Genomic DNA, 115,343 nt, shown 5'->3' with positions numbered 1-115,343 from the left:
CCAATCGACCGGCCATCTGTACGCCGACGCTCAACATGGCCTTGGCCACTTCCACGTGCTGACCTTGCAGAAAGGCTTTGGCATCCTCGGAGAAATCCAAAGTAACCAGAGAACCCTCGTCCTCAGCTCTGCGCAGCTCGATACGGCCGTCTGGCAACTCGACAATTTCTAGAAAGGACGTTGGCATAAAGGTCTGGTCTCCACGAAAGGGCGGGATTATATCAGTCATCACCCCCGCCCCGCTCAGGATCTTGCAAGGGGGTCGTGCCCCCTCACCAGGAATTACTTCCCGATCCTTGCAATCAACACCTAGCCACACCGACCCCAAGCCCGCGCCAGCCCCCTTCAAAAATTCGGCTTGTATTCAAAACCCGCCGAGGCCTGGCTGTCGGAAAACGGCGTGATCAGCGACTTCTTCAGGGCCAACCGATTGACCAAGGAGCCGGGAAACATCTGAATGGAGTTGTTGAAGTGCTCCACATTCAGGTTGAACAGGGTAATCGCCCCACCGATATTGCCTTCCTGCTCGGCAACCTCACGCATCAGGTTGCTCAACAACTCGACGGACTTGAGGTCGGGGTAGGCCTCAAACGCAAGATTCAAACCGCCCAGCAAAGCCTTGGTGCCCTGGTCTACCGACTTGAGCGCATCACCGTCGGCTGCGGATGGCAAGCTACCAATGGCACTACGCAGCCCAACGATCTTTTCCAGCAACTGGCTTTCGTAGGCCTGGAAGCCAGCCACTTGCGGCTCCAGCATGTCCAGCACCTTGATCCTCTGGCGCTGGTAGGTCAGCACATCCGACCAGGCCCGCAGGGCACGGTTATGCGCACCGACAATCTTGTTGTAGTGCACATAGGCAAGAACGCCCAAGGCAATCGCGATGACCAGCAACAACTCCATACTCTACTGCTCCATTTCATCAGTGACCTTCAGCGGAAGATCGAAATTGTTGTCGTGCAGCTCCGCCAACTCATGCACCAGGGCCAGCACCGGAAACAGGTTAGGCAACGGCAGGCCCTGCTCGATATTGGCGTAGAAGCTCGGCAGATCGTCAAACGTGCCCGGATCCTTGTAGGCCATGACCTCGGCATCATCGAAGCTCAGACATAAATGGCCCTCGCTGGAGAATTCCAGATTCACCTTTTTCAGCCGCCGACGAAGTTCCAGCAAGAAAGCCAGGGTGGTGGGCGTTGCGAACTTCGCGCAAGCCAGCTCACTATCACCGGTGAAATTGAAGCTTCTGTTGAAGTCATCGGAAGTGGTCTCAAAGACTTTGCGCTTCTTGCTCTTGGTATTTGGCAGATCACTGCGCACCATCACCCCTCTGACCCAAGGAAAGTCCACCACCAGGCTGAAGCGATCGAAACTCTCATAGACCCGCTCGCTCTCGCCATCGGATTTGCGTTTGTAGTGGGAGTTCACGTAACGCAGATGGTGGAAGACAAAGGACAACTGATGCCGCGGGCCCTGGTAGGTCCCCCTGGCTGAAGCCTCGATACGGCGGCTGTCATTGCCGCGATCATAGTCGTCGAACTCACTGCTCAGTTGCGCGAAACGCTCATCGGCGGTTCCGCCCGGGTCCCAAAGGCCGTTACTGAGAAATGAACACTTACGGGCTATTTTCTGCGGCAACTCGTCTAACACGGCTTTACGGCCCATCCAGGTATACAAGGTGGCAAAACCCAGGCAGGCCGTCGCAAACCACATCAGCTCCACACCCGCCATGGCCGGGATCGCCGACACAATAGCCAGCATCAACAGCAGCCAGGACTGGGCATGATCGAACTCCAACCCTCCCCTGAAGGACTGGAGCCTGGCGATGACCCTCAATAGATCCTCGTTGCTCTTGGCTCGAGCCACCTCTGCATTGCTAGTGGCCAACAACTTCACCAACTCGGCATCGTGCTTGAGAAACTGCATTACATTTCCTTGATCAAGTTGCCAGCCTCAGGAACATCTGGAACAGCAGCAAGAGCATGGCTGTCATGCAACTGCGCCAACCGATGCACCAGCTCCAGCAGTGAATACAGCTTCGGCAACTCGATACCCGCCTTGATCCGCTCGCGAAAGACCGCCAGGTCACTCAGCGAGCCCGGATCGGCATGGGCAATGATGTCCGCATTATCAAAGCTCAGACAGAGCCGCCCTTGACTGGAAAATTCCAGATTGACCCGGTAAAGGTGGCGTGAAAGCTCCATCAGGAGGTCCAGGGTTGCTGGCCTGGCGAAGTGTTCGCAACAGGCCTGATCATTACCGCGCAGTACAAAGACCTGGTCGAAATCGTCGCGACCGGTCTTGAACGGCTGCCCCGCCAATGACACTTCCAGGGGACTGGAGCGAACCGTAATCTCTGTCACCCACGGGAAATCCAGCACCAGGCTGTAGCGGTTGTACGTGTCGTAGACAGTGCGATAGCTGCCGCCGGCACCACGCTCTTGCCTGGAATTGACGTACTGCAGATGGTGATACTCGAACGCCAAGGACTGGCGAGGCCCCTGGTAGACACCCAGGAGCGAGTCCTGGATATGGCGTCGCTCATTACCCCGCTGGTAATCGCTGAACTCGTTGTTCAGCCTTTTCAGGCGCCAGTCGGCACTGCTGTCGGACTCGCTCAAGCCATGATGAAACATTACGCACTTGCGCACGATGCTTGCCGCCAGATCAGTCAAGGAGCCAGAGGCCCCTTTGCTGACGTAATAGCTAAAGAAACACAGAGCCAGAAACACCCAGAACATCCCGCCCATGCCGTCCATCAGCAGCGCGACAGCCAGGGAGGCAAGCGCCAGGACCAGAAGCGTTATTGCCTGCACATGGTCGAATTCCAGACCGCCGGGGAATATCTCCAGCCTGTCGAGCACTTCCAGCAAGTCAGTATTGGACTGGGCACGAACCACTCGCACCCGGCAATCGTTCAGCAGGCGAAGCAGCGCCTGGTCACGCAAGAAGAACAGCATGAATCTTCCTTGATCAAATAGTCACGCCACCAATCAAGCAGCGCTCAGGATCAACACTCGTTAAGGCCATCCCTGAAACGAATGGCCAGGGCCTTGAGGTTCTGCCGCCAGCTTTCCAGCTCTTCCCGACTCAGTGCCTGCTCGGGCTCCTCTTCATCCAGATTGACCGCAATAATCAGTGGCTGGGTTACGTCGCCCTTGGGCTTGTGCGGCGCCTGTGGCGGCTGAAACAGCTCGCTGTAAGCAGACAGCAGTTGCGCCAGCCAGGTTTGCGGGCTGTGCGCCAATTCCACCAGCTCTGCCAGCTCGGGAATGGCAATGCTTTGCAGCACTTCACGATTGAGAATCTGCTCGACCCGGGCCGCATTGGCCTGCGGCAGCCGATAGAACCCGGCAATTTCATGGCACAGCCCCAGCAAGGCCCCGTACAGGTGGAACAGCACCGATTCGCGCCCCGCCTGGACCTGCGCCTGGGCATTCATGGCCCGCCCTTCCTCAGCGCGTGCCAGGGCTTCGAGCGACAGACCGGCAAAGTAGATTTTCTGATTGGTACGGGTATAGAGCTCGTGGGCCATATGGGCAGCCTCCACTGCGAAAAGAGAACCAGATGCAGACGGCACAGTTTCAGGGATCACTCCAGCTTGCCGCAAGCAAAAGAAAGGCCGCATGCCCCCTTGAAGGAGTCATGCGGCCCTGTTGGTTGCTACACCGAGATGCTAGCCCTCGGCAGGCCAAGCACTTAGCGCTTGTCTTCGACCTTCCATTTACCGCCGTCGTAGAAGGCACGCCAGCCGGTCGGCTTGCCGTCGACTTCGGTCTGCACGTACTGCTCCTTGGTCTTGCGGCTGTAACGCACCACCGCAGGGCGGCCGTCCGGGTCCTTCTGCGGAGCTTCGCAGAGGAAGTGGTACTTGGGATCGATCTCATCCTTGTGCGGGATCAGTTCCAGCACCAACGGCGCACGGGTCTCGCGGTTTTTCGGGAACTGACTGGCCGCCAGGAACAGGCCCGAAGCGCCATCGCGCAGGATGTAGGTGTCGTTGACCTTCTCGCACTTGAGCTCGGGCATCTTCACCGGGTCCATCTTCGGCGGCGCCGCGTCACCGCTTTTCAGCAGCTTGCGAGTGTTCTTGCAGGTCGGGTTGGTGCAACCGAAGAACTTGCCGAAACGGCCGGTCTTGAGCTGCATCTCGCTGCCGCACTTATCACACTCCAGGCTCGGGCCTTCATACCCCTTGATCCGGTAGCTGCCCTCTTCGATCTCGTAGCCGGCGCAATCCGGGTTGTTACCGCAGATGTGCAGCTTGCGCTTTTCGTCCAGCAGGTAGGCATCCATCGCCGTACTGCAGATCGGGCAACGATGCTTGCCGCGCAGCACCAGGGATTCGGACTCGCCCTCGTCATCCGCGGCGATCTCGTCGCCCGGCACCAGGTTGACGGTGGCCTTGCAACGCTCCTTGGGTGGCAGGCTGTAGCCCGAGCAGCCGAGGAACACGCCGGTGGAGGCGGTACGGATCTGCATTGGCCGGCCGCAGGTCTGGCATGGGATATCGGTCATTACCGGCTGGTTGGCGCGCATGCCGCTTTCGGCGCCCTCGGCCACTTCGAGCTTCTTCTTGAAGTCACCGTAGAATTCGTCGAGGACGTTCTTCCAGTCGCGCTCGCCCTGGGCTACGTCATCGAGATTCTCTTCCATGCCGGCGGTGAAGCCGTAGTCCATGAGGTTGGAGAAGCTCTCGGAAAGGCGCTCAGTGACGATGTCGCCCATCTTTTCCGAATAGAAACGACGGTTGTGCAGGGTCACATAGCCGCGATCCTGGATGGTCGAAATGATTGCCGCATAGGTCGAAGGACGACCAATGCCGCGCTTTTCCATTTCCTTCACCAGGCTGGCTTCGGAGTAACGCGCCGGGGGCTTGGTGAAGTGCTGGCTCGGATCGAGCTTGATCAGCTTCAGCACTTCGCCCTGGGCCATTTCCGGCAGCACATCGTCATCGCCCGGCTTGGCCATCTGCGGCATGACCCGGGTGTAACCGTCGAACTTGAGGATGCGGCCCTTGGCACGCAGCTCGAAGTCGCCAGCGGCGACGCTGACGGTGGTGGACAGGTATTGCGCCGGCAGCATCTGGCAGGCGACGAACTGGCGCCAGATCAGCTCGTAGAGGCGCTCAGCGTCACGTTCCATGCCCGACAGCTTGCTTGGGTGGGTGTTCACATCGGACGGACGAATCGCTTCGTGCGCCTCCTGGGCCCCTTCCTTGCTGCTGTAGACATTGGGCGAAGCCGGCAGGTACTTGTTGCCGAACTCGTCTTCGATATAGGTACGCGCCATCGCCACGGCATCGGCCGAGAGGTTGGTGGAGTCGGTACGCATATAGGTGATGTAGCCGGCTTCATACAGACGCTGGGCCATCATCATGGTCTTCTTCACGCCGAAGCCCAGGCGATTGCTCGCAGCCTGCTGCAGGGTGGAGGTGATGAACGGCGCCGATGGCTTGCTGCTGGTGGGCTTGTCTTCACGCTTGGCGACGCTGTAGGCCGAGGCCTTGAGCTTCTCCAGGGCGGCCATGGCCTGTGCTTCGTTGAGCGGCTTGAAGGCTTCACCGTTTTCACGGGCTACTTCAAAACGCACATTCGAGCCCTTGGCAGTGCCCAGGTCAGCGTGTACTTCCCAGTATTCTTCCGGGATGAAGGCACGAATCTCACGCTCGCGCTCCACCACCAGCTTCACGGCTACCGACTGCACGCGACCGGCAGACAGGCCACGGGCGATCTTCGCCCACAGCAGCGGCGAAACCATGTAGCCCACCACGCGGTCGAGGAAGCGTCGCGCCTGCTGGGCATTGACTCGATCAATGTCCAGCTCGCCCGGCTGGGAGAAGGCTTCCTGGATCGCCTTCTTGGTGATTTCGTTGAACACCACGCGCTTGTAGCGGCTGTCATCACCGCCAATGGCTTCCCGCAGGTGCCAGGCAATGGCCTCCCCTTCGCGGTCCAAGTCCGTTGCGAGATAGATGGTGTCGGCATCCTTGGCAAGGCGGCGCAGCTCTTCGATGACCTTTTCCTTGCCAGGGAGGATTTCGTACTTGGCTTTCCAGCCGTGCTCGGGATCGACGCCCATGCGCGACACCAGCTGCTTGCGAGCCTTTTCCTTCGGCGACAGAGCCGGGGCTTCGCCCGCAGCGGCCTTGCCACGCTTGGCGGCTGGCTCCTTGGCGGCACTTGCCGAACCGCTGGTGGGCAGGTCTCGGATATGGCCGATACTCGACTTCACCACGTATTGGTTACCCAAGTACTTGTTGATGGTCTTGGCCTTAGCCGGGGATTCCACAATGACCAGCGATTTGCCCATGGATCAGAAAATTCCTGAATTCGAGAAGTGAAAGGCGGTTGGCGCCTGACGCGGCACCGCTATATATAGTGGCAACAGGGTGAGGTCAAGCGCAGGGTACTGCGCGACCTGTACTCATGCCGGTGAAAAAAGACTGGGTTCGGCCTGCACCAAAGCAAAGCGCGGGACCTGCTCGCCGTCAACTTCGACCGACTCCAGGAACATGCTCAAGGGCCGCACCCAAAAGCCGTAATCCCCATACAGGGCTTGGTAGAACACCACTTCTTCTTCCGTTTCCGAGTGCCGCGCCACGCTGAAAACGCGGTACTGCGGCCCCTTGTAATGCTGATAGAGCCCGGGTTGTAACTGCATGCTCTGGCCCTCGTGCAATTTTTTCAAAATAAAGACAAACAAATCTTCAGAAAAACAAAAACCGGGGCACTGGGCCCCGGCTTCCATCAACCCAACGCTTAAACGCGTTCGAAGACGGTCGAGATACCCTGGCCAAGGCCGATGCACATGGTGGACACCCCGAAGGTGCCGCCATTCTGCTTCATGACGTTGAGCAGGGTCCCGGAGATACGTGCGCCGGAGCAACCGAACGGGTGACCCAGGGCGATCGCGCCGCCGTGCAGGTTAACCTTCTCGTTCATCTTGTCGAGCACTTTCAGATCTTTCAGCACTGGCAGGGCCTGTGCAGCGAAAGCTTCGTTGAGCTCGAAGAAGTCGATATCGTTGATGCCCAGGCCCGCGCGCTTCAGGGCTTTCTGCGTGGCCGGTACTGGACCATAGCCCATGATGGCCGGATCCACACCTGCAACGGCCATCGAACGAATCACCGCCATCGGCTGGATACCCAGGTCCTGGGCACGCTGGGCCGACATCACGATCATGCACGAAGCACCGTCGGTGATCTGCGACGAAGTACCGGCAGTCACGGTACCACCTTTAGGGTTGAACGCCGGCTTCAGGGCCGCCAGGCTCTCCAGGGTGGTCTCGGGACGGATGGTTTCGTCGTAGTCGAACAGTTTCAGGAAACCGTTCTCGTCGTAACCCTGCATCGGGATGATTTCATCCTTGAACTTGCCTTCCACAGTCGCCTTGTGGGCGAGCTGATGGGAGCGCACGCCAAAGGCGTCCTGCTGCTCACGGGTGATGCCGTGCATCTTGCCCAGCATCTCGGCGGTCAGGCCCATCATGCCGGAGGCTTTGGCTGCGTACAGGGACATGTGCGGGTTCGGATCGACACCGTGCATCATGCTCACGTGGCCCATGTGCTCGACGCCGCCGACCACGAACACGTCACCGTTGCCGGTCATGATCGCTTGCGCGGCAGTGTGCAAAGCACTCATGGACGAGCCACACAGGCGGCTGACGGTCTGGCCGGCCGAGGTGTGCGGGATCTGGGTCATCAGCGACGCCATGCGTGCGATGTTCCAGCCCTGCTCCAGGGTCTGGTTGACGCAGCCCCAGATCACATCCTCGACTTCCGCCGGGTCGACCTTGGCGTTGCGTTCCAGCAGTTTGCTGATCAGGTGCGCCGACATGTCTTCGGCGCGGGTGTTGCGGTGCATGCCGCCCTTGGAGCGGCCCATCGGAGTACGACCGAAGTCGACAATCACGACGTCTCTAGGATTCAAGCTCATATGTTCACTCTCGCTCTAGTGTGGGCGCTTAACCGAAGAAGCTCTGGCCGTTCTTGGCCATTTCACGCAGCTTCGCGGTCGGGTGGTACAGCGCGCCCAGATCGGCGTACTGGTCGGCCAGGGCAACGAACTCGGCAACACCGATGGAATCGATGTAGCGCAGCGCACCGCCACGGAATGGAGGGAAACCAATGCCGTAGACCAGGCCCATGTCAGCTTCGGCAGCGGTTTCAACGATGCCGTCTTCCAGGCAACGAACGGTTTCCAGGCACAACGGGATCATCATCCAGTTGATGATGTCTTCGTCGGTGACTTCACGCTGCTCGTAAACAATCGGCTTGAGCACTTCCAGCACCGACGGATCGGCCACCTTCTTCTGCTTGCCCTTCTTGTCGGTTTCGTAGGCGTAGAAGCCCTTGCCATTCTTCTGGCCCAGGCGCTTGGCTTCGTAGAGCACGTCCACGGCCGAGCGGCGATCGTCCTTCATGCGATCCGGGAAGCCTTCGGCCATGACATCGCGACCGTGGTGGCCGGTGTCGATGCCAACCACGTCCATCAGGTACGCCGGGCCCATTGGCCAGCCGAATTTCTCCATGATCTTGTCGATGCGCACGAAGTCCACACCGGCGCTGACCAGCTTGGCGAAACCGCCGAAGTACGGGAACAGCACGCGGTTGACCAAAAAGCCCGGGCAGTCATTGACCACGATCGGGTTCTTGCCCATTTTCTTGGCGTAGGCAACGGTGGTGGCAACGGCCAGCTCGCTGGACTTCTCGCCACGGATCACTTCCACCAGCGGCATCATGTGCACCGGGTTGAAGAAGTGCATGCCGACGAAGTTTTCCGGACGCTTGAGGGCCTTGGCCAGCAGGCTGATGGAAATGGTCGAGGTGTTGGACGCCAGGATGGTGTCCTCCTTGACCTGGCCTTCCACTTCAGCCAGCACGATCTGCTTGACCTTGGGGTTCTCGACCACGGCTTCAACCACCAGGTCGACGTTGCCGAAGTCACCGTAGGACAGGGTCGGACGAATGCCGTTGAGCACTTCAGCCATCTTCGCGGCGGTCATGCGGCCTTTGTCAACGCGGCCCACCAGCAGTTTCGCGGCTTCCGCCAGACCCTGCTCGATGCCGTGTTCGTTGATGTCCTTCATCAGGATCGGCGTGCCTTTGGAGGCCGACTGGTAGGCGATGCCGCCACCCATGATACCGGCGCCGAGTACGGCGGCCTGCTTCACGTCCTTGGCGATTTCGTCGTAGGCCTTGGCCTTTTTCTTCAGTTCCTGATCGTTCAGGAACAGGCCGATCAGGCTTTGCGCAGCAGAGGTCTTGGCCAGTTTGACGAAGCCGGCGGCCTCTACTTCCAAGGCTTTGTCGCGGCCAAAGTTGGCGGCTTTCTGAATGGTCTTGATCGCTTCGACCGGTGCCGGGTAGTTCGGGCCAGCCTGGCCGGCCACGAAACCTTTGGCGGTTTCGAAAGCCATCATCTGCTCAATGGCGTTGAGCTTGAGCTTTTCCAGCTTAGGCTGGCGCTTGGCCTTGTAGTCGAACTCGCCGGAAATGGCGCGCTTGACCAGGGCCAGAGCGGCGTCCTTGAGTTTGTCGGGAGCAACCACGGCGTCGACGGCACCGACTTTCAGCGCGTCTTCAGCACGGTTTTCCTTGCCGGCGGCAATCCACTCGATGGCGTTGTCGGCACCGATCAGACGCGGCAGGCGCACGGTACCGCCGAAGCCCGGGTAGATGCCCAGCTTGACTTCCGGCAGGCCGATCTTGGCACTGGCAGCCATGACGCGGTAGTCCGCCGCCAGGCACATTTCCAGGCCGCCGCCCAGGGCGATGCCGTTGATCGCGGCAACGGTTGGCACGTTGAGGTCTTCGAAATCGCTGAAGATCTTGTTGGCTTCGAGGTTGCCTGCCACCAGCTCGGCATCCGGCAGCTTGAAGTTGTCGACAAACTCGGTGATGTCGGCGCCGACGATGAACACGTCCTTGCCGCTGCTGACGATCACGCCCTTGATCGAAGCATCTGCCTTGATGGTGTCAACAGCCTGACGCAATTCGTTCAGGGTTAGACGGTTGAACTTGTTGACGGACTCACCCTTGAGGTCGAAATTCAATTCGACGATGCCACTTTCAAGAGCCTTAACCGTGATGGCTTTACCTTCGTAAATCATCAACTGATCTCCACGATATGGAAGCTGAACAGTACACGTCGGACGCTGACTTCTGGCATGGCACTAACGTCACCGTCGATGCTAACGCCAATCCGCCAGGCACACCCGCCAACGCGATAGTCGGGATTCTGTATAGAGCCGCCTGCGATGCAAACGCTCATTTCATACGCCCGTTTGATTTGGGTACGCCACATTCAGGGAAAATCCAGCAATTGTCAATCGTCCAAAATGCTGTTTGAAACGCGACTTTGCGGTCACTCCATTGCTCCCTGGACGATCAACACGCCCCTGCATTCATAACCATTCATAGGATCTATATTTAGAAAATGCGCCCTAAATCTCCCACTGAATGGGAGAAAGAGCGACTACGCTGGGAAAATATCTGAAGAAGCCGCACAGTTTGTGCGACAGGGGCACCGCCCCATTCTGCAAGAGGCCACCCCGGGTGGCAGCCACGAGATTACCGGCCTGCCTGGCCATCCCCGCCCGATGCTGATATCGGGCTTTTTATTGCCGGCTGCCCGCGATTGCCGCGCGCCCCCCCCCCCCCTGGATGACTCAGGCCAACGCCTTGAGCACCGAGGCAATATCCTGCAAAACACTGACCTCGCCGCGCTCGTTCCAGTACAGGGCAATCATCTGCTTGTCCGCCTCGACCTTGAACACCCCTGCCGGCAAGGCCTGGAAGTGCTTGAGCAGTGGCTCATCGACACAGGGCTCGCGCCACTGGTTGACCCAGTTGCCCGGCGCGATCTGCCAATAACTCCAACACACAGGCTGCCCGCTGCGCCGTGGCCGGTGATACTGCGGGCAAGGGTTGGGCGGCTCCTGGCCCAGCCAGTGCGGCCACTCCTGAGGGGCCAGTTGCATGGCCAGGCCCATGCGTCGCGCCTCCATGCGCAAGGCGATCAACCCGCTCTGGCGACGAGAAGGTCGCAACCACGCCAGCGGACTGAGAACTACCGCAAGGATTGACACCACTATCCAGACCGTCATATCTGTACTCTCGATTTTTGATGAGCGGGACCTGGGTCAAACCAACCCGCTTGAAACCAGCCATACTTGAAGCTATTGCAACCCTCAGGAGGAGCACCTCATGCCCTACCACCATATTCTGGTCGCCGTAGATCTAACCGAAGAGTGCGATCCTGTTATCCACCGTGCTCGCGAACTGTCGGTGAGCAATGGAGCCAAGCTGTCCCTGGTGCACATTGTCGAACCCATGGCCATGGCCTTCGGGGGCGACGTCCCCATGGATCTTTCGCAATTGCAGCAGCAACAGTTCGACCAGGCCCGGGAGCGTCTTGATCGGCTGATCAACAAGTACCCGGAGCTGACCAAGGAATACAGCCACCTGACCTACGGCCAGCCGCGCCAGGAAATCCATCACCTGGCCAAGGAACAGGAATGCGACCTGATCGTGGTCGGCAGCCACGGCCGACATGGCCTGGCCCTGCTACTGGGCTCCACCGCCAATGACGTCCTGCACGGCGCGCCTTGCGACGTGCTGGCCGTGCACCTGGTCAAACGCTGAACCCGCCCCGAGGGTTGCCGGCTCCCAAAAGCTGGCAAGCGCACTGAAAAAAAGCCCGACTCTGCAGTCGGGCTTTTTTATCAGCAACCAGTCACTCAGGCATCCAGTTCGGCCCAGCGCTCGACCATCTGCTCCAGTTCGGCATTCAACTGCTCAAGGCGGGCAATTACCGCTGCAGTTTCCGCCGCCGGGCGCTGATAGAAACCAGCGTCAGCCATTTCCGCCTCGACCCCGGCGATCTGCTGCTCCATGGCATCGATCTGCCCCGGCAAAGCCTCAAGCTCGCGCTGCAATTTGTAGCTGAGCTTCTTTTTCGCCGCCGGCGCTTCCTGGGCAGGAGCCGGAGCCGCCTGTACCGGTGCCACCACTGCAGAATTCAGCTCGGCCTTGCCGGACTTGTTCTCGGTCACCCCCAGCAACCGCGGCGAACCGCCCTGGCGCAACCAGTCCTGGTAGCCGCCGACGTACTCGCGCACCTTGCCTTCGCCTTCGAAGACCAGGGTGCTGGTCACCACGTTGTCGAGGAATGCCCGGTCGTGGCTGACCATCAGCACAGTGCCCTGGAAGGTCAGCAGCACCTCCTCCAGCAGTTCGAGGGTTTCTACATCCAGGTCGTTGGTCGGTTCATCGAGCACCAGCAGGTTGGCCGGTTTACTGAACAGCTTGGCCAGCAGCAACCGCGCACGCTCGCCGCCAGACAACGCCTTGACCGGCGTGCGAGCACGCTGCGGGCTGAACAGGAAGTCGCCGAGATAGCTCAGCACGTGGCGGCTCTGGCCATCGATCTCGATGAAGTCGCGACCTTCGGCGACGTTGTCGATCACGGTCTTTTCCAGATCCAGCTGATGGCGCAACTGGTCGAAGTAGGCCACGTCGATACGCGTACCCTCTTCCACCTTACCGCTGCTGGGCACCAGGCCACCGAGCATCAGCTTGAGCAGCGTGGTCTTGCCGGTACCGTTGGCGCCCAAGAGGCCGATGCGGTCGCCGCGCTGCAGGACCATGGAGAAGTCCTTGACCAGGAACGGACCGTCCGGGTGAGCGAAGCTGACGTTCTCCAGCACCATCACCTGCTTGCCGGACTTGTCTGCGGTTTCCAGCTGGATATTGGCCTTGCCGGTACGCTCGCGACGTTCGCTGCGCTCGACACGCAGCGCCTTGAGGGCGCGCACGCGGCCTTCGTTGCGGGTGCGCCGGGCCTTGATGCCCTGGCGAATCCAGACTTCCTCCTGGGCCAGGCGCTTGTCGAACAGCGCGTTGGCGGTTTCTTCCGCCGCCAGCATGGCTTCCTTGTGCACCAGGAAGCTGGCGTAGTCGCCGTTCCAGTCGATCAGGCCGCCGCGGTCCAGTTCGAGGATGCGGGTAGCCAGGTTCTGCAGGAAGGAACGGTCGTGGGTAATAAAGAGGACCGCCCCCTGGAAATCCTTCAGCGCCTCTTCCAGCCAGGCGATGGCACCGATGTCCAGGTGGTTGGTGGGCTCGTCGAGCAGCAGCAGGTCCGGCTCGGACACCAGGGCCTGGGCCAGCAGCACGCGACGACGCCAGCCGCCGGACAACTCGGCGAGGGTCTTGTCGGCCGGCAGTTGCAGGCGGCTCAGGGTGCTGTCCACCAATTGTTGCAGGCGCCAGCCGTCACGGGCTTCGAGGTCGTGCTGGACGTGCATCAGTTTTTCCAGATCGGCGTCGGTGACGATGTTCTGGCTCAGGTGGTGGTACTGGGCCAGCAACTCGCCGACACCGTCCAGGCCCTGGGCGACCACGTCGAACACGGTCCGCTCGTCGGCCACCGGCAATTCCTGGGGCAACTCGCCGATCTTCAGACCGGGTGCGCGCCATACGGAGCCGTCGTCGGGCTTCTGATCGCCCTTGACCAGCTTCATCATGCTGGATTTGCCAGTACCGTTACGGCCGATGATGCACACCCGCTCACCACGGGCGATCTGCCAGGACACCTTGTCCAACAACGGCATGGCGCCGAAAGCAAGGGACACATCGCTGAATTTGAGCAGGGTCATGTTCTTCTCCAAAAACCGGGCGCGCATTCTACCTGAGTTGAGCCCGTAGAAGGCCGGGTATTTCGCCCACGAGGGCGCTCGCGGCACATTTGTTGCCAACTGATGCCAGCAGGCCGGCAAAGCTTTCACCGGTTGCTGGCAAAAGGCTAAGCTAGTGAGCAATCAGTGTTGGCCCTGTCGGCACTTGTCATGATTTCTCTGCCCGGATGTCTCATGCGCAGTCGCCTTTTCAGTGTTTTATCTTGCCTGCTTCTTTCCACCACAGCCGTCCACTGCGCCCAGGCGGCAGACCTGACTCTACAGCGCCAGTATTACGATGAAGCCAAGCGCGCCCTGGCCAAAGGCGATTCCGGCCCCTATTTCCGTTATGCCGATGCGCTGCGCGACTATCCGCTGGAGCCCTACCTGGCCTACGACGAGCTCACCGCCCGGCTGAAATCCGCCAGCAATCCCGAGATCGAGAAGTTCCTCGCCGAACATGGCGACCTGCCCCAGGCCAACTGGATGAAACTGCGCTGGTTGCGCTGGCTGGCCGAACGCGGCGACTGGGCGACCTTCACCAAGTACTACGATCCGAAACTCAACTTCACCGAACTGGACTGCCTCAATGGCCAGTACCAGCTGGGGCACAACCTCAAGGCCGAAGGCTACGCCGCCACCGAGAAGCTCTGGCTGACCGGCAAATCCCAACCTGCTGCCTGCGACGCGTTGTTCGCCCAGTGGGCCGCCGAAGGCCAGTTGACCGAACAGAAGCGCTGGCAGCGAGCCAAACTGGCCGCCGAGGCCCGCAACTACCCCTGGCCAACAGCCTGGTAAAGAGCATGACCACCCTGGCGCCCCAGGGCCGCCTGCTGGTGGACGTGGCGCAAAAACCCGAACTGCTGAGCCAGCCCTCGCGCTTCCAGCCTGCCGATGAAGCCATGTCCGACGTGGTTGGCCTCGGCCTGCGCCGCCTGGCGCGCCAGGATCCGGACAAGGCCATGGCCCTGCTGGATGGCTATGCCAGCAGCATGCACTTTTCCCGTGACGAAAAAGTGGCCATCGCCCGCGAGATCGGCCTGACCCTGGCACGGCGCTTCGACAGCCGCGCCCTGGACGTGATGACCAAGTACGATCCCGAGCTGCGGGACAACACCGTCTCCGAATGGCGCCTGCGCCTGCTGCTGCGCCTGGCGCGCTGGGAAGACGCCTACCAGCTGACCCGCAAGCTGCCCCAGGACCTGGCCACCACCAACCGCTGGCGCTACTGGCAGGCCCGTAGCCTGGAACTGGCCGAACCGAAGAACCCTCAGGCCCAGGTATTGTTCAAGGGCCTGGCCCGGGAGCGGGATTTCTACGGTTTCCTTGCCGCCGATCACGCCAAGGCGCCCTACCAGCTCAACAACCAGCCGCTGATGCTCAGCCAAGCCGTGATCAACAAGGTACGCAACACCCCGGGTGTACGCCGCGCCCTGGAGCTGCATGCCCGCGGGCAGATCGTCGACGGCCGCCGCGAGTGGTACCACGTCAGCCGGCATTTCAACCGCGACGAAATGGTTGCCCAGGCCAAGCTGGCCTACGACCTGAAATGGTACTTCCCGGCCATTCGCACCATCAGCCAGGCTCAGTACTGGGATGACCTGGACATCCGCTTCCCCATGGCCCACCGCGACACCCTAGTGCGCGAAGCCAAGGTTCGCGGCCTGCATTCCAGCTGGGTGTTCGCCATTACCCGCCAGGAAAGCGCCTTCATGGACGACGCCCGTTCCGGCGTCGGCGCCAGCGGCCTGATGCAACTGATGCCCGGCACCGCCAAGGAAACCGCGCGCAAGTTCAGCATTCCCCTGGCCTCGCCCCAGCAAGTGCTGGACCCGGACAAGAACATCCAGTTGGGCGCCGCCTACCTGAGCCAGGTCCACAGCCAGTTCAACGGCAACCGGGTACTGGCTTCCGCCGCCTACAACGCCGGCCCCGGGCGGGTGCGCCAGTGGCTCAAGGGGGCCGACCACCTGAGTTTCGATGTCTGGGTGGAAAGCATTCCTTTCGACGAAACCCGCCAGTACGTGCAGAACGTACTGTCCTACTCGGTGATCTACGGCCAGAAGCTCAATTCGCCGCAGCCCCTGGTGGACTGGCACGAGCGCTACTTCGACGATCAGTAAGCACCGACCCACAACAAAAAATGCCCGCAGCAATGCGGGCATTTTTGTATCTCCCCCCCCCCAATACCTGTAGCCGCTGCCGAGCCTGCGACCGGGCGCGAAGTGGCCGTAAAGCGCTCGCTACGTTGGCGAGGACTACGTGCTCGTGCGCAGCCTCGCAGGCTCGGCAACGACTACAGGGCTCAGGGGTGCGTGGGCTCAGCCATCGCTGAATTGCAGGGCCGCCAGGCGCGCATACAAGGGGTTGCTGGCAATCAGTTGCTGGTGGGTACCCACCGCGACCAGCCTGCCCTGGTCCATGACCGCGATCCGGTCGGCATTCTTCACCGTGGCCAGGCGATGGGCGATCACCAGGGTGGTGCGGTTCTTCATCAGGCTGGGCAAGGCCTGCTGGATCAGGTGCTCGCTTTGCGCGTCGAGGGCGCTGGTGGCTTCGTCCAGTAGCAAGATCGGCGCGTCCACCAGCAAGGCCCGAGCTATCGCCAGGCGCTGGCGCTGGCCGCCCGAAAGGCCAAGCCCGGCATCCCCCAGGTGGGTCTGGTAACCCTCGGGCATCTGTTCGATGAACTCATGGGCATAGGCGATCTTCGCCGCTTCCTGGACCTGGGCCAGGGTCGCCTCGGGATTGCCGTAGCGAATGTTCTCCTCGATGCTGCCGTAGAACAGCGCCGGGCTTTGCGAAACCAGGGCGAAGCAGCGACGCAAGTCCAGCGGGTCGAGCTGGGTCAGGGCCACGCCATCCAGCAGGATCCTTCCCTGCTGCGGGTCATAGAAGCGCAGCAACAGATCATAAAGGGTGGATTTACCAGCCCCGGAAGGCCCCACCAACGCCAGAGTCTCTCCGGCCCGGATGCTCAGGCTCAAACCATCGATCGCGAAGCGGTCGGGCCGCGACGGATAGGAAAACCGCAGCCCGTCCAGCTCCAGATCACCCCGCACCCGCGCCGGCAGGCTTACCAGCCCGTCGGCGGGCGGCTGGATGATATTGTCCGCCCGCAACAATTCGGCAATCCGCTCCGCCGCGCCGGCCGCGCGCTGCAACTCGCCGATCACTTCGCTCAGGGTGCCGAAGGCACTGCCGACGATCAGGCTGTAGAAGACGAATGCCGCCAGCTCGCCGCCGGAGATGCGCCCGGCAATCACGTCCATGCCACCGACCCAGAGCATCACCCCCACCGCCCCCAGCACCAGGACGATCACCAGGGTGATCAGCCAGGCACGCTGGACAATCCGCTTGCGCGCCGTGTCGAACGCCTGCTCCACGGTCACGGCAAACCGCCGTTCATCCTGGGGTTGGTGGTTGTAAGCCTGGACCGTCTTGATCTGGCCGAGGGTTTCCGAGACATAGCTGCCGACATCGGCAATCCGGTCCTGGCTCAGGCGCGACAGGCTGCGCACCCGCCGACCGAAGATCAGGATTGGCGCCAGCACCAGCGGCAAGGCGATGACCACAATGCTGGTGAGCTTCGGGTTGGTGACAAACAGCAGCACGATCCCCCCAGCACCATCAGCGCATTGCGCAAAAACAGCGACAGCGAAGACCCGATCACCGATTGCAGCAAGGTGGTGTCCGCGGTCAAGCGCGACTGGATTTCTGAGCTGCGGTTGTTTTCGTAGAACCCGGGATGCAGGTAGATCAGGTGATTGAACACCTGGCGCCGGATATCCGCCACGCAACGCTCGCCAATCCACGACACCAGGTAAAAGCGCACGAAGGTACCCACCGCCAGCGCCAGCACCAGCAGCAGGAACAGGCCGATGGACTGGTTCAACAGATGGGGCGATTGAGTCATGAAGCCCTGGTCCACCAACAGGCGAATGCCCTGCCCCATGGACAGGGTAATGCCGGCGGTAACTATCAGTGCCAGCAAGGCGCCCAGCGCCTGCCAACGGTAGGGAGCGACAAAGCGGCTGGCCAGATGCAGCGCCCGGCGGTGACGAGAAGAAAGCATGCTGTTCATCCATTGACGCACCGGCGAGCCGTTCGTTGCAGCAACGGCAACGAGATGAATTCGCAGGAACTTTGGTAAATCACAATGAGTCAGGTTGATTATGACCGCTGACACTAGAGCCTAGAGATTATCGGTCTAATCCGTGGCTGGCACTCCCCGGGCATTTCTGTTGGAGTGAAGTCGCCGGGCCAGCCCTCGCGGCGGTCTGTAACAGCTTGGTCACCCGGCCATTCTAGAGTAAGCACACAACCTGATGAGGAGACAGGCCATGTCCTTGCAACACAGCAGCAATGACAAGATTCAAGTGATCCGTACCCAGCCGAACCAGTCTCTGGGGTGTGCCATCATCGACGCCCAGGGTCGCGAAGTACCTATTACTGAAGACATGATCCAGAACGCCTGCCGCGAACTGGAAAAGCGACTGGTCAAGCCTGCTCGGCAAGATTGACACACAGCCTCACGTCCTCTTGACCCGGCCTTGCGGCCGGGTTTTTTATGCGCGGTTTCAGGCTTCCCTGGCACCCAAGGCACGGACGATCCGGCTCAAGGCCGCGGACTCGCCCTGGATGCGCACTTCCAGGCCGTCGATCTCGCGACGCTCCGGATAATGCTTGCGCAGACCATCGAAGGCGCTGCGCTGCTGAGCTACATCATCCGACAGGCTACGGCGAAAATCCGCATCGTCGCGACGCGGGTCATACACGGCACGGCAGATCATCGCCAGGGCCCAGGCCGGGTCCGCATTGGCATTCAGGCTGACCTGAGGCACCCAGGGCGCCGGCAGCAAGGCCGACAGGCTGACCTGCTCGGCCTGCCCGAGGAAACGGCAGTAGGCCTGGTAGATCTGCGCCGTGCCCCGTTGCTTGCCGTCCAGGCTGTAACCGGCGATATGCGGCGTCGCCAGCACGCAGAGGTCCGCCAGGGAAGCATCCACCGTCGGCTCCTCCTCCCAGACATCCAGCACCGCCTGCAAGTCCTCGCGCTGGCGCAGCACCTCAGCCAGGGCCCGGTTATCCACCACCGGGCCACGGGCCGCGTTGATCAGCCAGGTGCCGTGCCTGAGCCGGTTCAGCCGCTGGCGATCCAGCAGGTGCCAGGTGGAGTCTTGCCCGCTCTTGGTCAGGGGCGTGTGCAGGCTGATGACATCGCAACGCTCGAGCAACTGCTCCAGGCTGACATAGTCGCCGCCTTCCGCCGCCTGCCGCTGCGGATCGCAGACCAGCACATTCCAGCCCAGGCCACGCAGCACCTCGATCAGGCGCCCGCCCACTTCACCGGCACCGACCACGCCATAGCAACGCTGCGCCAGGTCCACGCCTTCGATCTCGGCCAGGGTCAGCAGGCTGCCCAGCACATAGTCCACCACGCCCCGGGCGTTGCAGCCCGGGGCGCTGGACCAGGTGATCCCGGCCTGCTGGAAATACTCCAGGTCCAGGTGATCGGTGCCGATGGTGCAGGTGCCGACAAACCGCACCGGGCTGCCTTCCAGCAACTGGCGGTCGACCTGGGTCACCGAGCGCACCAGCAACACATCTGCCTGCTCCACGGTCGCCCGGTCGATGGCGCGCCCGGGGAAACGCCGGATCTCGCCGAAACCGGCAAAGAACTCTTCGATCAGGGGGATATTTTCGTCGGCAACAATCAACATGGCAGGCTCCTCTGGCGGAGCCGCAGTGTAGGCGCAGATGCCAGGCCGGGCTAGCGCGGCATGCGCGCGAACCGGCATTTTCACCACTCCCGGCGCTTACAAATCCACAACACGGGATGTTTTCCTGACTGAGATGTCAACGCGTAGACTGTCGCGTCCTGCGCAACACCACCTATGGACGCTACGCCCCGTGAATTCCGTGACTGACTCCCCTGCCGCCACTGCCACCAGCCGCCCTGCCCGGGTCGGCCGTGAACTGCATGACCTGCTGGTACTGGCCCTGCCCATCATGATTGCCCAGGTGGCCACCACCGCCATGGGCTTTGTCGATGCCGTGATGGCCGGCCGGGTCGGCCCGCGGGATCTGGCAGCCGTCGCCCTGGGCAACTCGATCTGGATTCCGGTGTTCCTGCTGATGACCGGCACCCTGCTGGCCACCACGCCCAAGGTGGCGCAGCGCTTCGGCGCCGGCAACCTGCACGAGATCGGCCCGCTGGTGCGCCAGGCACTGTGGCTCGCCGTGGTGGCCGGGATCTCGGCCCTGCTGATACTGATCAGTGCCGAGCCGGTGCTGCACCTGATGAATGTCGATCCGGAACTGATCAAGCCCTGCATGGGCTACCTGCACGGCATCGCCAGTGGCTTGCCGGCGGTAGCGCTGTACTACGTGCTGCGCTGCCTCAGCGATGGCCTGGGCCGCACGGTGCCGAGCATGGTCATCGGCCTGGGAGGCCTGGCCCTGAACATCCCCATCAACTACATCTTCATCTATGGCCATTTCGGTGTACCGGCCATGGGTGGCGTCGGTTGCGGCTGGGCCACGGCCATCGTGATGTGGGCCATGATGCTGGGCATGGCCGGCTGGATTTTCTGGGCACCGGCCTACCGCAAGATCCAGTTGTTCAGCCGCTTCGACTGGCCGCAAGGGGCGATGATCGGGCGCTTGCTGAGCATCGGCCTGCCCATCGGCATTGCAGTGTTCGCCGAATCGAGCATTTTCGCGGTGATCGCCCTGCTGATCGGCAGCCTTGGGGCCACGGTGGTGGCCGGGCACCAGATCGCCCTCAACGTCAGCGCCCTGATGTTCATGATTCCCTACTCCCTGGCCATGGCGGTGACCGTGCGGGTCGGCCAGGCCCTGGGCCGCCAGCAACCCCGCAATGCGCGCTTCAGCGCCGGCGTCGGCATGGCCACGTCACTGGCCTACGCCTGCCTTTCGGCGAGCCTGATGTTCTTCCTGCGTGAGCCCATCGCCACCATCTACACCACCGACCCGATGGTGATTCAGGTCGCTTCGATGCTGATTGTGTATGCGGCGCTGTTCCAGTTTTCCGATGGCATCCAGGTCACGGCGGCCGGCGCATTGCGCGGCTACCAGGACACTCGGGTGACCATGATCCTGACCCTGTTCGCCTACTGGGGGATTGGCTTGCCGGTGGGCTACGCGCTGGGCCTGACCGACTGGTTCGGCCCGGCGCGGGGCCCGAGCGGCCTGTGGGAAGGCCTGATCGTGGGCTTGAGCTGCGCGGCGCTGATGCTGTCGATCCGCCTGACCCGCAGCGCGCGCAAGCAGATCCGCATCAGCCGCTCGGCGGGTTAATCGAGCTTCTTGCGGATCCAGTAGAGGTAGGTACCTGCCTCTTCCTGCTGCGCTACCAGTTCATGGTCGAGAAACACACAGAACTTGGGAATGTCGCGGCGGGTGGAGGGGTCGGTGGCAATCACCTTCAACAGCCCGCCCGGCGGCAGGTCGCGGATGTGCTGGTGCAGCATCATCACCGGCTCCGGGCAGTTGAGGCCGGTGGCGTCGAGGGTGCCGTCAACCGGCGTATCGATAATCTGGCTCATGAATCACTCCTGAAACTGGCCGGCATTGTCGCGCAATACCGCCATCGGTTCATCTGTTGCTGTCGTTCCACGGCCCCGGTCCTGCCGTAGGAGCTGGCTTGCCAGCGAAGGCATCCTCACACCTTGCACCAGTGTGGGGCCTTTTTCGCCGGTAAGCCGGCCTCTACCAGGAAGCGGGTGGTGTTGCAGGTACTACGCCGATTTGGGCTTTTTCAGATCCAGGCGCCGCAGGTGGCAGGTGACTTCCTCGCGGTCGTGGTACAGCTGCTTGCAGCCAATGGCCACGCGAATGCCCCGGGCCTTGAAGCCTTCTTCGATGCGCTCCAGCAAGCGCTTCACTTCGGCATAGCGCTGCTTCATCGGCAGCTTGAGGTTGACCACCGCCTCGCGGCAGTGCCCCTCGCCGATCCAGGTCTCCAGCAGCGCGGCGTTGCGCGCCGGTTTCTCGACGATGTCGCAGACCATCCAGTCCACCGGCTGCCTGGGCTTGTAGGTAAAGCCGTCCGCCATCAGGTGCTGCACCAGGCCGGTGTCCATCAGGCTTTCAGCCATGGGGCCGTTGTCCACGGCGGTCACCAGCATGCCGCGGTTGACCAGTTGCCAGGTCCAGCCGCCCGGGGCAGCCCCCAGGTCGACGCCGGTCATGTCGCCATGCAGACGCTCGTCCCACTGGTCCCGAGGAATGAAATGGTGCCAGGCCTCTTCCAGCTTCAGGGTCGAGCGGCTCGGCGCTTCCCGGGGAATTTCAGCCGTGGAATGCCCATGGGCCACATGGCCGAGTTGCCGGCATCAGCCAGGCCGACGAAGACTTCCCGACCGCTCTTGAAGGTCAGCAACAAGCGTGGCTTGGTCGCGTCGTCCACCAGCTTGCCGGCCGCGGTCAGGGCCTTGCGCAGGGGGCTTCGAACTTCTTGCAGAAGTTGGACAGCTCCTTGCCATCGTTGGTGTCCACCACTTCCAGCCACAGACTGCCGCACTGCGGGAAGTTGGCCAGGTAGGCAAGGATCACGCTGATGCGGTCGGTTTCCGGCAGGTCGATGAAGCCGCCCCGGGCCCACTGCCGGGGAAAGATCAGCTCCGGGAAGCGCAGGCCCTGCATCAGACGCTGGGCCCCGTCGTCCTCGGTGCAGATGAACTCGGCGCAGGCGGTGCTGGGCTTGGCCTTGGCATAACCGGCGACATTCAGCCGGGCCGCGTGGTCGGCGATCTCGGAGCAGACTTCGCCCTCGAAGCCGGGCCGGCAATGGATAAACAGGGTGTTCATTGAATCTCCTGGGCAAATGGCGATGAATCGATGCGCAAACCTGCCCTGTAGCAAAGCCTGTCACGAAAACCGGCGCATGATAACCGAGTTCGGAACCTTGGACTGAGCCCAGCAGTCCAGTGATTAGCTATAAGCCCCAAACAGAGCTAGGTTAACTCTCTGTCCGTATCACAGGCCCGTAGCCGTGCGGGCCACAAGGAGTCATTCAATGCCATCCCTCGATAGCCTGAAAACCCTTAAGACCCTAAAAGTCGACGACAAGACTTATCACTATTTCAGCCTGCCGGACGCCGCCAGGAGCCTGGGTGATATCGACACCCTGCCCATGTCGCTGAAAGTCCTGCTGGAAAACCTGTTGCGCTGGGAGGACGACAAGACCGTCACCGGCGCCGACCTCAAGGCCATCGCGGCCTGGCTCAAGGAGCGCCGCTCCGACCGCGAGATCCAGTACCGCCCCGCACGGGTGCTGATGCAGGACTTCACCGGGGTGCCGGCGGTGGTCGACCTGGCCGCGATGCGCGCCGCCATGGCCAAGGCCGGTGGCGATCCGCAGCGGATCAACCCGCTGTCACCGGTGGACCTGGTGATCGACCACTCGGTGATGGTGGACAAATTCGCCAGCAGCAGCGCCTTCGAGCAGAACGTCGATATCGAGATGCAACGCAACGGCGAGCGCTATGCCTTCCTGCGCTGGGGCCAGAGCGCCTTCGACAACTTCAGCGTGGTACCGCCGGGCACCGGCATCTGCCATCAGGTCAACCTGGAATACCTGGGGCGCACGGTCTGGACCAAGGACGAGGACGGCCGCACCTACGCCTTCCCCGATACCCTGGTGGGCACCGACTCCCACACCACCATGATCAATGGCCTTGGCGTACTGGGCTGGGGCGTGGGCGGGATCGAAGCCGAGGCGGCGATGCTCGGCCAGCCGGTGTCGATGCTGATTCCCGAAGTCATCGGCTTCAAGCTCACCGGCAAGCTCAAGGAAGGCATCACCGCCACCGACCTGGTGCTGACGGTGACCCAGATGCTGCGCAAGAAAGGCGTGGTCGGCAAATTCGTCGAGTTCTACGGTGACGGCCTGGCCGACCTGCCCCTGGCGGACCGTGCCACCATCGCCAACATGGCACCGGAATACGGCGCCACCTGCGGCTTCTTCCCGGTGGATGACATCACCCTGGACTACCTGCGACTGTCCGGGCGCCCCGACGAACTGGTGAAACTGGTGGAGGCCTACAGCAAGGCCCAGGGCCTGTGGCGCCTGCCGGGCAAGGAGCCGGTATTCACCGACAGCCTGGCGCTGGACATGGGCACCGTGGAGGCCAGCCTCGCCGGCCCCAAACGGCCGCAGGACCGGGTTGCACTGCCCAACGTTGCCCAGGCTTTCACTGACTTCCTCGACCTGCAGTTCAAACCCACCAGCAAGGAAGAAGGCCGCCTGGAAAGCGAAGGTGGCGGTGGTGTGGCGGTGGGCAACGCGGACCTGGTGGGCGAAGCCGACTACCAGTACGACGGCCAGACCTATCGCTTGAAAAACGGTGCCGTGGTGATCGCGGCCATCACCTCCTGCACCAACACCTCCAACCCCAGCGTCATGATGGCCGCCGGCCTGGTGGCGAAGAAGGCCGTGGAAAAAGGCCTGCAACGCAAACCCTGGGTCAAGAGCTCGCTGGCTCCAGGTTCCAAGGTGGTGACCGACTACTACAAGGCTGCCGGCCTGACGCCTTACCTGGACCAACTGGGCTTCGATCTGGTGGGCTACGGCTGCACCACCTGCATCGGCAACTCCGGCCCGCTGCAGGAGCCGATCGAGAAAGCCATCCAGCAGGCCGACCTCAGCGTGGCCTCGGTGCTGTCGGGCAACCGCAACTTCGAGGGCCGGGTGCATCCACTGGTGAAAACCAACTGGCTGGCCTCGCCGCCCCTGGTCGTGGCCTATGCCCTGGCGGGCACGGTGCGCATCGACATCAGCAGCGAGCCTCTGGGCCAGGGCAAGGACGGCCAGCCGGTGTACCTGCGGGACATCTGGCCCAGCAGCAAGGAGATCGCCGACGCCGTGGCCCAGGTCAACACTCGGATGTTCCACAAGGAGTACGCCGAAGTGTTCGCCGGGGATGCACAGTGGCAAGCCATCGAAGTGCCGCAGGCCGCCACCTATGTGTGGCAGGACGACTCCACCTATATCCAGCACCCGCCGTTCTTCGATGACATCGCCGGCCCGCTGCCGCAGATCACCGATGTCAGCGGCGCCCGGGTACTGGCCCTGCTGGGGGACTCGGTGACCACCGACCACATCTCCCCGGCCGGCAACATCAAGGCCGACAGCCCGGCTGGCCGCTACCTGCGGGACAAGGGCGTGGAACCGCGGGACTTCAACTCCTACGGCTCACGGCGCGGCAACCACGAAGTGATGATGCGCGGTACCTTCGCCAACATCCGCATTCGCAACGAAATGCTCGGCGGCGAGGAAGGTGGCAACACCTTGTACATTCCCACCGGCGAGAAGTTGGCGATCTATGACGCAGCCATGCGCTATCAGGCCGACGGCACGCCGCTGGTGGTGATCGCCGGCCAGGAATACGGCACCGGTTCGAGCCGCGACTGGGCGGCCAAAGGCACCAACCTGCTGGGAGTCAAGGCAGTGATCGCCGAAAGCTTCGAACGTATCCACCGCTCCAACCTGGTGGGCATGGGCGTCCTGCCCTTGCAGTTCAAGCTGGACCAGAACCGCAAGAGCCTGAAGCTGACCGGCAAGGAAACCCTGGACATTCTCGGCCTCAGCGGTACGGAACTGACGCCGCGGATGAACCTGACCCTGGTGATCACCCGTGAGGATGGCAGCCAGGAGAAGATCGAGGTGCTGTGCCGCATCGACACCTTGAATGAAGTGGAATACTTCAAGTCCGGCGGGATCCTGCACTACGTTCTGCGGCAACTGATTGCCTCCTGACGCTGCCTGAAAAAAACACCGCCTTCGGGCGGTGTTTTGCATTGGGCTGCCGTGCCAGGACGAGGCGGTTATACTGCGCCCCCGCCAAATCTGACTCACCGGTCGCAATGGCGACTACAGATCCGGCGCAGTACTACGTCTCTGCAATACCCATTCTTACGCAACAAGGATTCCCCATGACTGCTCTGCCATGGATGTACCTGGCACTTCTTTCCATTGGCTACGCACTGGCCCTGAGCTACGGGCAACTGGGCCTGCTGGCCGCCCTGTCGATCTTGCTGCTGTTGGCTGCCGGCTTTGCCGTGCGCCAGCAACGCAGCCGCGTCGGCCAGTACCTGGGCCACGGCCTGTTCGTGGTGCTCGCCCTGGCCCTGGCCATGCACTGGCTGCCTGGGTTCTACAATGGCCGGGCCATCGACCCGCAACGCTTCACCGACGATGCCGTGCCCTTCTCCCTGTACCTGAACCAGGACAAGCCGCTGATCGGCTTCTGGCTGCTGCTGGTATGCCCGTGGATTGTTGCACGCCGCCCCCTGCGCCTGTCGATCTGTGCCATGGCGCTGGCGTTGACCCTGACGGCAATTGCCGCATTGGGCGGCGCTGCGTTGTTGGGCGTCATCAGTTGGGCGCCGAAGTGGCCGGAACAGGCTTGGCTATGGGTTTTGAATAACCTGCTTCTGGTGACGCTGGTGGAGGAAGCGCTATTTCGCGGGTACATCCAGGGCGGGTTAAGCCGTCGGTTCAAGCAGTTGCCGTATGGGGAGAATCTGGCGCTGTTTTTGGCGGCGTTGCTGTTCGGGTTGGTGCACTTAGGTGCGGGATGGCAATGGACGTTGCTGGCGACTATTGCTGGCGTCGGGTATGGACTAGCGTATCGGTTCGGGGGTTGGGGGCCGCGGTTGTTACGCATTTCGGGCTGAATTTGCTGCATTTTGGGTTGTTTACTTATCCGATGTTGGCTTGAACCTGCAGCGTCAAAAAACGTTCAAAGCGCATGCTGCAAGGCCCAGGCACGCACCAAGATTGATATAGTGTCAGAAGGATTAACAAGCGCCATTTTATTGAATGTGCAACACGGACTCTAAGCCATCGAAGGAGAGGCGGTGTGACGGCGAAAAACGTACTGGTTATTGGGGGCGCCGGTTATATAGGTTCTCACATGGTGAGAATGCTGACTGAAGAGGGCTTGGGAGCCGTCGTGCTCGACGACCTGAGTTCCGGGTTTGCCGACACCGTGCCTCAGAGCGTGCCTCTTATTGTCGGGGACGCTGGTAATCGCGAACTCCTCGAGCAAATTTTTCAGGAACATGAGATCGACGCAGTAATGCATTTTGCTTCCTACATTCAAGTGGGGGAATCGGTCCTGCAGCCTGCGAAGTATTACGAGAACAATCTGAGCAAGACCCTCGCCTTGCTGGCGAGCATGGCGCACCATCAGATCAAGAACTTCATATTTTCATCTACTGCGGCCATTTTTGGGAGCCCTACCAACGGCGCTATTTGCGAGGCTCACCAAACCGTTCCGATAAATCCTTATGGCCGATCCAAGCTCGCAGTCGAGCAGGTTCTACCTGATTACGAACAGGCCTACGGTATACGTCACGTGTGCCTGCGGTACTTTAACGCTGCAGGCGCTCAACCAGACGGTTCGCTAGGCGAGCGCCATGAGCCGGAAACGCACTTGATACCTTTGGCAATCAATGCCGCCCTGGGCAACGGCCCTTCGCTGAAAATTTTTGGCGATGACTATTCAACTGCCGATGGCACATGCGTGCGCGACTACATTCACGTCTGCGACATAGCCGCCGCCCACCTGTCGGCATTGAATCATTTGCGAAATCAGGGCGACTCCCTGAAGCTGAACCTGGGGAACGGCGCCGGCTATAGCGTTAAAGATGTTCTGAATAGCGTGCAACGAATCACTCGCCAGGCAGTTCCTCATGAGTTTGTAGCCAGGCGCATGGGCGACCCATCAGTGCTCGTCGCGGACTCCGCACAGGCAAGGAAGGCTTTGAACTGGACCCCACGTTACCCTGCTCTAGACGATATCATTGCCCATGCCTATGCATGGCATTCGTCCATGTAACGCAAATGACGCAATCTTTTCAGAATTAAGGATGAATCAATGGCAGGGCCAACATTATCTGTAGTCATTCCTTGTTATAACGAGGAAGACGGGATTCTCGAGTTGCACCGACGAGTTACCGCCGTCTGTACAGAGCAACTTAACGATGACTACGAACTCGTCCTGATCAATGATGGATCCAGGGATTCAACGTGGAAAATCATGCAGGATCTGTCGCAAATTGATCGCCGCGTGGTTGCCATCAATCTCTCACGCAACCATGGTCATCAACTTGCATTGTCAGCCGGCTTGCAACTCTGTCGGGGCAATCGGGTTTTCATCCTCGACGCCGACCTTCAGGATCCTCCAGAACTGCTATCAAAAATGATGGAACGAATGGACCACGGATGCGACGTTGTCTACGGCCAGCGGATTAAACGCGACGGCGAGACGATGTTCAAAAAGGCTTCGGCTCACTTCTTCTATCGCATGCTTAACCGGATGGTAGACATCGACATCCCTGCAGATACCGGGGACTTCCGCCTGATGAGTCGTCGAGCCGTCGACTTGCTGAACGGAATGCCTGAGCATCATCGCTTTATTCGCGGAATGGTCAGTTGGATCGGTCTTAAGCAAGAAGCCCTTCCCTATGAGCGCGCAGCACGATTCGCCGGGGAAACAAAGTACCCGTTGTCGAAGATGATTAAGTTTGCAATAGATGCAATCACCGGATTCTCTGTACGCCCTTTGCGCATGGCATCGTATTTAGGCATTGGCTTCGGGGCGGCCACAGTACTGCTATTGGGTTATGTGTTGCTTCACTACTTCACAGGCAACAGTGTAGAAGGATGGACATCCCTGGCAGTGATCATGCTGGCGCTGGGCAGCATGCAGTTATTTGTTGCTGGTGTCATGGGAGAGTATTTGGGAAGACTCTATATAGAAACCAAAGGCCGACCTTTGTTTATTATTCAAGAGATAGTCTCATCTCTGGACAAGGAGATCAAAACGGAGCCCAACAAGGAGACATCGAATTGAGCGATAATATCAACCCGGATAAAGATCAACGCGTACGTGCCGAATTCGATCTACTTGCTGACGAGTACCATGATCAGCATAAAGAGAACGTCGCAATTACCGGCGAAAACCCGGAGTTTTTTTCTGAATACAAAATTGCAGACTTGGCAGCGCTAGTAGCAGATCAAAAACTGCCCTCGGCCTCTGTTTTTGACTTCGGCAGCGGTATCGGAAACTCATTACCCTTCTTCAGAAAATATTTCCCTGGCAGTGCGATTACTTGCGGGGATGTCTCATCTCGCAGTATTGAAATCGCAAAAATCAGATTCCCCGGTGACGAAAGATACGTACAGATTGAAAACACTATCCCTTTGCCTACACACAGCCAGGATATCGTATTCACAGCTTGCGTCTTTCACCATATACCGCACGAAGACCATGATCACTGGTTAAAGGAGTTGCTACGCATCACCAAACCAGGAGGAATTCTAACGATATATGAGCATAACCCGCTGAATCCACTGACCGTAAAAGCGGTGAACACCTGCCCCCTTGATGTAAACGCAAAACTGATTCTGGGGCGGACTATGGCGAAACGCGCAACTGCCGGTGGCTGGGCAAAACCCAGCGTTGACTACAAACTTTTCTTTCCGGCCTTCTTGAGCTATCTGCGCCCGCTGGAGCGGAAGTTGAATTGGCTCGCACTAGGTGCTCAGTACCGTATGTCTGCGCGAGCGCCAGAATGATTGCACTGGCCATTCAGACGATGAAATTCTTACTTGTCGGCGTGTTAAACACGCTGACAGGTTTGGCCGCTATCTATGCAATCATGTACTTTACATCCCTCGGCCCGCTGACGGCTAATGCTGTGGGTTATGCCGTAGGCTTGGCCATTAGCTTTATCCTGAATAGCATCTGGACATTTAAAAGCACGAACCCTGCGAGGCACTCGTTCCCTAAATATATACTGTGCGCCATTATCGCCTATTTATTGAACGCAGCTGCAGTGTTACTCGCGTTAAACGCCCTGAAAATCAATCCTTACATTGCGCAACTCTGTGGAATAGTAATTTACAGCACCGTGATGTTCATCGCCTGCAAATTATTCATCTTCAAAAATAACGCAAGTTAAAAAAACACAAGGTACATTCCAGGATGCAAGAAGCATTGCGCCAAAACAAAAAGCCATTACTAAAAAAACTGGGAATTTACATTGGCCTTCTGATAATTCTACCGATGGTGCTAGGCTACTATGTTCTAGGGCTTAACCATTGGGACATGTCGATCCCTATGATATATGGAAATGGGGATGACATATGGCAATTGACCCTGACGAAAGTATTAACCGATACGGGATGGGTGCTTAGCAATCCATTCCTAGGAGCACCAGAAGTTGCAAGCTGGCATCACAATGCCGCCGCACAAACCAGCGCACTGCACTCAGTCATCATGCTGGGTCTAAACTTTTTTATCAAAGACCCAATTTACCTTCAGCAATTCTACTACCTGCTAAACTTTTCATTGATCGCACTCACATCTTTCACTGCTTGCAGACTGCTTAATATCTCTAGGCTCTGCGGGGTTTGTGTCGCCTTCCTATTTGCCTTTACTACCTTCAGAATAAATTTTCTCATTTACTCTTTTATACCCAATTATTTCATAGTTCCTCTTGCCCTCGTTTCTGTAATATGGACTCTACAGGGAAAATTTGATCACATACTTTTGGCAGCCCCCAAAAAACTTATAACTGATCGTTTTTTTCTGCTCGGCGCACTTTTCATTTTACTCATAGCGATATCCGATGGGTACTACGCGTTTTTCATACTACTCACACTCGGATTTTCAGCTGGTGCCCGAGCTGTATTGGTGGGCTGGAAAAAACCTATCCTGCTTACCCCCTCTACCATCTATATTTTGCTGCTTGTCGCAGCGTCATTACTGATACAGCTACCACTCTACACTTACAAAAAAAATCATCACAGTGAGTTTTACCCCACGGGAAATACAGCGGATCCCGTGTTGATAAAGCACCCTTTTGAGGCTGAAGTTTATAGCACAAGCCTGAAGCAACTTATCGCTCCCGCCACCAATCATAGAATACCGTCAATCGCAAAAGCAGGAGAGAAAATCCTAAGCTCTAATACCGCCGCAAGAAAATACTCATCCGTTGCCGCAGTCTCTCTCGGCCTTTTGGGATCACTATTACTTGCGGCAGCACTCACCGCTCTAGCACTTCCCATACTCAGAAAAGCTGACACCTCCGCCACAACCAATAATCAATTGAGCTTGATCGACACCCTACTCCCCTTAATCCTATTTTCATTGCTGTGCTGCATATTTGGAGGCATTGGCACTCTGATAGCTTTGATATTCCCTACCATCCGTGCCTATGATCGTTTCGCCGTACTCCTTATTTTCTTCCTACTATTATTCGGCGCCCGAATAGCTGATGGATGGCGAGATCGCAAAGAACAAAAAGGACGAATGATCGCTTCAGTACTGATTCTAACTATTACTATCGTAGGACTGTTCGATCAGATCCCTGCGACTTCGAACCGCAGAAATCAACCCTTTGCAGATCAGTATAAAGCAGAGCGCAATTTCGTTAGCCAGTTAGAACAGACCATTCCAAAAAACTCAATGGTCTATCAATACCCTTACGCTCAATATTTACGCGAAAGCCCTTACTACGGGTGGGGCGCTTTTTCCCAAGTCCGCCTTTACCTAAACTCACACACAATTCACTGGAGCAATGGTGGCGCGAAAAATAGCCCAGCAGATGACTGGAATTACAGGATATCTAAACTCACTTTCACGCAACAACTGACCGAAATCGAAGCATTGGGTTTCAAATCTATTGTAATCGACCGAACTGTCGTCAAAGGCGAGGAGTATTCGGCAATTCACCAAACCTTACAGGCGCGTAACTACAAGGTAGTCGAGGACGACGCGAGCAATCTTGCCTACGCACTCCTGGATGATCCTGGATACCGTATACACTACGAACCTGACTACAAAAATATCAGCACTATTGAAATCAATTCAAAAGAAGCGGCAAACAAAAATCTTTACCCTATATTGTTAAACCGGGACATGCTTGTCGCCTTTATCCATAGTTACCCTGGAAACATCCCAGTTACTGTCGACAACAAGACGCACCCAGAATTATTTCTGGACGGATCAGTATTAACAAAGGGCACGGGTGATTCTGCGATTACTCCACTTGAAGCCATGAAAGGCAGTCTCTCCTGCACCCGAGAAGAAGGTACATCTTCATATAAAAACCTGACATTGACTTTAACCAATGAAAGTAACTTCAACTGGAGCATAGGGGCAGGACAATTCCCGATAAAAATCGGATATCACATTGAAAGAACAGATGGAGCAGTCACTCAATGGGACAATGGATATCGTGCATCGAGTAATCGCGTTCTACCGCCGGGCGAAAGCGAGACGCTAACAGTCCCTCTCAGTGCCCTCCAGTTACCGAGCGCTAGCAAGACCGAATCATCACAGTTACGATTCGCTCTGGTACAGGATGGCAATGCCTGGTTCTCTAACATCAGTTGCACTATTCCGCTTTGATGGCGAGCGTTGCCCCCTAACGGCCAGAGATCCAGCTGAAGGCAGTGCTCGTCCCCCACAGATCTTTAGATCCGATTAAAGCCCGGCCCTGCCCCCCCACGGGATCAGAGCCGGGTAGAGTAAGCAGCAGTGCTCACGATTACTCATGTGATAAAGTTTCGCACTCTGGGGAGAACCACCTCCTAACGGTTGCTCCTATTGCTCACGGCCTCCCGAGAATAAAATTAAATCGCCCCGGACTCTCTAGACACCTTGCAAACTCATTGCGTAACGCTTTTCAAACTCTACCGGCGACAGTTGTTTGTTGAAGCCATGCCGACGTTTAACGTTGTAGAACATCTCGATGTAATCGAACACATCACTACGAGCATCTTCCCGCGTGGTGTAGGTTTTCCGCCTGATCCGTTCCCGTTTCAGAAGCTGGAAATAGCTCCCGGCCACAGCATTGTCATGACAGTTGCCTCGGCGACTCATGCTGGCAATCAAATTAAAGCTGCGCCAATCGGAGCTGCTGTACTGGCTACCTGGCCGAAATGAACCATCACCTCTTGCTTCGGTTTACGCCTCCAAACCGCCATCAACAACGCATCAATAGCTAGATCACTGGTCATCTGCGACTTCATTGACCAGCCAACGACCTGACGAGAAAACAGATCCAGCAGCACCACCAAATACAACCAGCCTTCATACGTGCGAATGTAGGTGATGTCGATGCCCCAAACTTTGTTGGGTTCTACGGCATCGAACTGGCGCTTCAGCAAATTGGGCGAGGCGACCGCTGGCTTACCGCCGTACTTTACCGGGCGACGTCGATAACCTGTCTGAGAGCGCAGTCCCGCAAGACGCATTAGCCTCGCCACACGGTGCCGACCACAGTCTTCACCGACCTCGCGCAGATCGTCATGGATTTTGCGACAGCCATAAACGCCGCCGCTCTCCAGCCAGAAATGCTTGATCAAACCCACCAGTCGCTGGTCGTCTTTGGCACGTACAGATTGCGGCTCAGCCAGCCAGGCGTAATAACCGCTGGGATGGACTTTCAGCGCCAGGCAAAGCCGTCGAATCGAATAGTCGCCCGCGCGCAGCTTGATAAAGGCGTACTTCAGCCGCACTCCTTGGCAAAGTATGCGGCGGACTTTTTTAATATGCCTGCTCTTCAGTGACGCGCTTGAATTCCGCTCGCAGGCGACGCAATTCAGCGTGCTGATCATCATCCTGCTGCCGCTCTACTTGAGGTTTGCTGTAGCGCTTTATTCAGGCATAGAGGCTATGCGTCGACACGCCGAGACGGGCAGCTACCTCAGCAACGGGTAGCTTGTTTTCGGTCACTTGATTGACTGCTTGGATTTTGGATTCTTCGGGATAACGTGGGTTGCTCATGGCACCTCCTGATTGGCCTCATTCTAAGGCAAAGAGGTGCCTACGAAACCCGGAGCGATTCACATCATTTTTTGTGGCGAAAACTACTCCGTGCAGAATTTGGTTAATCCATCCTAATTCCGAATCCGGAACGAAAAACAGATCAAAAAAGTCATTTTCACGGTTAGAATCCCCCCCATAAACTGAGTAACCACAAGGATTTTTCCAAGACATGAAGTACCGTTCAGATATTGATGGACTCCGGGCGATAGCCGTCCTGAGTGTGGTGATTTTCCATTTGAATGTCGGATTACTTCCTGGCGGATTTGTCGGGGTCGACATATTTTTCGTGATTTCTGGCTACCTTATTTCGAAGATCATCTACGCAGAGACTAGCAACGACTCATTCTCCATCGCGAATTTCTACGTAAGACGAGCACGCCGGATCCTGCCTGCCTTTCTGTCGGTGATAGTCACAACATCGATTGCCGCCTATTGCCTACAGTATCCAAGTGAACTTGCAAACTACGCAAAATCCGCTATCGCCTCAGCGCTTTTCTCCGCAAACATCTACTTCTATGCCACCCTCAATTATTTTTCGCCCTCCGCGGATGAGATTCCGCTTCTGCACCTTTGGTCACTTGGTATCGAGGAGCAATTCTATATCTTCTTCCCGTTAATCATCCTGGGACTTTCGAAAGTTTCAAAACGGTTGATACCCGCAACCATCGTTATCATGCTGGCTGTATCGTTGTTTTTCTCGCAGCAATTACTCTCTACAAACCCAACCGCGTCGTTTTATCTTCTGCCGTTTCGTGCATTCGAGCTTCTTATCGGGAGTTTGATTGCACTTCCCGCGCTACACCTAAAAAAACCTCCGATAATCTCGCTATGCCTGTTTGCGCTGGGCATGGCCGGATTGGCTTACCCAATATTCTTCTACAATAGTCAAACCCCGTTCCCTGGAATCGCCGCAGCCCTACCGTGCTTAGGCGCAGCGCTCATTATCATGGCTGGCGAGCAAGGCGACAGGATGTCGATGCTCTTGGGCTCCCGACCGATGGTATTCGTGGGAAAAATATCGTACTCCCTGTATCTCGTTCACTGGCCTTTGATTGTATTCGCCAAACGCGCATTCCCTAATGCAGACAAAGAGATCGCCGCACTGGTGATTTTTGCAATGGCCATTCTTTTAGCTTGGTTAAATTACAAACTGATTGAGCAAACTTTCCGTTACGCAAAAAAGCAATGGACGCCTGCACACATCTTGTCAGTCGCATCTATGTCTCTTTGCCTAGTGGTAGCCATAGGATGGTTCGTCTCACACAAACACGGCTTCCCCTCATCTTCCCAAAGTCGAATCGATCAAGTGCTTACGACGATGTCCTACAATCCAACCAAGGATTATCAAGCAGGGGAATGTTTTCTAGACCCGGATCAAGATCCCGCTAAAACGGACCTCCTACGTTGTGTGCCCTCTGGAAAAAATAAAACGGCGCTTCTTTGGGGAGACAGTCATGCCGCACACCTCTATATGGGGCTACGTAAAACACTTGGCGAACATAACATCTCACTTGGGCAGTTAACGGCCTCAGCATGTGCTCCGATTCTAGGCATGGATATGCCGGCACGCCCTTACTGCAAGAATGCAAACGAAATATTCTTAAAAAAAATCGAGGCCGCTCGACCCGATATTCTAATCATTACTGCCGGCTGGCCGATATCGCCCGAATACATGGCGTCCTTAGATCGAACGCTGGATAAAGTAGACACCTTGAACTTGACTAAAGTGGTTGTAATAGGTGAAGCGCCACTTTTCAAACGCAGCGTTCCCTTGATCATGATTGAAAGGATAAAAGGCAAGATGTTCAACTTCAACTCGTCAAATGATGTTGATTGGGAGGTCATGCAACGGTCCGAGGCTGCCGTCAGTGAGGTGGTCTCTCATCACAACCGTATTGCTTATGTATCACTGACAAAAGCGGTATGCCCTAACGGGTCCTGCCCAATGGCATCTCCCGATGAAAAACCCCTGATCTATGACATCGTGCACCTGACACCAGAAGGATCAGGTCTATACGCCAAGGAAATAACACCGTTGATCGTAAATTAACGCCTCAATACGTTATCAATACGACTTTAGTCATCGCAAAAGTATCCAGTGGCGAACAGGATGTTCGTGTGAGATATCTGACCACGTTACCGCAGGCCCAGCCCGGACTATCGAGAGCCTCATCAGTTTCGGGCAGACCTGTGGGGGTACCTCCCAACGAACACCTGGCGCGCCCATGATCAAAGAAAATCCATCGCGCGACTACGACCTGATATTTGACGCTGACAATCTGAACTTGTCTGGCTCAGGCTGTGTCTTTACCTGAACAAACATGGCCTTTAGCAGAGCAATGTCAGAAGGTTGACGTTTACGATGCAGCGTCCACTGGACTCACCCCAACCCGATCAGCGGCCAGTGCCGCGTCAGTGGGCAAAATGTGCCAATGCCCTTGTCGGGGAGGAAAAAAAAATACGACGTGGTAACATCGCCGATGTAACGCAGCACCTCTGCAGAAGGGCTACAGGAAGAGGCGGTTGCCACAACCGACCTCACTGTTACCCTTCCCCCATACAGACCCTCTAGGCAGCGCGAGATGAGCTAATGTCTTGGTTTTGATTAAAGTAGGTCGCTGGTGAACGATACAAAGTGGGCAAATAGCCATCAACCCAAGTTTACCGAATGGCACTTTGACAGGATACAAACCCACAGTCCTCCGACCAGAGTGGACAACAGAAAACGGAGCGCGCAATTACCGTGCCGGGATTAATAAAGGCGACTTTCGACCTGAGCTCCCCTTCTGAGATGAGTGTGTTGTAGGTGGGGCAAAAAGGCTTGCTTGACCGCACGCTGCGCAGGGTACCGATAACTTACCTTGATGGCGGCGCAGGACGAACGGATGCAGGGTGAAGGTGAATTTGCGAAGCTTTCCAAATAATTAGGATGTTCAAATGTCTGCAACAAGCGTCAAGGCATCAGTACAGGGTTCCGTACCACACTTCGCCGGAAAAAAAGTTTGGATTACAGGGCACAAAGGAATGCTTGGCTCTGCTGTAGTCCGGAATTTTAAAGACGAGGATGCCCAACTACTGCTGACGTCTAGGGCCGATTTGGATCTTACCAACCAGGCTGCTGTATACGATTGGATGGCAGAGCACCGCCCGGACTATATCTTTCATGTCGGCGCCAAGGTCGGCGGCATTCATGCCAACGCAACGCTGCCTGCATCGTTCATTTACGACAACTTGATGATTCAAACGAACGTCATCTCTGGCGCTCACAAGTTCGGGACCAAAAAATTACTCTTTGTCGCCACCAACTGCACCTATCCCAAAAATGCAGCACAACCTATTACCGAAGAGACGCTACTCACGGGCCCTTTGGAAGATAGTATCCGCGCGTACGCTGTCAGCAAAATTGCTGGCATTGAAATGTGCCGGGCCTACCGCAAACAATATGGCTGTGACTTCGTCTCCGTTATCCCGCCAAATCTTTATGGCCCCGGCGACAACTACCACTCTCAACACAGCCATGTCGTTGCGGGAATTCTCCGTCGTACGCATGCGGCCAAAGTCCTGCAGCAGAAAGAGTTCGTCGTTTGGGGCGATGGCACTCCACGACGCGAGCTCCTGCATGTTGACGACCTTGCCGACGCAATGAAGTGCGTAATGCTCGCGCCAACCACTGACGACCTCTACAACATCGGCTGTAATCACGATATCGCCATCGCCGACCTTGCTGCGATGATTGCGGAGGTCGTCGGCTATGAGGGAAAAATCGTTTACGACACGAACAAACCAAATGGCACTATCCGCAAGCTACTGGATAGCAGCAAGATTAGAGCGCTTGGATGGAAACCTAAAATTGATGAAAAAACAGGGCTCAAAAGCGCCTACGAGGACTTCTTGAACTTGCTTGAGTCGCCGACCCCGGACGCACGTATCGACATCTGATGCAAGCACCGCAGGCGAACCGTCATCTTTTAATTTCCTACATTTGGATCCAATGTAATGAACAATGATTTCCCTCTGCCCGAGGGTTTATTTGGTCGCTTCGGAGTTGTAAAACTTTGGCCAGGTATTAAAACCGCAGAAGATGAGTGCATCGCACGTCTGAAGCTGGCAGCCAAAGCCATTGGGGTTGAATGCGTTGAAATCCTCGCCGATGGCGGCTTCGTCTCCGCTCCGGACATAAAAGCGTCCAAGGCGAATGTCGATTTTGTGATTCACCTCCACTACGACACCCCAAAGCGCTACGACGCATTTTCCTTTGTCGCACTCTGGAACCCGCTGAAGTTCTACCATGAGTGGGGCTATCAACGTTGCTCGCGCAACCTGACCACGCACGATGACTTCCTCAGTTGCAGCTCCATTGCCGCCGATGACCATGTGGCCCGAATGGTACGTGGCGCTACGACGCACTTACCCGCACACTTCAAGCTGTACCACTCCACCCCCCAGATCGTACATGAACCTTCGTTGGGTGACGGCAAACTGTTCTACGCCGGTATTAACTGGGAAGCGATCGTCAGCAGTCGTCAATCGCGCCAGCAGGAAGTGCTCAAGCGACTCGACCCTACCGGTCTGCTGAAAATCTACGGCCCAACTATTTTTCAGGGCGTACGTGTCTGGGAAGGTTATCAGAGCTACGTTCGAGAGATTCCGTTCGACGGAAACTCCATGATCAACGAGATCGCCAAAGCGGGGGCGGCACTGGTACTGTCCTCCCAGGCCCACCGCGACTCGGAAATGATGTCGAACCGTCTGTTCGAAACCATTGCTGCTGGCACCCTTGTCATCTGCGACGAGAATCCTTTCGCGCAAAAATTCTTTGGCGATTCACTTCTTTATATCGACAGCCGGTCTCCGATGGAGCAGATCTACGGCGATATCACAGCCCACCTCAGCTGGATAAAAAGCAATCCCGAAGAGGCCATGGCCAAGATCAAAAAGGCACAGGCTATCTTCAACGGCCATTACTCGCTGATCGGCAGCTTGAAGGAACTGTACAGTGGCTTGAAGGAGCGCAAGCAACAATTAGTCACACGACATCTTGGGACCGAAGGCGAAAAAACACATATCAGCCTAAACCTCTTGATGCCCGAGTACTCTACTGCGGCTCTGAAAGCACACGTCGAAAGTGTCCGCCATCAGGATTACAGAAACTTCACCGCCACGCTGGTCATCGATAAGGTAATCGCTGGCAGCCTGAAACCGGAAATTTCAAGAATCCTCAGCGCCTCGCCTATCCCGATTCAGATAAAGGAAGTTGAAGCCTACAGGTACGGCATTCATCCTGGAATCAAGAGCAAACGTCCGCTAGGAGAAATTCTTCAGGAACTGGTAAACGACGCAGCGGAATCCGACGCGATCATATTTGTCGCACCGAATGAAAAGCTGTTCTTCAACCACCTGACCGTTCTAGCTGGCGCCTTGCAACGCGACGATCAAGTGAACTGCGCGGCAACCGCGGTGATCATGGACGATGGTCACTCGCCCGTGCATACCGTTCACGAGTTGATCGACTTTGGTCATGTGGACGCTGCCGGCCCACCCGGATATGGCCGCTTCATTTTTAGGACTGCGTCGCTCCCTGCCGACCTGGGTATCGCACTCCATTATCTTGACGGGCGGCCACTGGCGGCAATGATCAGCGGTAAAATCAAGCACCTGCTGCCTGCTACCGTCACATTGGATATCCGTCAGTCGTTCCCCGAAAGAACTTGGGATGAGGCCGCCGAAACCGAACTAATCAAGGATTTCAATCCTGGAGTACTTAAGGTTTCGGCAGGGTTCTACATGCCTGAAGTACCCGCCCCTGTCGTCGTAGAGTCGCCGCGGCAGCACATCGCCCGGCTGTTCCTTAACAAGGCATGGGTCAAGGCTCAGATCCAGGCGATCAAGACCCAAGGCTTCAGGGCTCGCTTTGAAATACTGAAGCGGAAGCTGAGATGAACCCGCACTCACCCGCCCCCGTCTCGCTGTTGTCACTGATCAAAAGCGTTTGGTCAAACTGGCACCTGATCCAGCAAATGACCAAACGGGATGTCATCGGACGATACAAAGGTTCGATGATGGGTATTCTGTGGTCATTCGCGAACCCGATACTGTTGCTGGTGATTTACACGCTGGTCTTTTCAGTCGTGTTCAAGGCTCGCTGGGGAACTGGCGAGCCTGGCAGCAAAGGTGAGTTTGCGATTCTGCTATTCACCGGAATGATCGTTCACAGCTTGTTTGCCGAGACATTGACTCGGGCCCCCACGCTAATTTTGAGCAACGTAAGTTACGTAAAGAAGGTGGTCTTCCCTCTGGAGATTCTCCCTATCATTGCCATGGGCACCTCCTTCTTCCACGCGTTGGTCAGTATTGGCGTATTGTTGGTCGCACAACTTCTGGTTCACGGCACCATCCCCTGGACAGTCGTTTTTCTGCCACTGGTGATAGCACCGCTGATCGTGCTGTCTTTAGGCCTGGCCTGGATACTTGCATCGCTTGGGGTGTATTTACGCGATGTCGCCCACCCCATTGGTCTGCTTATGACCTTGCTGCTGTTCGCCTCTCCGGTTTTTTACCCCATTTCCGCTCTACCCGTCGAAATCCAACCTTGGCTGATGCTCAATCCCCTCACCTTCATTATCGAGCAAGCCCGAGCGATACTAATCAGTGGTTCAATGCCTAACTTCGCTGGCCTGGCAGTTTATGCTGTTGTGGCCTTGAGCTTTGCTTGGGCGGGATATGGCTGGTTCCAGAAGACCAGAAAAGGATTCGCGAATGTCCTCTAATGAATTCGCAATTCGTGTGGAAGCCGTTTCCAAGCGATTCGAAATATTCGAACACCCTCGTGATCAACTCAAGCAATTCGTTTACCCGAGGTTGCGTCGCCTGCTCCGCAGGCCAAGTCGTAACTACTTCAAGGAATTCTGGGCTCTTCGCGAAATTTTCCTTGAAGTTCGCAAAGGCGAGTCCTGTGCAATCGTCGGACTGAACGGCAGCGGTAAAAGCACTCTCTTGCAAATCATCACCGGCACCCTCACCCCCACTACAGGTAAGGTGAGCATCAACGGTCGTGTAGCTGCTTTACTTGAACTGGGGTCAGGCTTCAATCCTGAGTTCAGCGGCCGCGAAAATGTTTATATGAACGGAGCACTACTGGGCTTCAGCCGTCGTGAAATCGAAGCAAAAATACCCGACATAGAGGCGTTTGCTGATATTGGCGAGCACTTCGAACAAGCCGTTTCATCGTATTCCAGTGGCATGCAAATGCGTGTCGCCTTCGCCGTTTCGACGGCGTTCGAGCCCGACATTTTGATTATTGATGAGGCGTTGGCGGTAGGCGATGCCTACTTTCAGCAAAAGTGTTTCCAACGCCTGGAAAGCTTTCGCGCACGCGGGGGGACGTTACTGTTCGTGTCCCATGATGCCAACACGGTCAAACACATTTGCAACAAGGCTTTGCTACTGAGCCATGGCCGAACACTCAGTTTTGGTGCACCTCGAGACGTGATCGATTTGTATCAAGGGTTGGTCGCCAAAAAAACCGACATGAGTAGCGGCGAGGTATCTATCGATCAGAGCATTGCTCCTGCAACTGAGAGCCTCGAAGCGATTGAGCGCCCCAAGGCGTGGACAAAAGCTACAACCATCACGACCAACGGCGACGCCGAACTTATCGACTTCGCCCTCCTGAACGCCGAAAACCAGCCTGTCACCCACATTGAAAGCGAAACTCAGTTAACCGTTCGATACGTGGTTAAACTGAACAAGGACTTCGAGCGCCCTGCCTATGGCCTTATAGTCAGGGACCGTTTGGGACGCTCGATATTTGAGACCAGCACTTTTGCCTTGCAAATGCCCGAAGCGCCATGCGAAGAAGGCGCCCAGGTCCTCGTAAGATTCAACCTCAATCTGAATCTAAAGGCGGGTCAATATTCATTTTCGGTGGGTGTTGCAAATAAAGGTTTCTCTAGAAGCGAATTTGAAGAGTACAGCTTGCTAATGCATGACGTTGAACAGCTGCAGGTTACAGAATCGCCGCTGGCAGCGTTCTATGGCGGGATTTTCAATATGCACCCGGTTGTCTCAGTGGATTTATTGGAAGAAAAACAAAATGTCTGATCTCAATACACTGTCCCAACAGCTCGCAGAAGCCCTGCAAGAATTGAAGGCTTTGAGCGAGCGTCAGATTCACTTTGAAACGATTCTTCTGAACAAAGGCCTTTCGACTGAGGACGTAGGAAGTTTTAACCCCCTACTACGTCGCAATTTCGTCAGCAATGCTGACGCAGCCCAACAAAAGCACTTGATGCATACGTGGAAACATAACTCCCCAAGAGTGCTTGAGCCTTCAGACTTGGTGGAAAGCGGGTTTCGTGCGTTTTCGCAAAATGATGAAGACGGAATCTTGTTGCGCTTATTCACACATATTGGCTGCACCAATCGCTATGTCATCGAAATTGGCAGCAACTGCAGCGATTCTGATGTGGGGATTCCGGAAAACCTGTCGACAAATTTGCTGGTCAATCATGGCTGGCATGGAACAATTTTTGAACTCGATGCAACTGAGTGCAGCAGAATGCGTTACTTTTTCGCGCGCACAGCTTCGACGCGGCATTACCATTGGACTCGAGAGGGCGAAACCGAATACTACTCGCCGAAGATCGTTCAGCAAGCCATTAGCCCGGAAAATATCAACGGCCTGCTTATGGCAAACAACCCGGAACCGGAACCCGACCTCTTCATCATCGACATCGATGGCGGTGACTTCGCAGTCATGGAAAACCTGCGTGACATCAGACCTCGCGTAATTGTCGTAGAGTTTGAAAAGCGCTTTCGCGAACGGCACAGCGTCGTCCAGCGTGACCGAGAGCAATTCAACCGTAGATGGCAGCAATCAGGGGCAGCAAGCCTGACCGCCTGGACGACCCTTCTGAAGCCAAAGGGCTACGAACTCTGCGCAGTGGGAACCTGCTGCTTCAATGCTTTCTTCGTACGCGAAGACATCGCCAAAGGCAATTTGACTGCTCTGAATCCAAAAGAAGCATTTGACTCCCATCCAGTATTTTCAGCGATTGATGATGCTTTCTGGCTTATGCCTGACGAAAGCTGGCAACCATTTTAAATTTGCACCTGCGGCAAAGGAATGGGCCTCAGTGGCGGGGCAGCATCGGAGGTGTAGCTTCTCGATCAGGGCCTGCAGAGACTAAATACAGAAATCTTGGCATACTTGCGTATATACGCCTATATTTGTTGTCGCTATATATAAACGATAGCAAGGACAGTTCACGGCAACGCTTCTGATGACTCGAATCAATGCACTTTAATATTTCAACCGCGTGAACAATCTAGCAAAACTTTTGCTTTTTTTTCGTAACCATCACAAACCTGTCTGTGATACTCGCCAGATCAGTTTACCTATACTCTTCTTTCGAAGAGAAACCTCGTGCCTAATCGATAACGAGGAATATTGCAGAGTGATACTACGCTGGTGCTTGCCAAGCGTCGCTGCGATAGCGTCACTCAACGTCACATCCCTCTCACTGCCAGCTTCAAGACATGCTCCCTAGGCAAAAGAGGCAAAGTGCCACTCTTCGATTAGGACTATCAAGCCAGGCAAACTCGATCGAGAGGATTAAGTGATTCGTTCTGGATCAAAAAATTTGTACTTCGGCAATAACGAGCTCTCAAAAAACCAATGCATTTCCAGTGGCGGTATGAGGGAGATGTCTGATTTTCTGGCGATAAATGTCCAACTTCGCCGTGATTTTCAGCCACAAGCAATTAAAGCCGCCTGCCCATACACCGTAGAAGTCACAAGCTACCAGGATACATTGAGAATTCAGCCCCATTGAGGCAGTATAGACGATCGTGATTTGGGCCCGGATCGAGCAAATTGATCATGCGGAACTATCTACCCGCTTACGTACCTAAAGAAGATTTTTTGAATCAAATACGTTAAGAGAAGCATATGAAAAAAGTTGCGCTTATTACTGGAGTAACAGGTCAAGACGGATCCTACCTGGCCGAGTTGCTTCTCGAAAAAGGTTACGAAGTGCACGGTATAAAGCGCCGGGCATCCTCCTTCAATACCGACCGTATCGATCACCTTTACCAAGACCCCCATGAGTCAGATCGTCGCTTGGTCCTGCACTATGGCGACATGACCGATTCGACCGGCCTGATCCGCATCATCAAACAAATACAACCCGACGAAATCTATAACCTGGCTGCGCAGTCCCACGTTGCGGTCTCGTTCGAAGAGCCAGAGTACACTGCCAACTCGGACGCGTTGGGTGCCTTGCGTATCCTTGAGGCGATCAGGATCCTGGGGCTCGAGAAGAAGACCCGCTTCTATCAGGCTTCAACCTCCGAACTGTACGGCTTGGTGCAGGAAACTCCACAGAAGGAGACCACACCTTTCTACCCACGCTCCCCTTACGCAGTAGCAAAGCTGTACGCATACTGGATTACCGTCAACTACCGGGAAGCGTACGGTATCTATGCCTGTAACGGCATTCTCTTCAACCACGAAAGCCCGGTGCGCGGCGAGACCTTCGTCACTCGCAAGATTACCCGTGCACTCGCACGCATCAAGCTGGGCCTGCAAGACTGTCTGTATCTGGGCAACCTTGATGCACTGCGCGACTGGGGCCATGCGAAAGACTACGTCGAGATGCAATGGCTGATGCTGCAGCAAGAAACTCCGGAAGACTTCGTTATTGCAACCGGCAAGCAATACAGCGTTCGCGACTTCGTCAACGCGGCAGCGAAACACGCCGAAATCGACATTACCTGGAAAGGTCAGGGCGTCGATGAGAAAGGCTACGACGCAACCGGTAAATGCATAGTTTCCGTGGATCCGCGGTACTTCCGTCCAACCGAGGTGGAAACATTGCTGGGCGACCCAACCAAAGCGAAGCAGAAACTGGGATGGACGCCTAAAATCACCTTTGAGGATCTGGTCAATGAAATGATGACCGAGGACCTCAAGTCAGCGACCCGTGATGAGTTGGTAAAAAAGCACGGCTACTCCGTTTACGATTACCACGAGTAATAGTTAGGTGGATAAACGCGCCAAAATATACATCGCAGGCCATGCCGGTATGGCTGGCTCTGCGATCCAGCGGCGGCTATCCGCCGCTGGATTCAGCAATTTCGTCACCCGTTCGCATGCTGAACTTGATTTGACTCAACAGTCTGCTGTCGATGCTTTTTTCGCAACAGAAAAACCTGAGATTGTGTACTTAGCAGCCGGCAAGGTAGGCGGAATCAAAGCCAACAACAACTTTAGAGCTGAATTTATATATCAAAACCTGATGATAGAGGCGAACGTAATTCACAGCGCTTGGAAACATGGCGTCGAACGACTTCTTTTTTTGGGCTCCAGTTGCATATACCCGCGGGACTGCCCCCAGCCGATCCACGAAGACCACCTGTTAACCGGACCGCTGGAACAAACCAATGAACCTTACGCCCTCGCCAAGATCATGGGTGTAAAGATGTGCGAGAACTACCACCGCGAATACGGTGCAAAGTTCATAGCCGTTATGCCGTCAAATCTTTATGGCCCCAATGACAGCTACAACCTGGAAAACTGTCATGTGCTGCCGGCACTGATTAGCAAAGCCCATGAAGCAAAAATTAGCGGCGCATCAGAGTTAATAGTTTGGGGTTCGGGAAAGCCAAAGCGCGAGTTCCTTTTCGTCGAAGACATGGCCGATGCTTGTCTACACTTGATGGAATCCAACGTTGACAGCGGACTATTCAATGTTGGAATGGGCAGTGATCTATCCATCCGCGAACTAGCAGAGTTAATTATGGAGGTGGTCGGGTATAACGGGCAGATCGTATACGACCAGAGCCAGCCTGACGGTACACCCCGTAAACTACTCGACATCAATCGCCTAAAGAACTTGGGATGGGCTGCCAAAACGCAACTGCGTGAAGGTATAGCATTGACCTACCAAGATTTTCTCAGCCGTCTGGATCGCCACTGAATGCATCAACCCTTGGTTACGATTACAGTCCCCTCCTTCAATCAAGGGCGTTATCTCGACGACGCCTTAAGGTCCATATTTGAACAAAATATCCCTGTGGAGGTGTTTGTTCTGGATGGTGGTTCCACCGATAACTCGGTGGAAATCATCCGTAAATGGGAACACAAGCTAGCTGGTTGGCGCAGCTATCCAGATAAAGGCCAAGCAGCTGCTATCAACGAAGGTATCCTTCAAGGTAAAGCACCGTATGTCTGCTGGCTGAATAGCGATGACTGGTTCGAGCCGGACGGACTAAAACGACTGATCAGTGCCATTGAAACAGCACCTGAGGCCTCAGCCGTTTATGGGAAATGCTGGAACGTTATTCAAAATACCGGAAAACGCAAACCGGTTTGGGTTGAGCCGTTCAGCGAGCGCAGGCTAGCGCTTCGCTGCATTATTTCCCAACCAGCGACGCTGATTCGACGATCCGCATGGCTGAATATTGGCGGCGTGAACCCCACCTTGCATATGGCTATGGACTACGATCTTTGGTGGCGACTCTTCAAAATAGTTGGCCCTCTCAAATATATCGACGCGTTTGTAGCGGTCAATCGAGAACATGAAGCGACCAAAACAAAAACTTTGCGCCGCCGCCATTATCAGGAAGCTATGGCGGTGGTGCGTAAGTATCACGGTAGCGTTCCCTTAAAGTGGTGGCTTTTTCAGCCCTACGCCGTCTGGCTCAAATCCATCTTTCCATAGCCGGAAGTTACCATGCGCATTCTGCATTTTTTTAAAACCGCCCTTCCTGACACCATGGGCGGCATAGAGCAAGTGATTGATCAAATTTGTCAGCAGTCTCATCGTATGGGGGCGACCTGCGAAGTCCTTACGCTGTCCCCCAACCCAATTCCAGCCACAATAGAAATGAACGGTTATCGGGTTCATCGCGTTAAAGAAAACCTTAATATTGCCTCAACAGGCTTTTCGTTAGAGGTTTATTCGAAGTTTAAAGAACTTGCGCGGAATGCGGATATCATTCATTACCATTTTCCATGGCCATTCATGGACTTGATCCACTTTGCCAGTTGTACCGGAAAACCCAGCGTTGTTTCATACCACTCTGACATCATCAACCAGAAATTTCTCTTAAAGCTCTACCGCCCACTCCAAAATATATTTCTGCGTAGCGTCAACCGGATCATTGTCTCATCCCCCAACTACCTGGAATCAAGTGCTGAGCTTTCTGCATTTCATGACAAAACCACAATTATTCCTATAGGTCTCAACAAGGAAAGCTACCCAATCCCCTCCACTGCTCTAACGACACGCTGGGCGGAAGAAATGAGCGAGCGGTTCTTCCTGTTTGTTGGCGTATTGCGCTACTACAAAGGGCTTCACACATTGATGGAAGCTCTCCAAGGCACTGGATACCCTATGGTCATCGTAGGAGATGGACCAAAGAAACAAGAACTCATGGCGCAAGCAAAAACTATGGGGCTTCAAAACGTCCACTTTTTGGGCCGTCTTCCAGAAGCAGACAAAGTCGCGCTAATTCAACTTTCAACAGCCATCGTATTCCCCTCGCACCTTCGTTCCGAAGCGTTCGGAGTGTCACTACTGGAGGGGGCAATGTATGGAAAGCCGATGATCTCGTGCGAGATTGGTACAGGCACTACGTACATCAACATTGCCGGCGAAACCGGGCTGGTAGTCCCACCAGAGCACCCGACAGCGCTTCGCCAAGCGATGCAACACCTTTGGGACAACCCGCAAGAAGCATTGGTAATGGGCGAAAAGGCGCAGAGTCGTTACAACCTTCTATTCACGGGGGAGCAAATGACACGAGCCCACATCGAGGTCTATCAGGACCTGCTGAACACGCAATGAAACACCAGCCCGATTTGACTCGGGCTAATGATTAGCGGATTACCTACTGCCTTCAGCTCGACCGTAGCTATCCTCGAACCTGACAATATCATCTTCCCCTAGGTAATCGCCGCACTGCACCTCAATTAATACCAAGTCAATCATCCCCGGGTTTTGCAGACGATGCGTGTGCCCAGCACGTATATACGTGGACTCATTGGTATTGAGCAAGAACCGTTGTTGGTCGTTAACGACCAATGCCATACCACTGACCACAATCCAGTGCTCACTGCGATGGTGATGCATTTGGAGCGACAACGAGCCTTGAGGTTTTACGACAATGCGCTTGATCTTGAAGCGAGTGCCCTCTTCCAAGGTAGTGTAAGCCCCCCAGGGACGCTGCACCGTAGTGTGGTCCAAGTGCGAGCAATGACCGTTTTTCTTCAACTGCGCAGTGATTACCTTGATGTCTTGGGCATGGTCTTTGTGCGCGACCAACAAAGCATCCGGCGTATCGACAATGATCAGGTTTTCAACCCCGACTAACGCGGCCAGTCGACGCTGGCTGCGCACGTAGTTGTTGGTGGAGGCATGAAGGATGGCTTCGCCTTCGATACGGTTGCCTTGCTCGTCCGCTGGCGAGAGTTCACTCATGGCCTTCCAAGAGCCAATGTCACTCCAGCCAATATCACAAGGTATGGTCGCCACTTTGTTTGAGCGTTCCATCAGTGCGAAATCGAGGGAAATGTCCGGTACTTTGGCAAAGCTTTCCGGCTCCAGATGCAGGCTGCGATGGCTGCTGCCTTGCATCACACCGGAACCAGCAAGGCACAGATCTACGGCGCTGGCGACATCCGGCGCACAGAGCGCCATTTCTTCAATAAGTGTGCCCGCACGGAAACAGAACATCCCGGAGTTCCAGTAATACTCACCGGACGCCAGGTAGTCTTTCGCAGTATCCAAATCTGGTTTTTCGACGAAACGCTTGACCTTGAAGCCGTTGACTAATGACGCGTCGGTATCTTTTTGAATGTACCCGTAGCCAGTTTCCGGATATTCGGGCTTCACCCCAAAAGTCACCAGCCAGCCGTCCCGGGCCTGCTGCGATGCAGACTCGACTGCTGCAGCGAACGCCGCCTGATTGTCGATCAGGTGGTCCGCCGGCAACACCAGCATAATCGCGTCAGGGCCGTGAGTTCGGGCCACTTCCTGCGCCGCTAATGCGACCGCAGCAGCGGTGTTGCGGCCAAAAGGCTCGAGTACGAAACCCAAGTTGGTGTAGTTCGGCGCAGTGGCAACATATTCATCAAGGGTTTTGAAGTAGAGATCACGGTTTGTGATCGTCAATACTTCTGTTACGTCATTTAACGCCAAGGCGCGACTGTATGTTTTTCGAATCAAATTGCCACCATCGGGCAATTCGATAAACGGCTTGGGATGAGCAGTACGTGAAACAGGCCATAGACGGCTGCCTGAACCGCCACAAATAATGACTGGAACGAGTGTCACGCTGTACTCCTTTACTAAATATCACATCATTTATCAGGCCAAAAACTCACCAACATAAATACTGCGGGCTCGAAGGAGGCGACTTAGAGCCTAGCTGACCCTAGACAAACCTAACCGAGAAAATGCTGGACATGAAGAAAAGCAAATCACTTTTCTTACAAAAATAGGGGCATATTCTTCACTGGATGGTAATTTTTGTCTAGGAAAAGCCGGATCTATACCCGCGCAGCTACCCGTATTCAGATGGATAAAAACTGACCTACCATTCACAACGGCTCACTTCATTGAAGATTAAGACACACCGCCTTACAAATCGTGTCATTGATCTTTATTACTTTTCTCTCGGATTTCGCACGCATCGGGATATTACGACGTACAAAAAGCTTGCAAACCGTCACCGGACATTTAGAGAAATTTCCTTCAACTATTCCGGAAACCTGCCGATAACCGATGAAAGCCTTGCGGATTGAAAACTCATGCGTAATAACCAACCCGTTACCCAGCGCGAACGTACCTTCCCCGCTCAGCAACGATTGATCTCCACCACCGACGCCAAAGGAGTGATCACCTACTGCAACGACGCCTTTGTCGAGATCAGTGGGTTCTCCCGTGAAGAACTGGTTCGCGCACCGCACAACCTGGTACGTCACCCTGATGTGCCGGCGGCGGTGTTCGCGCACATGTGGGGCACCTTGAAACAAGGCTTGCCATGGATGGGCATCGTCAAGAACCGCTGCAAGACCGGCGACCACTACTGGGTCAACGCCTATGTGACACCGATCTTCGAAGGCAGCCAGGTGGTGGGTTACGAGTCGGTCCGAGTCAAGCCCACCGCCGAACAGGTGCGCCGCGCCGAAGCCCTCTACCAGCGCATCAACACTGGCAAGTCGGCCATTCCCAAGCGTGACAAGTGGCTGCCTGTGCTGCAGGACTGGCTGCCGTTCATCCTGGTCAGCCAGCTGAGCTTCATGATCGGTGCCTGGCTCAACTCCCACTGGGGCTTCGCCCTGGCCGCCGCGCTCTCGGTGCCCCTGGGCCTGCTGGGCCTGAGCTGGCAGCAGCGCGGCCTCAAGCGCCTGTTGCGCCTGGCCGAGCAGACCACCTCCGACCCGCTGATCGCTCAGATGTACACCGACAGCCGCGGCGCCCAAGCCCGCCTGGAGATGTCGATCCTGAGCCAGGAAGCGCGCCTGAAGACCTGCCTGACCCGCCTGCAGGACACGGCCGAGCACCTCAACGAGCAGGCCCGCCAGTCCGACACCCTGGCCCACAACAGCTCCAGCGGCCTGGAGCGCCAACGGGTCGAGACCGAACAGGTGGCCACCGCGGTCAACCAGATGGCCGCCACCACCCAGGAAGTGGCCAGCCACGTGCAACGCACCGCCGACGCAACCCAGGAAGCCAATCGCCTGACCGGCCGTGGCCGCGATATCGCCGGGGAAACCCGCGAAGCCATCCAGCGCCTGTCGGTGGTAGTGGGCGAAACCGGGCTGACAGTAACCCAACTGGCCAAGGACAGTGACGAAATCGGCGGCGTTGTCGACGTGATCAAGGGCATTGCCGACCAGACCAACCTGCTGGCCCTGAACGCGGCCATCGAAGCCGCCCGCGCCGGTGAAATGGGCCGCGGCTTTGCCGTGGTGGCCGACGAGGTGCGTCAGTTGGCACAGCGCACCAGTGAGTCCACCGGGCAGATCCATACCCTGATCGCCAAGCTGCAGCAGACAGCCGCCACCGCCGTGCAGACCATGGACGCCGGTCATCGTCAGGCCGAAGAAGGCGTGGCCCGGGTGCTGGAAGCCGACCAGGCACTGGTGGGCATCAGCGAAGCGGTGGCCAACATTACCGACATGACCACCCAGATCGCTGCCGCCACCGAAGAGCAAAGCTCGGTGGCCGAAGAGATCAGCCGCAACATCAGCACCATCGCGCAACTGGCGGACCAGACTTCGGAGCAGGCCCAGCATTCGGCCGAGCTCAGCGAAGCACTGACCCGCACCGCACACACCCAGTACTCGCTGGTGGAGCGCTTCAACCGCTAAGCCCCTAGGGCCGGCAACAAAAAACCGGAAGCCAAGGCTTCCGGTTTTTTTATGCCCGCAAATCCACCCGACAACCGTAGGAGCGAGCTTGCTCGCGATAAATCTTCACCGCGCTCCAAATTCGAAGGCCGGGTGAACGCTTCGCGAGCAAGCTCGCTCCTGCAGGATCAGCTCAACGCTTTCAGGAAGGCAGCAACCTTGAGCGCCGCAGATTCCAGATGCTGCTCATGGCTGAAACCCGAGGCCTTCAGGGGCTTGAGATCGTGATCAGCGGCCGCCAGCCAGTACAACTCGATACTGGCTGCCAATGTGTAGGCCTCGACCGCCTGGCGATTGCCCAGGGCGTCACGCTCGCCCTGCACGATCAGGCTCGGCACTGACAGATCGGCCAGATGCGCCACCCGCGGTTTTTCCGGTTTGCCGGCGGCATAGAACGGATAGCCCAGGCACACCAATGCATCGGCCTGCAGTTCATCAGCCAGCAAACTGGCCATGCGCCCGCCCATGGACTTGCCGCCCACCGCCAACACCCCAGTGACATAAGGTCGCACCAGGGCATGCACCTCGCGCCAGCATTCCAGCAGCCTGGGCGCCGGATTGGGCGGGCGTTTGCCGCCGTCCAGGCGCCGCTGGGCCATGTAGGGAAACTCGAAGCGCAAGACGTTCACCCCATGCCCCGCAAGGCGTACAGCAATATCGTTCATGAACCCACTGTCCATGGGCGCGCCGGCGCCATGGGCGAGGATCAGGGTCGGCGCCGACTGCACCTCGACGCCCTGCGCGACATCCCACAACCAGCCCCGCTCCCGCACACACTGCGCCCATTGACCCCCGTCAATACTGGCCTTGTGCTCATTGCTCATGCTTGCCTCGCTTTTAGTCTGCCTATAACTCCAGACGAAGTGAGCGCGCCTTGCCGTGCGCAGTCGCTTTCACTTCAACTGAACCGTGGATGGGGAACCATGAACACTTCTATCAGTACCGCCTACAACTACAAGGTGGTCCGCCAATTCGCCATTATGACGGTGGTGTGGGGCATCGTCGGCATGGGGCTCGGGGTTTTTCTCGCTGCCCAGTTGGTCTGGCCCGAACTCAACTTCGACTTACCGTGGACCAGCTTCGGCCGTCTGCGGCCATTGCACACCAACGCGGTGATCTTCGCCTTCGGCGGCTGTGCGCTGTTTGCCAGCTCGTTCTACTCGGTGCAACGCACCTGCCAGACCACGCTGTTCGCGCCGAAAATCGCCGCGTTCTGCTTCTGGGGCTGGCAACTGGTGATCCTCCTGGCGGCCATCAGCCTGCCACTGGGCTACACCAGCTCCAAGGAATACGCCGAACTGGAATGGCCGATCGATATCCTGATCACCATTGTCTGGGTGGCCTACGCCATCGTGTTCTTCGGCACCCTGATGCAGCGCAAGACCAAGCACATCTATGTGGGTAACTGGTTCTTCGGCGCGTTCATCATCACCGTGGCCATCCTGCACATCGTCAACAACCTGGAACTGCCGGTCAGCTTCACCAAGTCCTACTCGGTGTATGCCGGTGCGACCGATGCGATGGTGCAATGGTGGTACGGCCACAACGCCGTGGGCTTCTTCCTGACCGCGGGCTTCCTGGGGATGATGTACTACTTCGTACCCAAGCAGGCCGAGCGTCCGGTGTACTCCTATCGCCTGTCGATTGTGCACTTCTGGGCACTGATCACCCTGTACATCTGGGCCGGTCCGCACCACCTGCACTACACCGCGCTGCCGGACTGGGCTCAATCCTTAGGGATGGTGATGTCGCTGGTTCTGCTGGCGCCAAGCTGGGGCGGCATGATCAACGGCATGATGACCCTCTCGGGCGCCTGGCATAAGCTGCGTAGCGACCCGATCCTGCGGTTCCTGGTGGTATCCCTGGCGTTCTACGGCATGTCGACCTTCGAAGGTCCGATGATGGCGATCAAGACCGTCAACGCCCTCTCCCACTACACCGACTGGACCATCGGCCACGTACACGCCGGCGCCCTCGGCTGGGTAGCGATGATCTCCATCGGCGCGCTGTACCACCTGATCCCGAAAGTCTTCGGCCGCGAGCAGATGTACAGCACCGGCCTGATCAACACCCACTTCTGGCTGGCTACCATCGGCACCGTGCTCTACATCGCTTCGATGTGGGTCAACGGTATCGCCCAGGGCCTGATGTGGCGTGCGGTCAACGAGGACGGCACTCTCACCTACTCCTTCGTCGAAACCCTGGTGGCCAGCCACCCAGGCTTCATCGTGCGACTGGTGGGTGGTGCGATCTTCCTCAGCGGCATGTTCCTGATGGCTTACAACACCTGGCGCACCGTGCGTGCCGCAGTGCCAGCCGAAGTCAACGCCGCTGCGCAGATGGCCTGAGGAGTCCGCCATGAAACACGAAACGATTGAGAAAAACGTCGGCCTGCTGATGCTGCTGATGGTCTTCGCGGTGAGCATCGGCGGTCTGACCCAGATCGTCCCGCTGTTCTTCCAGGACGTCACCAACAAGCCGGTGGAAGGCATGAAGCCCTACACCGCCCTGCAGCTGGAAGGCCGCGACATCTACATCCGCGAAGGCTGCGTACAGTGCCACTCGCAGATGATCCGTCCGTTCCGCGCCGAGACCGAGCGTTATGGTCACTACTCGGTGGCCGGTGAAAGCGTCTGGGACCACCCGTTCCTGTGGGGTTCCAAGCGTACCGGTCCGGACCTGGCCCGGGTGGGCGGCCGCTACTCCGATGACTGGCACCGTGCGCACTTGTACAACCCGCGCAACGTGGTGCCCGAGTCGAAGATGCCGGCCTACCCATGGCTGGTGACCGCACCGGTGGACAGCAGCCACACCGAAACCAAGCTCAAGGTCATGCGCACCCTGGGCGTGCCGTACACCGACGAAGACATCGCCGGCGCCACCGCCACGCTCAAGGGCAAGACCGAAATGGACGCCCTGGTCTCCTACCTGCAAGTGCTTGGCACTTCGATCAAGAGCAAGAGGTGAGCCATGGGTTTTGAACTCGATAGCGGCATGATCCGCGGCCTCGGGACCCTGGTGGTGATGATCGCCTTCATCGGCCTGTCGATCTGGGTGTTCAACTCAAAGCGCAATCCCGAGTTTGCCCAGGCCCGCCTGCTGCCCTTCGCCGATGACCCGATGCCGGGCACGGCACCGGCCGGTAACACAACTGATGACGCTCAACCTCAAGAGCCTGCAACAAGGAGCATTCGGCCATGACCACCTTCTGGAGTACGTGGATCTGCGTACTGACCATTGGCAGCCTGATCGGCCTGACCTGGCTGCTGGTCGGCACCCGCAAGGGCGAGACCAAGGGCAGTGTCGACCAGACCATGGGCCACGCCTTCGATGGCATCGAGGAGTACGACAACCCCCTGCCGCAATGGTGGTTCCTGCTGTTCGCCGGGACCCTGGTGTTTTCCGTTGGCTACCTGATCCTCTACCCGGGTCTGGGCAACTGGAAAGGCATCCTGCCGGGCTATGAAGACGGCTGGACCCAGACCAAGGAATGGGAAAAGGAGATGGCCAAGGCGGACGTGAAGTTTGGTCCGATCTTCGCCAAATTCGCGGCCATGCCGGTGGAGGAAGTGGCCAAGGACCCGCAAGCGCTGAAAATGGGCGGACGCCTGTTCGCCTCCAACTGCTCGGTCTGCCACGGTTCCGACGCCAAGGGTGCCTTCGGCTTCCCGAACCTGGCGGACGACAACTGGCGGTGGGGCGGCAGCGCCGACACCATCAAGGCCACCATCATGGGCGGCCGCATGGCGGCAATGCCGGCCTGGGGCGAAGTGCTCAAGGAAGCAGGCGTGAAGAACGTGGCAGCTTACGTTCGCCACGACCTGGCCGGCCTGCCCCTGCCAGCCGACAGCGATGCCGACCTGGTAGCCGGACAGCAAGCGTTCAGCACCACCTGCGTAGCCTGCCACGGCGCTGACGGCAAAGGCACCCAGATCATGGGCGCGCCCGACCTGACCCAGCCCGCCGGCTTCATCTACGGCACCAGCCTGGCCCAACTGCAACAGACCATCCGTCATGGTCGCCAGGGCCACATGCCAGCGCAGAGCGAACTGCTCGGCAATGACAAGGTGCAACTGCTGGCCGCCTACGTTTACAGCCTCTCCCACGGCAACAAGCCACAGGCTGAAAACACCCAGTAAGACGAGTCACGGCAAGCTGCGGGTTCCCGACTTGCAGCTTGCCGCTCGTGGTTCAACTTCCCGCTCCTTTGCGACCAAGTGTCGCACCCTCTCCCGAAGCGCGTTTGCACTCATCTGATTCAGGTCTAAGCTTGCCCCGATGGGGACTGGCACGGGCTGGTCACAGGCCAACGGTATCCGTGACGTTCGAAGCTTCTGCTCGATGACAGGCCGCAAAGGCTGGTTTATACCGGCTGTCGACTCTCTTACCGCCTGTCAGCTGATCCATCAGCTTCCACACACCCGGTTACAACCGACCTGACACCCCCCGTTTCCTGTCCATGGCGACAGCTTGTCCGAGGGCAATTTTTTGTCCCTACTCGGCATAGGGAAAGGCCGCAGAATCAGGCATGGAACGCATTGACCCAGGTCATAGCGCGTTGCAATGACCCCCTGCTTTCTCCATACTTGCGACCGATTTTTATCCCTAATAAAACACCCAAACCGTGGAACCTTAGAATGAGCACAGCAATCAGTCCGACTGCTTATAACTATAAGGTAGTCCGCCAGTTCGCCATCATGACGGTGGTCTGGGGGATCCTTGGCATGGGGCTCGGTGTCTTCATCGCCTCACAACTGGTATGGCCGGAGTTGAACTTCGGTCTGCCGTGGACGACGTTTGGACGCCTGCGCCCGCTGCACACCAACCTGGTGATCTTCGCCTTCGGTGGATGTGCATTGTTTGCCACCTCTTACTATGTCGTGCAGCGAACCTGCCAGACGCGACTGATTTCCGACAGCCTCGCGGCCTTCACCTTCTGGGGTTGGCAAGCGGTGATCGTCGGCGCGATCGTGACCCTGCCACTGGGTTACACCACCACCAAGGAATACGCCGAACTGGAATGGCCCCTGGCTATCCTGCTGGCGATCGTCTGGGTCACCTACGGCCTGGTATTCTTCGGCACCATCACCAAGCGCAAGACCAAGCACATCTATGTGGGCAACTGGTTCTACGGTGCCTTCATCGTGGTGACCGCGATGCTGCACATCGTCAACCACGCTTCCCTGCCGGTCAGCTTCTTCAAGTCCTACTCGGCCTACGCCGGTGCGACTGATGCGATGATCCAGTGGTGGTACGGCCACAACGCCGTGGGCTTCTTCCTGACCACCGGCTTCCTGGGGATGATGTACTACTTCGTACCCAAGCAGGCCGAGCGTCCGATCTATTCCTATCGCCTGTCCATCGTGCACTTCTGGGCGCTGATCACCCTGTACATCTGGGCCGGTCCGCACCACCTGCACTACACCGCGCTGCCGGACTGGGCCCAGTCCCTGGGCATGGCCATGTCGATCATCCTGCTGGCGCCAAGCTGGGGCGGCATGATCAACGGCATGATGACCCTCTCGGGCGCCTGGCATAAGCTGCGCACCGACCCGATCCTGCGCTTCCTGGTGGTATCGCTGGCGTTCTACGGCATGTCGACCTTCGAAGGTCCGATGATGGCGATCAAGACCGTCAACTCGCTCTCGCACTACACCGACTGGACCATCGGCCACGTACACGCCGGCGCTCTGGGCTGGGTAGCGATGATCTCCATCGGCGCCCTGTACCACCTGATCCCGAAAGTCTTCGGTCGTCAGCAGATGCACAGCATCGGCCTGATCAACACCCACTTCTGGCTGGCTACCATCGGTACCGTGCTCTACATCGCCTCGATGTGGGTCAACGGCATCACCCAGGGCCTGATGTGGCGTGCAATCAACGATGACGGCACCCTCACCTACTCCTTCGTCGAAGCGCTGCAAGCCAGCCACCCGGGCTTTATCGTCCGTGCTCTGGGCGGTGCGTTCTTCGCCACCGGCATGCTGATCATGGCGTACAACGTGTTCCGTACCGTTCGCGCCTCGAACCCGGCTGAAGCTGAAGCCGCTGCTCAGATCGCTGTAGTTGGAGCTCACTGATGAAGCACGAAGTAGTCGAGAAGAATATTGGCCTGCTGGCCTTCTTCATGGTCATCGCCGTCAGCATCGGCGGCCTGACCCAGATCGTCCCGCTGTTCTTCCAGGACGTCACCAACAAGCCGGTGGAAGGCATGAAGCCGCGTACCGCACTGGAACTGGAAGGCCGCGACGTCTACATCGCCAACGGCTGTGTCGGCTGCCACTCGCAGATGATCCGTCCGTTCCGCGCTGAAACCGAACGCTATGGTCACTACTCGGTGGCTGGTGAGAGCGTCTGGGACCACCCGTTCCTGTGGGGTTCCAAGCGTACCGGCCCGGACCTGGCCCGAGTGGGCGGTCGTTACTCCGATGACTGGCAGCGCGCGCACTTGTACAACCCGCGCAACGTGGTGCCCGAGTCGAAGATGCCGGCTTATCCGTTCCTCGTAGAAAACAAGCTCGACGGCAAAGACACCGCGAAGAAAATGGAAGTCTTGCGCACGCTCGGCGTCCCTTACACCGACGAAGACATCGCCGGTGCCAAGGATGCCGTGAAGGGCAAAACCGAAATGGACGCGCTGGTGGCCTATCTGCAAGGCCTGGGCACCATCATCAAAAGCAAACGGTGATCTAGATGGATATCGGGATGATTCGTGGCCTGGGCACCCTTGTTGTGATGGTGGCCTTCATCGGTTTGGCGCTCTGGGTGTTCAGCCCCAAGCGCAAGTCCGAGTTTGAAGACGCAACCTTGCTGCCGTTCGCGGATGATCCCGACGCCATCAAGCACGTCGAGCAAGCTTCTAGGAGTAACAAAGAATGACTACGTTCTGGAGTCTGTACGTCACAGTCCTCAGTCTGGGTACCATCTTCGCCCTGACCTGGCTGCTGCTGTCGACCCGCAAGGGCCAGCGCGCCGAGCAGACCGACGAGACGGTCGGCCACTCCTTCGACGGGATCGAGGAGTACGACAACCCCCTGCCGAAATGGTGGTTCATGCTGTTCGTCGGCACCATCGTCTTCGCCCTGGGCTACCTGGTGCTGTACCCGGGCCTGGGCAACTGGAAAGGCGTTCTGCCGGGCTACAACTACCTCGATAACGAGAAGCAGACCCCGTTCGCCAACGGCCAGTCCGGCTGGACCGGCGTCCACGAGTGGGAAAAGGAAATGGCCAAGTCGGACGCCAAGTTCGGTCCGATCTTCGCCAAGTACGCGGCCATGCCTATCGAAGAAGTGGCCAAGGACCCGCAAGCCCTGAAAATGGGTGGCCGTCTGTTCGCATCCAACTGCTCGGTCTGCCACGGTTCCGACGCCAAGGGCGCCTATGGTTTTCCCAACCTGACCGACGCCGACTGGCGCTGGGGCGGCGAGCCGGAAACCATCAAGACCACCATCATGGGCGGCCGTCACGCAGTGATGCCGGCCTGGCTGGACGTGATCAAGGAACAAGGCGTCAGTGACGTTGCCGCCTATGTCCTGACCAACCTCGACGGCCGCAAGTTGCCGGAAGGCCTGAAGGCCGACCCGGTCAACGGCCAGAAGCTGTTCGCCGCCAACTGTGCGGTATGCCACGGTCCGGAAGGCAAAGGCACCCCAGCCATGGGTGCGCCTAACCTGACTCACCCGGCAGCCTTCATCTACGGTTCGAGCTTCGCCCAATTGCAGCAGACCATTCGTTACGGCCGTCAAGGCGTGATGCCAGCGCAGGAACAACTGCAAGGCAACGACAAGGTTCACCTGCTGGCGGCTTATGTCTACAGCCTGTCCCACGGTGACAAGCAGGCCGACGCCGAGTAAGACCGACGCCTGAAAGCAACACCCAACGGCCCCGCCAATCAACATTGGCGGGGCCGTTTTGTTTGCGCCTGGCATCGGCTGACGCTCGACGGCGGATCACCCTTTCCGGCAACCCGGTAGCCAGGATTCGACAATATGGCGGACTTCGAGACCTGTGGCGTACGCTTGCTCACTCCCTGGAAGAATTGAACGGCGCGACGTGCAAAAGGGTCCATAATCCACAAGTCAATTGATTCAAGTCATTACACCATCAGTTGATTTCTCCCAACGCGACCAAAGGTCGCACCCTTGCGCTAGAGCTACAGGCGTATCATTGCGCCACTGCAACACCCCTTTTGACCGCGGTCGGCACGCATCGACCGAGGCATTTTTCCACTGCCGTGGGATGCAATGATGAGCAACCAGATTCCCGTACAAGACGTTACCCCGCCCGCCAAAAACGCGACCAACAGCGTCGATCTCTACGCCTCCAGGGAAAAAATCTACACCCGCGCCTTCACTGGCCTGTTCCGCAATCTGCGCATGCTTGGCGGCGCCGGATTGTTCCTTCTGTACTTCGGTACCGTGTGGCTCAACTGGGGCGGCCACCAGGCTGTCTGGTGGAACCTGCCGGAGCGCAAATTCTTCATCTTTGGCGCCACGTTCTGGCCCCAGGACTTCATCCTGCTCTCGGGCCTGCTGATCATCGCCGCTTTCGGCCTGTTCTTCATCACCGTCTATGCCGGCCGCATCTGGTGCGGCTACACCTGCCCGCAGAGTGTCTGGACCTGGATCTTCATGTGGTGCGAAAAGGTCACCGAAGGCGATCGCAACCAGCGCATCAAGCTGGACAAGGCGCCCATGAGCGCCAACAAGTTCCTGCGCAAATTCAGCAAGCACAGCCTCTGGCTGCTGATCGGCTTCGTCACCGGCATGACCTTCGTCGGCTACTTCTCGCCGATCCGCGAACTGGTCATCGACTTCTTCACCGGCCAGGCCGATGGCTGGTCCTACTTCTGGGTCGGCTTCTTCACCCTGGCCACCTACGGCAACGCCGGCTGGCTGCGGGAACAGGTGTGCATCTACATGTGCCCCTATGCACGCTTCCAGAGCGTGATGTTCGACAAGGACACCCTGATCGTTTCCTACGACCCACGCCGTGGCGAAGCCCGTGGCCCGCGCAAGAAAGGCGCCGACTACAAGGCCCAGGGCCTGGGCGACTGCATCGACTGCACCATGTGTGTCCAGGTCTGCCCCACCGGCATCGACATCCGTGACGGCCTGCAGATCGAATGCATCGGCTGCGCAGCCTGCATCGACGCCTGCGACAGCATCATGGACAAGATGGAGTACCCCCGCGGGCTCATCAGCTACACCACCGAACACAACCTCTCGGGGCAGAAAACCCATAAACTGCGCCCGCGCCTGATCGGCTATGCCCTGGTGCTGCTGGCCATGACCAGCCTGCTGGTTACGGCATTTTTCATGCGTTCGCTGGTGGGCTTCGATGTCAGCAAGGACCGGGTGCTGTACCGCGAAAACGCCGAAGGCCGGATCGAAAACGTCTACAGCCTGAAGATCATGAACAAGGACCAGCGCGATCACACCTATGTGCTGGACGCCTCCGGCCTGCCGGACCTGAAGCTGCAGGGCAAGCGCGAAATCCACGTGGTGGCCGGCGATATCGTCAGCATGCCGGTGGAGCTGTCGATTGCTCCCGAACAGCTGCCATCGACCACCAACGAGGTGAAATTCATCCTCAAGGATGCCGACGATGACAGCGTCCATGTTGAAGCCAAGAGCCGGTTCATCGGCCCACAAATTCGTTAAGAGAAGTGATCATGCCCGCAGCCACCGCCGCAAGCCCCTGGTACAAGCACCTCTGGCCCTGGATCATCATCGGCATCCTCGCCTGTTCCGTGACCCTGACCCTGTCCATGGTGACCATTGCCGTGAACAACCCGGACAACCTGGTCAACGACAACTACTACGAGGCCGGCAAGGGCATCAACCGCTCCCTGGACCGCGAGCTGCTGGCCCAGACCCTGAAGATGCGCGCCAACGTGCACCTCGATGAGCTGACCGGCGAAGTCGAACTGCGCCTGAGCGGTGACAGCCAGCCCAAGACCCTGGAGCTGAACCTGATCTCGCCGACCCAGCCGGAAAAGGACCGCAAGATCACCCTGGCCCGCAGCGAAACCGAACACGGGCGCTACATCGGCCAGTTGACCGACCAGGTCGAAGGGCGGCGCTTCGTCGAACTGCTGGGGGTCGAGGGCGACAAGACCTGGCGCATGTTCGAAGAAGAACAGGTCAGCCATGACAAGGACCTGCTGCTGGGCGACGAGCCCCTGCAAGGTGCCGAAGACCTGAACTGAGCAGTACCTGCCGTACATCGCCGGCCCGTCGCCTCCCCTGCCCTTGCAGCGGGACCGGTGCGCCGGCGATGAGTTTTTCCCACATTACAAAGACCGCCGATGACCACGCCACTGCCTTGCTACCACTGTGCCCTGCCGGTTCCTGCCGGTAGCCGGTTCACCGCCGTCGTGCTTGGCCAACCCCGGGAGTTCTGCTGCCCGGGCTGCCAGGCAGTGGCCGAAGCCATAGTCGCTGGCGGTCTGGAGCACTACTACAGCCATCGCAGCGAGGCCTCGGCCAACCCTGAAGCCCTGCCCGTGCAACTGGTGGACGAACTGGCGCTGTACGACCGCGCCGACGTGCAGCAGCCCTTTGTCCGGCACGAAGGCGAGCTGGCGGAAACCACGCTGCTCATGGAGGGCATCAGTTGTGCCGCCTGCGGCTGGCTGATCGAAAAACACCTGCGCAGCCTGCCAGCGGTGGCCGAAGCCCGGCTCAACCTGTCCAACCACCGCCTGCACGTGCGCTGGGCCGACAGCCAACTGCCCCTGAGCCAGGTGCTCAGCGAGCTGCGCCACATCGGCTACGCCGCCCACCCGTATCAGCCGGATCGCGCCTCCGAGCAACTGGCCAGCGAAAACCGCCTGGCCTTGCGCCAGCTGGGCGTCGCCGGCCTGCTGTGGTTCCAGGCCATGATGGCGACCATGGCCACCTGGCCGGAATTCAACATCGACCTGAGCCCCGAGCTGCATACGATCCTGCGCTGGGTCGCGCTGTTTCTCACCACGCCCATCGTCTTCTACAGCTGCGCACCGTTCTTCAAGGGCGCCATGCGCGATTTGCGCACCCGCCACCTGACCATGGACGTCTCGGTGTCCCTGGCCATCGGAGGGGCCTACCTGGCCGGCATCTGGACCTCCATCAGCGGCATTGGCGAGTTGTATTTCGATGCCGTCGGCATGTTCGCCCTGTTCCTGCTCGCCGGACGCTACCTGGAACGCCGGGCCCGGGAGCGCACCGCGGCGGCTACCGCGCAACTGGTCAATCTGCTGCCAGCTTCCTGCCTGCGCCTGGATGAAGACGGCCAGAGTGAACGCATCCTGCTCAGCGAATTGCGCCTGGGCGACCGGGTGCTGGTGCATCCCGGCGCAGTACTGCCGGCAGACGGCAAGATCCTCGACGGCCAATCGAGCATCGACGAATCCCTGCTCACCGGTGAATACCTGCCGCAGCCCCGTGGCCTGGGCGATAGGGTGACCGCCGGTACCTTGAACGTCGAAGGTGCGTTGACAGTGCAGGTCCAGGCCCTGGGCCAGGACACCCGGCTGTCGGCCATCGTGCGCCTGCTGGACCGGGCCCAGGCAGAGAAACCGCGGCTGGCGGAGGTTGCCGATCGCGCAGCCCAGTGGTTCCTGCTGTTCTCGCTGATCGCCGCGGCCGCCATCGGGCTGCTGTGGTGGCAATTAGACGCCTCACGGGCGTTCTGGATCGTCCTGGCCATGTTGGTGGCGACCTGCCCTTGTGCGCTGTCCCTGGCCACGCCCACAGCGCTCACCGCCGCCACCGGCACCTTGCACAAGCTCGGCCTGCTGCTGACCCGCGGCCATGTACTGGAAGGCCTGAACCAGATCGACACAGTGATTTTCGACAAGACCGGCACTCTCACCGAAGGGCGGCTGGCGCTGCGTTCCATCCGGCCATTGGGGGCGCTGTCCAGCGATGACTGCCTGAGCCTGGCCGCAGCCCTGGAAAACCGTTCCGAGCACCCGATCGCCCGGGCTTTCGGCCGTGCCCCAGTGGCCGCCGAGGAAGTTACCAGCAGCCCCGGCCTGGGCCTGGAAGGCCTGGTGGGCGATCAGCGTCTGCGCATCGGGCAACCAGCCTACGTTTGCCAGCTCAGTGGCTGTACCGTTCCGCCCATGCCCGATGAGGCCGGCCAATGGCTATTGCTCGGTGACAGCCAGGGGGCTCTCGCCTGGCTGGTGCTGGACGACCGCCTACGCAGTGATGCTCCGGCCCTGCTGGCGGCCTGCAAGGCCCGTGGCTGGCACACCCTGCTACTGTCCGGGGACAGCTCGCCGATGGTCGCCAGTGTCGCTGCCGAACTGCAGATCGATGAAGCCCGGGGCGGCCTGCGCCCCGATGACAAGCTGCAAGTGCTGCAACAGCTGCACCAGCAGGGCCGCAAGGTGCTGATGCTCGGCGATGGGGTCAACGATGTGCCGGTGCTGGCCGCCGCCGACATCAGCGTCGCCATGGGCTCGGCCACTGACCTGGCCAAGACCAGCGCCGATGCGGTACTTCTGTCCAATCGCCTGGACGCCCTGGTGCAGGCCTTCAGCCTGGCCCGCCGCACGCGCCGGGTGATCATCGAGAACCTGCTCTGGGCCGGGCTGTACAATGGCCTGATGCTGCCGTTCGCCGCCCTCGGCTGGATCACTCCGGTGTGGGCGGCGGTCGGCATGTCCATCAGTTCCCTGACCGTGGTGCTCAACGCCCTGCGCCTGACCCGCATGCCGCGGCCGGCCGACAGCGCCGACGCCCCCGAAACCCGCCCGTTGCCGGCCTGAGCCGCCGGGCCTGGAGTCCAGATGCCAGCTCTTTACGTGATGATCCCGGCCGCCCTGCTGATCGTGGCCATCGCCATCTACATCTTCTTCTGGGCGGTGGACAGCGGCCAGTACGACGATCTCGACGGCCCGGCCCACAGCATCCTGTTCGACGACCAGGACCCAAGCCACACCGCCGCGGTGGATGAGGCCAAGGGCCAACCGAGCAGCGAAGCCGACCCCGCCAGAAAATCGGAACCGCCCCATGCTTGAACTGGCCCCTCTGCTGGTCTCTGCGCTGATCCTCGGCCTGCTGGGTGGCGGCCACTGCCTGGGCATGTGCGGCGGCCTGATGGGCGCCCTGACGCTGGCCATCCCCCGGAACAGCGCAGCCGACGCCTGCGCCTGCTGCTGGCCTACAACCTGGGCCGCATCCTCAGCTACGCCCTGGCCGGCCTGCTGCTGGGCCTGGCGGGCTGGGCTGTAGCCAACAGTCCGCTGGCGCTGTTCATGCGGGTGCTGGCCGGGTTGCTGTTGATTGCCATGGGCCTTTACCTGGCTGGCTGGTGGAGTGGCCTGACCCGCATCGAAGGCCTTGGCAAGGGCTTGTGGCGGCATATCCAGCCGCTGGCCAGCCGCCTGTTGCCGGTTTCCAGCCTGCCCCGTGCATTGCTCCTGGGGGCGCTGTGGGGCTGGCTGCCGTGCGGCCTGGTGTACAGCACCCTGCTGTGGTCGGCGAGCCAGGGCAGCGCCCTGGACAGCGCGCTGTTGATGCTGGCCTTCGGCCTGGGCACCTGGCCCGTGCTGCTGGCCACCGGGCTGGCAGCCGAACGGATCACCGCCTTGCTGCGTCAGCGCAGCGTACGCATGGCTGGCGGCGTGCTGGTCATTCTCTTCGGCATCTGGACCCTGCCTGGTCCTCACCAGCACTGGCTGATGGGCCACTGACCCCGGGGAGGCGCCCGGCAACCGGGCCTGTACGCCTCGTCGGCACTGCTCCGGCGGCTCCCGAACACCCTTGATACAAGTCAAGATGGCCCTGGCCTGAACCTCCTAGACTCGCGAACACTGCCAGCCTATCCGGGGGAATTCCCGCATGCTCGACGCCATTCGTTGGGACACAGATCTGATCCGCCGCTACGACCTGGCGGGACCGCGTTACACCTCATACCCGACCGCAGTGCAGTTCAACAGCCAGGTCGGCGCCTTCGACCTGCTGCACGCCCTGCGCGACAGCCGCAAGGCGCAGCGCCCGCTGTCGCTGTACGTGCACATCCCGTTCTGCGCCAACATCTGCTACTACTGCGCCTGCAACAAGGTCATCACCAAGGATCGCAGCCGCGCCTTGCCCTACCTGCAGCGCCTGGAACAGGAGATGCAACTGATCGCCTGCCACCTGGCCCCCAACCAGCGGGTGGAACAACTGCATTTCGGCGGCGGCACCCCGACCTTTCTCAACCACGATGAACTGCGCCAACTGATGGCCCTGCTGCGCAAGCACTTCAACCTGCTGGACGACGACTCCGGCGACTACGGCATCGAGATCGATCCCCGGGAAGCCGACTGGTCGACCATGGGCCTGTTGCGGGAGCTGGGTTTCAATCGGGTCAGCATCGGCCTGCAGGACCTGGACCCGGCCGTGCAACGCGCGGTCAATCGCCTGCAAAGCCTGGACGAAACCCGGGCGGTGATCGAAGCGGCCCGCACCCTGCAGTTCCGTTCCATCAACATCGACCTGATCTACGGCCTGCCCAAGCAGACCCCGGAAAACTTCGCCCGCACCGTGGAAGAAGTCATCAGCCTGCAACCGGACCGGCTCTCGGTGTTCAATTACGCCCACCTGCCAGAGCGTTTCATGCCCCAGCGGCGGATCAACGGCAGCGAACTGCCTGCCCCGGCGGAAAAGCTGCAGATGCTGCAACGCACCATCGAACAGCTGACGGCTGCCGGCTATCGCTACATCGGCATGGATCATTTCGCCCTGCCCGATGATGAACTGGCCATTGCCCAGGAAGAGTCCACCCTGCAACGCAACTTCCAGGGCTACACCACTCATGGTCATTGCGACCTTATTGGGCTCGGTGTTTCAGCCATCAGCCAGATCGGCGACCTCTACTGCCAGAACAGCAGCGACCTGACGCACTATCAAAACGCCTTGGCTGGCGCACAACTGGCCACCAGTCGCGGCTTGGTATGCAACGCCGATGACCGTCTGCGCCGGGAAGTTATTCAGCAACTGATCTGCAACTTTAGTCTTAAGTTCGAAGAGATCGAACAGGCTTTCAATATCGACTTTCGCGGCTACTTCAATGAACTCTGGCCGGAACTGGAAGAGATGGCCGACGACGGCCTGATTGAACTTGGCAGCGAAGCAATCATCGTGCTGCCAGCCGGTCGCCTACTTGTGCGCTCGGTGTGCATGGTGTTCGATGCATACCTGGGCCAGCAGAACCGCCAGCGGTTTTCCCGGGTGATCTAGGATTTCATGATCAAGGATGCAGCCTTCATCACCTGCTCTGAGCTCAAGCCCGCTTCTTTCATTGCCTTGGCCAGGGAGGCATTGGCGGTCAGCAAACCGCCGTTGAGTATTGCCAGGGCAGATTGCAGGCTGCCGATCCGGACCTTGGTTTCTTCAGGGCTCAGGTGCTTGTCGGCCATGACCGCCTGGAGCTGGGCGAGGGTCTCGGCAATCTGTTGTTGCAATTTTCTGATCATCTTGAGGATCTGCTGAATGTTTTCCGGCAGGCCGCTTTCCTCGATATCACTGTCACGCCCTTTGGCGGCGGCGGATTTGTTCAGGCCGGCGCCAGACAGCGACACTTTGACGCCCTCCCCGATCACTGGCTCTGCAACTAATGGAGAAATTCTTAGTTGCTCGTCAACCTGACTTGTCGAGGGCTCTTGAAGTGACTGCAAGTTATTGCTGCCATTAGTAATAGCGCCAACGGACGACATAATTTCAGCCTTCCAAGTTACTTTCGTTAACAGGTTATCGACCCATAAAAGGATAGCTTTACGACTAACAGTCAATACGGCACGGACTGGCCGGAACCTCCTCCCGTGAGTTACCCTTACGGCTTATGTGTGTTTTCCCACAAGGATTCTAGAATGTCCGAGCCAGTTAAACTGCGCGCTCACAACCAGGCCCATTGCAAGGATTGCAGCCTGGCACCCCTCTGCCTGCCACTTTCGCTGAATTTGGAAGACATGGACGCGCTGGACGAAATCGTCAAACGTGGCCGCCCATTGAAAAAAGGCGAATTCCTGTTCCGTCAGGGTGACGGCTTCGACTCGGTGTACGCCGTGCGTTCGGGCGCCCTGAAAACCTTCAGCCTGAGCGACAGCGGCGAAGAACAGATCACCGGCTTCCATCTCCCCAGCGAGCTGGTAGGCCTGTCAGGCATGGACACCGAAAGCCATCCCGTCTCGGCCCAGGCGCTGGAAACCACCTCGGTGTGTGAAATCCCCTTCGAACGCCTCGATGAGCTGGCACTGCAACTGCCACAGCTGCGTCGCCAGCTGATGCGGGTCATGAGCCGGGAAATCCGCGATGACCAGCAAATGATGCTGCTGCTGTCGAAAAAGACCGCTGACGAGCGTATCGCCACGTTCCTGGTCAACCTGTCCGCGCGCTTCCGCGCCCGGGGCTTCTCGGCCAACCAGTTCCGCCTGAGCATGTCGCGCAACGAAATCGGCAACTACCTGGGCCTGGCGGTGGAAACCGTGTCCCGGGTGTTCACCCGTTTCCAGCAGAACGAGCTGATTGCCGCCGAAGGCAAGGAAGTGCACATCCTCGATCCGATCCAGCTCTGCGCCCTCGCCGGCGGCTCGGTGGAGGGCTGATCCACAGCCTGTGCGGCTGAGCCAGGCGGCTCGGTCGCGGGTATACTGGCGCGGCCTATTTGCCCGCCAGGACACCTGAAGATGGCCTTCGATTCCTTCGACATCAAATCCCTGATACGCCCCGTCATCGACTTCCCGAAACCGGGCGTGATCTTCCGCGACATCACCCCCCTGTTCCAGTCTCCCCGGGCCCTGCGCCTGGTGGCGGACAGCTTCGCCCAGCGTTATGTCGAGGAAGACTTCAGCCACATCGGCGCCATGGACGCACGGGGTTTTCTGATCGGCTCGATCATCGCCTACCAGTTGAACAAGCCGCTGATCCTGTTCCGCAAACAGGGCAAGCTGCCGGCCGACATCCTGGCCGAGGGCTACCGGACCGAGTACGGCGAAGCCTTCATTGAAGTCCACGCCGACAGCCTGTGTGAAGGCGACTCGGTGCTGTTGATCGATGACTTGATCGCCACCGGTGGCACCCTGATCGCCGCCGCCAATCTGGTACGGCGCATGGGGGCGAAGGTCTATGAAGCCGCGGCGATCATCGACCTGCCGGAACTGGGCGGCTCGCAGAAGCTGCAGGACATGGGGATCCCGACCTTCTGCCTGACCCAGTTTTCCCTGACCGAACGCTAGCCTGCACCTACAGCCCCATCTGCTTGCTGATGATTTCGTTCATCACCTCGCGAGTGCCGCCGCCGATCGACAGAATGCGGTTGTCGCGGTAAAGGCGCTCCACCAGGCTTTCGCGCATGTAGCCCATGCCACCGAGGATCTGCACCGCATCGTGGGTAATACGGTCGGCGGTATCGGTGGCGAAGTTCTTGGCCATGGAAATTTCCTTGATCACGCTCTTGCCGGCGGCCATCTTCGCCGCCTGGCGATAGGTGAACTCCCGGGAAACCTCCAGGGCCGTGGCCATCTCCGCCAGACGGTGCTTGAGCACCTGGAACTTGGCGATGGGCTTGCCGAACGCCTCCCGCTCGCGCGCCCACTTCAGGCTTTCCTCCAGGGCCATCTGTGAGGTCATGTTGGCCATCAGGGCCAGGGCCAGGCGTTCGCTCTGGAAGTTGCCCATGATGCAGGCAAAGCCCATGTTCTCGACGCCGATCAGGTTGCCCACCGGCACCCGGCAATCGTCGAAGAACAGCTCGGCGGTATCCGAGGCCCACCAGCCCATCTTTTTCAACTGCCGACCCACAGTGAAGCCCGGCGTGCCCTTTTCGACCAGCAACAGGCTGATACCGCCGTAGCCAGGTTCGCCGGTGCGCACCGCAACGGTGTAGAAGTCGGCGCGCACGCCACTGGTGATGAAGGTCTTGCTGCCACTGAGCCGGTAATGATCGCCATCGCGCACGGCGCGGGTCTGCAGGTTGGCCACGTCCGAGCCGCCGCCGGGCTCGGTGACCGCCAGGGCGCTGATCTTCTCCCCGGACAACACCAGCGGTGCGACCCGCTCGCGCAATTCGGGGCGGGCCCATTTGGCGATGGGCGGCAGGCCGATATCCAGGGAACCGAGGCCCGCCACCAGGCCGCCGGAGCCACTGCGCATCAACTCCTCGCTGGCGGCGATCTTGGCGAACAGATCACCCTCATGGCTGCCGCCCAGGGCCTCGGGGTAACCGATGCCCAGAAGCCCGGCGGCCCCGGCCTTGAGGTACAGCTCACGGGGGAAACTGCCCGCCTCCTCCCACTCGTCGATCTGGGGAAGGATTTCACGCTCGACGAAACGTCGCACGCTGTCGCGGACCAACTGGTGGCTGGGGTCGAAGTATTCCTGGCAGGCAGACATCGGCAAGCTCCTCTGAAGGGTCGAAGGAACTTACCAAGCGCTTGCTTGGTTTTCAAGAGAATGCGTGGCGCATCCTTCGCCAGTCAGCCGGCTTCCGCAGCCTTACAACGCTATGGGTTTGCGCCCGGCAAAGGAGTGAGCCAGGGTGCCGCCATCCACCAGTTCCAGCTCGCCGCCCAGAGGCACGCCGTGAGCGATGCGCGAGGTGATCAGGCCCTTGTTGGTCAGCAGTTGGGCGATGTAGTGCGCAGTGGCTTCGCCTTCCACCGTCGGGTTGGTGGCCAGGATTACTTCGCTGAAGCTGCCCTGCTCCTCGATACGCGCCAGCAACTGCGGAATGCCGATGGCCTCCGGGCCCAGGCCATCCAGAGGCGACAGGTGGCCTTTGAGCACGAAGTAGCGCCCGCGATAGCCGGTCTGCTCCACCGCGTACACATCCATCGGCCCTTCCACCACGCACAGCAGGGTGTCGTCGCGACGCGGGTCGGCACACTGCGGGCACAGCTCGTCTTCGGTCAGTGTCCGGCACTGGCGGCAATGCCCCACGCCTTCCATGGCCTGGCTCAGGGCCTGCGCCAGGCGCAAGCCGCCACTGCGATCACGCTCGAGCAGTTGCAGGGCCATGCGCTGGGCGGTTTTCTGACCCACGCCCGGCAAGGTGCGCAGGGCATCGATCAGTTGGCGAATCAGGGGGCTGAAGCTCATGGGCAAAGGTCCGACAAAAACAACGAGACGCGGTTTATACCCGCGCCTCGGGGTAGCGTCAAATGCTCGCGTCCGGGGCGACCTTGACCACCAGCTTGCCGAAGTTGCGCCCCTCCAGCAGGCCAATGAAGGCTTCTGGTGCCTGTTCCAGTCCCTCGACCACGTCCTCCTTGAACTTGACCTTGCCTTCGCGCACCCAGGGCGCCATGGCCTTGATGAACTCCGGATGGCGGTCGCCATAGTCGTCGAAGACAATAAAGCCCTGGATGCGTACCCGCTTGGTGAGCAAGGTGCGCTGCAGCAGTGGCAGGCGATCCGGCCCCGGCGGCAGCGCCTGGGCGTTGTACTGGGCGATCAGCCCGCACAGGGGAATACGCGCCCTGGGGTTGAGCAGGGGCAGTACCCCGTCGAAGACCTTGCCACCGACGTTCTCAAAATAGATGTCCACGCCCTTGAAGCAGGCCTGGGCCAGTTCGTCGGCAAAGTCGGGGCTCTTGTGATCGATGCAGGCATCAAAACCCAGCTCCTCGACCACATAGCGGCATTTGTCGGCGCCACCGGCCACGCCCACCACCCGCAGCCCCTTGAGCTTCGCCACCTGCCCCACCACCGACCCCACGGCGCCGGAGGCCGCACCCACCACCAGGGTTTCCCCGGCCTTGGGCTGGCCGATGTCCATCAGCCCCATGTAGGCGGTCATTCCGGGCATGCCGAGCACACCCAGGGCCATGGAAGGGCTGGGCAGGCCAGAGGGCACCGGGATCAGGTTGCGGCCATCGCAAATGCAGTGGCTCTGCCAACCAGTGGCGCCCACCACCAGGTCGCCCTCCTGGAACTTGGGGTTGAGCGAACGCTCGACCCGGCTCACTGCACCGCCGGTCATGACCTCGTCTATTTCCACTGGCGCCGCATAGGACGGGGCATCACTCATGCGCCCGCGCATGTAGGGGTCCAGGGACAGGTAGAGGGTCTTTAACAGCACCTGGCCATCAGCCAGTTCCGGCAAGGCCACCCGCTCCAGGCGGAAATTCTCCGGGACCGGCGCGCCTTCGGGCCGAGAGACCAGCACCACGCGCTGATTGAGGGTCAATGTTTGCGGCATCATGGACACTCCTTTAGGGAAGGTTGAATGAAAGGGTATAGGTTGCAGACCCTGTGAATAGCATCACGTTCGATGTTTCTGCAGATGGATCTGCTGTGGCCTTCGCTGGCCACCCGGCTGCTACCCACCACGCAGTGCTGATCGCCAGGGCAAAAAAAAGCCAGGCTCAAGGCCTGGCTTTATGTAGTCCATCCGATGCGCTTGCGCGAATCAGAACGGCAATTTCATGCCTGGGGGCAGTTGCATGCCGGCGGTCATGCCGGACATCTTTTCCTGGCTGTTGGACTCGATCTTGCGCACGGCGTCGTTCACCGCAGCGGCAAACAGGTCTTCGAGCACTTCACGATCATCTTCGCTGACGCCTTCCAGCAGGCTCGGGTCGATGCTCACGCGCTTGATGTCATGACGGCCGGTCATGACCACGGTGACCATGTCGCCACCTGCCTTGCCGGTGACTTCGGCGTTGGCCAGTTCTTCCTGCATCTTGGCCATTTTTTCCTGCATCTGCTGTGCCTGCTTCATCAGGCCGGCCATGCCACCTTTCATCATGGGAATTACCTCAAAGTACGGGGATGGAAACGGCGCCCGGCCCCTGGCCCGACGCCCTTTGAATGATCAACCCTGAGCCGCCAGGGCCTCGACAGGTTCAATAGTATCGTGGCGCACCACTGCACCGAACTCCTGGACCATCCGCTGGATGAACGGATCACCATGGATCGACTCCTCGGCCTCGCGCTGACGATCGGCACGGCGCCGTGATGCAGCCTGGGCCGGGGTTTCCTGCTCGGGCTTGATCAGCTCGATCGCCAGGGTCAGGGTACGCCCGTGGTACTGGTTCAGGGCGTCGTTGAGGCGACGCTGCTGGGTGGCGTTGAACAGTGCGCTGTGGGCCGGGTCCAGGTGCAGCAGCCAATGGTCGCCGTCCACGGCCATCAGGGTGCAGTTGGCGGCGATGCTGCCGGTCATGCCCGAGATCGGCAGTTTCGGGAACAGTTGCAGCCATTCCAGGGCCAGGCCAGTGGCCGGCTTGGCAGCAGGTTCGGGCTCGGGTTCCGGCGCCGGATCGGCTGCGTGCTCACTGGCCAGTTCGTCCAGGTAGCTGTAGGCCGAATCCATGTCCGGCTCGATATAGTCCTCGTCCAGCGGCGGCTCGTCGTCCAGGTCGATACCCGGAGTGGCGGCGTCGACCTCCGCCACCGTGGGTTCCGGCACCGGGGCGCTGACCCACTCCGGCGCGTCCGGCACCACGCTGTCCGGCGTCGGGGTCGGCATCGGCGTCAGCTCAGGCTGCTCGGCGGCCACCTCCAGCACCGGCTCGACCGCTGGCTGCTGTTCGATCTGTGGCTCCACCGGATCGTTCCAGGGCAGGTCGACCACCGCTTCGGCAACCACCGGCTCGGGCTCGACGGCGACCGCTTCGGCCACAGGGGGCGCGACAGGTTCGGGCACGGCAACAGGTGCTGGCGCCACTGGAGCACTCACAACCGGAGCCGGGGCAACGGTCGCTACAGGCACGGCAGGTGCCGGCGCCGCCACGGCTTGGGCGGAATCAACTGTGGCCTGGCTGATCCCCACTGGCTTTAGCGGCTGTCTCGGTGCATCCGCGGTATCGGCTGGGCGGAAGGCCAGCATTCGCAGCAGGACCATTTCAAAGCCGCCGCGCGGGTCCGGCGCCAACGGCAGGTCGCGTCGACCGATCAGGCCCATCTGGTAATAGAACTGCACATCTTCGGCAGGCAGGGCCTGGGCCAAGGCCAGCACCCGGTCACGATCGCCGTGCCCGTTGTCGACCCCTTCCGGCAATGCCTGGGCAATCGCCACCCGGTGCAGCACGTTGAGAATTTCCGAAAGCACGCCGTTCCAGTCCGGCCCCTGCTCCGCCAAATGCCGCACCGCCTCCAGCAACGCCTTGGCGTCGCCGTTGATCAGCGCATGCAGCACGTCATAGACCTGGCCGTGATCGAGGGTGCCGAGCATGGCCCGCACATCGGCCGCCATGACCTTGCCTTCACCGAAGGCAATCGCCTGGTCGGTGAGGCTCATGGCATCGCGCATCGAGCCATCGGCGGCGCGGCCCAGCAGCCACAGGGCGTCATCCTCGAACGGCACGTTCTCCACGCCCAGGACGTGGCTCAAGTGCTCCACCACCCGTTCCGGGGTCATGTTCTTCAGGGAGAACTGCAAGCAGCGCGAGAGGATGGTCGCCGGCAGCTTCTGCGGATCAGTGGTCGCCAGGATGAACTTGACGTAGGGCGGCGGCTCTTCGAGGGTCTTGAGCAGGGCGTTGAACGAGTGGCTGGAGAGCATGTGCACTTCGTCGATCAGGTAGACCTTGAAGCGCCCGCGGCTCGGTGCGTATTGCACGTTATCCAGCAATTCACGGGTATCCTCGACCTTGGTCCGGCTCGCGGCGTCGATCTCGATCAGGTCGACAAAGCGCCCCTCATCGATCTCGCAGCACACCGAACAGGTGCCACAGGGCGTGGAAGTGATACCTGTTTCACAGTTCAGGCATTTGGCAATGATTCGCGCGATGGTGGTCTTGCCCACCCCGCGGGTGCCGGTAAACAGGTAGGCGTGGTGCAGCCGCTGGCTGTCCAAGGCATTGATCAGAGCCTTGAGCACATGGGTCTGGCCGACCATTTCGCGGAACGAGCGCGGACGCCATTTACGTGCAAGAACCTGATAACTCATCGAAAACCGTCGCAACTGGAAAGCGGAAGCCGGTAATGCTAGCGGAGCAAGGGCGAAATTGCATCCGGCGCGCTCGTCTAATCTGTCTAAGCTTGCATTTTGCAAAGGATTGCTCGCCCGCCGACACCCTGGAGACTGTATGCGTTTGACCTGGTGCGCCCTGTTTCTCTTCAGCGCCAGCCTGGAAGCCGCAGAGCCGCCCCTGCGCTTTGCCATCGCCGACAGTTGGACCATGCCGGCCATCGAGGTCGAAGGCGACCAGCCCACCGATGGCATCCTTTTCGACACCATGAACAGCCTGGCCCGGCACCTGGGTACCCCGGCGCAGTTTCATGTCCTGGCCCGGGCCCGAGTGCAGAACGCCATGGCCCAGGGCGAAGTCGACGTGCGCTGCTACGCGGCCCAGGCCTGGCTGCCGAACCTCTCCGGGGATTACCTGTGGAGCGTGCCGCTGTTCATCCAGCGCAACCTGCTGGTGAGCACCCATCCGGAGCCCTCGGTGGTCAACCTGCAGCAACTGTCGCGCCAGCATATCGGCACCGTCCTCAGCTATACCTACACCCCCTTGCAGCCGCTGTTCGACACCAACCAGCTGATACGCGACGACGCCCGCAACGAGGAGCAGGTGCTGCAGAAACTGGTGGTCGGGCGTTACCGCTACGCCATCGCCAGCCAGTGGACCCTGGACTGGTTCAACAAGACCCAGGCCACCGGCAACCCGCTGTACAGCGTCGCGGTGCTGCAGGAGCAGGCCGTCGGCTGCTATGTACGCAACGATCCGAGAGTGCCGGCCCAGCGCATCCTGCGCACCCTGTTGCGGATGAAGATGTCCGGCGAGATCGACGCCATCATCCAGCGTTACGTCGGCCCCCAGGACGACGCTCAGCCTCCCGACATCGCCTCGCCCTGAAGCTCGTCGCTTCGCCATGCCCGCGGTGGATCAAAGCTGCGCACCCAATCCAGCACCGCCTCGGCGGGCATTGGCGGCGCAATGAAATCCCCCTGGGCGACGTCGCAGCCAAGGGCCATCAAGCGCTCGCCATGCGCCAGGCTTTCCAGCCCCTCGGCCACCACGCGCCGGCCAAAGGCCTGGGCCAGCCCCACCAACGCCTGGATCAGCGCCTGATCGTCCGCGTCGTGCAGCATGTCGCGCACGAACAGCCGGTCGATCTTGATGGTATGGGTGCGCAGGCGCTTGAGGTAGCTGAGGGACGAATGGCCAGTGCCGAAGTCCCCCAGGGAGAACTGCACGCCAAATCCCTGGCAGGCATCGAGGCAATCGCTGACCCGCTGGATATTGTCGATGGCCACCGACTCGACGATTTCCAGGTCCAGCAACGCCGGCAATACATCCGGATAGCGATCGAGCATGTCCTTGAGCCGCTCGACGAAGTCCGGGCGCTGGAAATGCCGGGCCGCCACGTTCAGGCTCACCGGCCAGCCCAGCCCCGCCTGCTGCCAGCCTTGCAGGCGGGTCATCACCTGGTCCATGACCCATTCGCCGATCTCGACGATCAGGTCGGTCTCCTCCACCTGCTGCAGAAACTCCTGGGCCCCCAGCATGCCGCGCTGCGGGTGCTGCCAGCGCAGCATCGCCTCGAAGCCCACCACCTCACCGGTGCGCATGTTCACCTTGGGCTGGAAGTACAGGCGCAACTCGCCTGCGAGCAAGGCCTGGCGCACCTGCTCGACGGTCTGATAGGTGACCATCACTTCACGGTCGCGCAGTACATCGAACAGGTGGAAGCGGTTGCGTCCGCTCTGCTTGGCCACGTACATGGCCTGGTCGGCGTGGCGCAACAAGGTGTCGGCGTCGTGGTTGTCGGTGGGGTACAGGGTCACGCCGATGCTGGCGAAGACGTTGATATCCTTGCCCTGGATCGAGTATGGCTGGGAAATGGTCGCCAATACTCTTTGCAACGCCGCGCGCAGCTCCAGCATGTCGCGCACGTAACGTAAAATCAGCACGAACTCGTCGCCGGCCAGGCGAGCCACCACGTCCTCGCCGCGGATGATCGAGCGCAGCCGCGCAGCCACCTCCACCAGCAGCAGGTCGCCACAAGCGTGGCCATAGCCGTCATTGACCGCCTTGAAGCCATCCAGATCGAGCATGCAGACCGCCAGGGGAATATCCTGCGCCCGGGAGAAATCCAGAGCCTGGTGCAGCAGGTCCGAGAGAAAGGCCCGGTTGGGCAGCCCGGTAAGCACGTCGTGGCCGACCCGCCATTGCAACGAATGCAACAGCTGACGCTTTTCGCTGACATCGAAGCGGATCGACACATAACGCACCACCTGCCCGGAGCGCTGATCCACCAGCGGCACCATGGTGCTGTCGACCCAGTACAGGCTGCCGTCCTTGGCGCGGTTGCAGATCTCGCCCTTCCATACCCGGCCCTGGGTAATGGTCTGCCACAACTCGGCAAAGAACTCCGGCGGATGCAGCCCGGAACTGAGCATGCGGTGGTTGGCGCCGATCAGTTCTTCACGGCTGTAGCCCGAGACCTGGCAGAACAGATCGTTGACATAAGTGATGCTGCCGCCCAGGTCCGTCTCGGAGAAGATGGCGGCGGCATCGACGGCCCTGCGGTATTTCTCATCCATGAGTCGAACTCACTGTCGCTAGCGGTTGAACCGCTCGACCAGGGCACGCAACCCGGAAGAGATGTTTTCCAGCTCGGCGCCGCGAACCACTCCGGCGCTGGCATTCTCGGCAGTGCGCTGCACAGTGACGGCGACACTGTTGATCTGTTCGGAGACCGATTCGGCTACATGGGACTGCTCCTGGGATGCCGCGGCCATTTGCTGGCTCATATCGGTAATGCGCTCCACTGCCGCGCCGATGCCTTGCAGCGCCTGCTGGGCCTGGACCACCTGCTGCACGCCCTGCTCCGCCTCCTCGATGCCCAGGCTGGCGATCTGCACGGCTTCGTCGGCCCCGGCGCGCAGGCTCTGGATGATGCCCTGGATCTGCTGGGTCGACTCGCGGGTCTTGCCGGCCAGGGCCCGCACCTCATCGGCGACCACGGCAAAACCACGGCCCTGCTCACCAGCTCGGGCTGCCTCGATGGCCGCATTCAGGGCCAGCAGGTTGGTCTGGTCGGCAATCGCCTGGATCATGCTCGCCGCCACCATGATCTCCTGGGTCTGCCCGGCCAGGTCGCCCACGGCCTGGTTGATCTGGGTCACGGTGCGCGCCAGCAACTGGATGGCATCCCGCGAGGTGCCGGCCACCTCGCTGCCCTGCCGGGCCAGCAGGTTGGCGGTGTGGGCTTCGCTGGCGGTGTGCTGGACGTGTTCAGCGACCTCGGTGATTGAAGCAGCCATCTGGGTCATGGCGGCCGCGGTCATGTCGGTTTCCGCCCGCTGCTCCAGCAGCGCCGACTCGGTGCGGCTGGACAATTGGCTGGAATCGGCCGCTGCGGTAGCCATCTGCCGGGCCAGATCGCTGAGGCGGGTCAGGGCGGTCTTTAGGCGCGCCTCCTCACTGATCAGGATCATCTGCAACTGCGCCGCCGGCCCCAGTGCTTCGCTGTAGGCCAGGGCGCAGATCGGATCGGCAAAGGTGTTCGGTGTGCTACTGACAATCTGCTTGAGCTGCTGCCCCAGGCGGCGCTGGGCCAGCAGCCCGACAGCCACGAAACCCGCGACCGTACAGCCCTGGGCGGCCAGCGTCGGCAGCCAGTGGAAGGCGGCCAGGCAGCCTACCGCCACCGCCACCGGCAGCAGCAAGGGCCGGGCTGCGGCCTCGATGCGGCGCCAGGCGCAAACCGGCGCCTTGTCGGCCCGCAGGCGCGCATACAAGGTTTCGGCGCGGCTGACCTGCTCTCGGCTTGGCTTGACCCGCACCGACTCGTAGCCCACCAGTTTTCCGTCCTCCAGGATCGGCGTGACATAGGCGCTGACCCAATAGAAATTGCCGTTCTTGCAACGGTTCTTCACCACACCCATCCAGCTCTGGCCGGCCTTCAGGTAACCCCACATCGACTCGAACACCGCCGCCGGCATGTCCGGGTGGCGAACCAGGTTATGGGTGCTGCCGATCAGTTCGGCCTGGCTGAAACCGCTCATCGCTGCGAACTCGGCGTTGCAGTACGTGATGTGACTGTTGATGTCGGTGGCGGATATGAGCCGCTGCTGGTCGGGAAAGGTCTGCTCAACAGAGGTGACCGGCAAATTGAGACGCACTTTAGAACTCCATAGACAGCCTGCGATCAACAGTTACCGGCACCCGGCAAGAGGCTGATTCGCGATGTACTTTCCTGGCGGTACGGCTCAATCGGAAGGTTCGCCCTGATTGCAGCCGTACAGCGGTTTGCGCGGCAGTTGACCATCGATTCGACGGAGATCAACTAGGATCAGATGAGGCGTCAGGTGGGGACGGCGGACGGAGCGTTGGCGGGATTTACGAGACGTTCGAGCCTCTGCCAAGTCCTTGGTTTAGGTGAACAAGGGAAATGCAATGATTTCTTGTTTCATAAACCAGCCTTCTGAAACTAGATCACCAAATACCTGTCCGAAGCGCCGATTCTACGAAATGCATCACATTTTGCAAAGCAAGGTGATGAACCATGGTGTTGTCTAATGCCAATATTTATCGTTAAGTTCTTGATTCTAAATGGGAATTGAGCGATGCAAATTTCAAGTTTGGGTGCAGCCATCAAGCGCTATCGAAAGGTAGCGGGGCTTACTCAGGCTGAACTAGGTGAAAAAACCGGTTTTGACCCAAAAACCATCAGCCGCTTCGAAACCGGCACCTACACCCCCAGCGTTGAAGCTCTATTTCTGCTAGCCGAAGTACTGGGAGTGAAGCTGAAAGCCTTCTTCGCCGATCTGGGCGACGAAGAGGAACAGCGGGCTTATTTGTTCGGTGTCATTCACAAAGCCACCCCGAAGGATCTGGGAAAGCTGATAGCAGCGGTAGACCAGGCCTTGTCCAAGCCTTGAGCCCCGCAACAAATCAACTCCAAGAGGCAGGTTTATCGACACCGATAAGCCGGCCTCTTTTTCAATCGACGACTCCTGACAGGAACTGACAGGCCAGCCCCCTAAGCTTGCGCCCAACGCACCATCCAAAGGCCTCTGGAGTCGCCATGATCACCAACACCTATTTCCTGCTCTACGTGGACAGCCCTGCCCTCAGCGCAGAGTTCTATAGCCGCTTGCTGGATAAACCGCCGGTGGAATCCGGCCCGACTTTCGCCTTGTTCATCCTCGACTCGGGGATCAAGCTTGGCCTCTGGTCCCGACACACTGTCCAGCCGAGCGCTCAGGCCGCCGGCGGTGGCGGCGAACTGGGCTGGGCCGTGGACAGCCGCGAAGCGGTGGATGAACTGCATCGGCACTGGCAAGCCCTGGGCATGACCATCGCCCAGCCGCCGACGCAGATGGATTTCGGCTACACCCTGGTGGCCCTCGACCCGGACGGCCACCGCCTGCGGGTGCTGTACCTGACCATCGACTGAGTCGCCAGCCCTGAAACGGCATCGGCATCGGCGCCCGGCCCTGCAGCAAAATAAAACCGACCGCCACATTGAGCCGCCCTGCACTCATCGTTATCCTCCCCGCCAACTTGTCACAAAATGTAAGGGAATACGATGAAGTACCTGCGCCTCCTCATGGCCATGGCCGCCCTCTGCGCCATGCCCTTTCTTGCCAGCGCCGCCACCGCACCCGAGAGCAAGGACGCTGAACCCCAGACCGCCGAACAGTTTCTCGCCTCGCTCTCCCCACGCCACGGCAACGTCAAGCTGCCCGGGGATATCGCCAGCCTCGATCTGAGCAAGGAGTTCTACTACCTCAACCCCAAGGACACCGAGAAGCTGCTCACCGAGGGCTGGGGCAATCCACCTGGCTTCACCACCCTGGGCATGATAGTGCCCAGCGCCGTCAGCCCGCTGTCCGCCGAAGGCTGGGGCGTGATCATCAGCTATAAGAACGATGGGCACATCTCCGACGACGACGCCGCGAAGATCGACTACCAGGACCTGCTCAAGCAGATGCAGGAAGCGGACGAGGAAGACAACAAGCAGCGCCAGGAACAGGGCTACGGCGCCATTCACCTGTTGGGCTGGGCCGAGCAGCCAAGCTATGACGCGCAATCGCACAAGATGTACTGGGCCCGTGAACTCAAGGCCGAAGGCGCCCAGAGCCACACCCTGAACTACAGCATCCGCGTGCTGGGCCGCGAAGGCGTGCTGGAACTCAATGCCGTGGCTTCAATGGACGACCTGGACACCATCAAGCGCGAGATTCCCAAGGTACTGGCCTTTACCAACTTCACCGACGGCAACCGCTACGCCGACTACAACCCGAGCACCGACAAACTGGCCTCCTACGGGCTCGCCGCCCTGGTGGCCGGCGGCCTCGCCAGCAAGGCAGGGCTCTTCGCCAAGCTCGGCGTACTGCTCCTGGCCGGCAAGAAATTCATCGTCCTGGGGGTATTGGGCCTTGCCGCCTTCATCGGCCGCCTGTTCAAGAAAAAGAGCTGAATCCCGCCCGGCAGCGCCCCGCCATTGCGCGGCGCTGGCACTTGCAAGGCCGGCACTAGCGGCCTTGCCCGGCAGGCACCTCATTGGCAGGTGTCGCCGACAAGCGCCGGCGCCACCGCCAACGCCCGTCCAATTGCATCGCCATCACGCTACCCAGCACCACCGCCGCCCCCAGCACCACGCTGGACTGCAGAGTTTCGCCCAGCACCGTCGCCGCCAGCAGCATCGCCACCGGCGGGATCAGGTACATGGCGATCGACGCGCGGCTGACCTCGACCCGTGCCAGCACATAGGCCCAGGCCAGGTAAGCCAGTGCACTGGGAAACAGCCCCAGCAACAGCACCGCCAGGTTCACCCGTAGTGATGTCTGGGCCACCGCCTGCGTCAGCCCGGGGGCATACACCAAGAGCAGTAGCGTACCGCCCCAGACCATGTAGCAGACAGTGGTCAACACCCCATAACGCCCGGAAAAGCGCCGCTGCAAGACGAAGTACAGCCCCCAGGAAAACGCCGCCAGAAGCACCAGCAGCCCTCGCGGCTCGATCGCCCCCAGGCCCTTGTCACCGGCCACCACCAGCACCGCCCCCAACAGCCCGATCACCACACAAAGCCAACGCCAGCCACTGACCGGCTCCCTGAGCCAGAAAAACGCGATCAGCGTGCTGAAGATCGGCGCGGACTGCGCCAGCACGCTGGATGCTCCGGCGCTCAGCCCTTGCTGGCCGTAGTTGAGGCTGACGTGATGAAAAGCGATGGCGAAGAAACCCAGTACCAGCAACCAGGGCAGGTCGCGCCAGCGCGGCAGGGAGATCTTCAGCACCAGCGCCATTGCGGCCATGAACAGCGAGGCAATCAGGAACCGCAGCAAGGCCAGGTGCCCGGGGCTGTAGCCCTCCAGGCCGATATGGATGCCCACCGGCGAATAGGCCCAACACAGAATCACCGCAGCGGTGGCCAGCACCAGCTTGAACAGGGGCGAGAGCATCACGACACAGATATCCAGAGGCAAGAAGAGGACCTGCAGTGTCCCGCCCTGCACAACTCACCACAATTAACCGATACTGAGGTTATTCCTCACTGGAAATGAGCAATGGAACTGACCCAACTGAAAATGGTGAAGGCCGTGGCCCGCACCGGCAGCATTGCCCGAGCGGCCGAGCAACTGCATTGCGTGCCGTCCAATATCACCAACCGCCTCAAGCAGCTGGAAGGCGAGCTGGGCACCGAGCTGTTTACCCGGGTCGGGCGCGGCCTGCGGATCAGCCCCGCCGGGGAAATCTTCCTCGGCTACAGTGAACGCATCCTGGCCCTGGTGGATGAAGCCAAACGTGCAGTGGACAACCAGGCCGAACCCAGCGGCCTGTTGCGCCTGGGCTCGATCGAGTCATGCGCCGGTGGGCGCCTGCCTCCCCTGCTGGCGCAATACCACAAGCGCTATCCGAAGGTGAGCGTGGAGCTGGTGACCGGAACCTGGTCGCAACTCTTTGAAGAGCTGCTGCACCAACGCATCGACGGCGCCCTGGTGGCCATCGACAGCCTGCCGGCCAAACTGCAACAGACCGTGCTCTACCACGAACCCCTGGTGCTGATCTCCAGCGGAAACAGCGCCCCTATCCGCAGCGCCAGCGACTTGCAGCACCACAACCTGTTCATGTGGCCGCCGGGCTGCCCCTATCGCCGCGCCCTGGAAAACTGGTTGGGCAGGCACGGTCTGAACCTGCCCATCACCGGCTATGCCAGCTGGGGCACCATCATCGGCTGCGTCAGCGTGGGGGCCGGGGTCTCGCTGATACCGGAAGGGGTGCTGGAGCGCTATTCGCAATCGGCCAACCTGAGCGTGCAGCGCTTCGACGACCTGCTACCGGTGGATAACCGTTTTGTCTGGCACAAGGATGTACAACACCATGGCGCCAGGGACGCCTTTGCGCAGTTGCTGAGGGAGCAGCTGGGGGCCTGACAGCCCGCAGCAACCTTGCAGGCAACACCGAGCATTTGGGCACAACGAGGCAGTCACGATGACTGAGCCCCCATCAGGGCGTCGATAAAGGGGGCCTTCTGCGCAAGGTACTCGCCAATGCCCTCGCGATTGCTGGCCTCAAGCCGAAACTTCAGATCCTGATACTGTTGGCGGATGCCGCTGTCCTGACGCAACAGATCGCGAAAGCGCAGCATGCGCCCCACCTGCTCATGACCGGCGACACAGACATGCACCTTGTGGGTGCGTATACCCTCTACATCGCGACGGTAAAAATGATGCCCGGGGGACAGATTGCTACCCCGGACATACCCCAGGGTCGCCATGAAGGCATTGCGCGCGGCTTCATCCACCTGCTCCGCGACCACCACCAGCAGATCGATTTCCGGCTTGGCCGCCAATCCTGGAACAGCAGTGCTCCCCACGTGATGAATATCCATCAGCTCGCAACCGAAGCCTTTGGCTATGCGCGCCTTCTCCCCTGCAAATGCCGCAGGCCAATGATCGTCATAGAGGGAGATCTTACTGGTTAGCGCCATGACCACTCCTTGATGCAAAGGCGTTGGATATTCCAGGAGCCCGCCGCCCGAGCCAACAGGACACAGGGATTGGCAAACCACAAACAAGGCGCACGACAACGGCACGTCAACAGAAATGCTGCACGAGCTCGAAGGTTGGCAGGAATTTTGATTCATCTCGTTGAGGACCAACGAGGGGCGTTATGGAGGCAACCCCACCAGCCACACCCCGGCACACAATGTTCCCGCTGTGGCTGCTGCCTTCCGGCTCTGACCAGGTTCACGGGTAATCGTTGCGGGGGGACCGATGGGGTCACCATAACGACGCTCGCCTGACGGCGAGCCGCGCCATTGTACCTATCTGAGTCGAACTTACAACCGCTGGCTGCAGATTAAAATTCGATGGGCTTCAAGCACTTGGCCGTGGCCCACCTGCCGTGGGGGCGAACTTGCTGGCGAAACAGGCATCGCGGTGCACCAGGGAAATCGCGCTGGGGCCTTCGCGAGCAAGCTCGCCCCTACAGGACGGCGAGGATCAGTCCAGGGACAGGACTTCGTCGGCGCGGCCGCCTTCCTGCTGGATCACCAGGTGGATGAAATGCAATTTGGCAATCACCGCAGGCGGCAGGATGAAGGGGTAGAAATCCGGTTGGCCCATGCTGCGGGACAGTTCGTTGAGCATGCCCGCCAGTTCGATCCAGGCGTTGACGAAAGCCAGGAACGCCGGCCCGCCTGGATGCTGCGGATCATAGAGGCTGCTCAAGGGAAACGGCTGGTAGTCGAGGTCGACGTCCCGGGCGCTCATGCCGAAACCCAGGGCGGTGTCCACTGCATCCACCATGTGCAGGTAGTGAGCCCAGGTCTCCGCCCAGTCTTCCCAGGGGTGCATGGTGGCGTAGGCGCTGACATGGCTTTGCTGCCAGCCAGCCGGCGCGCCCTTCTGATAGTGCCGCTCCAGAGCTTGCGCATAGCTGTAGCGTTCATCGCCGAAGAGGCTGCGAAAGGCTTCCAGCCAGGGGCTGTTGGCTATCAACCGGTCCCAGTAGTAATGCCCCACTTCGTGACGGAAATGCCCGAGCAGGGTGCGGTAAGGCTCATGCATCTGGGCACGGATCTTTTCCCGGTGGGCGTCGTCGGCTTCCTTGATATCCAGCGTAATGAGGCCGTTGGCATGCCCGGTAACCGGCGCCCTGCCCTCCAGATCAACACCGATGAAATCAAAGGCCAGCCCGGCCTGCTCATCTTCGCCCTTGGGGATCACCTGCAGCCCCAGGTCAAGCAATTGCGCTACCAGCCGGCGCTTGGCAATTTCCACCTTGCGCCAGCGCTCCGGGTTCTCGGCTATGGACAGGTCGGGAATGGTGCGATTGAGCTTGCAGGCCACACACAGGCTGTCGGTCAGATGCGCCGGCAGCAGCCAGTTGCAGGCTGCCGGGGTATCGAGGTTGGCGCAACGCCTGAAGGCGCCGGCTTCGGGCTTGGCATCCAGCACCCAGGTATCGCCCGCCGGCCCGGGCTGCAGGGAAGACAGCAGACCCAGGTGTGGTGCATAGCCAAGCATTGCCGAACAGGCCAGGCACTGGCTGTTGCGAAAGAACAGCGATTGCCCGCAGCGGCAGGACCAGAGTTTGCTGTTACGTGAACGGTCGCCGACGAAGGGTGCGGCGATCCGGGAACTGAGCTGCTCGAAGAAGCGGTACATGGCGAATCCTCCCTGGGGCTTGCCAAGACTAGATCATGGGCAAGCCTGTGGGGTTCCAAGATTCGTACCACTGCGCCGCTGGCGACGAGGCGCACCCGAAGGCACGGCAGCGGCTACAGGTCAGGTCGGGACGCCGTGCTCGGTCAGGAAAGCCACGAAGGCTTCTTCGTCCAGCACCTTGAGCCCCAGTTCGTTGGCCTTGGCCAGTTTGGAACCGGCGCCGGGGCCGGCCACCACGCAGTGAGTCTTCGCCGAGACCGAACCCGCCACCTTGGCACCAAGGCTTTCCAGCTTGTCCTTGGCCACGTCGCGGCTCATCAGTTCCAGGGAGCCCGTAAGCACCCAGGTCTGCCCCGCCAGCGGCAGGCCCGCAACCACCTTCTTCTCGCTTTGCCAATGCATGCCAAAGGCCTGCAGCTGCTGCTCAATGGCCTGGGCCAGTTGTGCATTGGCCGGGTTGTCGAAGAATTCACGCACCGCCTTGGCCTGCTTCTCTGGCAGCGCCTGGCGCATGTCCAGCCAGTCGGCCTCGATCACGCCTTGCAGTGAGCCGAACTTGTCCGCCAGTTTCTGCGCGGCGCCCGGGCCTACTGAAGGGATGTTGAGCTTGTCGAGCATGCCGCCCAGGGTGGTGCTGGCGGCGAATTCGGCGCCCAGTTCGCCCTGATCCTGCAGCACCAGGCCGCATTGATCTGCCGCCAGCAGGGAACCGATGACTTCCTGGTTATGACTGTCCTCAAAGAAGCTGTGGATTTCGTGAGCCACTTCCAGACCGACATCCGGCAGATAGGTCAGCACTTGCGGCAGTGCCTGCTGAACCCGCTCCAGGCTGCCCAGGGAGCGTGCCAGGACCTTGGCGGTTTCCTCGCCGACATCCGGGATACCCAGGGCATAGATGAAGCGCGCCAGGGCCGGACGCTTGCTGTCTTCGATGGCCTTGAGCAGTTTGTTGCTGGACACCTCGGCAAAGCCTTCCAGGTCGATGATCTGCTCGTATTTGAGCCTGTAGAGATCAGCCGGCGAGGCAATAAGGTTCTCGTCCACCAACTGTTCGATGGTCTTGTCCCCCAGGCCTTCGATATCCATGGCACGACGGGACACAAAATGGATGATCGCCTGCTTGAGCTGGGCCCCGCAGGCCAGCCGGCCAACGCAGCGATACACCGCACCTTCGCTGACGGTTTCCCGGCCCTTGCTGCGCTTGACCAGTTGCGTGCGCTCTACGTGGGAACCACAGACCGGGCAGCTCTCGGGGATCTGCACCGGGCGGGCGTTCTCCGGACGACGCTCGGTCACCACTTGCACCACTTGCGGAATCACGTCGCCGGCACGGCGGATGATCACCGTGTCACCGATCATCAAGCCCAGGCGCGCCACTTCATCCATGTTGTGCAAAGTAGCGTTGGATACAGTGACCCCGGCCACCTTGACCGGCTGCAAGCGCGCCACCGGCGTCACGGCGCCGGTACGACCAACCTGGAACTCCACGTCCAGCAGCTCGGTGAGCTCTTCCATGGCCGGGAACTTGTGGGCGATGGCCCAGCGCGGCTCCCGGGCACGGAAACCCAGTTCCCGCTGGGAGGCGATGCTGTTGACCTTGAACACCACGCCGTCGATCTCATAAGGCAACGCATTGCGCCGCTCGCCGATCTCGCGGTAGTAGTCCAGGCATTCGTCGATGCCCTTGGCCAGCCGCAGTTCACGACTGATGGGCATGCCCCACTGCTTCAACCGTTCAAGGTTGCCGATATGGGTGTCGGCGATGTCCGCGCTGACCTGGCCCAGGCCATAGCAGCAGAACTCCAGGGGCCGACTGGCGGTGATCTTCGAATCCAGCTGGCGCAGGCTGCCCGCCGCTGCGTTGCGCGGGTTGGCGAAAGTCTTGCCGCCCGCTTCCAGTTGCGCAGCGTTCAGGCGCTCGAAGCCGGCCTTGGACATGAACACTTCACCGCGCACTTCCAGGGTTGCCGGCCAGCCACTGCCTTGCAGCTTGAGGGGAATGTTGCGCACGGTACGCACATTGACGCTGATGTCTTCACCGGTGGTGCCATCGCCACGGGTGGCGCCGCGTACCAGTACGCCATCCTGGTACAGCAGGCTGACTGCCAGGCCATCGAGCTTGGGCTCGCAGCTGTACTCCACCGCCGCGCCGCCACCGAACAGATCACCGGCCGGCAGGTCCAGGCCTTCGTTGACCCGGCGATCGAACTCGCGCATGTCGACTTCCTCGAAAGCGTTGCCGAGGCTGAGCATGGGGATTTCATGACGCACCTGGGTGAAGGCCGAAAGCGCTGCGCTGCCGACACGCTGGGTTGGCGAATCGCTGGTCACCAGTTCAGGGTGCTCGGCTTCCAGGGCCTTGAGCTCACGGAACAGCCGGTCGTATTCCGCATCCGGGATGCTGGGTTCATCCAGTACGTGGTAGCGGTAATTGTGCTGGTCCAGCTCAGCGCGCAGCTCAAGAATGCGGGTTTCGGCGGCGGTCATGGGGTTCTCTCACAAAGCAAAAGAGCAGCCTAGGCTGCTCGATCTGAAGATTGGGGCAAGGACTTCGCTGGCAAGCCAGTTCCTGTACAAGCCAGCCCCTACATGGAGGGGCTGGCTTCAGGAGCTTAGCGCTTTTGGGTCAGGGCGCGGCGTTCGAATTCGACGATGCGCTGGCGGTAGTGTTCGATGGTCTGGGCAGTCAGGACGCTGCGTTGATCGTCCTTGAGCTCGCCATTGAGCTCCTGAGACAACTTACGCGCCGCCGCCACCATCACGTCGAAGGCTTGCTTGGGGTGACGCGGGCCCGGCAGGCCGAGGAAGAAGCTGACAGCCGGGGTGCTGAAGTGGTCGATATCGTCCAGGTCGAACACGCCCGGCTTGACCGCGTTGGCCATGGAGAACAGCACCTCGCCGTTGCCAGCCATGCTTTCGTGGCGGTGGAAAATATCCATCTCGCCAAAACGCAGGCCGCTTTCCAGGATGTTCTGCAACAGGGCCGGCCCCTTGAAGCCGGCAGCGTCGCGGCAGATCACGCTGATCACCAGCACTTCTTCGGCTTGCGGCTGGTCCTTGTCGCTGTGGCTCGCAGACTTGCTTTCCTCAACCGGGAAATCATCGTCGCGGCTGCTGAAGCTCGGGCCACTGTCCAGATCCAGGTCCAGGTTGAGGTCGCCCTGATGCGGCTCGCCACCGCGCTTGCCGCGCTTGGACGAAGAGCTTTCCCGCGGTTCGCGGGCAGGCATGCTGACCGACGGCAGGTCATGCTCGTCCAACTGCGGCTCTTTATGGGTATCCAGAACGCGGGGCGGGCCCAACAGCTCGGCACTGCCTTCATCGTCCGGCAGATTGGAAAGACTTCGATCAAGACGGAACTTCAACTTCCCCTTGCCGCCGCGCATACGCCGCCAGCCATCAAAAAGAATACCGGCGATAACAATAATGCCGATGACGATCAGCCACTCGCGCAGACCGATTTCCATGTAATCCCGTGCCTCTATAAAAAATGCTGAAAAATAAGGGGTTTACAATCTGCAAACCGCTTTAAAACGTGGCGCCAACTCTATGTTCTGAATGGCGTTTTGCCCACGCATAGGAAAAATTGACATTAAACTAGCACGACCAAAGGCAACTTTACACCGTCTGTCGCAACGGCTAGGGCCAATATATCGATTGGCCAGCTGGGTAATGGGAAAAATCCCCCCTACTTGCCCCCTACAGTCGCCTCAGTCGCCCGGACTCAAGCGTCCACCATCGCCATCGCCTCCTCGACATCCACGGCTACCAGGCGCGAACAACCGGGTTCGTGCATCGTTACCCCCATCAACTGATCAGCCATTTCCATGGCGATCTTGTTGTGGGTGATATAGATGAACTGCACGGTCTGCGACATCTCTTTAACCAATCTCGCGTAGCGTCCAACGTTAGCGTCATCCAGCGGTGCGTCAACTTCGTCGAGCATGCAGAACGGCGCCGGGTTCAACTTGAAGATGGCAAATACCAGGGCCAATGCGGTCAATGCCTTTTCGCCACCGGAGAGCAAATGAATGGTGCTGTTCTTCTTGCCCGGAGGACGCGCCATGATCGTTACCCCTGTATCGAGTAGATCTTCGCCCGTCAGTTCCAAATATGCGCTGCCGCCACCGAAAACTTTTGGAAAGAGTGCCTGCAAACCGCCGTTGATCTGATCAAAGGTATCTTTGAATCGATTACGGGTTTCCTTGTCGATCTTGCGGATCACGTTCTCCAGGGTTTCCAGGGCCTCCACCAGGTCGGCATCCTGGGCATCCAGATAGCGCTTGCGCTCGGACTGCTGCTGATACTCGTCGATGGCCGCCAGGTTGATTGCGCCCAGGCGCTGGATCCGTGCGGCAATCCGTTCCAGCTCTTCTTCGGCGGCCTGCTCGCTGGCTTCTGCGGTCAGGGTCGCCAGCACACCGTCCAGGTCGTAGCCGTCGGCCAGCAGTTGCTCCTGCAAGGTCTTGCGGCGCACGGTCAGGGCTTGCCATTCCATGCGCTGCTGCTCCAACTGGCCACGAATCAACTGCGACTGCTGCTCGGCCTGGTTGCGGCGCTTCTCGGCATCGCGCAGTTCGCGGTCGGCATCTTCCAGGGCGATCTGCGCGGTCTTGAGCTCCACATCCACGGTCATGCGCTTTTCCAGCAGCTCTTCGAGCTTCAGGCGCAACTCTTCCAATGGCGCCTCGCCTTCTTCCAGGTTGAGGCTGAGTTGTTCGCGCTTCTCGGTCAGACGCTCGGATTGCAGCTCCAGACGCTCCAGAGCCTGCCGGGTGGAATCGTGCTGGGCCTTGAGCGAGCCCATGCGCACTGCCAACTGGTGGGCGTGATCCTTGTGCTGGCGCGCTTCCTGGCGCACCCGGTCAAGACGCTCGCGCAGGCTGTCGCGCTGGGCCAGCAGCAGCTCACGCTGCTCGGTGTCCAGGGCCATGCTGTCGAGAGCGTCCTGCAATTGCAGGCGCGCCTCCCCAATCTGTTCGTGTTCCAGCTCGCGCTGTTCGCCAAGCTCCACCAGCTCTTCATCGAGACGGGTACGCCGCAAGGTCAGTTGTTCGGCCTTGGCCTTGCCGGCAGACAGCTTGGCCTTCAGCTCACCTTGCTGGCGGGCTTCGTCCTGCAGCAGACGGCGCAGATGCTCGCGACCGTTCTCCTGCTGGCGCTGCTGGGCCCGCAGGTTGAGCAACTGGCTTTCCAGGGCCTCGACACTGGCTTCGCGCTCATCGCGCTCCTGGGTCAATTGCTGGATTTCCTGACCCCGGGCCAGCACGCCGCTTTCCGCTTCGCTGGCGCGGCGCACCCGCAAAAAATGCCGGCCGACCCAGTAGCCATCGCGGCTGATCAGGCTCTGTCCGGCAGCCAGTTGCCCCCGCAAGGCCAGGGCCTGTTCGAGGTTTTCCACCGGTTTGACCTGACCCAGCCAAGGCGACAGATCCACCGTGGATTCCACCTTGTCCAGCAAGCTGCCGGGGATGCGCATTGCATCGCCTTGCTGGCTCAGCAGGCGCAGATCGCCTTGCTGGAAACCCGCGAGGTCAAGGCCGGTAAAATCGTCCACCAGCACCGCCTGCAGATCGGCGCCAAGCACGGTTTCCACCGCCAGCTCCCAGCCCGCTTCCACATGCATGCCATCGGCCAGGCGCGGACGCTCGGCCAACTGCTGCTCACGCAACCATTCAGCAGTGCCAGTAGCGGGGTCCAGCGCGGCCTGCTGCAAGGCTTCCAGGGAGGCCAGCCGGCCATTGAGGCGCTGCAATTCACCCTGGGCCTGCTGCTGTGCCTGGGTCGCCTGCTGCAATTGCTGGCGCAGTTGTTCCAGGCGCTCGACCTGGGACTCCTCGCTGGCTTGCAGGTCTTCCAGGGTCGCCTCACTGGCGGCCAGTTGTTCGTTGACTTCAAGGATCGCCGCATCTTCCGGGTCGGCCGAAAGCAACTCGCGCTCCTCCCCCAGGCGCCGTTGGCGCTCGGACAGCCGCTCCATGCTGCCTTCGAGCTGCTGGATGCGCGACTGCTGCACTTCCGCCTGGCGCCGCGGCTCGGCGGAGCTCAGGTTGAAGGCGTCCCACTGCTCCTGCCAGCCGTGCATGGTGGTTTCGGCCTCTTCCAGGGTTGCGGCGGCTTCTTCGGCTGCGGCGGCGGTGACTTCCTGCTCGGGCTCGAGCATCGCCAGTTCTTCCCCCAGGGTCGCCAGCAAAGTGCGGTCGTGCCCCAGGTGCGACTCGGTTTCCAGGCGCGCGCGCTCGGCTTCCTTGAGGTCGTCCTGCAACTGCCGCAGGCGCTGCTGGCCATGCTGGATGCTCTGCTCGACCCGGGCGATGTCACCGCCCACCGAATAGAAGCGCCCCTGCACCAGATTGAAGCGTTCGGAGAGCTCGTGGTGCCCGTCACGAAAGCGTTCGATAGCAGCATCGGCATTGCGCTGCTCGGCCACCAGGGCCTCGAAGCTGACTTCCTGGCTACCAATCACCGACTCGCGCTGGCCCACCTGCTCATTCAGGGCTTGCCAGCGCAGGGCCGACAGTTGCGCCTTGAGCTGGCGCTCCTCGGCCTTGTACTCCTGATACTTCTCGGCGGCCTGGGCCTGGCGATGCAAGCGTTCGAGCTGACGCTCCAGCTCTTCGCGCAGGTCGGTCAGGCGGGCGAGGTTCTCGTGGGTGCGGCGGATGCGGTTTTCCGTCTCGCGCCGGCGCTCCTTGTACTTGGAGATGCCCGCGGCTTCCTCGATGAAGTTGCGCAAATCCTCGGGCTTGGCTTCGATCAGCTTGGAGATCATGCCCTGCTCGATGATCGAGTAGCTGCGTGGCCCCAGGCCGGTGCCGAGGAAGATGTCGGTGATATCCCGACGGCGACATTTGGCGCCGTTGAGGAAATAACTGTTCTGGCTGTCGCGGGTCACCTTGCGGCGAATGGAGATTTCCGCATAGGCGGCGTACTCGCCCACCAGGGTGCCATCGGAGTTGTCGAACACCAGTTCGATGCTGGCCTGGCTCACCGGCTTGCGGCTGGTGGAGCCGTTGAAGATGACGTCGGTCATCGACTCGCCGCGCAGGTTCTTCGCCGAACTTTCGCCCATGACCCAGCGCACGGCGTCGATGATGTTCGACTTGCCGCAGCCATTGGGCCCGACCACCGCCGCCATGTTACTGGGGAAGTTCACCGTGGTCGGATCGACGAAGGACTTGAACCCCGCCAGCTTGATGCACTTGAGTCGCACGTTTACGCATCCGCCAACGCAGATACCACCAGATCGCTGCTGCGCTCGGCGTAGGCCGTCAGCACCTGGCGGATCTGCACCAGGTCACGGGCCAATACCGCGGCCAGCAGTTGCTCGAACAACGCCAGGTACTCGCTCATGGATGCCTTGCGCTGGTCCAGCGCCAGGTAATAGGCGCGGCTCATGGCCGGCTGCAGGTTCTCGACAGTCTCCTGCAGGTAGGGGTTGTTGGCGAACGGATAAGCCGCGCGCATCACGCTGAAGCTGTCTTCGACGAAGGCGCGGATGTCCTGGCGTTCGTAGGCACTCTCCAGGCGCTGCTGGATCTGCAGGAATGGCGTCATGTCGCTCTGCTGTGTCCAGCCGCTGGCCACCGAGTTGCCCAGCAGGATGTACAGCTCGCTCATCAGCGTGCACAGGCTGCGGACCTTGTGCTCGGTGAGCTCGGTCACATGGGCACCACGGCGCGGCAAGATGGCGATCAGATGGCGGCGCTCGAGGATCAGCAAGGCCTCGCGGACCGAACCACGGCTGACATTGAGGGCCAAGGTGACCTTCTGTTCCTGAATGCGCTCCCCAGGCTTGAGATCCCCGCGAATGATACGTTCGGCGAGGTGGTGAGCAATTTGCTCGGCGAGGCTGTCCGGCGCCTTGAACGTCATGGTTTTCCTTCAAAATCTTTAATCGGCACAAGCCGCGCAGTGTAGCGCAATTGCCACTTCATCGCGGAGTGCCCAAGGGGCGGAATTTGGCACGAAATAAGCAAATTGACCGTGATCCGAGCAATTTTCCATAGCCGTTCATACTTGAATTGTTGGAGTCGAAAATTTCCTGACCTTGAAGTCAGAAAATCATTGACCGAAAAGTCAGACATGACTAAATTCGGCTGACGTCGGTTAACAACAATAATGAGTCTGCGAGGCCTTCCGTGATCCAGTTTTTACTCAACCAGGAACTCCGTAGCGAGCATGCCCTGGACCCCAACCTGACCGTGCTCAACTATCTGCGCGAGCACCAGGGCAAGCCCGGCACCAAGGAAGGCTGCGCCAGCGGCGACTGCGGCGCCTGCACCGTGGTGGTGGGCGAGTTGCAGACGGATGCGCAAGGCGGCGAAAGCATTCGCTATCGCAGCCTCAATTCGTGCCTGACCTTCGTTTCCTCCCTGCACGGCAAGCACCTGATCAGCGTCGAAGGCCTCAAGCACCAGGGGCAACTGCACAGCGTGCAGCAGGCCATGGTCGACTGCCACGGCTCGCAGTGCGGCTTCTGCACCCCGGGCTTCGTCATGTCGCTGTTCGCCCTGCAGAAAAACAGCAGCCAGCCCGACGCCCACAAGGCCCATGAAGCCCTGGCCGGCAACCTCTGCCGCTGCACTGGCTACCGGCCGATCCTCGCCGCCGCCGAGCAGGCCTGCTGTGGTGGGCAGAGCGATCAGTTCGATGCGCGCCAGGCCGAGACCATCAGCCGCCTCAAGGCCATTGCGCCCAAGGACACCGGTGAGCTCAACAGTGGCGACAAGCGCTGCCTGGTGCCGCTGACGGTGGCTGATCTGGCCGACCTTTATGACGCCTACCCGCAAGCCCGGCTGCTGGCCGGCGGCACCGACCTGGCCCTGGAGGTGACCCAGTTCCACCGCACCCTGCCGGTGATGATCTACGTCGGCAACATTGCCCAGATGAAGCGCATCGAGCACTTCGACGATCACCTGGAAATCGGCGCCGCCACCGCCCTCACCGACTGCTACGACGCCCTGCGCGCCGAGTATCCGGACTTCGGCGAACTGCTGCAGCGCTTCGCCTCGCTGCAGATCCGCAACCAGGGCACCCTGGGCGGCAACATCGGCAACGCCTCGCCCATCGGCGACTCGCCGCCGCTGCTGATCGCCCTGGGCGCGCAGATCGTCCTGTGCAAGGGCGAAGTGCGCCGCACCCTGGCCCTGGAAGACTATTTCATCGATTACCGGGTCACCGCCCGCCAGGAAAGCGAGTTCATCGAGAAGATCATCGTGCCCCGGGCCAGCGCCGAACGGCTGTTCCGCGCCTACAAGGTCTCCAAGCGCCTGGACGACGACATTTCCGCGGTCTGCGCGGCTTTCAACCTGCGCATCGACAACGGCGTGGTCAGCGATGCGCGCATCGCCTTCGGCGGCATGGCGGCGATCCCCAAGCGCGCCAAGAACTGCGAAGCCGCACTGATCGGCGCGCCCTGGAATCAATCGAGCATCGAGCGGGCCTGCGCCGCCCTGGCAGAAGACTTCACCCCGCTCTCGGATTTTCGCGCCAGCAAGGAATACCGCCTGCTGAGCGCGCAGAACCTGCTGCGCAAATACTTCATCGAACTGCATGCACCGCACATCGAGACCCGGGTGACCGCTTATGTCTAATCATCACAAGGTCGAGAAGACCCAGGCCGAACTCACGGCCCTGTTTCACCAGGACCTGACCAGCGGCGTCGGCCGCAGCGTCAAGCACGACAGCGCCGACAAACATGTGTCCGGCGAAGCGGTGTACATCGACGACCGCCTGGAATTCCCCAACCAGTTGCACGTCTACGCGCGACTGTCGGATCGGGCCCACGCCAAGGTCATCAGCATCGACACCGCCCCCTGCTACGCCTTCGAAGGCGTGCGCATCGCCATTACCCACGAGGACATTCCCGGCCTCAAGGATATCGGCCCGCTGCTGCCCGGCGACCCGCTGCTGGCCATCGACACCGTGGAGTTCGTCGGCCAGCCGGTGCTGGCGGTGGCCGCCAGGGACCTGGAAACCGCGCGCAAGGCGGCCATGGCCGCGATCATCGAATACGAAGACCTGGAGCCGGTGCTCGACGTGGTCGAGGCCCTGCGCAAGCGCCACTTCGTGCTGGACAGCCACACCCACCAGCGCGGCGACTCGGCCAGCGCCCTCGCCAGTGCCGAGCACCGCATCCAGGGCACGCTGCACATCGGCGGCCAGGAACACTTCTACCTGGAAACCCAGATCTCCTCGGTGATGCCCACCGAAGACGGCGGCATGATCGTCTACTGCTCGACCCAGAACCCCACCGAAGTGCAGAAGCTGGTGGCGGAAGTCCTGGACGTCTCGATGAACAAGATAGTGGTGGACATGCGGCGCATGGGCGGCGGCTTCGGCGGCAAGGAAACCCAGGCCGCCAGCCCCGCCTGCCTGTGCGCGGTGGTGGCACGCCTGACCGGCCAGCCGACCAAGATGCGCCTGCCACGGGTCGAAGACATGCTGATGACCGGCAAGCGCCACCCTTTCTACGTCGAATACGACGTGGGCTTCGACAGCAGCGGGCGCCTGCACGGCATCCAGCTGGAACTGGCGGGCAACTGCGGCTGCTCACCGGACCTCTCGGCATCCATCGTCGACCGTGCCATGTTCCACTCCGACAACTCGTACTACCTGGGCGATGCCACCATCAACGGCCACCGCTGCAAGACCAACACGGCGTCGAACACTGCCTATCGCGGCTTCGGTGGCCCGCAGGGCATGGTCGCCATCGAGGAGGTGATGGACGCCATCGCCCGCCATCTGCACCTGGACCCTCTGGCGGTACGCAAGGCCAACTACTACGGCAAGACCGAGCGCAACGTCACCCACTACTACCAGACCGTCGAGCACAACATGCTCGAGGAAATGACCGCCGAACTGGAAGCCAGCAGCCAGTACGCCGAACGCCGCGAAGCCATCCGCCTGTACAACGCCAACAGCCCGATCCTGAAAAAGGGCCTGGCACTGACCCCGGTGAAATTCGGCATTTCCTTCACCGCCAGCTTCCTCAACCAGGCCGGCGCGCTGATCCATGTCTACACCGACGGCAGCATCCACCTGAACCACGGCGGCACCGAAATGGGCCAGGGCCTGAATATCAAGGTGGCGCAAGTGGTGGCCGAGGTGTTCCAGGTGAACATCGACCGGGTGCAGATCACCGCCACCAATACCGACAAGGTGCCCAATACCTCGCCCACCGCCGCTTCCAGTGGTGCCGACCTGAACGGCAAGGCCGCGCAGAACGCGGCGCAGACCATCAAGAACCGCCTGGTGGAATTTGCCGCGCGCAAGTATCAGGTCAGCGAAGAAGATGTGGAATTCCACAACGGCCATGTGCGTGTCCGCGAGCATATCCTGACCTTCGAGGAACTGATCCAGCAGGCCTATTTTGCCCAGGTGTCGCTCTCCAGCACCGGCTTCTACAAGACCCCGAAAATCTACTACGACCGTGCCCAGGCCCGGGGCCGGCCGTTCTACTACTTCGCCTTCGGCGCGGCCTGCGCCGAGGTGATAGTCGACACCCTGACCGGCGAGTACAAGATGCTGCGCACCGACATCCTGCATGACGTCGGCGCCTCGCTGAACCCGGCCATCGACATCGGCCAGGTCGAGGGCGGCTACATCCAGGGCATGGGCTGGCTGACCACCGAGGAACTGGTGTGGAACACCAAGGGCAAGCTGATGACCTGCGGCCCGGCCAGCTACAAGATCCCGGCAGTGGCCGACATGCCCCTGGACCTGCGAGTCAAGCTGGTGGAAAACCGCAAGAACCCGGAAGACACGGTGTTCCATTCCAAGGCCGTGGGCGAACCGCCGTTCATGCTGGGTATCGCCGCCTGGTGCGCGATCAAGGATGCGGTGGCGAGCCTCGGCGACTACCGCCACCAGCCGCAGATCGATGCGCCGGCGACACCGGAGCGAGTGTTGTGGGGCTGCGAGCAGATGCGTCGCTTGCAGGTGACCAGGGCCGCGGACCCGCAAGCCGAGCTGGCGCCGCTGTAACGGCCCGCGTCGGCAAGCCGGCTCCTGCAGGAGCCGGCTTGCCGAGGAAGAGGCCCACACAGACAACCAAGATGTCGAGGTGAACATGTACAACTGGATCAGCGCCCTCGCCGACCTGCAGACCCAGGGTGAACCCTGCGTGCTGGTGACCATCATCGAGGAGCTCGGCTCGACGCCGCGCAATGCCGGCTCGAAAATGGTGGTCAGCGCCACCCAGGCCTTCGACACCATTGGCGGCGGGCACCTGGAATACAAGGCCATGCAGATCGCCCGGGACATACTCGCTGCCGGCAAGCAGGCGACCCATCTGCAGCGCTTCAGCCTCGGCGCCAGCCTCGGTCAGTGCTGCGGCGGTGCCACGGTGCTGCTGTTCGAACCCATGGGCCAGGTGCAGGCGCAGATCGCCGTGTTCGGTGCCGGGCATGTCGGCCGCGCGCTGGTGCCACTGCTGGCCAGCCTGCCCTGCCGGGTACGCTGGATCGATTCCCGGGAGCAGGAGTTTCCCGAGCAGATCCCCCCTGGAGTACGCAAGATCGTCAGCGAAGAACCGGTGGACGAAATCGACAATCTGCCCGCCGGCAGCTATTGCATCGTCATGACCCATAATCACCAGCTGGACCTGGAGTTGACCGCGGCCCTGCTCAAGCGCAACGATTTCACCTATTTCGGCCTGATCGGCTCGAAGACCAAACGGGTCAAGTTCGAACACCGCCTGCGTGACCGCGGTTTCGACGCCGAAACCTTGCAGCGCATGCGCTGCCCGATGGGGCTCGGCGAAGTCAAAGGCAAGTTGCCTGTGGAAATCGCCATCTCCATTGCCGGCGAGATCATCGCCACCTATAACGCCCATTTCGGCCAGCCCAGCGCCAGTGCCGAACCCATTGCCAAACTGCTGCCGGTATCACGCCGCAGCCAGGCTGCAAACTGACACGCCACACACTGAGAATCCCCCATGCCTTTGACTCGCAAAGCCTACCGTGCCGCCATCCTGCACAGCATCGCCGACCCGGCCGAAGTCGGCATCGAAGCCTCCTATGAGTACTTCGAAGACGGCCTGCTGGTAGTAGAAAACGGCCGGATCAGTGCCCTCGGCCACGCCAGCGAACTGCTGCCCGGTCTGCCCGCCGGGGTGCAGGTCGAGCACTATCCCGATGCCCTGATCACACCGGGCTTCATCGACACCCATATCCACCTGCCGCAGACCGGCATGGTGGGCGCCTATGGCGAGCAGTTGCTGGACTGGCTCAACACCTACACCTTCCCCTGCGAAAGCCAGTTCGCCGACCCGGATCACGCCAATGAAGTGGCGGACATCTTCATCAAGGAACTGCTGCGCAACGGCACCACCACCGCCCTGGTGTTCGGCAGCGTGCATCCGCAGTCGGTCAATGCCTTCTTCGCCGCCGCCGAGAAGCTCGACCTGCGGATGATCGCCGGCAAGGTGATGATGGACCGCAACGCCCCGGACTACCTGACCGACACCGCCGAATCCGGCTACCAGGAAAGCAAGGCGCTGATCGAGCGCTGGCACGGCAAGGGCCGCCTGCACTACGCAGTCACCCCGCGCTTCGCCCCCACCAGCACCCCGGAGCAACTGACCCTGGCCGGCCAGTTGCTGACCGAATACCCCGACCTCTACATGCAGACCCACATCAGTGAGAACCTGCAGGAAATCCAATGGGTCAAGGAGCTGTTCCCGGAGCGCAAGGGTTACCTGGACGTGTACGACCACTACCAGTTGCTCGGCGAGCGTTCGGTGTTCGCCCACGGCGTGCACCTGTGCGACGACGAATGCGCACGCCTGGCTGAAACCGGTTCGGCCGTGGCCTTCTGCCCCACCTCGAACTTCTTCCTCGGCAGCGGCCTGTTCAACCTGCCGATGGCGGAAAAGCACAAGCTCAATGTCGGCCTGGGCACCGACGTCGGTGGCGGCACCAGCTTCTCGCTGCTGCAGACCCTCAACGAGGCCTACAAGGTCATGCAACTGCAAGGCGCGCGCCTGAGCCCGTTCAAGTCGCTGTATCTGGCCACCCTCGGCGGCGCCCGGACCCTGCGCCTGGAACACAAGATCGGCACCCTGCATCCGGGCACCGACGCCGACTTCCTGGTCCTCGACTACCACGCCACTCCGCTGCTCAGCTACCGCCTCAAGCAAGCCAACAGCATTGCCGAAACCCTGTTCGTGCTGATGACCCTGGGCGACGATCGCACCGTGCTGCAGACCTTTGCCGCCGGCCAGCAGGTCCACCAGCGCTAACCCCGGAAAATGAAAATCCCCCGTTCGCCAGACGCGTACGGGGGATTTTTTTGCCTGCATCCAGGCCCGGACTGCGGGCGAGCCTAGAAGGTCACTTCCATGTTCAGGGTCGGTGTCGAGGTGCGGCTGCCACGGCCGCCGTCCACCCCGAACTTGTTGTGCCAGTACTCGTAGCCGACACCCAGGTACAGGTTGGGCTTGACGTTCTTGCCCGGCAGCACTGCCACCATCAACGAGGTACGCATCAGGGTTTCGGGGGCAGTGTCGCGGTAGTTGTAGTCGTGGCCCTTCTCCCCGGTGTAGTTGACGAAACCCTGGAACTTGGCAGCGTGGGTGCCGACTTCGAAAGGTCGCATCCAGGCCAGGTTGAGCAGGTAGGTGTCGTCGAAGGTGTGATCCGGGTCCTTGGCCCCGGGGATCCCGGAATGGTTGTTTTCCTTGTAGTACAGCAGGCTCAGGTCCAGCACCCCGACGGTGTTGAACTTAAGGGTCGGGCCGAAGACCAGGGCACGCTTTTTCGCCGACCCCAGGTTGTTGTTGCGGCTGGCGTCAAAACCCATGGTCAGCGCGTAGTCCTTGATCAGGCCGGTGCCCAGCGGCGTGTCCAATACCCGGGAGGAATAGAGCTGGTGGCGATAGACCCCGTAGACCTCGCTGCTGCCCTTGTTGGTGCCCTTGCGCGGGTCGTCGTTGTCGGAGAGCAGCACATCCAGGTGCAGGTAGTTGCTGCCGTACTGGTAACCGCTGGCGTGGGTGAAGCTGTAGATGCGCTTGCTGATGTAGTGCGGGTTGTTCGGGTTGGTGAACTCCTTGCCGTATCGAAAGCCGACGCTATTGTTCATCCACTCGAGGGCGGCCGCTTCCCCTGCTCCGATCATGCTCATCAGCAGGGTTGCGCCTTGTAGTGCCTTTTTCATTTTTATTATGTCCTGTGGCGGTGTGGCTTTAGGCAGCTTCGCTGGCTGCCGACCGCACGCAGTATCGACACAAGCGCTACAGCGCCCAAAGCACAGAATATCGACCAGGGCGCTGCCGAAATGGCAACACAGGCCCAGGAGGCCGGACTCAGAGCACCGGCTGGCCGAAGGCGCGCTCGGCCCGTTCGCGAAGAGCGATCTCCTCACTGAGCAAATGCGCCAGCGCCTCCACCGCGCTGGGCAGGTCGCGCCCGCTGCGGGCGTAGAGCCCCAGGTCGCTGTAGATGCCGCCCTGGTCGCTCAGGGGAATATGCAACAGCTCACCCTTTTGCAGATCCGCCTCGACCCCGACCCGGGTCTGGAACGCCACCCCCATGTTGTGCCGGGCCATCTGCCGCGCCAGCTCCATGGAGTTGCTCTGCAGCGGCGGTTTGTCCAGCAGGCCCAGACGCTTGTGCAGCGGCGCCAGCAGGTGATGGATCGACAGCTCGCTCTTGGCCAGGATCAGCCCGTGCTCGGCACAGGTGGCGAAATTGACGCTGCCGCGCTCGGCCAGCGGGTGGTCCGGGCTGACCAGCGCCCCGAGGCGGAAATGCCCGACACTCAACTGGCGGATTTCCGCGGCCCGTGGCACAGCAAAGGCCAGGCCCAGGTCGGCGCGGCTGTTGATCAGGGCCTGGGGAATGGATTGCGAACCCTGCACGGTCACACCGATGGTCACTTGCGGGTAGTGATCACGCATGCGCTTGAGCACCGAGGGCAGCAGATCCACCGTGGCACCTTCGGCGGTGGCGATCTCGACGTGGCCGCTTTTCAGGCCGCGCAAGGCGTCGAACTCCAGGCGCACCCGCTCCAGGTCCTGCAACACCAGGTTGGCGTGACGGCTGAGAATCTCCCCGGCCATGGTCAGGCGCAGGCCGCCGGGCAAGCGCTCGAACAGCGGCGCGCCGATCTCGTCCTCGATCTTGAGAATCTGCCGGTTCACTGCCGAGGACGCGACATTCAAGCGCCGGGCAGCCTCGCGGATCGAGCGGCAGCGCCGGACCATGTCGAAATAGTGGATCGCGGAGGAATGAATACGTAGCGTTCTGCCGCTCATGCCGCGGGCTCCTTTCGCAGGGCGAGAGGCGAGCCTTGGCCGACTGCTGCCGGGCCATGCGCCTCGAAGCAGTCACTGTATACAATCTGAAACAAAAACCGCAACAAAATGCCCAAGCCAAGGCCCGGCAAGGGGCCGCAGAAACAAGAATCCCTCGCTCCGTGCAGCACACGAAGCGAGGGATTGCTTGAAACGCAAGGCTTGCAGCTTAGAGCTTGGCGCTTGGCCGCCCCGGTTTCTTGGTCTGCAGCAAGTGCGAGAACACCGCATGCAGGTCGTCCGAGGCACTTTCCTCGTCGAGGTTGAGCTTGCTGTCGATGTGGTCCATGTGGTGCATCATCAGGTTCACCGCCAGCTCGCCGTCCCGGGCTTCGATGGCATCGATCAGTTGGGTGTGCTCATCGTAGGAGCAGTGCGAACGGTTACCGCTTTCGTACTGGGCAATGATCAGCGAGGTCTGGGACACCAGGCTGCGCTGGAAGCTGATCAGCGGGGCATTCTTCGCCGCTTCCGCCAGCTTCAGGTGAAACTCCCCGGAAAGGCGGATACCGGCACCACGATCGCCGCGGGAAAAGCTGTCGCGTTCCTCGTTGACCATCTGCCGCAACTCCAGCAACTGCTCGGCAGTGGCATGCTGCACGGCCAGTTCGGTAATGGCCCGCTCCACCAGGCGCCGGGCGAGAAATACCTGGCGGGCTTCCTCGACGCTCGGGCTGGCGACGACCGCGCCACGGTTGGGCCGCAGCAGGACCACGCCTTCATGGGCCAGGCGCGACAGCGCGCGACGGATGATGGTCCGACTGACTCCGAAAATCTCCCCCAGCGCCTCTTCGCTCAATTTGGTGCCCGGCGCCAGGCGCTGCTCGAGGATGGCCTCAAAGATGTGCGCGTAGACAATATCGTCCTGGGTTCCGCTGCGACCGGCTTTGCCTGCTCGCGGTTGTTTCTTGAGAGGTTGCAACTGTTCGTTCATGGGCACTCGGGTCGGGAGGACTGCGGCGATTTCAGCGTGACTTTAATACGCCACGGTGGGTCGCTGGCAAGTATCGCGTTAAAACAGGGGCACATTGTACACAACCCATGGCCATCACTAGCAAAAAGTGTTGTCGGGCCCGCGACTTGTTCAACGACTGTACGGCTATTTGTAGTCACGGCTGTATTGCAATGCAAAGTTACTTTTAAGTTTAGGCTTGGACCTTGAACCTCATTACTGGCCCATTGCTCGAGCCCGCCTCGATCAATGCGCGCCGGATGTGGTTTTTTGCGTCTTTCAAGAACAAGGAACAGCAGTAATGTCCGATGCCACTCCCGCGCAGCTACGCCCTCTGGCCGACACTTCGCCGTCTGCCATAGTGGCCGGCTTCATCGCCATGATGACCGGCTATACCAGTTCCCTGGTGCTGATGTTCCAGGCCGGGCAGGCCGCCGGGCTGACCAGCGGTCAGATTTCCTCGTGGATCTGGGCCATTTCCATCGGCATGGCGGTGTGCAGCATCGGCCTCTCCCTGCGCTATCGCACCCCCATCACCATCGCCTGGTCGACCCCCGGCGCCGCCCTGCTGATCACCAGCCTGTCCGGAGTGACCTACGGCGAAGCCATCGGCGCCTATATCACCTGCGCCGTGCTGGTGACCCTGTGCGGCCTGACAGGCAGCTTCGAGCGGCTGATGAAAAAGATCCCGGCGTCCCTGGCGGCGGCCCTGCTGGCGGGGATCCTGTTCAAGATCGGCAGTGAAATCTTCGTCGCCGCCCAGCACCGCACCGGCCTGGTGCTGGGCATGTTCCTCACCTACCTGGTGGTCAAGCGCCTGTCGCCGCGCTATGCGGTACTGGCTGCGCTGCTGATCGGTACGGCCTTGTCCGGGGCCATGGGCCTGCTGGACTTCAGCGGCTTTCACCTGGAAGTGGCGACCCCGGTATGGACCACGCCGCACTTCTCCCTGGCCGCCACCATCAGCATCGGCATTCCGCTGTTCGTGGTGGCCATGACCTCGCAGAACATGCCGGGGATCGCCGTGCTGCGGGCCGACGGCTACAACGTCCCGGCTTCGCCGCTGATCACCGCCACCGGGTTGGCCTCGCTGCTGCTGGCGCCCTTCGGCTCCCATGGCATCAACCTGGCGGCCATCAGTGCCGCCATCTGCACCGGCCCCCATGCCCATGAGGATCACAGCAAGCGCTACACCGCGGCGGTGTGGTGCGGGATTTTCTACGGCATCGCCGGGGTCTTCGGCGCCACCCTGGCGGCGCTGTTCGCCGCCCTGCCCAAGGAGCTGGTGCTGTCCATCGCGGCCCTGGCGCTGTTCGGCTCGATTATCAACGGCCTGAGCATCGCCATGAGCGAAGTGAAGGAACGGGAAGCGGCGCTGATCACCTTCATGGTCACGGCGTCGGGGCTGACGCTGTTCTCCATCGGCTCGGCGTTCTGGGGAATTGTTGCCGGGGTGGTGACCCTGATGATCCTGAACTGGCGCAGCGCCTGAAGGGCTTCGCTGGCAAGCCGGCTTCTACACCGACCGGCGCTCGCTCACGCGCCGGCTTGCCGGCGAACGGCGCCCACGACAACGCCCGGGGCTGGCCCGTGGCAGAGGCAAGGATACAAAGGGGAAAATCGACAGGTTGCCCTCGGGCAACAACGCATGAGCGACCCGGACGGGTCGCTCATGCATGACATCACGCGACTGGGTTGATCGCGTTGTCCGGGTACCACACGTCCAGCAGCGGACTGACTTCAACGGTGGTCAGCTCGGTGCGCGCCTTGAGCCAGGCTTCAACGGTGGCACGTTGCTCTTCGCTGACGGAACCGCGCTTGCTCAGGCAAACCAGACCGAAGTCGTCGCCGCCTACATAGCCCAGGCCGTTGGCTTCCATCGCTTCTTTGAGGAATGCGTCGAGGAAAGCGTCGATAGCTTCGTCAGCCAGACCTTCTTTGAAATCCAGGTTCAGCTCAAAACCCAGCTCCTGAAATTCATCTACGCAGAGTTTTTTGCGCAGACGGCGGGAACGGTTAGTGGCCATGGAACAATCCTCATAAGTAATAACGGGCGGCACTTTACCAGTTTAGGCAGGCGATTGCCTGACTCTATGAGGATGCAACCCTGCCATTGGTAAAAAAAATACCGCCCCAGCGGCCCGTGGCACGGCACAAGCCGCTATACCTTGGGGCATAATGCCGACACTTTCATGACCACTGAGGGATTTTATCTGCATGCCCTCGCCTTTTTTCCCCTCGACTGCAGGGTTCCATTTCATATGATCAAATCGTTGCGTCCTCTGTTGCTGGCCAGTGTTTTTCTCCCCCTGGCCTTTCCCGTTTCCGCGGCCCCGGTCAACACCACCCTGACCCCCAAGGTCCAGCAAGCCCTCAAAGCCAGCAAACTTCCGGATAACGCCCTGTCCCTGGTGATGATTCCCCTGAACGGCCCCGGCACCCCGACCATCTTCAACGCCGATGTATCGGTGAACCCGGCCTCCACCATGAAACTGGTGACCACCTACGCGGCCCTGGAAATGCTCGGCCCGACCCACCAGTGGAAAACCGAGTTCTACACCGACGGCACCCTCAGCGGCGGCATCCTCAATGGCAACCTGTACCTCAAGGGCGGCGGCGACCCCAAGCTGAACATGGAGAAGCTCTGGCTGCTGATGCGTGACCTGCGGGCCAATGGCGTACAGCAAGTCACTGGCGATCTGGTGCTGGACCGCAACTTCTTCGTGCAGCCGCAACTGCCGGAATTCAATGACGATGGCAACGACGAGAACAAGCCGTTCCTGGTCAAGCCGGACGCCCTGATGGTCAACCTCAAGGCCCTGCGCTTCGTTGCCCGCAATGACTCAGGACGGGTCCTGGTTTCGGTGGAGCCGCCGATCGCCAAGATCCGCATCGACAACCAGGTCAAGGCGGTCAACACCAAGCAGTGCACTGGAGACGTGCGCTACAACCCCGTCACCCAGGCCGATGGCAGCGTGATCGTGACCGTCGGCGGGCAGTTGGGTGATGGCTGCAGTTCCCAGACTTACCTGTCGCTGCTGGACCACGCCACCTACACCGCCGGCGCGGTGCGGGCGATCTGGAGCGAGCTGGGCGGCAGCATCCAGGGCCAGGATCGCCTGGCCGTGGTACCCAAGGATGCCAAGGTCCTGGCCCGCGCCTTCTCCCCGGACCTCGCGGAAATCATCCGCGACATCAACAAATACAGTAACAACACCATGGCCCAGCAGTTGTTCCTGAGCCTGGGGGCCAAGTACCGCAACGAAGCCGATGGCGACGACGCCAAGGCAGCCCAGCGTGTGGTGCGCCAATGGCTGGCGAAGAAAGGCATCACCTCGCCACACCTGGTGATGGAGAACGGTTCCGGCCTGTCGCGTGCCGAGCGGGTCAGTGCCCGGGAAATGGCCGGCCTGCTGCAAGCGGCGTGGAAGAGCCCCTACGCCGCCGAGTTCATCAGCTCGATGCCGATCGCCGGCATGGATGGCACCATGCGCAAGCGCCTCAAGCGCACCGCCATGTCTGGTGAGGCGCACATCAAGACCGGCACCCTGAACACCGTACGCGCCATCGCCGGCTACAGCCGCGACGACAACGGCAATACCTGGGCGGTGGTGGCAATCCTCAACGATCCACGGCCATTCGGCGCCTCTTCGGTGCTCGACCAGGTCCTGCTGGACCTGTACCGCCAGCCGAAACTGGCGACCAGCGCTTCGGTGCTGTAAGCGGCGATGCTGGCGGCGGCAAGCCTTGCGCGCCGCCAGTGTTCACGGCTGTTCCATCAGGACCCGGTCCCGCCCCGCCTGCTTGGCGGCATAGACCGCAGAGTCGGCCCGCAGCAGCAGCTCATCTGCACCCTCCCCCGCACGCCAACTGGCGATACCGAAACTGGCGGTGACACTCTCCACCGGCCCGATCGGCGAACTGCGCACACCGTGCCACAGCTCCTGCGCCAGAATCAGCGCTTGCTGGCCGCTGGTGTCCGGGCACAGGACCATGAACTCCTCTCCCCCCAGACGGCAGAAGACGTCGATGCGCCGCAGGCGCCGGCCGATGCGCTCGCACAACCCGCGCAGCACCTGATCCCCCACACCGTGACCGTACTGATCGTTGATCCGCTTGAAATGGTCGATGTCCAGCATGATCACCGCCATGACGCCACCACCTCGCTCCAGGCGGTGCATCTCGGCCTGTAGCCGCTCCTGGAAATAGCGCCGGTTGTGGATACCGGTCAGGGAGTCGGTGACCGACAATGCCCGCAGTTCCTCCTCGACCCGCTTGAGATCGGAGATATCCGATATATAGCCGTGCCAGAGCACACCGCCGCCCCGCAGGCTTTCCGGGCTCGCTGCACCGCGCATCCAGCGCACCCCCCGCTGCGGCAGGCAGACCCGGTACTCCTCGCGCCAGGGACTGAGCTGCTGCGCCGAAACCCGGATCGACTCACGCACCCGCTCCACATCCTCAGGATGGATGCGCTCGAATGCCGCCTCGGCATCCTGCTGCAGCAGTTGCGGCTCGATCTCGTAGATCTCGCGCAGGCCATCGCTGGCATAGGGAAAACTGGTATGCCCGTCGGCGTCCAGCTTGAACTGATAGATCCCGCCGGGAACGTGGGCGCTGAGCCGCTGCAGCAAGCGGTCACGGGCGGCCAGGGCTTCATGCACGCGCTTGCGTTCGGTGATATCGATGCAGATGGCCAGATGGCCGATCCACAACCCCTGGTCGTCGAGCACCGGGGTGGCCAGCATGTTGACTTGCAGATGGCTGCCGTCACGCCGTACCAGGGTCCATTCCCGGGCCTCATGCCCGCCGGCCATGCCCTCTTCCACCAACATCGCCTGGGACACCGGGATGGCTTTGCCGTAACGCTGGGTGAGGCTCTGGGCCCAGCTTTCCAATTCTTCGGGCAAATGCAGGCTTTCCAGGGTCAGGTGCCCCACCGCCTCACTGCTGCTGTAGCCGAGCATCTGCTCGGCCCCGGCATTGAAAGTGCTGATCACTCCGCGCAGGTCGGTGGCAATGATCGCTACCTGAGTGGCGGCATTGAGCACGCAGCGCAACTGGCTGTGGGTGCCGCGCAACGCCTGCTCGCTGCTACGCAGCTCCTCGGTGCGCTGCTCCACCAGGGCCAGAGCCCGCTGACGCTGGCTGACCAGGACGTAGAGCAAGGCGCTGAGCAGCAGGCTGAGCATGCCGCCAAGGATCACCAGGCTACCCAGGGCTGAATGGTTGGCGTGCAGGAAGGCCGCGCTGGGGCGGATGTCCACTTGATAGTCCCGGTCCGCCAGGCGCAGCAGGCGGCTGGCGGTCAGGCCGCTGCTGATGGGCGGGTTGTTCGACTCGTAGAGCACCTCGTGCTGGCCCTCGGTGGACAGGTCGAGAATCCGCACCGACAGGTTATCGCTGGCAGGAACCGGCAGGCCGTCCGCCACCAGTTGCCGCAGGCTGATGATCGCCAGAACATAACCGTAGGGCCGGTCCTGGGGGCCGGAAGCATCCTGCGCGCGCCTGACCGGCGCCGCCAGCAGCACCCCTCGCGCATAGGCCTGGTCCACGGCCACCAGTTGCAAAGGCGGAGAGACCGCCAGGCCATTGAGTTCCCGAGCACGTTCCAGGGTGGCTCGGCGCAGGGGTTGAGCCAGGAGGTCGTAACCCAGGGGCGACCCCAGGGGGCTCTGGGTCTGGCTGTACAGCACCGGCGCGTAGTCATCGTGCTCGCCGGCCGGCTCCATCTGGCCCGTGGCATTCAACTGCAAAATGGAAAAACCCGGCAGCCCCTGATCGCGAATCGACTGCTCGAACCCCGGGCGCTGGGCGCGGCTCACCAGAGGCGCCCAGGCATAGGCCTGGGTGCGGCGTAACAAGGGTTTGGCGTAGCCATCGAAATCCTGGCGGGTCACCAGGTCGGAATTGACAAAGAAGCGCCGCAAGCCGTCCAGGCGTTGTTCCTGGTCTTGAAAGCGTTCTTCGATGCGGCTGTAGCGTTCGCCGGCCAGCAACTGGAAGCGCTGGCGCACCTGCTGCTTGTTCAGGCTGTAGGTGGACCAGGCCAAGAGCCCGGTGAGGATGCCGCCCGCAACCAGGACCAGCACCGCCACCAGCCAGGCAGATACCTCTTCACTTATGAAACCCAGGATTTTCGGGCGTACAACATGCAGAGGCATAAGCAGAACTCATCACGCCAGCGAGTTTGGGCATCATCCGGACCAAGTGTGAGTTATAGCTATTAGCCACTAATTTGACCAGCGCTAAACAGCCCCGAAACCTGAAAAAACAGGCCTCGGGGACATATCCGGCCATCAGCGTGCGGTGACTTTCCAGGCACGGTGGATTTTGCCGTTGCGGGCGAAATCCGGATCGATGGTTTTCGCCGTGATTTCCTCGATCTGGTAGCGCGCGGCGAGGTTTTCATCCAACTGGAACTTGCGGAAGTTGTTGGAGAAATACAGCACGCCCCCCGGCGCCAGGCGTGCCATGGCCAGGTCCAGCAACTGCACCTGGTCACGCTGCACGTCGAACACCCCTTCCATGCGCTTGGAGTTGGAGAAGGTCGGCGGGTCGATGAAGATCAAGTCGAACTCGTCACGGCAGCTGTCCAGCCAGGCCATCACATCGCCCTGCTCCAGGCGGTTCTTGTCGGAGAAACCGTTGAGCGAGAAATTGCGGCGTGCCCAGTCCAGATAGGTTTTCGACAGGTCGACACTGGTGGTGCTGCGCGCGCCGCCCTTGGCCGCGTGCACACTGGCGGTGGCGGTGTAGCAGAACAGGTTGAGGAAACGCTTGCCCGCCGCCTCTTGCTGAATACGCATGCGCATCGGCCGGTGATCGAGAAACAGCCCGGTATCCAGGTAGTCGGTAAGGTTCACCAGTAGCTTGATCCCGCCTTCACGAACTTCGGTGAACTGGCCCTGGGCACTCTGGCGCTCGTACTGCTTGGTGCCGCTCTGGCGCTCGCGACGCTTGATCACCACCCGGCTCTTGTCGACATTCAACGCCTGGGGAATCGCCGCCAGGGCATCGAACAGACGTGCCTGGGCCTTTTCTGGGTCCACCGATTTGGGCGCCGCGTATTCCTGCACGTGCACCCAATCCTGGTAGAGGTCGATGGCCAGGGAGTATTCCGGCATGTCGGCATCGTAGACACGGTAGCACTCGATGCCCTCGCGCTTGGCCCACTTGCCCAGTTGCTTGAGGTTCTTTTGCAGGCGGTTGGCGAACATCTGCCCGCCCTCGCTCAGGCGCGCCTGTTCGACCACGGGAGCAGGAGCCGGGGCCGGCTTGATCGGGTTGCCATTCTTGTTGTACTGGCGCACGGGTGCTTCGTCCGCGGCGGCCTGGGCCTGCTCGCGTTCCACCTGGCGCTGCTCGGCGGTGCGGCGCTCGCCGGTGACGAACTGATCCGGCAGGACCTTGATCAGCAGCAGCTTGCAGGGCAAGGCGCCGTTCCAGAACGAGTACTGTTTGTGGCTGCGGATGCCCATGCGCTTGCCCAGGTCCGGGGCGCCGGTGAACACCGCCGCCTCCCAGTTCAGGCAGGCCTGGCGCAGGCGCTCGCCGAGGTTCTGGTAGAGGTACAGCAGGCTGGCTTCGTCACCCAGGCGCTCGCCGTAGGGTGGGTTGCAGATCACCAGGCCTTTCTGGTTCTGGTCCGGGCGCGGCTCGAAGGTGCCCACTTCGCCCTGGTAGATCTTGATCCACTCGCTCAGGCCGGCGCGCTCTACGTTGTTGCGGCCGGGCTGGATCAGACGCGGATCGGCTTCGTAGCCGCGGATCCACAGTGGTGGCTTGGCCAGGCCGGCCTGGGCCCGGGCCAGCGCTTCGTCGTGCAGCTTGCGCCACAGCGCCGGCACGTGGCCGAGCCAGGCAGTGAAGCCCCATTGTTCACGCTTGAGATTGGGGGCGATGTCGGCGGCGATCATCGCCGCCTCCACCAGGAAGGTACCCACGCCACACATCGGGTCGGCCAGGGCGCCGCCTTCGGCAGCGATGCGCGGCCAGCCGGAACGGATCAGGATCGCCGCCGCCAGGTTTTCCTTGAGCGGCGCGGCGCCTTGCTGCAGGCGGTAGCCGCGCTGGTGCAGGCTGTGGCCGGAGAGGTCCAGGGAGAGGATGGCTTCGCCGCGGTCCAGGCGCAGGTGGATGCGCAGGTCGGGGTTGAGCTTGTCCACCGAAGGGCGCTCGCCGGTCGGAGTGCGCAGCTTGTCGACAATGGCGTCCTTGACCTTCAGGGCGCCGAAGTGGGTGTTGTCGATGCCCGAGCCATGGCCGCTGAACTCCACGGCCAGGGTGCCGTCGGCCAGCATGTGGTCCTGCCAGTCGACATCCAGCACGCCGTGGTAGAGATCCTCGGCGTCCTTCATCGGGAAGCGCTTGAGCACCAGCAGCACCCGGTTGGCCAGGCGCGACCACAAGCACAGGCGATAGGCTGTCTCCATGTCGGCCATGCCGCGCACGGCAGAAGTGTGCTCACGCGCTTGCTCAAGGCCAAGCCCGACGGCTTCCTCGATCAGCAGGCCTTCAAGGCCTTTGGGACAGGTGAGGAAGATTTCGTAACGATCCGACATGGGAATACCAGGGCCTTTAGCAATAAGTGAACGGGCAACGCATCGCCCGTTCGGTTTTCAATCAAGCGCTTTTCTTCAAGAGCGCTCGTGTGGCGCGAAACTGCGCCGTCCCACCCCGGCAGGCTGGCTTTCTTGCAGGGCAAAAGAGCTTAGAGGCCGGGACAGATAAAAAGTCAGGGCAACAAAATGACATAAGTCGACCCTTCGTCGAATAGTAGTTGAGTGCAACCGTTCGACATTCTCACTAAAGCATTAACCTCATCATCTAGTGAGAGGCTGATCACAGGGGGCTTTGCGTGACAGGCACGATACAAAACCGCCCCAGGCTTATGGCCTGGACAGCATTATCGTTACGTCCTTATGACAAAACGATCATTCACTTGCTGTGACCTATTGGTTAGAACTCAACACAGGTTGGCGCCGCAACGGCGTCAACATCAAGGCTCGCGACGCCGGCAGCGAGCACCAACGGCAGAAGCAATCTGCCCGACCTCAACGAAGGTCGACGGGACATAAAGCAGTCAACAAGTGAGGGAAACACCCTATGAGAAGACTAAAGCGTGATCCGTTGGAAAAAGCGTTTTTACGCGGATATCAGTATGGCGTTAATGGCAAGTCCCGTGAGCTTTGCCCATTTACTCTACCGTCGGTACGCCAAGCCTGGATTAACGGCTGGCGAGAAGGACGCGGCGACAACTGGGACGGTATGACAGGCACTGCGGGCATTCACAGACTCAACGAACTTCGCGCTGTCGGCTGATCAGGGCACATTCCGACACCTAAAACTTGAATAGATGACGACTTAACCACGCACGCCCCATCCGGGCGGCGGGCTTCGGCCCAGGGGCTCCTTCGAGGAGCCCTTTTTTATGCCCGCGTGCTGTCCTTCCCTCTCAGCCCATGGCCGCGATGGCATCCACCGACTCGCGAATCAGCGCCGGCCCCTTGTAGATGAACCCCGAATACAGCTGCACCAGGCTGGCGCCCGCAGCGATCTTCTCAGCCGCGTGCTTGCCTTCGGTGATGCCGCCCACGGCGATGATCGGCAAACGGCCGGCCAGTTCAGCAGCCAGTACCTTGACCGTGTGGGTGCTCTTTTCCCGTACCGGTGCGCCGGACAGGCCGCCGGCCTCGGCGCCGTGCTCCAGGCCTTCGACACCTTCACGGCTCAAAGTGGTGTTGGTGGCGATCACTGCATCCATGCCGGTTTCAAGCAGAGCGCGGGCCACTTCCACGGTTTCCTCGTCGCTCATGTCCGGAGCGATCTTGATGGCCAGCGGTACACGCTTGCCGTGGATCGCAGCCAGTTCCTGTTGGCGCTGGCTCAAGGCCGCCAGCAGTTGCTTGAGCGACTCGCCAAATTGCAGGCTGCGCAGGCCCGGGGTATTGGGCGAGCTGACGTTGACCGTGACATAGCTGGCGTGGGCATAGACCTTGTCCAGGCAGATCAGGTAATCATCCACCGCCCTCTCCACCGGGGTGTCGAAGTTCTTGCCGATATTGATCCCCAGCACGCCTTTGTATTGCGAGGCCGCGACCCGTGCCAGCAGGTTGTCGACCCCCAGGTTGTTGAAGCCCATGCGGTTGATGATGGCCTCGGCCTGGGGCAGGCGGAAGATCCGCGGCTTGGGGTTGCCCGGTTGCGGGCGTGGGGTGACGGTGCCGATCTCGACAAAACCAAACCCCAATTGGGCGAAGCCGTCGATGGCTGCGCCGTTCTTGTCCAGGCCCGCAGCCAGCCCTACCGGGTTCGCAAACTCCAGGCCCATGACCTTGACCGGCATCTGCGCCGGGGCCTTGCACAACAGCCCGTTAAGGCCCAAACGCCCGCCCGCGCCGATCAGGTCCAGGGACAGATCGTGGGAGGTTTCCGGGGAGAGTTTGAACAACAGCTGGCGGGCCAGGGTATACATGGGCGGGATGAACTCGGTTGGCGGCGAAATAGGGCGCCGATTATAGCCGGCCCCGGGGCTTGCAGGCGAGGCGCGAAGTGAAATCCCCGCCGGGCTGGCATATGCCTTGCACTCTCATGTGCATGCAGACCTCGGCCAAGGGCGGCTGAGGTCCCAGGACAATGGCGTCGTCACCCGCCCCGGCCTCACCCGGTCGGCGGGTACGACGCTTTTTTATGCAAGGTGCCACGTCATGACCGATCTCCCCAACACCCCGCTGGCCTGGGTCAACGGCAGTGATGCCCCGGAAAAGTCCGCCATCGACCTGGGCTTCATGGCCCTGACCGATTGCGCCTCAGTGGTGGTCGCCGCCACCCAGGGCTTTGCCCAGCCCTACGGGCTGACTCTGAACCTAAAGCGCCAGAGCTCCTGGGCCGGGCTGCGGGACAAGCTGGTGAGCGGCGAACTGGACGCCGCCCACAGCCTGTATGGACTGATCTACGCGGTACACCTGGGTATCGGCGGCACCAACCCCTGCGACATGGCAGTGCTCATGGGTCTGAACCAGAATGGCCAGAGCATCAACCTATCCCGGGAGCTGCAGAACCTCAAGGTGACCAGCCCTGAGACATTGGACCGCCATGTGCACCAAAGCCGGGCACGACTGACCTTCGCCCAGACCTTCCCCACCGGTACCCACGCCATGTGGCTGTACTACTGGCTGGCCAGCCAGGGTATCCACCCGCTGCAGGATGTCGACAGCGTAGTGGTGCCGCCACCGCAGATGGTGGCTCATCTGCAGGCCGGGCGCATCGATGGGTTCTGCGTCGGCGAACCCTGGAGCGCCAGTGCAGTGCAGCAGGATCAGGGTTTCACCCTGGCCACCAGCCAGGCGATCTGGCCGGATCACCCGGAAAAAGTCCTCGGCTGCACCCGCGCCTTCGTCGAGCAATACCCGAACACCGCCCGGGTCCTGGTGATGGCGATTCTCGAAGCCAGCCGCTTTATCGAGCAAAGCCCGGAAAACCGCCGCAGCACCGCCCAGTTGCTGAGCGCTGCCGATTACCTGAATGCACCGCTGGACTGCATCGAGCCGCGGCTGCTGGGGGATTACGCCGACGGCCTGGGCAATCGCTGGCAGGACCCCCACGCCCTGCGTTTTCACCATCATGGCGCCGTCAACCTGCCCTACCTGTCCGACGGCATGTGGTTCATGACCCAGTTCCGCCGCTGGGGCCTGCTGCGGGAAGACCCGGATTACCTGGGCGTCGCTCGCCACGTGCAGCAGCTGGAGCTGTACCGCGAAGCCGCCACCGCGCTGGGCATCGCCGCCTGGGGCCAGGACATGCGCAGCAGCCAGTTGATCGATGGCAAGGTGTGGGACGGCTCTGAGCCTGCCGCCTATGCCCGCAGCTTCCGCCTGCATGCGATGAACGGCACCCCTCCCCTTGTTGCCCAGCGCTGATCGGAGCCCGCGACCATGCTGCGTATCCTGCTGATCAACGACACAGCGAAAAAAGTCGGAAGGCTCAAGGCCGCCCTCAGCGAAGCCGGTTTCGAGGTGATTGACGAATCCGGCCTGACCATCGACCTGCCGGGCCGCGTCGAAACGGTGCATCCGGACGTGATCCTGATCGATACCGAGTCACCCAGCCGCGATGTCATGGAGCAAGTGGTGCTGGTCAGCCGCGATCAACCCCGGCCCATCGTGATGTTCACCGATGAACACGATCCGGGGGTAATGCGCCAGGCGATCAAGTCCGGGGTCAGCGCCTACATCGTCGAGGGCATCCAGGTCCAGCGCCTGCAGCCTATCCTCGACGTGGCCATGGCGCGCTTTGAAAGCGACCAGGCCCTGCGCGCGCAACTCCAGGCCCGGGACCAGCAACTGGCCGAGCGCAAGCGCATCGAACTGGCCAAGGGCCTGTTGATGAAGATGAAGGACTGCGACGAAGAACAGGCCTACACCCTGATGCGTCGCCAGGCCATGAGCAAACAGCAGAAGCTGATCCAGGTCGCGGAACAGATCATCGCCATGCAGGAACTGCTGGGCTGACCTGCGCCCCGTAGGAGCCGGCTTGCCGGCGAATAGGCCTCTGAACCTTGTGCCAGTCTTGAGGGTGCCTTCGCTGGCAAGCCAGCGCCTACAGCGAACCTGCCCATGCGAGCCAGCATCGGCCGCAGGTTGGCGCGGCTCTTGCTATCAGATCCACACCGGTAACCAACGGCGGTTGCCCCACCTACGACAAAGACGTCGCGCGCCCTGCTCGCCCTCAACGAGCCGGGTGCCGACGTTTTTTCGTTTTGGCCCCACTGACCGGGGTCGGTGGCGCGGCCGTGGCGGCGCTCCACCTGCAAGCTCATGACGACTCCAACGACTCTTATCAGCTGAGGTGCGCGATGAATTCAAGCTTCTGGAAATCCGGCCACACCCCGACCCTGTTCGCGGCCTTTCTGTATTTCGACCTGAGCTTCATGGTCTGGTACCTGCTGGGCCCCTGGCGGTGCAGATCGCCGCCGACTTGCACCTGAGCACTCAGCAACGCGGACTGATGGTGGCCACGCCGATCCTCGCCGGCGCAGTGCTGCGCTTCATCATGGGCCTGCTGGCCGATCGCCTGTCACCCAAGACCGCCGGCCTGATCGGCCAGGTGATCGTCATCGGCGCGCTGTTCATGGCCTGGAAGCTGGGCATCCACAGCTATGAGCAGGCGCTGCTGCTGGGGGTATGCCTCGGCATGGCCGGGGCTTCCTTCGCCGTGGCCCTGCCTCTGGCCTCGCAGTGGTACCCGCCGCAGCACCAGGGAAAGGCCATGGGCATCGCCGGCGCCGGCAACTCCGGCACGGTGTTCGCCGCCCTGCTGGCACCGGTACTGGCAGCGGCCTATGGCTGGAGCAATGTGTTCGGCCTCGCCCTGATTCCCCTGCTGGTGACCCTGGCGCTGTTCGCCTGGCTCGCCAAGAACGCCCCCCAACGGCCCCAGGCCAAGTCCATGGCCGACTACTTCAAGGCCCTGGGTGATCGTGACAGCTGGTGGTTCATGTTCTTCTACAGCGTGACCTTCGGCGGCTTCATCGGCCTGGCCAGCGCCCTGCCTGGCTACTTCAACGAC

General features: G+C 60.1%; 87 protein-coding genes, 1 other RNA gene and 7 pseudogenes (2 of these 95 cut by a window edge). 53 read left to right on the top strand and 42 right to left on the bottom strand.

The annotated features are described in order from the left end of the window. From KI242_RS10300 to KI242_RS10255, 10 genes are all read right to left on the bottom strand, one after another. Positions 1-187, bottom strand: partial view of a hypothetical protein gene (locus tag KI242_RS10300; protein WP_011060267.1) — the 5' portion only. It extends 47 nt beyond the left edge of the window; 187 of the gene's 234 nt are visible here — the first part of the coding sequence; the start codon lies at positions 185-187; its stop codon lies off the left edge, out of view. Between the two features lie 158 nt (positions 188-345). After that, positions 346-903 carry a LemA family protein gene (locus KI242_RS10295; protein ID WP_212806081.1) on the bottom strand — a complete coding sequence of 186 codons (558 nt, stop codon included), beginning with the start codon at positions 901-903 and terminating at the stop codon, positions 346-348. Between the two features lie 3 nt (positions 904-906). Next, positions 907-1,923 carry a hypothetical protein gene (locus tag KI242_RS10290; protein ID WP_019095698.1) on the bottom strand — a complete coding sequence of 339 codons (1,017 nt, stop codon included), beginning with the start codon at positions 1,921-1,923 and terminating at the stop codon, positions 907-909. Then, positions 1,923-2,957, bottom strand: coding sequence for a hypothetical protein (locus KI242_RS10285; RefSeq protein WP_212806080.1), 1,035 nt, complete (start codon positions 2,955-2,957; stop codon positions 1,923-1,925). The genes KI242_RS10290 and KI242_RS10285 overlap by 1 nt, the downstream gene beginning before the upstream one ends. 50 nt (positions 2,958-3,007) lie before the next feature. Then, complete coding sequence (locus KI242_RS10280; protein WP_123430285.1) at positions 3,008-3,532, bottom strand: DUF6586 family protein; 525 nt, start codon at positions 3,530-3,532, stop codon at positions 3,008-3,010. Between the two features lie 164 nt (positions 3,533-3,696). Beyond that, the gene (gene topA / locus KI242_RS10275) at positions 3,697-6,309 is read right to left on the bottom strand and encodes a type I DNA topoisomerase (protein ID WP_011060262.1); all 2,613 of its coding nucleotides are present in this window, start codon (positions 6,307-6,309) and stop codon (positions 3,697-3,699) included. A 114-nt stretch (positions 6,310-6,423) separates the two neighbouring features. Continuing rightward, on the bottom strand, positions 6,424-6,660 hold the full coding sequence (locus tag KI242_RS10270; RefSeq protein ID WP_019093731.1) for a DUF1653 domain-containing protein: 237 nt from the start codon (positions 6,658-6,660) through the stop codon (positions 6,424-6,426). Positions 6,661-6,758: 98 nt separating this feature from the next. Continuing rightward, positions 6,759-7,934, bottom strand: coding sequence for an acetyl-CoA C-acyltransferase FadA (gene fadA / locus KI242_RS10265; RefSeq protein WP_011060261.1), 1,176 nt, complete (start codon positions 7,932-7,934; stop codon positions 6,759-6,761). Positions 7,935-7,962: 28 nt separating this feature from the next. Beyond that, positions 7,963-10,110 (bottom strand): fatty acid oxidation complex subunit alpha FadB, encoded by a 2,148-nt coding sequence (gene fadB / locus KI242_RS10260; protein ID WP_011060260.1) that lies wholly within the window; start codon positions 10,108-10,110, stop codon positions 7,963-7,965. 558 nt (positions 10,111-10,668) lie between these two features. Continuing rightward, positions 10,669-11,106 (bottom strand): hypothetical protein, encoded by a 438-nt coding sequence (locus KI242_RS10255; RefSeq protein ID WP_015634809.1) that lies wholly within the window; start codon positions 11,104-11,106, stop codon positions 10,669-10,671. Positions 11,107-11,206: 100 nt separating this feature from the next. Here KI242_RS10255 and KI242_RS10250 point away from each other — a divergent pair, with 100 nt between their 5' ends. Beyond that, positions 11,207-11,644, top strand: coding sequence for a universal stress protein (locus KI242_RS10250; RefSeq protein ID WP_011060258.1), 438 nt, complete (start codon positions 11,207-11,209; stop codon positions 11,642-11,644). A 95-nt stretch (positions 11,645-11,739) separates the two neighbouring features. On the opposite strand, the gene KI242_RS10245 is transcribed toward KI242_RS10250, so the two are convergent. After that, positions 11,740-13,659 carry an ATP-binding cassette domain-containing protein gene (locus tag KI242_RS10245; protein WP_011060257.1) on the bottom strand — a complete coding sequence of 640 codons (1,920 nt, stop codon included), beginning with the start codon at positions 13,657-13,659 and terminating at the stop codon, positions 11,740-11,742. 213 nt (positions 13,660-13,872) lie between these two features. On the opposite strand from KI242_RS10245, the pseudogene KI242_RS10240 reads away from it, so the two are divergent. After that, positions 13,873-15,800 (top strand): annotated as a pseudogene (locus tag KI242_RS10240) (transglycosylase SLT domain-containing protein). Positions 15,801-15,998: 198 nt separating this feature from the next. On the opposite strand, the gene KI242_RS31720 reads toward KI242_RS10240, so the two are convergent. Further along, positions 15,999-16,949, bottom strand: a complete 951-nt coding sequence (locus tag KI242_RS31720; protein ID WP_244868214.1) for an ATP-binding cassette domain-containing protein — start codon at positions 16,947-16,949, stop codon at positions 15,999-16,001. Further along, positions 16,938-17,632 (bottom strand): annotated as a pseudogene (locus KI242_RS31715) (ABC transporter transmembrane domain-containing protein); the annotation flags it as partial. The gene KI242_RS31720 and the pseudogene KI242_RS31715, both read right to left, overlap by 12 nt. A 388-nt stretch (positions 17,633-18,020) precedes the next feature. On the opposite strand from KI242_RS31715, the gene KI242_RS10230 reads away from it, so the two are divergent. Next, positions 18,021-18,200 (top strand): PA1571 family protein, encoded by a 180-nt coding sequence (locus KI242_RS10230; RefSeq protein WP_011060254.1) that lies wholly within the window; start codon positions 18,021-18,023, stop codon positions 18,198-18,200. Positions 18,201-18,257: 57 nt separating this feature from the next. On the opposite strand, the gene pdxB is transcribed toward KI242_RS10230, so the two are convergent. Further along, complete coding sequence (gene pdxB / locus KI242_RS10225) at positions 18,258-19,400, bottom strand: 4-phosphoerythronate dehydrogenase PdxB (protein ID WP_053157146.1); 1,143 nt, start codon at positions 19,398-19,400, stop codon at positions 18,258-18,260. Positions 19,401-19,590: 190 nt separating this feature from the next. On the opposite strand from pdxB, the gene KI242_RS10220 reads away from it, so the two are divergent. Beyond that, positions 19,591-21,000, top strand: a complete 1,410-nt coding sequence (locus KI242_RS10220; protein WP_019093726.1) for an MATE family efflux transporter — start codon at positions 19,591-19,593, stop codon at positions 20,998-21,000. On the opposite strand, the gene tusA is transcribed toward KI242_RS10220, so the two are convergent. Beyond that, the gene (gene tusA / locus KI242_RS10215; RefSeq protein ID WP_011060251.1) at positions 20,997-21,248 is read right to left on the bottom strand and encodes a sulfurtransferase TusA; all 252 of its coding nucleotides are present in this window, start codon (positions 21,246-21,248) and stop codon (positions 20,997-20,999) included. The two genes, KI242_RS10220 and tusA, sit on opposite strands and share 4 nt — an antisense overlap. Positions 21,249-21,440: 192 nt before the next feature. Continuing rightward, positions 21,441-22,512 (bottom strand): annotated as a pseudogene (gene rlmM, locus KI242_RS10210) (23S rRNA (cytidine(2498)-2'-O)-methyltransferase RlmM). 208 nt (positions 22,513-22,720) lie between these two features. Between rlmM and acnA the strand changes: the two are divergent. The 7 genes and pseudogenes from acnA to KI242_RS10175 all read left to right on the top strand — a co-directional run bounded on the left by acnA (position 22,721) and on the right by KI242_RS10175 (position 32,129). After that, complete coding sequence (gene acnA, locus KI242_RS10205) at positions 22,721-25,462, top strand: aconitate hydratase AcnA (RefSeq protein ID WP_011060249.1); 2,742 nt, start codon at positions 22,721-22,723, stop codon at positions 25,460-25,462. A 176-nt stretch (positions 25,463-25,638) separates the two neighbouring features. Continuing rightward, positions 25,639-26,426: pseudogene (locus KI242_RS10200) on the top strand (CPBP family intramembrane glutamic endopeptidase). 141 nt (positions 26,427-26,567) lie between these two features. Further along, positions 26,568-27,548, top strand: a complete 981-nt coding sequence (gene galE / locus KI242_RS10195) for a UDP-glucose 4-epimerase GalE (RefSeq protein WP_041752059.1) — start codon at positions 26,568-26,570, stop codon at positions 27,546-27,548. 39 nt (positions 27,549-27,587) lie between these two features. Then, positions 27,588-28,565: a glycosyltransferase family 2 protein gene (locus tag KI242_RS10190; protein WP_015634800.1), complete on the top strand. Its 978-nt coding sequence runs from the start codon at positions 27,588-27,590 to the stop codon at positions 28,563-28,565. Then, complete coding sequence (locus KI242_RS10185) at positions 28,562-29,290, top strand: class I SAM-dependent methyltransferase (protein ID WP_015634799.1); 729 nt, start codon at positions 28,562-28,564, stop codon at positions 29,288-29,290. Before KI242_RS10190 ends, KI242_RS10185 begins: the two co-directional genes overlap by 4 nt. Then, positions 29,287-29,676, top strand: coding sequence for a GtrA family protein (locus KI242_RS10180; protein ID WP_041752057.1), 390 nt, complete (start codon positions 29,287-29,289; stop codon positions 29,674-29,676). Before KI242_RS10185 ends, KI242_RS10180 begins: the two co-directional genes overlap by 4 nt. A 23-nt stretch (positions 29,677-29,699) precedes the next feature. Next, the gene (locus KI242_RS10175) at positions 29,700-32,129 is read left to right on the top strand and encodes a hypothetical protein (protein ID WP_183000809.1); all 2,430 of its coding nucleotides are present in this window, start codon (positions 29,700-29,702) and stop codon (positions 32,127-32,129) included. A 243-nt stretch (positions 32,130-32,372) separates the two neighbouring features. On the opposite strand, the pseudogene KI242_RS10170 reads toward KI242_RS10175, so the two are convergent. After that, positions 32,373-33,509 (bottom strand): annotated as a pseudogene (locus KI242_RS10170) (IS3 family transposase). 211 nt (positions 33,510-33,720) lie between these two features. On the opposite strand from KI242_RS10170, the gene KI242_RS10165 reads away from it, so the two are divergent. From KI242_RS10165 to KI242_RS10120, 10 genes are all read left to right on the top strand, one after another. Further along, positions 33,721-35,601, top strand: coding sequence for an acyltransferase family protein (locus KI242_RS10165; RefSeq protein WP_015634797.1), 1,881 nt, complete (start codon positions 33,721-33,723; stop codon positions 35,599-35,601). 887 nt (positions 35,602-36,488) lie between these two features. Next, positions 36,489-37,490, top strand: coding sequence for a GDP-L-fucose synthase (locus tag KI242_RS10160; protein ID WP_041116927.1), 1,002 nt, complete (start codon positions 36,489-36,491; stop codon positions 37,488-37,490). A gap of 57 nt (positions 37,491-37,547) precedes the next feature. Continuing rightward, positions 37,548-39,491, top strand: coding sequence for a glycosyltransferase (locus tag KI242_RS10155; protein ID WP_015634795.1), 1,944 nt, complete (start codon positions 37,548-37,550; stop codon positions 39,489-39,491). After that, a complete protein-coding gene (locus tag KI242_RS10150) occupies positions 39,488-40,318 on the top strand; it encodes an ABC transporter permease (RefSeq protein ID WP_041752056.1) in 831 nt (276 codons plus the stop codon). Before KI242_RS10155 ends, KI242_RS10150 begins: the two co-directional genes overlap by 4 nt. Next, on the top strand, positions 40,308-41,651 hold the full coding sequence (locus KI242_RS10145) for an ABC transporter ATP-binding protein (protein WP_015634794.1): 1,344 nt from the start codon (positions 40,308-40,310) through the stop codon (positions 41,649-41,651). The genes KI242_RS10150 and KI242_RS10145 overlap by 11 nt, the downstream gene beginning before the upstream one ends. Further along, positions 41,644-42,654 carry an FkbM family methyltransferase gene (locus KI242_RS10140; RefSeq protein WP_015634793.1) on the top strand — a complete coding sequence of 337 codons (1,011 nt, stop codon included), beginning with the start codon at positions 41,644-41,646 and terminating at the stop codon, positions 42,652-42,654. Before KI242_RS10145 ends, KI242_RS10140 begins: the two co-directional genes overlap by 8 nt. Before the next feature lie 846 nt (positions 42,655-43,500). Continuing rightward, on the top strand, positions 43,501-44,586 hold the full coding sequence (gmd, locus tag KI242_RS10135) for a GDP-mannose 4,6-dehydratase (protein WP_015634792.1): 1,086 nt from the start codon (positions 43,501-43,503) through the stop codon (positions 44,584-44,586). A 7-nt stretch (positions 44,587-44,593) separates the two neighbouring features. After that, positions 44,594-45,529: a GDP-L-fucose synthase gene (locus tag KI242_RS10130; RefSeq protein WP_212806079.1), complete on the top strand. Its 936-nt coding sequence runs from the start codon at positions 44,594-44,596 to the stop codon at positions 45,527-45,529. Continuing rightward, positions 45,530-46,273, top strand: a complete 744-nt coding sequence (locus tag KI242_RS10125; RefSeq protein WP_041752054.1) for a glycosyltransferase family 2 protein — start codon at positions 45,530-45,532, stop codon at positions 46,271-46,273. A gap of 12 nt (positions 46,274-46,285) precedes the next feature. Continuing rightward, a complete protein-coding gene (locus tag KI242_RS10120) occupies positions 46,286-47,401 on the top strand; it encodes a glycosyltransferase family 4 protein (protein WP_015634789.1) in 1,116 nt (371 codons plus the stop codon). Between the two features lie 39 nt (positions 47,402-47,440). Here the strand turns inward: KI242_RS10120 and KI242_RS10115 are convergent, their stop codons facing one another. After that, entirely contained in the window at positions 47,441-48,889 is a 1,449-nt protein-coding gene (locus KI242_RS10115) for a mannose-1-phosphate guanylyltransferase/mannose-6-phosphate isomerase (RefSeq protein ID WP_015634788.1), read from the bottom strand. Between the two features lie 476 nt (positions 48,890-49,365). Here KI242_RS10115 and KI242_RS10110 point away from each other — a divergent pair, with 476 nt between their 5' ends. After that, complete coding sequence (locus KI242_RS10110; RefSeq protein WP_047284945.1) at positions 49,366-50,931, top strand: PAS domain-containing methyl-accepting chemotaxis protein; 1,566 nt, start codon at positions 49,366-49,368, stop codon at positions 50,929-50,931. A 167-nt stretch (positions 50,932-51,098) separates the two neighbouring features. Here KI242_RS10110 and KI242_RS10105 read toward each other — a convergent pair whose 3' ends face one another. Next, the gene (locus KI242_RS10105) at positions 51,099-51,794 is read right to left on the bottom strand and encodes an alpha/beta family hydrolase (protein WP_125062709.1); all 696 of its coding nucleotides are present in this window, start codon (positions 51,792-51,794) and stop codon (positions 51,099-51,101) included. Positions 51,795-51,893: 99 nt separating this feature from the next. Between KI242_RS10105 and ccoN (KI242_RS10100) the strand changes: the two genes are divergently transcribed. The 14 genes and pseudogenes from ccoN (KI242_RS10100) (at position 51,894) to hemN (ending at position 66,188) form a co-directional block, all read left to right on the top strand. Continuing rightward, positions 51,894-53,318, top strand: a complete 1,425-nt coding sequence (gene ccoN, locus KI242_RS10100) for a cytochrome-c oxidase, cbb3-type subunit I (protein ID WP_011060245.1) — start codon at positions 51,894-51,896, stop codon at positions 53,316-53,318. A 10-nt stretch (positions 53,319-53,328) separates the two neighbouring features. Continuing rightward, positions 53,329-53,937, top strand: coding sequence for a cytochrome-c oxidase, cbb3-type subunit II (gene ccoO, locus KI242_RS10095; protein WP_011060244.1), 609 nt, complete (start codon positions 53,329-53,331; stop codon positions 53,935-53,937). A gap of 3 nt (positions 53,938-53,940) precedes the next feature. Next, the gene (locus KI242_RS10090) at positions 53,941-54,171 is read left to right on the top strand and encodes a cbb3-type cytochrome c oxidase subunit 3 (RefSeq protein WP_011060243.1); all 231 of its coding nucleotides are present in this window, start codon (positions 53,941-53,943) and stop codon (positions 54,169-54,171) included. Next, complete coding sequence (gene ccoP, locus KI242_RS10085; RefSeq protein ID WP_011060242.1) at positions 54,168-55,109, top strand: cytochrome-c oxidase, cbb3-type subunit III; 942 nt, start codon at positions 54,168-54,170, stop codon at positions 55,107-55,109. Before KI242_RS10090 ends, ccoP (KI242_RS10085) begins: the two co-directional genes overlap by 4 nt. A 498-nt stretch (positions 55,110-55,607) precedes the next feature. Further along, a complete protein-coding gene (gene ccoN / locus KI242_RS10080; protein WP_011060241.1) occupies positions 55,608-57,050 on the top strand; it encodes a cytochrome-c oxidase, cbb3-type subunit I in 1,443 nt (480 codons plus the stop codon). Beyond that, complete coding sequence (ccoO, locus tag KI242_RS10075) at positions 57,050-57,658, top strand: cytochrome-c oxidase, cbb3-type subunit II (protein ID WP_011060240.1); 609 nt, start codon at positions 57,050-57,052, stop codon at positions 57,656-57,658. The genes ccoN (KI242_RS10080) and ccoO (KI242_RS10075) overlap by 1 nt, the downstream gene beginning before the upstream one ends. 5 nt (positions 57,659-57,663) lie before the next feature. After that, positions 57,664-57,849, top strand: coding sequence for a CcoQ/FixQ family Cbb3-type cytochrome c oxidase assembly chaperone (locus KI242_RS10070; RefSeq protein ID WP_011060239.1), 186 nt, complete (start codon positions 57,664-57,666; stop codon positions 57,847-57,849). After that, entirely contained in the window at positions 57,846-58,823 is a 978-nt protein-coding gene (gene ccoP / locus KI242_RS10065; RefSeq protein WP_011060238.1) for a cytochrome-c oxidase, cbb3-type subunit III, read from the top strand. The genes KI242_RS10070 and ccoP (KI242_RS10065) overlap by 4 nt, the downstream gene beginning before the upstream one ends. A 393-nt stretch (positions 58,824-59,216) precedes the next feature. Next, a complete protein-coding gene (ccoG, locus tag KI242_RS10060; protein ID WP_212806078.1) occupies positions 59,217-60,632 on the top strand; it encodes a cytochrome c oxidase accessory protein CcoG in 1,416 nt (471 codons plus the stop codon). A gap of 11 nt (positions 60,633-60,643) precedes the next feature. Beyond that, the gene (locus KI242_RS10055) at positions 60,644-61,180 is read left to right on the top strand and encodes a FixH family protein (RefSeq protein ID WP_011060236.1); all 537 of its coding nucleotides are present in this window, start codon (positions 60,644-60,646) and stop codon (positions 61,178-61,180) included. Between the two features lie 99 nt (positions 61,181-61,279). Further along, positions 61,280-63,730 (top strand): heavy metal translocating P-type ATPase, encoded by a 2,451-nt coding sequence (locus KI242_RS10050; RefSeq protein ID WP_011060235.1) that lies wholly within the window; start codon positions 61,280-61,282, stop codon positions 63,728-63,730. Between the two features lie 21 nt (positions 63,731-63,751). Then, entirely contained in the window at positions 63,752-63,982 is a 231-nt protein-coding gene (ccoS, locus tag KI242_RS10045; RefSeq protein ID WP_011060234.1) for a cbb3-type cytochrome oxidase assembly protein CcoS, read from the top strand. Further along, positions 63,975-64,657: pseudogene (locus KI242_RS10040) on the top strand (sulfite exporter TauE/SafE family protein). The gene ccoS and the pseudogene KI242_RS10040 overlap by 8 nt, the downstream one beginning before the upstream one ends. A gap of 148 nt (positions 64,658-64,805) precedes the next feature. After that, a complete protein-coding gene (gene hemN, locus KI242_RS10035) occupies positions 64,806-66,188 on the top strand; it encodes an oxygen-independent coproporphyrinogen III oxidase (RefSeq protein ID WP_011060232.1) in 1,383 nt (460 codons plus the stop codon). Here hemN and KI242_RS10030 read toward each other — a convergent pair. Further along, positions 66,185-66,664 (bottom strand): hypothetical protein, encoded by a 480-nt coding sequence (locus KI242_RS10030; protein ID WP_053150069.1) that lies wholly within the window; start codon positions 66,662-66,664, stop codon positions 66,185-66,187. The two genes, hemN and KI242_RS10030, sit on opposite strands and share 4 nt — an antisense overlap. 153 nt (positions 66,665-66,817) lie before the next feature. On the opposite strand from KI242_RS10030, the gene fnrA reads away from it, so the two are divergent. Together fnrA and KI242_RS10020 are read left to right on the top strand one after the other, a co-directional pair. Further along, complete coding sequence (gene fnrA / locus KI242_RS10025; protein ID WP_011060230.1) at positions 66,818-67,552, top strand: Crp/Fnr family transcriptional regulator FnrA; 735 nt, start codon at positions 66,818-66,820, stop codon at positions 67,550-67,552. A gap of 81 nt (positions 67,553-67,633) precedes the next feature. Then, positions 67,634-68,182 (top strand): adenine phosphoribosyltransferase, encoded by a 549-nt coding sequence (locus tag KI242_RS10020; protein WP_011060229.1) that lies wholly within the window; start codon positions 67,634-67,636, stop codon positions 68,180-68,182. Positions 68,183-68,189: 7 nt separating this feature from the next. Here KI242_RS10020 and KI242_RS10015 read toward each other — a convergent pair whose 3' ends face one another. From KI242_RS10015 to dnaX, 5 genes are all read right to left on the bottom strand, one after another. Next, the gene (locus tag KI242_RS10015) at positions 68,190-69,338 is read right to left on the bottom strand and encodes an acyl-CoA dehydrogenase family protein (RefSeq protein ID WP_169893333.1); all 1,149 of its coding nucleotides are present in this window, start codon (positions 69,336-69,338) and stop codon (positions 68,190-68,192) included. 102 nt (positions 69,339-69,440) lie between these two features. After that, on the bottom strand, positions 69,441-70,043 hold the full coding sequence (recR, locus tag KI242_RS10010; RefSeq protein ID WP_011060227.1) for a recombination mediator RecR: 603 nt from the start codon (positions 70,041-70,043) through the stop codon (positions 69,441-69,443). Between the two features lie 58 nt (positions 70,044-70,101). Further along, on the bottom strand, positions 70,102-71,145 hold the full coding sequence (locus KI242_RS10005; RefSeq protein ID WP_011060226.1) for an NADP-dependent oxidoreductase: 1,044 nt from the start codon (positions 71,143-71,145) through the stop codon (positions 70,102-70,104). A 210-nt stretch (positions 71,146-71,355) separates the two neighbouring features. Beyond that, complete coding sequence (locus KI242_RS10000) at positions 71,356-71,694, bottom strand: YbaB/EbfC family nucleoid-associated protein (RefSeq protein WP_015634779.1); 339 nt, start codon at positions 71,692-71,694, stop codon at positions 71,356-71,358. Positions 71,695-71,760: 66 nt separating this feature from the next. Further along, positions 71,761-73,839, bottom strand: coding sequence for a DNA polymerase III subunit gamma/tau (gene dnaX, locus KI242_RS09995; protein ID WP_053150063.1), 2,079 nt, complete (start codon positions 73,837-73,839; stop codon positions 71,761-71,763). Positions 73,840-73,978: 139 nt separating this feature from the next. Between dnaX and KI242_RS09990 the strand changes: the two genes are divergently transcribed. Further along, positions 73,979-74,749 (top strand): transporter substrate-binding domain-containing protein, encoded by a 771-nt coding sequence (locus KI242_RS09990; RefSeq protein WP_019093852.1) that lies wholly within the window; start codon positions 73,979-73,981, stop codon positions 74,747-74,749. On the opposite strand, the gene KI242_RS09985 is transcribed toward KI242_RS09990, so the two are convergent. Continuing rightward, on the bottom strand, positions 74,722-76,440 hold the full coding sequence (locus KI242_RS09985; RefSeq protein ID WP_123473747.1) for an EAL domain-containing protein: 1,719 nt from the start codon (positions 76,438-76,440) through the stop codon (positions 74,722-74,724). The two genes, KI242_RS09990 and KI242_RS09985, sit on opposite strands and share 28 nt — an antisense overlap. Before the next feature lie 18 nt (positions 76,441-76,458). Further along, positions 76,459-78,024 (bottom strand): PAS domain-containing methyl-accepting chemotaxis protein, encoded by a 1,566-nt coding sequence (locus tag KI242_RS09980; protein WP_041116893.1) that lies wholly within the window; start codon positions 78,022-78,024, stop codon positions 76,459-76,461. Between the two features lie 444 nt (positions 78,025-78,468). Between KI242_RS09980 and KI242_RS09975 the strand changes: the two genes are divergently transcribed. The 3 genes from KI242_RS09975 (at position 78,469) to KI242_RS09965 (ending at position 80,327) form a co-directional block, all read left to right on the top strand. After that, entirely contained in the window at positions 78,469-78,783 is a 315-nt protein-coding gene (locus tag KI242_RS09975) for a helix-turn-helix transcriptional regulator (protein WP_011060220.1), read from the top strand. A gap of 146 nt (positions 78,784-78,929) precedes the next feature. Further along, entirely contained in the window at positions 78,930-79,301 is a 372-nt protein-coding gene (locus KI242_RS09970) for a VOC family protein (protein WP_011060219.1), read from the top strand. Between the two features lie 132 nt (positions 79,302-79,433). Continuing rightward, entirely contained in the window at positions 79,434-80,327 is an 894-nt protein-coding gene (locus KI242_RS09965) for a DUF2167 domain-containing protein (protein ID WP_065363450.1), read from the top strand. Between the two features lie 55 nt (positions 80,328-80,382). Here the strand turns inward: KI242_RS09965 and KI242_RS09960 are convergent, their stop codons facing one another. Then, positions 80,383-81,312, bottom strand: coding sequence for a DMT family transporter (locus KI242_RS09960; protein ID WP_212806366.1), 930 nt, complete (start codon positions 81,310-81,312; stop codon positions 80,383-80,385). A 105-nt stretch (positions 81,313-81,417) separates the two neighbouring features. On the opposite strand from KI242_RS09960, the gene KI242_RS09955 reads away from it, so the two are divergent. Further along, entirely contained in the window at positions 81,418-82,284 is an 867-nt protein-coding gene (locus KI242_RS09955; RefSeq protein ID WP_011060216.1) for a LysR family transcriptional regulator, read from the top strand. 53 nt (positions 82,285-82,337) lie between these two features. On the opposite strand, the gene KI242_RS09950 is transcribed toward KI242_RS09955, so the two are convergent. The 7 genes from KI242_RS09950 to KI242_RS09920 all read right to left on the bottom strand — a co-directional run bounded on the left by KI242_RS09950 (position 82,338) and on the right by KI242_RS09920 (position 92,397). Beyond that, positions 82,338-82,841, bottom strand: a complete 504-nt coding sequence (locus KI242_RS09950) for a GrpB family protein (RefSeq protein ID WP_011060215.1) — start codon at positions 82,839-82,841, stop codon at positions 82,338-82,340. A gap of 192 nt (positions 82,842-83,033) precedes the next feature. Beyond that, positions 83,034-83,130: signal recognition particle sRNA small type (gene ffs, locus KI242_RS09945), an RNA gene on the bottom strand. A 225-nt stretch (positions 83,131-83,355) separates the two neighbouring features. Beyond that, complete coding sequence (locus tag KI242_RS09940) at positions 83,356-84,522, bottom strand: putative zinc-binding metallopeptidase (protein WP_011060214.1); 1,167 nt, start codon at positions 84,520-84,522, stop codon at positions 83,356-83,358. 120 nt (positions 84,523-84,642) lie between these two features. After that, positions 84,643-87,009, bottom strand: a complete 2,367-nt coding sequence (gene ligA / locus KI242_RS09935; RefSeq protein WP_011060213.1) for an NAD-dependent DNA ligase LigA — start codon at positions 87,007-87,009, stop codon at positions 84,643-84,645. Between the two features lie 125 nt (positions 87,010-87,134). Further along, on the bottom strand, positions 87,135-87,989 hold the full coding sequence (gene zipA / locus KI242_RS09930; RefSeq protein WP_011060212.1) for a cell division protein ZipA: 855 nt from the start codon (positions 87,987-87,989) through the stop codon (positions 87,135-87,137). Between the two features lie 257 nt (positions 87,990-88,246). Beyond that, positions 88,247-91,735 (bottom strand): chromosome segregation protein SMC, encoded by a 3,489-nt coding sequence (smc, locus tag KI242_RS09925; protein ID WP_212806077.1) that lies wholly within the window; start codon positions 91,733-91,735, stop codon positions 88,247-88,249. Positions 91,736-91,737: 2 nt separating this feature from the next. Continuing rightward, positions 91,738-92,397, bottom strand: coding sequence for a GntR family transcriptional regulator (locus KI242_RS09920; protein ID WP_011060210.1), 660 nt, complete (start codon positions 92,395-92,397; stop codon positions 91,738-91,740). Positions 92,398-92,663: 266 nt separating this feature from the next. Here KI242_RS09920 and xdhA point away from each other — a divergent pair, with 266 nt between their 5' ends. The 4 genes from xdhA (at position 92,664) to guaD (ending at position 98,767) form a co-directional block, all read left to right on the top strand. Next, on the top strand, positions 92,664-94,118 hold the full coding sequence (gene xdhA, locus KI242_RS09915; RefSeq protein ID WP_077933647.1) for a xanthine dehydrogenase small subunit: 1,455 nt from the start codon (positions 92,664-92,666) through the stop codon (positions 94,116-94,118). Beyond that, on the top strand, positions 94,111-96,510 hold the full coding sequence (xdhB, locus tag KI242_RS09910) for a xanthine dehydrogenase molybdopterin binding subunit (RefSeq protein WP_011060208.1): 2,400 nt from the start codon (positions 94,111-94,113) through the stop codon (positions 96,508-96,510). The genes xdhA and xdhB overlap by 8 nt, the downstream gene beginning before the upstream one ends. 85 nt (positions 96,511-96,595) lie before the next feature. Then, a complete protein-coding gene (gene xdhC / locus KI242_RS09905) occupies positions 96,596-97,438 on the top strand; it encodes a xanthine dehydrogenase accessory protein XdhC (RefSeq protein WP_123430274.1) in 843 nt (280 codons plus the stop codon). 24 nt (positions 97,439-97,462) lie between these two features. Beyond that, entirely contained in the window at positions 97,463-98,767 is a 1,305-nt protein-coding gene (gene guaD, locus KI242_RS09900) for a guanine deaminase (RefSeq protein WP_123430273.1), read from the top strand. Positions 98,768-98,850: 83 nt separating this feature from the next. Here the strand turns inward: guaD and KI242_RS09895 are convergent, their stop codons facing one another. The 3 genes from KI242_RS09895 to KI242_RS09885 form a co-directional block, all read right to left on the bottom strand. Further along, positions 98,851-99,684: a hypothetical protein gene (locus KI242_RS09895; protein WP_015634766.1), complete on the bottom strand. Its 834-nt coding sequence runs from the start codon at positions 99,682-99,684 to the stop codon at positions 98,851-98,853. 148 nt (positions 99,685-99,832) lie between these two features. After that, positions 99,833-100,783, bottom strand: coding sequence for a LysR family transcriptional regulator (locus KI242_RS09890; protein ID WP_015634765.1), 951 nt, complete (start codon positions 100,781-100,783; stop codon positions 99,833-99,835). A gap of 208 nt (positions 100,784-100,991) precedes the next feature. Continuing rightward, positions 100,992-101,756 (bottom strand): GntR family transcriptional regulator, encoded by a 765-nt coding sequence (locus KI242_RS09885; RefSeq protein ID WP_011060203.1) that lies wholly within the window; start codon positions 101,754-101,756, stop codon positions 100,992-100,994. 319 nt (positions 101,757-102,075) lie between these two features. Here KI242_RS09885 and KI242_RS09880 point away from each other — a divergent pair, with 319 nt between their 5' ends. Next, complete coding sequence (locus tag KI242_RS09880; RefSeq protein ID WP_015634764.1) at positions 102,076-103,266, top strand: benzoate/H(+) symporter BenE family transporter; 1,191 nt, start codon at positions 102,076-102,078, stop codon at positions 103,264-103,266. Positions 103,267-103,456: 190 nt separating this feature from the next. On the opposite strand, the gene KI242_RS09875 is transcribed toward KI242_RS09880, so the two are convergent. Next, positions 103,457-103,801 carry a YggL family protein gene (locus KI242_RS09875; RefSeq protein ID WP_011060201.1) on the bottom strand — a complete coding sequence of 115 codons (345 nt, stop codon included), beginning with the start codon at positions 103,799-103,801 and terminating at the stop codon, positions 103,457-103,459. Between the two features lie 234 nt (positions 103,802-104,035). On the opposite strand from KI242_RS09875, the gene dacB reads away from it, so the two are divergent. Next, on the top strand, positions 104,036-105,496 hold the full coding sequence (gene dacB, locus KI242_RS09870) for a D-alanyl-D-alanine carboxypeptidase/D-alanyl-D-alanine-endopeptidase (RefSeq protein WP_015634763.1): 1,461 nt from the start codon (positions 104,036-104,038) through the stop codon (positions 105,494-105,496). Positions 105,497-105,538: 42 nt separating this feature from the next. Here the strand turns inward: dacB and KI242_RS09865 are convergent, their stop codons facing one another. After that, positions 105,539-107,938 carry a diguanylate cyclase gene (locus KI242_RS09865; protein WP_123430271.1) on the bottom strand — a complete coding sequence of 800 codons (2,400 nt, stop codon included), beginning with the start codon at positions 107,936-107,938 and terminating at the stop codon, positions 105,539-105,541. A 135-nt stretch (positions 107,939-108,073) separates the two neighbouring features. Then, a complete protein-coding gene (rlmKL, locus tag KI242_RS09860) occupies positions 108,074-110,338 on the bottom strand; it encodes a bifunctional 23S rRNA (guanine(2069)-N(7))-methyltransferase RlmK/23S rRNA (guanine(2445)-N(2))-methyltransferase RlmL (RefSeq protein WP_053150032.1) in 2,265 nt (754 codons plus the stop codon). Between the two features lie 544 nt (positions 110,339-110,882). Here rlmKL and KI242_RS09855 point away from each other — a divergent pair. Continuing rightward, complete coding sequence (locus KI242_RS09855) at positions 110,883-111,098, top strand: ribosome modulation factor (protein WP_015634760.1); 216 nt, start codon at positions 110,883-110,885, stop codon at positions 111,096-111,098. A gap of 133 nt (positions 111,099-111,231) precedes the next feature. Here the strand turns inward: KI242_RS09855 and KI242_RS09850 are convergent, their stop codons facing one another. Beyond that, positions 111,232-112,251 carry a quinone-dependent dihydroorotate dehydrogenase gene (locus KI242_RS09850; RefSeq protein WP_015634759.1) on the bottom strand — a complete coding sequence of 340 codons (1,020 nt, stop codon included), beginning with the start codon at positions 112,249-112,251 and terminating at the stop codon, positions 111,232-111,234. A 232-nt stretch (positions 112,252-112,483) separates the two neighbouring features. Between KI242_RS09850 and KI242_RS09845 the strand changes: the two genes are divergently transcribed. The 3 genes and pseudogenes from KI242_RS09845 to KI242_RS09835 form a co-directional block, all read left to right on the top strand. Continuing rightward, a complete protein-coding gene (locus tag KI242_RS09845; protein WP_015634758.1) occupies positions 112,484-113,695 on the top strand; it encodes a CmpA/NrtA family ABC transporter substrate-binding protein in 1,212 nt (403 codons plus the stop codon). A gap of 15 nt (positions 113,696-113,710) precedes the next feature. Then, positions 113,711-114,286: an ANTAR domain-containing protein gene (locus KI242_RS09840; protein ID WP_212806076.1), complete on the top strand. Its 576-nt coding sequence runs from the start codon at positions 113,711-113,713 to the stop codon at positions 114,284-114,286. 344 nt (positions 114,287-114,630) lie between these two features. After that, positions 114,631-115,343: pseudogene (locus KI242_RS09835) on the top strand (nitrate/nitrite transporter) (it continues 498 nt past the right edge of the window).

Origin of the sequence: Pseudomonas sp. Eqa60 (assembly GCF_018326405.1) — a bacterium.
Taxonomy (GTDB): Bacteria; Pseudomonadota; Gammaproteobacteria; order Pseudomonadales; family Pseudomonadaceae; genus Aquipseudomonas; species Aquipseudomonas protegens.
Note: the sequence above shows the minus strand (reverse complement) of the source record. Positions and strands in the feature narration are given on the sequence as shown.

What these genes read in the sequence shown, in the direction of transcription:
- KI242_RS10070 (WP_011060239.1), top strand. Translation starts at nt 57,664, where the DNA reads ATGGATATCGGGATGATTCGTGGCCTGGGCACCCTTGTTGTGATGGTG.
- gmd (WP_015634792.1), top strand. Translation starts at nt 43,501, where the DNA reads ATGAAAAAAGTTGCGCTTATTACTGGAGTAACAGGTCAAGACGGATCC.
- KI242_RS10295 (WP_212806081.1), bottom strand. Translation starts at nt 903, where the DNA reads ATGGAGTTGTTGCTGGTCATCGCGATTGCCTTGGGCGTTCTTGCCTAT.
- KI242_RS10160 (WP_041116927.1), top strand. Translation starts at nt 36,489, where the DNA reads ATGTCTGCAACAAGCGTCAAGGCATCAGTACAGGGTTCCGTACCACAC.
- KI242_RS09895 (WP_015634766.1), bottom strand. Translation starts at nt 99,684, where the DNA reads ATGAAAAAGGCACTACAAGGCGCAACCCTGCTGATGAGCATGATCGGA.
- KI242_RS10290 (WP_019095698.1), bottom strand. Translation starts at nt 1,923, where the DNA reads ATGCAGTTTCTCAAGCACGATGCCGAGTTGGTGAAGTTGTTGGCCACT.
- KI242_RS09855 (WP_015634760.1), top strand. Translation starts at nt 110,883, where the DNA reads ATGAGAAGACTAAAGCGTGATCCGTTGGAAAAAGCGTTTTTACGCGGA.
- KI242_RS10270 (WP_019093731.1), bottom strand. Translation starts at nt 6,660, where the DNA reads ATGCAGTTACAACCCGGGCTCTATCAGCATTACAAGGGGCCGCAGTAC.
- KI242_RS10005 (WP_011060226.1), bottom strand. Translation starts at nt 71,145, where the DNA reads ATGCCGCAAACATTGACCCTCAATCAGCGCGTGGTGCTGGTCTCTCGG.
- topA (WP_011060262.1), bottom strand. Translation starts at nt 6,309, where the DNA reads ATGGGCAAATCGCTGGTCATTGTGGAATCCCCGGCTAAGGCCAAGACC.
- ccoO (WP_011060244.1), top strand. Translation starts at nt 53,329, where the DNA reads ATGAAACACGAAACGATTGAGAAAAACGTCGGCCTGCTGATGCTGCTG.
- ccoP (WP_011060238.1), top strand. Translation starts at nt 57,846, where the DNA reads ATGACTACGTTCTGGAGTCTGTACGTCACAGTCCTCAGTCTGGGTACC.
- recR (WP_011060227.1), bottom strand. Translation starts at nt 70,043, where the DNA reads ATGAGCTTCAGCCCCCTGATTCGCCAACTGATCGATGCCCTGCGCACC.
- fadA (WP_011060261.1), bottom strand. Translation starts at nt 7,934, where the DNA reads ATGAGCTTGAATCCTAGAGACGTCGTGATTGTCGACTTCGGTCGTACT.
- KI242_RS10230 (WP_011060254.1), top strand. Translation starts at nt 18,021, where the DNA reads ATGTCCTTGCAACACAGCAGCAATGACAAGATTCAAGTGATCCGTACC.
- KI242_RS10090 (WP_011060243.1), top strand. Translation starts at nt 53,941, where the DNA reads ATGGGTTTTGAACTCGATAGCGGCATGATCCGCGGCCTCGGGACCCTG.
- KI242_RS10180 (WP_041752057.1), top strand. Translation starts at nt 29,287, where the DNA reads ATGATTGCACTGGCCATTCAGACGATGAAATTCTTACTTGTCGGCGTG.
- KI242_RS09990 (WP_019093852.1), top strand. Translation starts at nt 73,979, where the DNA reads ATGCGTTTGACCTGGTGCGCCCTGTTTCTCTTCAGCGCCAGCCTGGAA.
- dnaX (WP_053150063.1), bottom strand. Translation starts at nt 73,839, where the DNA reads ATGAGTTATCAGGTTCTTGCACGTAAATGGCGTCCGCGCTCGTTCCGC.
- KI242_RS10015 (WP_169893333.1), bottom strand. Translation starts at nt 69,338, where the DNA reads ATGTCTGCCTGCCAGGAATACTTCGACCCCAGCCACCAGTTGGTCCGC.
- rlmKL (WP_053150032.1), bottom strand. Translation starts at nt 110,338, where the DNA reads ATGTCGGATCGTTACGAAATCTTCCTCACCTGTCCCAAAGGCCTTGAA.
- KI242_RS09850 (WP_015634759.1), bottom strand. Translation starts at nt 112,251, where the DNA reads ATGTATACCCTGGCCCGCCAGCTGTTGTTCAAACTCTCCCCGGAAACC.
- KI242_RS09940 (WP_011060214.1), bottom strand. Translation starts at nt 84,522, where the DNA reads ATGTACCGCTTCTTCGAGCAGCTCAGTTCCCGGATCGCCGCACCCTTC.
- fadB (WP_011060260.1), bottom strand. Translation starts at nt 10,110, where the DNA reads ATGATTTACGAAGGTAAAGCCATCACGGTTAAGGCTCTTGAAAGTGGC.
- KI242_RS10280 (WP_123430285.1), bottom strand. Translation starts at nt 3,532, where the DNA reads ATGGCCCACGAGCTCTATACCCGTACCAATCAGAAAATCTACTTTGCC.
- KI242_RS10050 (WP_011060235.1), top strand. Translation starts at nt 61,280, where the DNA reads ATGACCACGCCACTGCCTTGCTACCACTGTGCCCTGCCGGTTCCTGCC.
- KI242_RS10150 (WP_041752056.1), top strand. Translation starts at nt 39,488, where the DNA reads ATGAACCCGCACTCACCCGCCCCCGTCTCGCTGTTGTCACTGATCAAA.
- xdhC (WP_123430274.1), top strand. Translation starts at nt 96,596, where the DNA reads ATGTACAACTGGATCAGCGCCCTCGCCGACCTGCAGACCCAGGGTGAA.
- KI242_RS10245 (WP_011060257.1), bottom strand. Translation starts at nt 13,659, where the DNA reads ATGACCCTGCTCAAATTCAGCGATGTGTCCCTTGCTTTCGGCGCCATG.
- KI242_RS09975 (WP_011060220.1), top strand. Translation starts at nt 78,469, where the DNA reads ATGCAAATTTCAAGTTTGGGTGCAGCCATCAAGCGCTATCGAAAGGTA.
- KI242_RS10250 (WP_011060258.1), top strand. Translation starts at nt 11,207, where the DNA reads ATGCCCTACCACCATATTCTGGTCGCCGTAGATCTAACCGAAGAGTGC.
- KI242_RS10175 (WP_183000809.1), top strand. Translation starts at nt 29,700, where the DNA reads ATGCAAGAAGCATTGCGCCAAAACAAAAAGCCATTACTAAAAAAACTG.
- guaD (WP_123430273.1), top strand. Translation starts at nt 97,463, where the DNA reads ATGCCTTTGACTCGCAAAGCCTACCGTGCCGCCATCCTGCACAGCATC.
- pdxB (WP_053157146.1), bottom strand. Translation starts at nt 19,400, where the DNA reads ATGTTGATTGTTGCCGACGAAAATATCCCCCTGATCGAAGAGTTCTTT.
- KI242_RS10000 (WP_015634779.1), bottom strand. Translation starts at nt 71,694, where the DNA reads ATGATGAAAGGTGGCATGGCCGGCCTGATGAAGCAGGCACAGCAGATG.
- KI242_RS10190 (WP_015634800.1), top strand. Translation starts at nt 27,588, where the DNA reads ATGGCAGGGCCAACATTATCTGTAGTCATTCCTTGTTATAACGAGGAA.
- xdhB (WP_011060208.1), top strand. Translation starts at nt 94,111, where the DNA reads ATGTCTAATCATCACAAGGTCGAGAAGACCCAGGCCGAACTCACGGCC.
- KI242_RS10255 (WP_015634809.1), bottom strand. Translation starts at nt 11,106, where the DNA reads ATGACGGTCTGGATAGTGGTGTCAATCCTTGCGGTAGTTCTCAGTCCG.
- KI242_RS09845 (WP_015634758.1), top strand. Translation starts at nt 112,484, where the DNA reads ATGACCGATCTCCCCAACACCCCGCTGGCCTGGGTCAACGGCAGTGAT.
- KI242_RS10020 (WP_011060229.1), top strand. Translation starts at nt 67,634, where the DNA reads ATGGCCTTCGATTCCTTCGACATCAAATCCCTGATACGCCCCGTCATC.
- ccoO (WP_011060240.1), top strand. Translation starts at nt 57,050, where the DNA reads ATGAAGCACGAAGTAGTCGAGAAGAATATTGGCCTGCTGGCCTTCTTC.
- KI242_RS10155 (WP_015634795.1), top strand. Translation starts at nt 37,548, where the DNA reads ATGAACAATGATTTCCCTCTGCCCGAGGGTTTATTTGGTCGCTTCGGA.
- KI242_RS09965 (WP_065363450.1), top strand. Translation starts at nt 79,434, where the DNA reads ATGAAGTACCTGCGCCTCCTCATGGCCATGGCCGCCCTCTGCGCCATG.
- ccoG (WP_212806078.1), top strand. Translation starts at nt 59,217, where the DNA reads ATGAGCAACCAGATTCCCGTACAAGACGTTACCCCGCCCGCCAAAAAC.
- tusA (WP_011060251.1), bottom strand. Translation starts at nt 21,248, where the DNA reads ATGAGCCAGATTATCGATACGCCGGTTGACGGCACCCTCGACGCCACC.
- KI242_RS10145 (WP_015634794.1), top strand. Translation starts at nt 40,308, where the DNA reads ATGTCCTCTAATGAATTCGCAATTCGTGTGGAAGCCGTTTCCAAGCGA.
- KI242_RS09955 (WP_011060216.1), top strand. Translation starts at nt 81,418, where the DNA reads ATGGAACTGACCCAACTGAAAATGGTGAAGGCCGTGGCCCGCACCGGC.
- ccoS (WP_011060234.1), top strand. Translation starts at nt 63,752, where the DNA reads ATGCCAGCTCTTTACGTGATGATCCCGGCCGCCCTGCTGATCGTGGCC.
- KI242_RS09865 (WP_123430271.1), bottom strand. Translation starts at nt 107,938, where the DNA reads ATGCCTCTGCATGTTGTACGCCCGAAAATCCTGGGTTTCATAAGTGAA.
- ligA (WP_011060213.1), bottom strand. Translation starts at nt 87,009, where the DNA reads ATGACCGCCGCCGAAACCCGCATTCTTGAGCTGCGCGCTGAGCTGGAC.
- KI242_RS09840 (WP_212806076.1), top strand. Translation starts at nt 113,711, where the DNA reads ATGCTGCGTATCCTGCTGATCAACGACACAGCGAAAAAAGTCGGAAGG.
- KI242_RS09950 (WP_011060215.1), bottom strand. Translation starts at nt 82,841, where the DNA reads ATGGCGCTAACCAGTAAGATCTCCCTCTATGACGATCATTGGCCTGCG.
- KI242_RS10120 (WP_015634789.1), top strand. Translation starts at nt 46,286, where the DNA reads ATGCGCATTCTGCATTTTTTTAAAACCGCCCTTCCTGACACCATGGGC.
- KI242_RS10125 (WP_041752054.1), top strand. Translation starts at nt 45,530, where the DNA reads ATGCATCAACCCTTGGTTACGATTACAGTCCCCTCCTTCAATCAAGGG.
- ccoN (WP_011060241.1), top strand. Translation starts at nt 55,608, where the DNA reads ATGAGCACAGCAATCAGTCCGACTGCTTATAACTATAAGGTAGTCCGC.
- KI242_RS09985 (WP_123473747.1), bottom strand. Translation starts at nt 76,440, where the DNA reads ATGGATGAGAAATACCGCAGGGCCGTCGATGCCGCCGCCATCTTCTCC.
- KI242_RS10030 (WP_053150069.1), bottom strand. Translation starts at nt 66,664, where the DNA reads ATGTCGTCCGTTGGCGCTATTACTAATGGCAGCAATAACTTGCAGTCA.
- KI242_RS10055 (WP_011060236.1), top strand. Translation starts at nt 60,644, where the DNA reads ATGCCCGCAGCCACCGCCGCAAGCCCCTGGTACAAGCACCTCTGGCCC.
- fnrA (WP_011060230.1), top strand. Translation starts at nt 66,818, where the DNA reads ATGTCCGAGCCAGTTAAACTGCGCGCTCACAACCAGGCCCATTGCAAG.
- KI242_RS09880 (WP_015634764.1), top strand. Translation starts at nt 102,076, where the DNA reads ATGTCCGATGCCACTCCCGCGCAGCTACGCCCTCTGGCCGACACTTCG.
- KI242_RS09885 (WP_011060203.1), bottom strand. Translation starts at nt 101,756, where the DNA reads ATGAACGAACAGTTGCAACCTCTCAAGAAACAACCGCGAGCAGGCAAA.
- KI242_RS10165 (WP_015634797.1), top strand. Translation starts at nt 33,721, where the DNA reads ATGAAGTACCGTTCAGATATTGATGGACTCCGGGCGATAGCCGTCCTG.
- KI242_RS09960 (WP_212806366.1), bottom strand. Translation starts at nt 81,312, where the DNA reads ATGCTCTCGCCCCTGTTCAAGCTGGTGCTGGCCACCGCTGCGGTGATT.
- ccoP (WP_011060242.1), top strand. Translation starts at nt 54,168, where the DNA reads ATGACCACCTTCTGGAGTACGTGGATCTGCGTACTGACCATTGGCAGC.
- KI242_RS09890 (WP_015634765.1), bottom strand. Translation starts at nt 100,783, where the DNA reads ATGAGCGGCAGAACGCTACGTATTCATTCCTCCGCGATCCACTATTTC.
- KI242_RS31720 (WP_244868214.1), bottom strand. Translation starts at nt 16,949, where the DNA reads ATGGACGTGATTGCCGGGCGCATCTCCGGCGGCGAGCTGGCGGCATTC.
- KI242_RS10110 (WP_047284945.1), top strand. Translation starts at nt 49,366, where the DNA reads ATGCGTAATAACCAACCCGTTACCCAGCGCGAACGTACCTTCCCCGCT.
- dacB (WP_015634763.1), top strand. Translation starts at nt 104,036, where the DNA reads ATGATCAAATCGTTGCGTCCTCTGTTGCTGGCCAGTGTTTTTCTCCCC.
- KI242_RS10105 (WP_125062709.1), bottom strand. Translation starts at nt 51,794, where the DNA reads ATGAGCAATGAGCACAAGGCCAGTATTGACGGGGGTCAATGGGCGCAG.
- KI242_RS10140 (WP_015634793.1), top strand. Translation starts at nt 41,644, where the DNA reads ATGTCTGATCTCAATACACTGTCCCAACAGCTCGCAGAAGCCCTGCAA.
- acnA (WP_011060249.1), top strand. Translation starts at nt 22,721, where the DNA reads ATGCCATCCCTCGATAGCCTGAAAACCCTTAAGACCCTAAAAGTCGAC.
- KI242_RS09920 (WP_011060210.1), bottom strand. Translation starts at nt 92,397, where the DNA reads ATGACGTTCAAGGCGCCGGACAGCCTCGCCGAGCAAATTGCTCACCAC.
- hemN (WP_011060232.1), top strand. Translation starts at nt 64,806, where the DNA reads ATGCTCGACGCCATTCGTTGGGACACAGATCTGATCCGCCGCTACGAC.
- ccoN (WP_011060245.1), top strand. Translation starts at nt 51,894, where the DNA reads ATGAACACTTCTATCAGTACCGCCTACAACTACAAGGTGGTCCGCCAA.
- KI242_RS09875 (WP_011060201.1), bottom strand. Translation starts at nt 103,801, where the DNA reads ATGGCCACTAACCGTTCCCGCCGTCTGCGCAAAAAACTCTGCGTAGAT.
- KI242_RS09970 (WP_011060219.1), top strand. Translation starts at nt 78,930, where the DNA reads ATGATCACCAACACCTATTTCCTGCTCTACGTGGACAGCCCTGCCCTC.
- zipA (WP_011060212.1), bottom strand. Translation starts at nt 87,989, where the DNA reads ATGGAAATCGGTCTGCGCGAGTGGCTGATCGTCATCGGCATTATTGTT.
- KI242_RS10285 (WP_212806080.1), bottom strand. Translation starts at nt 2,957, where the DNA reads ATGCTGTTCTTCTTGCGTGACCAGGCGCTGCTTCGCCTGCTGAACGAT.